105 protein-coding genes and 1 pseudogene (1 of these 106 only partly in view) are annotated in these 112,406 nt (G+C 66.2%); 36 read left to right on the top strand and 70 right to left on the bottom strand.

Going from position 1 to position 112,406, the window contains the following annotated elements; translation table 11 throughout:
* Positions 1-195: 195 nt before the first annotated feature.
* Positions 196-1,362 (top strand): Mrp/NBP35 family ATP-binding protein, encoded by a 1,167-nt coding sequence (locus tag ABIE08_RS01645; protein ID WP_354548233.1) that lies wholly within the window; start codon positions 196-198, stop codon positions 1,360-1,362.
* Between the two features lie 235 nt (positions 1,363-1,597).
* Here ABIE08_RS01645 and ABIE08_RS01640 read toward each other — a convergent pair whose 3' ends face one another.
* Positions 1,598-2,242 carry an NAD(P)-dependent oxidoreductase gene (locus ABIE08_RS01640; protein ID WP_354548232.1) on the bottom strand — a complete coding sequence of 215 codons (645 nt, stop codon included), beginning with the start codon at positions 2,240-2,242 and terminating at the stop codon, positions 1,598-1,600.
* Positions 2,243-2,404: 162 nt separating this feature from the next.
* Here ABIE08_RS01640 and ABIE08_RS01635 point away from each other — a divergent pair, with 162 nt between their 5' ends.
* Positions 2,405-2,872: a winged helix-turn-helix transcriptional regulator gene (locus tag ABIE08_RS01635; protein WP_354548231.1), complete on the top strand. Its 468-nt coding sequence runs from the start codon at positions 2,405-2,407 to the stop codon at positions 2,870-2,872.
* 2 nt (positions 2,873-2,874) lie between these two features.
* Here the strand turns inward: ABIE08_RS01635 and ABIE08_RS01630 are convergent, their stop codons facing one another.
* Together ABIE08_RS01630 and ABIE08_RS01625 are read right to left on the bottom strand one after the other, a co-directional pair.
* Entirely contained in the window at positions 2,875-3,465 is a 591-nt protein-coding gene (locus tag ABIE08_RS01630; RefSeq protein ID WP_354548230.1) for an NUDIX domain-containing protein, read from the bottom strand.
* A gap of 69 nt (positions 3,466-3,534) precedes the next feature.
* Positions 3,535-4,128 carry a TetR/AcrR family transcriptional regulator gene (locus ABIE08_RS01625; protein WP_354548229.1) on the bottom strand — a complete coding sequence of 198 codons (594 nt, stop codon included), beginning with the start codon at positions 4,126-4,128 and terminating at the stop codon, positions 3,535-3,537.
* A 70-nt stretch (positions 4,129-4,198) separates the two neighbouring features.
* Between ABIE08_RS01625 and ABIE08_RS01620 the strand changes: the two genes are divergently transcribed.
* On the top strand, positions 4,199-4,630 hold the full coding sequence (locus tag ABIE08_RS01620) for a VOC family protein (RefSeq protein ID WP_354548227.1): 432 nt from the start codon (positions 4,199-4,201) through the stop codon (positions 4,628-4,630).
* A gap of 6 nt (positions 4,631-4,636) precedes the next feature.
* On the opposite strand, the gene ABIE08_RS01615 is transcribed toward ABIE08_RS01620, so the two are convergent.
* On the bottom strand, positions 4,637-5,518 hold the full coding sequence (locus ABIE08_RS01615; RefSeq protein ID WP_354548226.1) for a LysR substrate-binding domain-containing protein: 882 nt from the start codon (positions 5,516-5,518) through the stop codon (positions 4,637-4,639).
* An 89-nt stretch (positions 5,519-5,607) separates the two neighbouring features.
* Here ABIE08_RS01615 and ABIE08_RS01610 point away from each other — a divergent pair, with 89 nt between their 5' ends.
* Positions 5,608-5,793 carry a hypothetical protein gene (locus ABIE08_RS01610; RefSeq protein WP_354548225.1) on the top strand — a complete coding sequence of 62 codons (186 nt, stop codon included), beginning with the start codon at positions 5,608-5,610 and terminating at the stop codon, positions 5,791-5,793.
* Positions 5,794-5,819: 26 nt separating this feature from the next.
* A complete protein-coding gene (locus ABIE08_RS01605; protein ID WP_354548224.1) occupies positions 5,820-6,005 on the top strand; it encodes a hypothetical protein in 186 nt (61 codons plus the stop codon).
* 128 nt (positions 6,006-6,133) lie between these two features.
* On the opposite strand, the gene ABIE08_RS01600 is transcribed toward ABIE08_RS01605, so the two are convergent.
* The 5 genes from ABIE08_RS01600 to ABIE08_RS01580 form a co-directional block, all read right to left on the bottom strand.
* Complete coding sequence (locus ABIE08_RS01600; protein ID WP_354548222.1) at positions 6,134-8,149, bottom strand: aldo/keto reductase; 2,016 nt, start codon at positions 8,147-8,149, stop codon at positions 6,134-6,136.
* Between the two features lie 65 nt (positions 8,150-8,214).
* A complete protein-coding gene (locus ABIE08_RS01595; RefSeq protein ID WP_354548221.1) occupies positions 8,215-9,069 on the bottom strand; it encodes a carbohydrate ABC transporter permease in 855 nt (284 codons plus the stop codon).
* Positions 9,066-10,001, bottom strand: coding sequence for a carbohydrate ABC transporter permease (locus tag ABIE08_RS01590; protein ID WP_354548219.1), 936 nt, complete (start codon positions 9,999-10,001; stop codon positions 9,066-9,068). Before ABIE08_RS01590 ends, ABIE08_RS01595 begins: the two co-directional genes overlap by 4 nt.
* Positions 10,002-10,126: 125 nt before the next feature.
* Positions 10,127-11,419 carry an ABC transporter substrate-binding protein gene (locus ABIE08_RS01585; RefSeq protein WP_354548218.1) on the bottom strand — a complete coding sequence of 431 codons (1,293 nt, stop codon included), beginning with the start codon at positions 11,417-11,419 and terminating at the stop codon, positions 10,127-10,129.
* A gap of 374 nt (positions 11,420-11,793) precedes the next feature.
* A complete protein-coding gene (locus ABIE08_RS01580; protein ID WP_354548217.1) occupies positions 11,794-12,378 on the bottom strand; it encodes a nitroreductase family protein in 585 nt (194 codons plus the stop codon).
* 160 nt (positions 12,379-12,538) lie between these two features.
* Here ABIE08_RS01580 and ABIE08_RS01575 point away from each other — a divergent pair, with 160 nt between their 5' ends.
* Complete coding sequence (locus ABIE08_RS01575) at positions 12,539-13,183, top strand: SGNH/GDSL hydrolase family protein (RefSeq protein WP_354548216.1); 645 nt, start codon at positions 12,539-12,541, stop codon at positions 13,181-13,183.
* Positions 13,184-13,224: 41 nt separating this feature from the next.
* Here the strand turns inward: ABIE08_RS01575 and ABIE08_RS01570 are convergent, their stop codons facing one another.
* From ABIE08_RS01570 to ABIE08_RS01560, 3 genes are all read right to left on the bottom strand, one after another.
* The gene (locus ABIE08_RS01570; protein WP_354548214.1) at positions 13,225-15,405 is read right to left on the bottom strand and encodes a putative bifunctional diguanylate cyclase/phosphodiesterase; all 2,181 of its coding nucleotides are present in this window, start codon (positions 15,403-15,405) and stop codon (positions 13,225-13,227) included.
* Between the two features lie 78 nt (positions 15,406-15,483).
* On the bottom strand, positions 15,484-16,710 hold the full coding sequence (locus ABIE08_RS01565; protein WP_354548213.1) for a winged helix-turn-helix domain-containing protein: 1,227 nt from the start codon (positions 16,708-16,710) through the stop codon (positions 15,484-15,486).
* Between the two features lie 80 nt (positions 16,711-16,790).
* Positions 16,791-19,004 (bottom strand): bifunctional diguanylate cyclase/phosphodiesterase, encoded by a 2,214-nt coding sequence (locus ABIE08_RS01560; protein WP_354548212.1) that lies wholly within the window; start codon positions 19,002-19,004, stop codon positions 16,791-16,793.
* A 337-nt stretch (positions 19,005-19,341) separates the two neighbouring features.
* Here ABIE08_RS01560 and ABIE08_RS01555 point away from each other — a divergent pair, with 337 nt between their 5' ends.
* The 4 genes from ABIE08_RS01555 (at position 19,342) to ABIE08_RS01540 (ending at position 22,904) form a co-directional block, all read left to right on the top strand.
* A complete protein-coding gene (locus ABIE08_RS01555; protein WP_354548210.1) occupies positions 19,342-20,244 on the top strand; it encodes a hypothetical protein in 903 nt (300 codons plus the stop codon).
* 4 nt (positions 20,245-20,248) lie between these two features.
* Positions 20,249-20,662, top strand: a complete 414-nt coding sequence (locus ABIE08_RS01550) for an SET domain-containing protein (protein WP_354548209.1) — start codon at positions 20,249-20,251, stop codon at positions 20,660-20,662.
* Positions 20,662-21,858 carry an MFS transporter gene (locus ABIE08_RS01545; RefSeq protein WP_354548208.1) on the top strand — a complete coding sequence of 399 codons (1,197 nt, stop codon included), beginning with the start codon at positions 20,662-20,664 and terminating at the stop codon, positions 21,856-21,858. Before ABIE08_RS01550 ends, ABIE08_RS01545 begins: the two co-directional genes overlap by 1 nt.
* A gap of 251 nt (positions 21,859-22,109) precedes the next feature.
* On the top strand, positions 22,110-22,904 hold the full coding sequence (locus ABIE08_RS01540; protein WP_354548206.1) for a GNAT family N-acetyltransferase: 795 nt from the start codon (positions 22,110-22,112) through the stop codon (positions 22,902-22,904).
* A gap of 309 nt (positions 22,905-23,213) precedes the next feature.
* Here ABIE08_RS01540 and ABIE08_RS01535 read toward each other — a convergent pair whose 3' ends face one another.
* From ABIE08_RS01535 to putA, 3 genes are all read right to left on the bottom strand, one after another.
* The gene (locus ABIE08_RS01535; RefSeq protein WP_436409489.1) at positions 23,214-23,615 is read right to left on the bottom strand and encodes a nuclear transport factor 2 family protein; all 402 of its coding nucleotides are present in this window, start codon (positions 23,613-23,615) and stop codon (positions 23,214-23,216) included.
* Positions 23,616-23,768: 153 nt separating this feature from the next.
* Positions 23,769-25,736 carry a potassium transporter Kup gene (locus tag ABIE08_RS01530; RefSeq protein WP_354548203.1) on the bottom strand — a complete coding sequence of 656 codons (1,968 nt, stop codon included), beginning with the start codon at positions 25,734-25,736 and terminating at the stop codon, positions 23,769-23,771.
* Between the two features lie 257 nt (positions 25,737-25,993).
* Positions 25,994-29,089 carry a bifunctional proline dehydrogenase/L-glutamate gamma-semialdehyde dehydrogenase PutA gene (putA, locus tag ABIE08_RS01525; RefSeq protein WP_354548202.1) on the bottom strand — a complete coding sequence of 1,032 codons (3,096 nt, stop codon included), beginning with the start codon at positions 29,087-29,089 and terminating at the stop codon, positions 25,994-25,996.
* A gap of 162 nt (positions 29,090-29,251) precedes the next feature.
* Between putA and ABIE08_RS01520 the strand changes: the two genes are divergently transcribed.
* Together ABIE08_RS01520 and ABIE08_RS01515 are read left to right on the top strand one after the other, a co-directional pair.
* Positions 29,252-30,061 (top strand): alpha/beta fold hydrolase, encoded by an 810-nt coding sequence (locus tag ABIE08_RS01520; RefSeq protein WP_354548200.1) that lies wholly within the window; start codon positions 29,252-29,254, stop codon positions 30,059-30,061.
* Positions 30,062-30,099: 38 nt separating this feature from the next.
* On the top strand, positions 30,100-30,552 hold the full coding sequence (locus ABIE08_RS01515; protein ID WP_354548199.1) for an Lrp/AsnC ligand binding domain-containing protein: 453 nt from the start codon (positions 30,100-30,102) through the stop codon (positions 30,550-30,552).
* A 261-nt stretch (positions 30,553-30,813) separates the two neighbouring features.
* Here ABIE08_RS01515 and ABIE08_RS01510 read toward each other — a convergent pair whose 3' ends face one another.
* The 6 genes from ABIE08_RS01510 to ABIE08_RS01485 form a co-directional block, all read right to left on the bottom strand.
* The gene (locus ABIE08_RS01510; protein WP_354548197.1) at positions 30,814-31,758 is read right to left on the bottom strand and encodes an ABC transporter substrate-binding protein; all 945 of its coding nucleotides are present in this window, start codon (positions 31,756-31,758) and stop codon (positions 30,814-30,816) included.
* Positions 31,759-31,812: 54 nt separating this feature from the next.
* Complete coding sequence (locus tag ABIE08_RS01505) at positions 31,813-32,817, bottom strand: ABC transporter permease (RefSeq protein WP_354548196.1); 1,005 nt, start codon at positions 32,815-32,817, stop codon at positions 31,813-31,815.
* Positions 32,814-34,346: a sugar ABC transporter ATP-binding protein gene (locus ABIE08_RS01500; protein ID WP_354548194.1), complete on the bottom strand. Its 1,533-nt coding sequence runs from the start codon at positions 34,344-34,346 to the stop codon at positions 32,814-32,816. The genes ABIE08_RS01505 and ABIE08_RS01500 overlap by 4 nt, the downstream gene beginning before the upstream one ends.
* 23 nt (positions 34,347-34,369) lie before the next feature.
* Positions 34,370-35,548: a Gfo/Idh/MocA family protein gene (locus ABIE08_RS01495; protein ID WP_354548193.1), complete on the bottom strand. Its 1,179-nt coding sequence runs from the start codon at positions 35,546-35,548 to the stop codon at positions 34,370-34,372.
* Positions 35,549-35,579: 31 nt separating this feature from the next.
* Entirely contained in the window at positions 35,580-36,635 is a 1,056-nt protein-coding gene (locus tag ABIE08_RS01490) for a sugar phosphate isomerase/epimerase family protein (protein ID WP_354548191.1), read from the bottom strand.
* 71 nt (positions 36,636-36,706) lie between these two features.
* Positions 36,707-37,762: a LacI family DNA-binding transcriptional regulator gene (locus ABIE08_RS01485; RefSeq protein ID WP_354548190.1), complete on the bottom strand. Its 1,056-nt coding sequence runs from the start codon at positions 37,760-37,762 to the stop codon at positions 36,707-36,709.
* A 236-nt stretch (positions 37,763-37,998) separates the two neighbouring features.
* On the opposite strand from ABIE08_RS01485, the gene pepN reads away from it, so the two are divergent.
* Positions 37,999-40,641 (top strand): aminopeptidase N, encoded by a 2,643-nt coding sequence (gene pepN, locus ABIE08_RS01480; RefSeq protein WP_354548189.1) that lies wholly within the window; start codon positions 37,999-38,001, stop codon positions 40,639-40,641.
* A gap of 243 nt (positions 40,642-40,884) precedes the next feature.
* Positions 40,885-43,245 carry a PAS domain-containing sensor histidine kinase gene (locus ABIE08_RS01475; protein WP_354548187.1) on the top strand — a complete coding sequence of 787 codons (2,361 nt, stop codon included), beginning with the start codon at positions 40,885-40,887 and terminating at the stop codon, positions 43,243-43,245.
* Here ABIE08_RS01475 and ABIE08_RS01470 read toward each other — a convergent pair.
* The 19 genes from ABIE08_RS01470 to ABIE08_RS01380 all read right to left on the bottom strand — a co-directional run bounded on the left by ABIE08_RS01470 (position 43,211) and on the right by ABIE08_RS01380 (position 65,358).
* Positions 43,211-46,201, bottom strand: coding sequence for a bifunctional [glutamine synthetase] adenylyltransferase/[glutamine synthetase]-adenylyl-L-tyrosine phosphorylase (locus ABIE08_RS01470; protein WP_354548185.1), 2,991 nt, complete (start codon positions 46,199-46,201; stop codon positions 43,211-43,213). The genes ABIE08_RS01475 and ABIE08_RS01470 overlap by 35 nt on opposite strands.
* Positions 46,202-46,212: 11 nt before the next feature.
* Complete coding sequence (locus ABIE08_RS01465; protein WP_354548183.1) at positions 46,213-47,607, bottom strand: ATP-binding protein; 1,395 nt, start codon at positions 47,605-47,607, stop codon at positions 46,213-46,215.
* Entirely contained in the window at positions 47,591-48,271 is a 681-nt protein-coding gene (locus tag ABIE08_RS01460) for a response regulator transcription factor (RefSeq protein WP_354548182.1), read from the bottom strand. Before ABIE08_RS01460 ends, ABIE08_RS01465 begins: the two co-directional genes overlap by 17 nt.
* A 146-nt stretch (positions 48,272-48,417) precedes the next feature.
* A complete protein-coding gene (locus ABIE08_RS01455) occupies positions 48,418-49,953 on the bottom strand; it encodes a Do family serine endopeptidase (RefSeq protein WP_354548181.1) in 1,536 nt (511 codons plus the stop codon).
* Between the two features lie 232 nt (positions 49,954-50,185).
* Positions 50,186-50,644: a cytochrome c-type biogenesis protein gene (locus ABIE08_RS01450; protein ID WP_354548179.1), complete on the bottom strand. Its 459-nt coding sequence runs from the start codon at positions 50,642-50,644 to the stop codon at positions 50,186-50,188.
* 4 nt (positions 50,645-50,648) lie between these two features.
* A complete protein-coding gene (locus tag ABIE08_RS01445; RefSeq protein ID WP_354548178.1) occupies positions 50,649-52,628 on the bottom strand; it encodes a heme lyase CcmF/NrfE family subunit in 1,980 nt (659 codons plus the stop codon).
* Positions 52,625-53,095 (bottom strand): cytochrome c maturation protein CcmE, encoded by a 471-nt coding sequence (ccmE, locus tag ABIE08_RS01440; RefSeq protein ID WP_354548176.1) that lies wholly within the window; start codon positions 53,093-53,095, stop codon positions 52,625-52,627. The genes ABIE08_RS01445 and ccmE overlap by 4 nt, the downstream gene beginning before the upstream one ends.
* 9 nt (positions 53,096-53,104) lie before the next feature.
* Positions 53,105-54,247, bottom strand: a complete 1,143-nt coding sequence (gene ccmI, locus ABIE08_RS01435; RefSeq protein ID WP_354548175.1) for a c-type cytochrome biogenesis protein CcmI — start codon at positions 54,245-54,247, stop codon at positions 53,105-53,107.
* 77 nt (positions 54,248-54,324) lie between these two features.
* A complete protein-coding gene (locus ABIE08_RS01430) occupies positions 54,325-54,756 on the bottom strand; it encodes a hypothetical protein (protein ID WP_354548173.1) in 432 nt (143 codons plus the stop codon).
* Between the two features lie 102 nt (positions 54,757-54,858).
* Positions 54,859-56,220, bottom strand: coding sequence for an ATP-binding protein (locus ABIE08_RS01425; RefSeq protein WP_354548171.1), 1,362 nt, complete (start codon positions 56,218-56,220; stop codon positions 54,859-54,861).
* A 1-nt stretch (position 56,221) separates the two neighbouring features.
* Complete coding sequence (locus ABIE08_RS01420) at positions 56,222-56,911, bottom strand: response regulator transcription factor (protein WP_354548170.1); 690 nt, start codon at positions 56,909-56,911, stop codon at positions 56,222-56,224.
* Between the two features lie 4 nt (positions 56,912-56,915).
* Positions 56,916-57,227 (bottom strand): PepSY domain-containing protein, encoded by a 312-nt coding sequence (locus tag ABIE08_RS01415; RefSeq protein ID WP_354548168.1) that lies wholly within the window; start codon positions 57,225-57,227, stop codon positions 56,916-56,918.
* 65 nt (positions 57,228-57,292) lie between these two features.
* A complete protein-coding gene (locus ABIE08_RS01410; protein WP_354548167.1) occupies positions 57,293-57,676 on the bottom strand; it encodes a hypothetical protein in 384 nt (127 codons plus the stop codon).
* Positions 57,676-58,563, bottom strand: coding sequence for a glycoside hydrolase family protein (locus ABIE08_RS01405; protein WP_354548166.1), 888 nt, complete (start codon positions 58,561-58,563; stop codon positions 57,676-57,678). Before ABIE08_RS01405 ends, ABIE08_RS01410 begins: the two co-directional genes overlap by 1 nt.
* A 182-nt stretch (positions 58,564-58,745) precedes the next feature.
* The gene (locus ABIE08_RS01400; protein WP_354548164.1) at positions 58,746-60,104 is read right to left on the bottom strand and encodes a hypothetical protein; all 1,359 of its coding nucleotides are present in this window, start codon (positions 60,102-60,104) and stop codon (positions 58,746-58,748) included.
* Positions 60,104-60,361, bottom strand: coding sequence for a spike base protein, RCAP_Rcc01079 family (locus ABIE08_RS01395; protein ID WP_354548163.1), 258 nt, complete (start codon positions 60,359-60,361; stop codon positions 60,104-60,106). The genes ABIE08_RS01400 and ABIE08_RS01395 overlap by 1 nt, the downstream gene beginning before the upstream one ends.
* Positions 60,362-60,714: 353 nt before the next feature.
* Positions 60,715-61,053 (bottom strand): DUF2793 domain-containing protein, encoded by a 339-nt coding sequence (locus tag ABIE08_RS01390; RefSeq protein WP_354548161.1) that lies wholly within the window; start codon positions 61,051-61,053, stop codon positions 60,715-60,717.
* A complete protein-coding gene (locus ABIE08_RS01385; RefSeq protein ID WP_354548160.1) occupies positions 61,046-64,915 on the bottom strand; it encodes a baseplate multidomain protein megatron in 3,870 nt (1,289 codons plus the stop codon). The genes ABIE08_RS01390 and ABIE08_RS01385 overlap by 8 nt, the downstream gene beginning before the upstream one ends.
* Positions 64,915-65,358, bottom strand: coding sequence for an NlpC/P60 family protein (locus ABIE08_RS01380; RefSeq protein ID WP_354548159.1), 444 nt, complete (start codon positions 65,356-65,358; stop codon positions 64,915-64,917). Before ABIE08_RS01380 ends, ABIE08_RS01385 begins: the two co-directional genes overlap by 1 nt.
* A 58-nt stretch (positions 65,359-65,416) precedes the next feature.
* Here ABIE08_RS01380 and ABIE08_RS01375 point away from each other — a divergent pair, with 58 nt between their 5' ends.
* Positions 65,417-65,710 (top strand): hypothetical protein, encoded by a 294-nt coding sequence (locus tag ABIE08_RS01375; protein WP_354548157.1) that lies wholly within the window; start codon positions 65,417-65,419, stop codon positions 65,708-65,710.
* A gap of 1 nt (position 65,711) precedes the next feature.
* On the opposite strand, the gene ABIE08_RS01370 is transcribed toward ABIE08_RS01375, so the two are convergent.
* The 3 genes and pseudogenes from ABIE08_RS01370 to ABIE08_RS01360 all read right to left on the bottom strand — a co-directional run bounded on the left by ABIE08_RS01370 (position 65,712) and on the right by ABIE08_RS01360 (position 67,770).
* The gene (locus ABIE08_RS01370) at positions 65,712-66,596 is read right to left on the bottom strand and encodes a DUF2163 domain-containing protein (RefSeq protein WP_354548156.1); all 885 of its coding nucleotides are present in this window, start codon (positions 66,594-66,596) and stop codon (positions 65,712-65,714) included.
* Positions 66,593-67,228 (bottom strand): annotated as a pseudogene (locus ABIE08_RS01365) (phage distal tail protein, Rcc01695 family). The gene ABIE08_RS01370 and the pseudogene ABIE08_RS01365 overlap by 4 nt, the downstream one beginning before the upstream one ends.
* On the bottom strand, positions 67,228-67,770 hold the full coding sequence (locus ABIE08_RS01360) for a phage tail tape measure protein (RefSeq protein ID WP_354548155.1): 543 nt from the start codon (positions 67,768-67,770) through the stop codon (positions 67,228-67,230). The pseudogene ABIE08_RS01365 and the gene ABIE08_RS01360 overlap by 1 nt, the downstream one beginning before the upstream one ends.
* Before the next feature lie 85 nt (positions 67,771-67,855).
* Here ABIE08_RS01360 and ABIE08_RS01355 point away from each other — a divergent pair, with 85 nt between their 5' ends.
* Positions 67,856-68,359 carry a DUF2059 domain-containing protein gene (locus tag ABIE08_RS01355; RefSeq protein WP_354548153.1) on the top strand — a complete coding sequence of 168 codons (504 nt, stop codon included), beginning with the start codon at positions 67,856-67,858 and terminating at the stop codon, positions 68,357-68,359.
* A 14-nt stretch (positions 68,360-68,373) separates the two neighbouring features.
* Here the strand turns inward: ABIE08_RS01355 and ABIE08_RS01350 are convergent, their stop codons facing one another.
* The 3 genes from ABIE08_RS01350 to ABIE08_RS01340 all read right to left on the bottom strand — a co-directional run bounded on the left by ABIE08_RS01350 (position 68,374) and on the right by ABIE08_RS01340 (position 69,568).
* Entirely contained in the window at positions 68,374-68,583 is a 210-nt protein-coding gene (locus ABIE08_RS01350) for a rcc01693 family protein (protein ID WP_354548152.1), read from the bottom strand.
* A gap of 251 nt (positions 68,584-68,834) precedes the next feature.
* The gene (locus ABIE08_RS01345) at positions 68,835-69,152 is read right to left on the bottom strand and encodes a gene transfer agent family protein (protein ID WP_354548151.1); all 318 of its coding nucleotides are present in this window, start codon (positions 69,150-69,152) and stop codon (positions 68,835-68,837) included.
* Positions 69,152-69,568, bottom strand: coding sequence for a phage major tail protein, TP901-1 family (locus tag ABIE08_RS01340; protein WP_354548150.1), 417 nt, complete (start codon positions 69,566-69,568; stop codon positions 69,152-69,154). Before ABIE08_RS01340 ends, ABIE08_RS01345 begins: the two co-directional genes overlap by 1 nt.
* Before the next feature lie 56 nt (positions 69,569-69,624).
* On the opposite strand from ABIE08_RS01340, the gene ABIE08_RS01335 reads away from it, so the two are divergent.
* The gene (locus tag ABIE08_RS01335) at positions 69,625-70,131 is read left to right on the top strand and encodes a GNAT family N-acetyltransferase (RefSeq protein ID WP_354548148.1); all 507 of its coding nucleotides are present in this window, start codon (positions 69,625-69,627) and stop codon (positions 70,129-70,131) included.
* On the opposite strand, the gene ABIE08_RS01330 is transcribed toward ABIE08_RS01335, so the two are convergent.
* The 8 genes from ABIE08_RS01330 to ABIE08_RS01295 all read right to left on the bottom strand — a co-directional run bounded on the left by ABIE08_RS01330 (position 70,128) and on the right by ABIE08_RS01295 (position 76,175).
* A complete protein-coding gene (locus ABIE08_RS01330; protein WP_354548146.1) occupies positions 70,128-70,526 on the bottom strand; it encodes a DUF3168 domain-containing protein in 399 nt (132 codons plus the stop codon). The two genes, ABIE08_RS01335 and ABIE08_RS01330, sit on opposite strands and share 4 nt — an antisense overlap.
* On the bottom strand, positions 70,523-70,954 hold the full coding sequence (locus ABIE08_RS01325; protein ID WP_354548145.1) for a hypothetical protein: 432 nt from the start codon (positions 70,952-70,954) through the stop codon (positions 70,523-70,525). The genes ABIE08_RS01330 and ABIE08_RS01325 overlap by 4 nt, the downstream gene beginning before the upstream one ends.
* Entirely contained in the window at positions 70,951-71,280 is a 330-nt protein-coding gene (locus tag ABIE08_RS01320) for a phage head closure protein (protein ID WP_354548144.1), read from the bottom strand. Before ABIE08_RS01320 ends, ABIE08_RS01325 begins: the two co-directional genes overlap by 4 nt.
* Positions 71,277-71,846: a head-tail connector protein gene (locus ABIE08_RS01315; protein WP_354548143.1), complete on the bottom strand. Its 570-nt coding sequence runs from the start codon at positions 71,844-71,846 to the stop codon at positions 71,277-71,279. Before ABIE08_RS01315 ends, ABIE08_RS01320 begins: the two co-directional genes overlap by 4 nt.
* Positions 71,847-72,219: 373 nt before the next feature.
* Positions 72,220-73,449, bottom strand: coding sequence for a phage major capsid protein (locus ABIE08_RS01310; RefSeq protein ID WP_354548141.1), 1,230 nt, complete (start codon positions 73,447-73,449; stop codon positions 72,220-72,222).
* The gene (locus ABIE08_RS01305; RefSeq protein WP_354548140.1) at positions 73,446-73,991 is read right to left on the bottom strand and encodes an HK97 family phage prohead protease; all 546 of its coding nucleotides are present in this window, start codon (positions 73,989-73,991) and stop codon (positions 73,446-73,448) included. The genes ABIE08_RS01310 and ABIE08_RS01305 overlap by 4 nt, the downstream gene beginning before the upstream one ends.
* Positions 73,992-74,787: 796 nt before the next feature.
* Entirely contained in the window at positions 74,788-74,976 is a 189-nt protein-coding gene (locus ABIE08_RS01300; protein WP_354548139.1) for a hypothetical protein, read from the bottom strand.
* Positions 74,964-76,175 (bottom strand): phage portal protein, encoded by a 1,212-nt coding sequence (locus ABIE08_RS01295; RefSeq protein ID WP_354548137.1) that lies wholly within the window; start codon positions 76,173-76,175, stop codon positions 74,964-74,966. The genes ABIE08_RS01300 and ABIE08_RS01295 overlap by 13 nt, the downstream gene beginning before the upstream one ends.
* A gap of 273 nt (positions 76,176-76,448) precedes the next feature.
* On the opposite strand from ABIE08_RS01295, the gene ABIE08_RS01290 reads away from it, so the two are divergent.
* On the top strand, positions 76,449-77,633 hold the full coding sequence (locus ABIE08_RS01290; protein ID WP_354548136.1) for a GGDEF domain-containing protein: 1,185 nt from the start codon (positions 76,449-76,451) through the stop codon (positions 77,631-77,633).
* On the opposite strand, the gene ABIE08_RS01285 is transcribed toward ABIE08_RS01290, so the two are convergent.
* The 3 genes from ABIE08_RS01285 to ABIE08_RS01275 all read right to left on the bottom strand — a co-directional run bounded on the left by ABIE08_RS01285 (position 77,630) and on the right by ABIE08_RS01275 (position 80,276).
* On the bottom strand, positions 77,630-78,415 hold the full coding sequence (locus tag ABIE08_RS01285) for a hypothetical protein (protein ID WP_354548135.1): 786 nt from the start codon (positions 78,413-78,415) through the stop codon (positions 77,630-77,632). The genes ABIE08_RS01290 and ABIE08_RS01285 overlap by 4 nt on opposite strands.
* A gap of 147 nt (positions 78,416-78,562) precedes the next feature.
* The gene (locus ABIE08_RS01280) at positions 78,563-79,843 is read right to left on the bottom strand and encodes a DNA-packaging protein (RefSeq protein WP_354551526.1); all 1,281 of its coding nucleotides are present in this window, start codon (positions 79,841-79,843) and stop codon (positions 78,563-78,565) included.
* The gene (locus tag ABIE08_RS01275) at positions 79,782-80,276 is read right to left on the bottom strand and encodes a hypothetical protein (protein ID WP_354548134.1); all 495 of its coding nucleotides are present in this window, start codon (positions 80,274-80,276) and stop codon (positions 79,782-79,784) included. Before ABIE08_RS01275 ends, ABIE08_RS01280 begins: the two co-directional genes overlap by 62 nt.
* A gap of 425 nt (positions 80,277-80,701) precedes the next feature.
* Here ABIE08_RS01275 and ABIE08_RS01270 point away from each other — a divergent pair, with 425 nt between their 5' ends.
* A complete protein-coding gene (locus ABIE08_RS01270; RefSeq protein WP_354548132.1) occupies positions 80,702-81,472 on the top strand; it encodes an SDR family NAD(P)-dependent oxidoreductase in 771 nt (256 codons plus the stop codon).
* Positions 81,473-81,542: 70 nt separating this feature from the next.
* On the opposite strand, the gene ABIE08_RS01265 is transcribed toward ABIE08_RS01270, so the two are convergent.
* Positions 81,543-82,328 (bottom strand): hypothetical protein, encoded by a 786-nt coding sequence (locus ABIE08_RS01265; protein WP_354548131.1) that lies wholly within the window; start codon positions 82,326-82,328, stop codon positions 81,543-81,545.
* Positions 82,329-82,633: 305 nt separating this feature from the next.
* Here ABIE08_RS01265 and ABIE08_RS01260 point away from each other — a divergent pair, with 305 nt between their 5' ends.
* Positions 82,634-83,884: an alpha/beta hydrolase family protein gene (locus tag ABIE08_RS01260; protein ID WP_354548130.1), complete on the top strand. Its 1,251-nt coding sequence runs from the start codon at positions 82,634-82,636 to the stop codon at positions 83,882-83,884.
* A gap of 190 nt (positions 83,885-84,074) precedes the next feature.
* Positions 84,075-85,037, top strand: a complete 963-nt coding sequence (locus ABIE08_RS01255) for an aldo/keto reductase (protein WP_354548128.1) — start codon at positions 84,075-84,077, stop codon at positions 85,035-85,037.
* 70 nt (positions 85,038-85,107) lie between these two features.
* Here the strand turns inward: ABIE08_RS01255 and ABIE08_RS01250 are convergent, their stop codons facing one another.
* Positions 85,108-86,088: an aldo/keto reductase gene (locus ABIE08_RS01250; RefSeq protein ID WP_354548127.1), complete on the bottom strand. Its 981-nt coding sequence runs from the start codon at positions 86,086-86,088 to the stop codon at positions 85,108-85,110.
* Positions 86,089-86,270: 182 nt separating this feature from the next.
* On the opposite strand from ABIE08_RS01250, the gene ABIE08_RS01245 reads away from it, so the two are divergent.
* The gene (locus tag ABIE08_RS01245; protein WP_354548126.1) at positions 86,271-86,651 is read left to right on the top strand and encodes a hypothetical protein; all 381 of its coding nucleotides are present in this window, start codon (positions 86,271-86,273) and stop codon (positions 86,649-86,651) included.
* Positions 86,652-86,665: 14 nt separating this feature from the next.
* Positions 86,666-88,621 carry a pyrroloquinoline quinone-dependent dehydrogenase gene (locus ABIE08_RS01240; RefSeq protein ID WP_354548125.1) on the top strand — a complete coding sequence of 652 codons (1,956 nt, stop codon included), beginning with the start codon at positions 86,666-86,668 and terminating at the stop codon, positions 88,619-88,621.
* Positions 88,622-88,829: 208 nt separating this feature from the next.
* On the opposite strand, the gene ABIE08_RS01235 is transcribed toward ABIE08_RS01240, so the two are convergent.
* Together ABIE08_RS01235 and ABIE08_RS01230 are read right to left on the bottom strand one after the other, a co-directional pair.
* A complete protein-coding gene (locus ABIE08_RS01235; RefSeq protein WP_354548123.1) occupies positions 88,830-89,702 on the bottom strand; it encodes an aldo/keto reductase in 873 nt (290 codons plus the stop codon).
* A 696-nt stretch (positions 89,703-90,398) separates the two neighbouring features.
* On the bottom strand, positions 90,399-91,337 hold the full coding sequence (locus ABIE08_RS01230; protein ID WP_354548122.1) for a phytanoyl-CoA dioxygenase family protein: 939 nt from the start codon (positions 91,335-91,337) through the stop codon (positions 90,399-90,401).
* Between the two features lie 134 nt (positions 91,338-91,471).
* Between ABIE08_RS01230 and ABIE08_RS01225 the strand changes: the two genes are divergently transcribed.
* Complete coding sequence (locus ABIE08_RS01225) at positions 91,472-92,338, top strand: AraC family transcriptional regulator (protein WP_354548121.1); 867 nt, start codon at positions 91,472-91,474, stop codon at positions 92,336-92,338.
* Positions 92,339-92,621: 283 nt separating this feature from the next.
* Here ABIE08_RS01225 and ABIE08_RS01220 read toward each other — a convergent pair whose 3' ends face one another.
* The gene (locus ABIE08_RS01220) at positions 92,622-93,053 is read right to left on the bottom strand and encodes a YcgN family cysteine cluster protein (RefSeq protein WP_396309430.1); all 432 of its coding nucleotides are present in this window, start codon (positions 93,051-93,053) and stop codon (positions 92,622-92,624) included.
* Between the two features lie 268 nt (positions 93,054-93,321).
* On the opposite strand from ABIE08_RS01220, the gene ABIE08_RS01215 reads away from it, so the two are divergent.
* The 4 genes from ABIE08_RS01215 (at position 93,322) to ABIE08_RS01200 (ending at position 98,909) form a co-directional block, all read left to right on the top strand.
* Positions 93,322-95,589, top strand: a complete 2,268-nt coding sequence (locus tag ABIE08_RS01215; protein WP_436409488.1) for a transglycosylase domain-containing protein — start codon at positions 93,322-93,324, stop codon at positions 95,587-95,589.
* A gap of 352 nt (positions 95,590-95,941) precedes the next feature.
* Complete coding sequence (locus ABIE08_RS01210; protein WP_354548118.1) at positions 95,942-96,664, top strand: outer membrane protein; 723 nt, start codon at positions 95,942-95,944, stop codon at positions 96,662-96,664.
* Positions 96,665-96,866: 202 nt separating this feature from the next.
* Positions 96,867-97,574 (top strand): outer membrane protein, encoded by a 708-nt coding sequence (locus ABIE08_RS01205; RefSeq protein ID WP_354548117.1) that lies wholly within the window; start codon positions 96,867-96,869, stop codon positions 97,572-97,574.
* Positions 97,575-97,757: 183 nt separating this feature from the next.
* Positions 97,758-98,909 (top strand): serine hydrolase domain-containing protein, encoded by a 1,152-nt coding sequence (locus ABIE08_RS01200; RefSeq protein WP_354548116.1) that lies wholly within the window; start codon positions 97,758-97,760, stop codon positions 98,907-98,909.
* Positions 98,910-99,113: 204 nt separating this feature from the next.
* Here the strand turns inward: ABIE08_RS01200 and ABIE08_RS01195 are convergent, their stop codons facing one another.
* Entirely contained in the window at positions 99,114-99,566 is a 453-nt protein-coding gene (locus ABIE08_RS01195; RefSeq protein ID WP_354548115.1) for a PACE efflux transporter, read from the bottom strand.
* Positions 99,567-99,676: 110 nt separating this feature from the next.
* Here ABIE08_RS01195 and ABIE08_RS01190 point away from each other — a divergent pair, with 110 nt between their 5' ends.
* From ABIE08_RS01190 to map, 3 genes are all read left to right on the top strand, one after another.
* Positions 99,677-100,558 carry a LysR family transcriptional regulator gene (locus ABIE08_RS01190; protein ID WP_354548113.1) on the top strand — a complete coding sequence of 294 codons (882 nt, stop codon included), beginning with the start codon at positions 99,677-99,679 and terminating at the stop codon, positions 100,556-100,558.
* Positions 100,559-100,669: 111 nt separating this feature from the next.
* Positions 100,670-100,882: a ParD-like family protein gene (locus ABIE08_RS01185; protein WP_266333128.1), complete on the top strand. Its 213-nt coding sequence runs from the start codon at positions 100,670-100,672 to the stop codon at positions 100,880-100,882.
* Complete coding sequence (gene map / locus ABIE08_RS01180) at positions 100,879-101,640, top strand: type I methionyl aminopeptidase (RefSeq protein ID WP_354548112.1); 762 nt, start codon at positions 100,879-100,881, stop codon at positions 101,638-101,640. The genes ABIE08_RS01185 and map overlap by 4 nt, the downstream gene beginning before the upstream one ends.
* A gap of 154 nt (positions 101,641-101,794) precedes the next feature.
* Here map and ABIE08_RS01175 read toward each other — a convergent pair whose 3' ends face one another.
* Entirely contained in the window at positions 101,795-102,493 is a 699-nt protein-coding gene (locus tag ABIE08_RS01175; protein WP_354548111.1) for a DUF2161 domain-containing phosphodiesterase, read from the bottom strand.
* A gap of 88 nt (positions 102,494-102,581) precedes the next feature.
* On the bottom strand, positions 102,582-103,271 hold the full coding sequence (locus ABIE08_RS01170; RefSeq protein WP_354548109.1) for a Crp/Fnr family transcriptional regulator: 690 nt from the start codon (positions 103,269-103,271) through the stop codon (positions 102,582-102,584).
* 318 nt (positions 103,272-103,589) lie between these two features.
* Here ABIE08_RS01170 and ABIE08_RS01165 point away from each other — a divergent pair, with 318 nt between their 5' ends.
* A complete protein-coding gene (locus ABIE08_RS01165; RefSeq protein ID WP_354548108.1) occupies positions 103,590-104,612 on the top strand; it encodes a DUF1214 domain-containing protein in 1,023 nt (340 codons plus the stop codon).
* Positions 104,609-105,985: a DUF1254 domain-containing protein gene (locus ABIE08_RS01160; RefSeq protein ID WP_354548107.1), complete on the top strand. Its 1,377-nt coding sequence runs from the start codon at positions 104,609-104,611 to the stop codon at positions 105,983-105,985. The genes ABIE08_RS01165 and ABIE08_RS01160 overlap by 4 nt, the downstream gene beginning before the upstream one ends.
* Positions 105,986-106,189: 204 nt before the next feature.
* Here ABIE08_RS01160 and ABIE08_RS01155 read toward each other — a convergent pair whose 3' ends face one another.
* Positions 106,190-107,122: a DMT family transporter gene (locus ABIE08_RS01155; RefSeq protein WP_354548105.1), complete on the bottom strand. Its 933-nt coding sequence runs from the start codon at positions 107,120-107,122 to the stop codon at positions 106,190-106,192.
* Between the two features lie 174 nt (positions 107,123-107,296).
* Here ABIE08_RS01155 and ABIE08_RS01150 point away from each other — a divergent pair, with 174 nt between their 5' ends.
* Positions 107,297-107,872 carry a DUF1214 domain-containing protein gene (locus tag ABIE08_RS01150; protein ID WP_354548104.1) on the top strand — a complete coding sequence of 192 codons (576 nt, stop codon included), beginning with the start codon at positions 107,297-107,299 and terminating at the stop codon, positions 107,870-107,872.
* Positions 107,869-108,462, top strand: a complete 594-nt coding sequence (locus tag ABIE08_RS01145) for a DUF1254 domain-containing protein (RefSeq protein ID WP_354548103.1) — start codon at positions 107,869-107,871, stop codon at positions 108,460-108,462. Before ABIE08_RS01150 ends, ABIE08_RS01145 begins: the two co-directional genes overlap by 4 nt.
* A 51-nt stretch (positions 108,463-108,513) precedes the next feature.
* On the opposite strand, the gene ABIE08_RS01140 is transcribed toward ABIE08_RS01145, so the two are convergent.
* Positions 108,514-108,696: a hypothetical protein gene (locus ABIE08_RS01140; protein ID WP_354548102.1), complete on the bottom strand. Its 183-nt coding sequence runs from the start codon at positions 108,694-108,696 to the stop codon at positions 108,514-108,516.
* Between the two features lie 398 nt (positions 108,697-109,094).
* On the opposite strand from ABIE08_RS01140, the gene ABIE08_RS01135 reads away from it, so the two are divergent.
* Positions 109,095-110,438, top strand: coding sequence for a hypothetical protein (locus ABIE08_RS01135; protein WP_354548100.1), 1,344 nt, complete (start codon positions 109,095-109,097; stop codon positions 110,436-110,438).
* A 7-nt stretch (positions 110,439-110,445) separates the two neighbouring features.
* Here ABIE08_RS01135 and ABIE08_RS01130 read toward each other — a convergent pair whose 3' ends face one another.
* The 3 genes in view from ABIE08_RS01130 to ABIE08_RS01120 are tightly spaced (at most 16 nt apart) and all read right to left on the bottom strand, a layout consistent with a single transcriptional unit that may run on beyond the window.
* Positions 110,446-110,787 (bottom strand): DUF1491 family protein, encoded by a 342-nt coding sequence (locus ABIE08_RS01130; RefSeq protein ID WP_354548099.1) that lies wholly within the window; start codon positions 110,785-110,787, stop codon positions 110,446-110,448.
* A 16-nt stretch (positions 110,788-110,803) separates the two neighbouring features.
* Positions 110,804-111,631 carry a peptidoglycan-binding domain-containing protein gene (locus ABIE08_RS01125; RefSeq protein ID WP_354548098.1) on the bottom strand — a complete coding sequence of 276 codons (828 nt, stop codon included), beginning with the start codon at positions 111,629-111,631 and terminating at the stop codon, positions 110,804-110,806.
* Positions 111,624-112,406: the end of a PAS domain-containing sensor histidine kinase gene (locus tag ABIE08_RS01120; protein WP_354548096.1), read on the bottom strand. The gene runs 975 nt beyond the window's last position; only the last 783 of its 1,758 coding nucleotides appear in the window; its start codon lies off the right edge, out of view — the gene reads right to left on this strand; it ends in the stop codon at positions 111,624-111,626. The genes ABIE08_RS01125 and ABIE08_RS01120 overlap by 8 nt, the downstream gene beginning before the upstream one ends.

Raw genomic sequence — 112,406 nt, 5'->3', positions numbered from 1 at the left:
CAACACCAAGCCCCTTCCGTACTGCGTCAGCCGTTAACCTCCGGCTAAGAACGATTAACGGCCGTTAACCTTATAACTACCGGGCATTTCTTGAAAAATCCCAGTTTCCCACGCGCCGCAGGCTAGCGCTTGATCCCGCCCCGCGCAGCGCTAATGTCCCTCCCCTCATTCCAACCACAGGGAAGACCGCCCGCCATGACCGCTCTCGACCAAAATGCGATTCTCGAGCGGCTGCGCTCCGTCGAAGGCCCGGATGGCAAGGGCGACATCGTCAGCCTTGGTCTGGTCTCCGATATCCTGATCAACGGGGCCAAGGTGATGTTCTCGATCACCGTCGACGCGGCGCGCGCCAACGAGCTGGAGCCGCTGCGCGAAAAGGCGGCCGCCGCCGTACGGGCGATGGAGGGTGTCGAGAGCACGCTTGTGATCCTGACGGCCGAGCGCCGGGGCAACAGCCTCGAGACCCGCAGCCCGCCGCCGCGCCCCGCGCCCACGGCGTCGTCCCCCGCTGCGCATCCGCCGCGCCCGGCCGCCGCCCGGCCGTCGGCCTCCGGCAAGCCCGGCATTCCGGGCGTCACCGCGATCATCGCCGTCGCCTCCGGCAAGGGCGGCGTCGGCAAGTCGACCACCGCCGTCAACATCGCGCTCGGACTTGCCGCCAACGGGCTGAAGGTCGGCCTGCTCGACGCCGATATCTATGGACCGTCCGTGCCGCGCCTGCTCGGCCTTTCCGGCCGGCCCGAGACGATCGACGGCCGCACGCTGAAGCCGATGGAGGCGTTCGGCATCAAGGCGATGTCGATGGGCTTCCTGGTAGAAGAAGAGACGCCGATGATCTGGCGCGGGCCGATGGTGATGTCGGCGATCACGCAGATGCTGCGCGAGGTCGCCTGGGCGCCGCTCGACATTCTCGTGGTCGACATGCCGCCCGGCACGGGCGACGCGCAATTGACCATGGCGCAGCAGGTGCCGCTCGCCGGTGCCGTCATCGTCTCGACGCCGCAGGACCTGGCGCTGATCGATGCGCGAAAAGGCCTCGCCATGTTCCGTAAGGTGGACGTGCCGCTGCTCGGCATCGTCGAGAACATGAGCTATTTCATCGCGCCCGATACCGGCGCCCGCTACGACATCTTCGGGCATGGCGGCGCGAAGCGCGAGGCGGAGCGGCTTGACGTGCCGTTCCTGGGCGAAGTGCCGCTGGAAATGGTCATCCGCGAGACTTCGGATAGCGGCAAGCCGATCACGGCGAGCCAGCCCGACAGCCCGCATGCCCGCGTCTACAAGGAGATTGCCGCCAAGATCTGGGCGGCGGTATCCGGCGGCGCCGGCGCGAGGCAGGCCCCGAGCATCGTGATCGAGTAGAGGTATCCGGATAGCGGCGCGCACCTGCTACGTCTGAGTTGTAAATCCATCGCCTTGCTTCACCTCTCCCTGAGGGAGAGGTCGACGGCCAAAGGCCGGCGGGTGAGGGTTTACGGCCCCTCCGGATGGTTCCCTAAACCCTCACCCGGAGCTGCGCTCCGACCTCTCCCTCAGGGAGAGGTGAAAAAGAAACGCCGCCCGGATCGATCCGGGCGGCGTTTTCTTTTCCGGCTGATCAGACGCCGACGGTGAAACGCTTGTGGGTGTGCTTGCGGCTCTCGGCTTCGTCGAGGATCGCCACCGCCAGGTCGCCGACCGAGATATGCGCGGTGCCCGTGGCCGGGTCGATGACGGGATTGTCGAGGCCGAGGCGATAGTGGCCGGTGCGCGGGGTGTCGTGCTCAAGGATCGCGGCCGGCGACAGGAAGGTCCAGTCGAGGCCGGTCTCCTTGCGGATCTCGGTCAGCCCGTCGCGGGCGGCGAGCGCACCCGGCTTCCAGGCCTCGGGGAACTCCGGCAGGTCGACCGCCTGCACGCCGGGCGCGACTTCGAGGCTGCCGGCGCCGCCGACGACCAGCAGCGGCAGGCCGGCCTTCTTCACGCCGGCGACGATCGCCGCCGCGCCGCGCTTGTATTCATTGTAGATGTCCGGGTTGGTCCAGCCGGGATTATAGGCGCTGACGACATAGTCATAGCCTTTCACCAGCGCCGCGACGCGATCGGCATCGAGCACGTCGCCGGCGATCTTGGTCAGGCCCGGCGCGTCGGCCAGCTTCTCGGGATGACGGGCAATGGCGCCGACCGCGTGGCCACGCGACAAGGCCTCCGCGACGACCGTCGCCCCGACAAAACCCGTCGCGCCAATGACTGCAATCTTCATCATGTCCATCCTGTTCGACCGGCGCGACATCCGCGCCCTCTCTCGCATTCCATGCGGTTACGATCGATAACTAGGCGCTTGACTTGAATGCGTAAAGAACGCATCTCCAGCGCACCAGAGCACAGCGGGGGAACCACCTTGCGGGCCACAGGAGACGGCATCATGGAAGGAACGGCCGAAAGGCTCGATTCGGAAGCGTCCGACGCGCCCGCACCGATGGCCATTGGCGCGCCGCTGCTGAACGGACCGTTCGCCGGCACCGTGGTGTTGCCGGCAGAGCAGTGTCCGGTGCGCGACGTGCTGGACCGGCTGGGCGATGCCTGGAGTTATCTCGTCGTGCTGCAGCTCACCACGGGGCCGCATCGCTTCAATGCGCTGAAGCGCGCGGTCGACGGGATTTCGCAGCGCATGCTGACGGTGACGCTGCGCAGCCTGGAGCGGGATGGGCTGGTGAGCCGCCAGGTGTTCCCGACCACGCCGCCGCAGGTCGAATATGCGCTGACCGAGATGGGCCATTCGCTGGCCGAGCCGATGCGCGCCCTCACGGCCTGGGCGGCCTCGCATCATGACCATGTCCGCGCCTCGCGCGCGGTTTATGACGCCAGGCGCGAGGCGGAAGGCGAGCGCTGAAATCAGGGCCTGAGCAGGCCCTTCAGCGCGACATGCTGGATCAGCAGGATCGTCTTGGCATCGCAGATGCGACCGTCGTCGATCATCGCCAGCGCTTCGGCGAAGGGAAGCTCCAACACCTCGATATCCTCGCCCTCATTCTTGTGGCCGCCGCCATCGCCGGTGCGGTCGCGCGGCGAATAGCGAGCGACGAAGAGGTGAAGCTGCTCGACGACGCTGCCGGGCGACATGAACGGAATCATCACGCGCACCGGCGCCTCGAGCGTGACGCCCAGCTCTTCCTCGGCCTCCTTGCGGATGCAGGTGAAAGGATCGTCGGCATCGAGCAGGCCGGCGCAGACCTCGACCAGCGGCTCGTGATGGCCGCGCACCCAGGCCGGATAGCGGAACTGGCGGATCAGCAGCAGCGTGCCGCGATCGGGATCATAGGGCAGCACGGCTGCGCCATCGCCGCGATCATAGGTCTCGCGCGTCTGCGTCTGCCAGCTTCCGTCCGAGCGGCGATAGTCGAAGATGTTCTTGTAGAGCCTGCCCCAACTGTCCGAGAGCAGGATGCGCTCGCGCTCGCGAACGCGGTCATTCCAATCCGTCATGCGATTTCCTTGCCGTCCGTCCTGGCCGCAGCCCAGTCTGGGCGTCTCCGGCCTGCTTCCGCGTCGAGCCTAGTTCAGCACGAGACGCCTTATCAAAGCTGAAATCGCCGCATGGTATTCGGCCGGGTCGGCCCCGGCGTCGATCGCCAGGGCAGCGCGGTCGAACGCGGCCGAGAGCAGATCGGTCAGCGCCGCGAGCGGCAGTCCGGCATCGCGCCCCGCATGCGCCGGCAACGCGGCGGCCAGTCCCTCGGCAAGCGTCCGCGCCGCATGGGCTTCGTCCAGCGCCCGAACCTCCACCAGGCCGAGCACGGAAGGCGCCTCGATCAGCAGCAGTCGCGTCCGCCCCGGCTCGCGCATGGCCTGAAGATAGGCCGCGCCGCCGGCGACCAGCGCCTCCAGCGGCGGTAGCGAATCCGGCGCCCTCTCCCCGATCGCGCGAGCGACCTGGCGCGCTTCTTCCGACACGACGGCGCGGAACAGATCGCGCTTGTCCTGGAAGTGATGATAGAGCGCGCCGCGCGTGATCCCCGCCGCAGCCACGATCTCGGGCGTCGATGTCTCGGCATAGCCCTTGGCGACGAACAACGCCCGGGCCGCGGCCAGGAGCGCGGCCCGGGTCTTCTCTGTGCGGTCCTGATTGGTGCGAGCCGCGGGTTGCATACATACAGCCTGTATGTTATTGGAGAAAATACATGCAGACTGTATGCCAACCACCTGGGAGCGCAAGGCCATGCGGATCACGAGCTTCTATCCCGTGTTGATGACCGGGGATGTCGCGGCGACGGCCGCGTTCTACCAGGCCCATTTCGGTTTCGTGGCTGCGTTCGAGAGCGACTGGTACGTCCATCTCCAGTCCGTGACGGATCCCGCGGTCAATCTCGCCGTCCTGGACGGGACTCATGCGACCATCCCGGAAGTCGGACGCGGCACGGCGGCCGGCCTACTGCTCAATTTCGAGGTCGAGGATGTCGATGCCGTCCATGCCCGATTGGTGGCGGCGGGATTGCCGATGCTGCTGGCGCTACGCGACGAGCCGTTCGGCCAAAGGCATTTCATCACCCGCGATCCGAACGGCGTGCTGATCGACGTCATCACGCCGATTGCGCCAAGCGCCGAATTCGCCGCGCAATATGCCAAGGACGCGCTGCCGGGATCGAACTGACCGGGCCTACGGCGAGTTGGCCAGTTCGCCTGCCAGCCAGGTGCGGAACAGGCGGACCTTGCGGCTGCGCGCCTTCGCCTCTGTCGTCACGAACCAATAGGCAAGATCGGTCTTCGCCTCCTGCGGGAAGGGCCGGACCAGACGGCCCGCGGCGAGCGCGTCGGCGACCACCATCTGCCAGGCCAGCATCACCCCTTGCCCCGCCAAGGTCGCCTCCAGCGCCAGCACCGGATCGGTATAGGACGGCCCGGTCAGCTTGACCGGGGGCGAGCCGGTGGCCAGGAACCAGGCGTCCCAGTCGACCAGCGTGCCCTCGTCGGCGATCACGGGGACGTCGGCCAGGTCGGCGGGCCGGCGCAGCCTGTCGCGCCATTGCGGCGCGCAGACCGGGAAGAAGGGCTGCGCCGTCAGCGGTTCGGCCACCACGCCCGGCCAGGCGCCCCGCCCGAGCCGTATCGCGCAATCGACGTCGCTGCGGGCGAGATCGATGACATCGGTCGTCGCCACGAAGCGGATCTCGATCTCGGGATGGGCGCGGGTGAAATGGCCCAGCCGCTGCACCAGCCAGCGCGCGGCGAAGGTCGGCGCCGTGGTGATCGTCAGCATGCCGCGCTGGTCGCCATCGATGATGGCGAGCGCCTCGGCGAGCGAACGGAATCCCGCCTGCAACGGCGGCAGGGCGGCTTCCAACGCCGGCGTGGCGACCAGACCTCGCGGCGTGCGCTCGAAAAGATGAACGCCGAGTCGCGCCTCGGCGCGCTTAATATGCTGGCTGACAGCGCCCGGCGTGACGCCCAGTTCCGCCGCGGCGGTAGACAACGTTCCCGAACGGGCGACGATTTCTATAGCCCGCAGCGCGTTGAGGGGGACTTTGAAAGCCTCGGTCATATAGTTTTTCTAAAGTGTGACCGAGATCATGTCGATAGTGCCGCGAAGCATTTAGGACCATCTTGCCTCAGCGTCAGCCGAGGAGATCGATGATGACGATCCATGGACTCTTTCGCGCACTGATCGATTGGGCGGTCGCGCCGGAGCCTGTCGCCCACAATGCGAACGCAGTTTGGGATTTGACTGTCCGCGAGTTGGCCGATCTTCCGATCGGCCCGGAGGCGGTCGATGCCCCGCAGGCGTTTCAACCGCAACCAGACAGTCGCTGTGCGTAATGCAGCGGCTGGGAGAGGAGTACATGATGCCCAGACAGCAAGCGACCCTCGCGACCCAGACCGGCCCGCGCGAGGAAAACCTGCAGAGCCACTACAAGGCTCTGAACCCGTGCCTGGCGGCCGCCGTGCTGCATGCGCGGCCGTCCGAGAAGAAGCTGCCGCAGATGACCATGTCGCGTTCGGGAGAGGATCGCGACTCCGAAATGGAATAGCCGCGCTGCCTGACCGGCGAACGGCCCTCACCTCCTGCGGGAGATGAGGGCGCGCGTTTCGGACGGCGGGCACCGTTCTTAACCTCTCCCTGAGGGAGAGGCGAAGAGCCGGTCGCCACCAGCCTGTGCTAGCCGCGATCGAGCCAGGTCACCTGCTCCGGCGTCAGCTGGATGTCCAGCGCGGACAGGCTGTCTTCCAGTTCTGCCAGCGTGCGCGGACCGATCAGCGGAACTACCGGGAAGGGCTGCGCCAGCACATAGGCGAGCGCTATGTGGATCGGCTCGCGGCCGAGCTTCTTGGCAAGCTCGATCGCGCGGTCGCGGCGCTCGAAGTTCTTCTCCGAATACCAGACCCGGACGATTTCCTCGTCGTCGCGCTTGTCGCGACCGGCGCGGTCCGTGAAGAAGCCGCGGCCCTGGCTCGACCAGGCGAAGTTCGGGATCTGGCGCTGGTTGAGCCAGGCCTTCCATTCGTCATCCGAAGCCGCGACGCAGCCCGCCCAGATCGGGTCGAGCATTTCGGCGAGCGAGAAATTGTTGGAAAGCGCGCCCGGCTTCTGCTTGCCGGTCTTTTCAGCATACGCGATCGCCGCGTCCATGCGCTCGCGCGTCCAGTTGGAGCCGCCGAACGGGCCGCGAATGCGGCCAGCCTTCACCTCCGCATCCATCGCGTCGACGAATTCCGAGACCGGCACGTCCGGATTGTCGCGATGCATGAAGTAGATGTCGACATGGTCTGTCTGCAGCCGGTCGAGCGATTCCGTCAGCTGCTTGCTGATCACATCGGGATAGACGAGCGGCGAATGCGCGCCCTTGCCGATAACGACCGATTCATTGCGCACGCCCCGGCTGGTCAGCCAGTCGCCCAGGATCTTCTCGGTCTTGCCGCCGCCATAGATGTAGGCGGTGTCGAACAGATTGCCGCCGGCCTCGTGGAAGGCGTCGAGCAGCACCGAGGCGCTGGCGAAATCCGGGAAGAATTCGAAACCAAGCGCCGCGACCGAGGTCGGCTGGCTGACGCCGGCGAGCTGGCGCTTGGGGATCGACTTCGGTCCGCGCGAGAGCTTGGCGCCCTTGATCGTGGTGGTCTTGCGCGACGCCTTCTCGATGTCGAACACGAGGCCGACCGAGGCGCGCCACTTGTCGAGCGTGCGCAGATTGCCGAGCGTATCGGCCCAGCTCATGCCGGGCGAATCCAGCTGCTGCTTGCCGGCGCGGATCGCCTCGCCGGCCGCGTCGACCTCGAACGAATAGAGCCAGCCCGGCTCGACGACCTCGACAACTTCGACGGTGCCATCAGGACGGATGACGCGGATGGTGCCGGTGCCGCCCTCCTTGCCGCTGGCGAACCAGAAATCGGAAACCTCGATGCGGCCCTTGGTGCCGAGGATGCGCAGCACATTGTCCTGCGCCACCGACACGCTGCAGGAAACCTCGGCGATGATGTCATTCGGGAAGGTCAGGATCGCCGCCGCCCATTCGTCGACGCCAGACTTTCCAAGATGCGCCGAGCCCTGGACCTGGACCGGATCGACGAAGGGCTTGCCCGAGGCAGCGCCCGCGATCAGACGGGTCATCGACACCGGATAGCAGCCGACATCGAGAATGCCGCCGCCGGCGAGATCGTTGGAATAGAGGCGATGGTCGGGATCGAATTTCGGCATGGCGAAGCCGAAGCTCGACTTGATGGCGCGGACTTCGCCAATCGTGCCGCCGGCGACGAGATCATAGAGCCGCTTCGTCTGCGGATGCAGGCGGTACATGAAGGCTTCGGCGGCAAAGGTGCCGGCCTTCTTGTGCGCGTGGAAGATCGCCTCCGCCTCATAGGCGGTCAGGCCGAGCGGCTTTTCGACCAGCACATGCTTGCCGGCTTCGGCGGCTTTGATCGCCCATTCGGCGTGGCCGGGATGCGGCGTCGCGATATAGACGGCATCGACCTCGGCATCGTCGAGCAGCGCCTGGTAGCCATCATGGATGCGGGCGCCGGGAAAATCGTCGGCAAGGCCCGACTTGGCGGGATTGCGGCTGCCGATCGCGACCAGCTGGCCGGTCTGCGAATGCGACAGGCCATCGCGAAACGCCTTGGCGATGCTGCCAGGTCCGATAATGCCCCAGCGGACGGGTTTCTGGGCCGAAGTCGTCATATCAGTCTCTTTCGTTGCAAGGCATCCGGCGCGGGAGCCGGATGTTGGAGGGAAGAAGGCGCCGCCTAGCCCTTGACCGCACCCATGGTCAGGCCGGCGACGAAATGACGTTGCATCAGGAAGAACATCAGCACCGGCGGGATCGCGACGAGCACCGTCGCGGCGGAGATGATGTTCCAGGCAGTGACATACTGGCCGCGCAAAGTGGCGAGACCCGCCGTCACCGGCCGAACCGTGTCGGCCTGGGTCAGGACCAGCGCCCAGAAATAGTCGTTCCAGACAAAGGTGAAGACCAGCACGCCGAGCGCCGCCAGCGCCGGACGCACCAGCGGCGTGACGATGTGCCAGAGCACCTGCCAGGGCGAGGTGCCCTCGACCTTCGCGGCCTCGAACAGTTCACCCGGCAGATCGGCAATGAAATTGCGCATGAACAGCGTCGCGAACCCGGTCTGGAAGACAGTGTGGAACAGGATCAGCGCATAGGGCGTGTCGTAGAGGCCGATCGTCAGCATGAAATCGCGAACCGGGATCATCAGGATCTGGTGCGGGATGAAGTTGCCGCCGATCAGCAGCGCGAACAACAGCATATTGCCACGGAAACGGTACCGCGCCAGCACGAAGCCCATCATGGTTGAGAGGATCATGACGAAGAAGACCGTCGGCAGCGTGATCACCAGCGAATTGAAGAAGAAGCGCGCCATCGCCGTCTGTGTGAAGACGGCCTGGTAGTTCTCGAACAGATTGAAGCTCTTGGGCCAGCCCCAGTAATTGCCGACCATCAGATCCTCTTGCGAGCGGATCGAGGTGATGGTGATGGCGACCAGCGGCAGCAGCCAAAGGGCGAGCACCACGACGATGGCGACCGGATAGAGCGCGCGGATGGCCGGGCGGGCCTGCTGGACGGGAAGCGGATAGCTCATCGTTCGCGCCTCGCCTCGGCGCGCATGACGCGGCTCAGATAGAAGACGATGAACACCGCCATGACCCCGAACAGCACCGTGGCGATCGCCGCCGCATAGCCCATCCGGTAGGAGAAGATCGCCTGCTCGTACATCTGGTAGGCGAGCACCGAGGAGGATCCGTAGGGACCGCCCTGCGTCATGATCGCGATCAGGTCGAAGCTCCGGAGCGCGCCGATCACGGTTACGGTGAGAGCGATGAAGCTCGCAGCGCGCAGCTGCGGCAGCACGATGTGCCAGAACATCGGGAAGCCCTTGGCGCCATCAACGCGGCCGGCTCCCAGCACGTCCTCGTCGAGATTGTTGAGCCCGGCCAGGAACAGCACCATGCAGAAGGCGACCTGCGGCCAGAGCGCGGCGGCGACGATGCCGAACGTCACCAGGTCCGGGTCGGACAGGATCGCCGGCGCGGTGGCGCCGAAGGCGTTGAAGATCAGCGCCAGCATGCCGAAGGTCGGATCGTAGAACCAGGAATAGACGACGCCGACGGTGACGGGCGCCAGCACCAGCGGCATGAAGAACAGCGACTTGGCCAGCCGGATGCCCCTGATCTTCTGGTTGACCAACAGCGCCAGCACCAGCCCGCCGACCGGCGCGAGCAGGAAAAGCACCAGCCAGATGACGTTGTTCTTCAGGCTGGTGAGAAACTGCGGATCCGAGAAAAGCTCGGTGTAATTGCCGAGGCCCACCCAGCTTTTCGGCCCGATGCCATCCCATTCATAGAGGCTGAGGCGAAAGCTCTGCAGCGTGGGGATGACGATAATCAGCGTGAACAGGATCAGGCCCGGGGCCAGCAGCAGCACCGGCGTGATCCATTCGCGATGCCGCCGCCAGGGCGAACTCGGCCGCCTCGTCGCGGCGCCAACCGCGGAAGCCTGCAGGACGTCTGTCATTCGTATTCCACCCGGTCTGTCCGATCGGTGGCCGGGATGCGCGCGGCCGGGAAAACCCGAACCGCCGCGAACCCGGCCTGTCGGCAACCGGCGCGGTCGACCCGCGCCGGCTGCTTCGGCTCGTCTCAGCTCGGCTTGTAGATGCGCTTGCGCGCCTGCTCGAGCCGGGCCTGGACCGCCTTGCGGCTCTTCGGGTCCGCCATGAACTGCTGGAATCCATTCATGCCGATCTGCGCCATGTCGGGGTCGGTGTCGCGGTCGTAATATTGCGAGGCCGACTTGGCCGACTTGAGGATCTCCTGCCCCTTTTCGAGCAGCCAGTCCTTCTTCAGCACCGGCACGTCCGAGCGGGTCGGGATGTTGCCTTCCGGCTCGACCCAGAGCGCCAGCCGCTCCGGCTGGTAGAAGAACTCGATGAACTGGCGGGCCAGGTCCTTGTTCTTCGCGCCGGAGGGGATGTGCATGGAATCGACTGGAAACTCCTCGGCGGTGGGAACGGCCGGGTCGATCGTCGGGAACTGCAGGTAGGTGTATTTGTCGAGGTCGGCGGCCGGGATGTTGCGGGTCAGGAACTGGCCCATCAGATACATGCCCGCCTTGCCCTGCAGCAGGAACGGCACCGCGCCCTGCCAGTCATAGGAGGTGTGGTTGGGAATGAAGAACTTCTTGTCGATCAGTTCCTGCCACTTGTCGAAGACGGCATCGAGCTTCGGATCCTCGTAGGAGGCCTCGCCGGCCATCAGCTTCATGTGGAAGTCGTAGCCGTTGATGCGCAGGTTCAGATAGTCGAACCACGCCGCCGAGGGCCAGAGGTCCTTGGTGCCGATGGCGAAAGGCGAAATGCCGTCCGCGACCATCTTGTCGCCGAAGGCGACCAGCTCGTCCCAGGTGGCCGGCGCCTTGCCGCCGGCATACTTGTCGAGATAGTCCTTGCGCGCCCAGATGCCCCAGAAGCTGGCGCCGGTCGGCACGCCATACTGCTTGCCGTCGACGGTGACCGTGGTCGTCAGAGCGCCGACCTTGTCGGCCCAGCCCTCCTTGACCCAGAGATCCGAGATATCGTCGAACAGGCCGCGATTGACGAAGGCGCGCATGCGATCGCCCGAGAACCACAGGCAGACATCCGGCGGATTGGCGACGAGGAAGTTGCGGATCGCCGTCTTGTAGCCCTCATGGTCCATCGCATTCTGCTGGACCTTGATGCCGGTTTCCTTCGTGAATTCCTCAATGAACTGGGCCATCAGCTTGCGCTGGCCCTCGCCGCTGATGTTGGTGTTGATCGTGAGGGTGCGGTCGTCGGCCAAAGCGGCCGTGGACCATCCGCCTCCGAGCGCCGCGACGCCGGCGCCCGCCGCCAGCGTCTTGAGCACAGTGCGGCGACTAGCCGTGCCAAAGGGCACGTCAGAACGTTTCTTCATGCTTGTTCCTCCCAAGGACCCTGTTCAACGAACGCCCTCGGATCGGCGCGGCCCTCCAACCGCATGCTGCCGACCTCGAACGATCGAAGCCTCTACCCATAGTCCGCGGGCATTAGGGATCCGGCGTCGCACCTTTGTCAATGCAGCGCCGCAAGCAAATCCCAGCCTTGTAATCGTTACAAAATTCGGCTTAAAGCAGGACTGAAATATCGCGGCAAGTTCGCGCCGTTTGACAATATAATAATATAAGCAAGACCCCTCATCTCTATACTTGAAAACCGCGCCCTCCCGCCGGGCCTTGGCGCTCCCAGGCGCGGTTGAATTAGCTAATTGGCGCGACGGGCGGCGGCGATACCTGCGCCGGATAAAGATCTCTACGCGGCCGGCCATTGACCGTGGAAGGCGAAGTCCGAGACCGCCAGCCGCTCCCGTCCGCCCACTTCGCGCAGCCGGTCGCGCTCGGGCAGCATGTCCGGATCGCCGGGAAAACCGATGCCGATTCCCGTGCAGGGCTCGAAGCCTTCCGGCACATGAGCGGCGGCGATCACCTTGTCGCTGTCGAAGCCGCCGAACGGATGCACGGCGAGGCCGTTGGCGGTCGCCTGCAGCAGCAGATAGCCGAGCGCAATGCCAGTATCGTGCCGGTTGTGCCAGAGAGAACGGCCGCTGTCGGAGTGCAGCTTCGCAACCGCGTAGGCGAGCACCGAGACGCGGCGGACCCAGGGCTGGTTGCCCTCTGCCGCGCAATCGACCAGCGCATCGAAGAACGGCTCGCCGCGAAAGGCGTAGACGAAGCGCCAGGGCTGCGTGTTGCTGGAGGACGGCGCCCAGCGGGCGGCCTCGAACAGCGGCTTCAGATCGGCGTCCGTCAGCGTCTTCTCGGGATCGAAGGCGCGCGGACTCCAGCGCTCGGCAATCACGGGCAGGATCGGCACGGCGGTATCGGCAGGCTTCCGCATTCTCAGGCTCTCCATGGCGGCGCGTCGTCCCGAAGCGCCCGCGGCGATCGTAGAGCCCCGCCGCCCGCGCGTAATCCCCCCGGCTTGAGAATTCGCGGCCATGATGTTTGATCAACGCCCGTGAAGGCGAAGCAGATTCGCCCTGGGAGGAGCAGCATCGATGAAGAACGTTCTCGCCTATGGCGATTCCAACACCTGGGGCGCCGCCACCGTCCCCCGCCCCGACGAACGCTATGCGCGCGACGAGCGCTGGACCGGCGTGGCCCAGGCGGAACTCGGCCCGGACTGGCATGTGATCGAGGAAGGCCTGCCCGGCCGCTCGACCGTTCATTCCGACCCGGTCGAGGGCGAATACATGAACGGCAAGACCTATCTCCTGCCTTGCCTCCGGAGCCACCGGCCGCTCGACGTCGTCGTCATCATGCTGGGGACCAACGACCTCAAGGCGCGCTTCCACGTGCCGGCCGAGGATATCGCCAAGGGCGTCGGCGAACTGATCAAGGTCATCAAGCAGGCGGAAGCCGGCAATGACGCCGGCGTGCCGAAGATCCTGGTGGTCGCGCCGCCGCCGATGCTCGACCACACCGGCCAGAAGCCGGAATACACGCCGATGCTGGAAGGCGGCTACGCCAAGTCGCTGAAGTTCGCCACGCTCTATGCGGCGATCGCCAAGGAGCATGGCGTGGCCTTCCTGGATGCCGGCCAGCATATCCACTCCAGCGCCTTTGACGGCATCCATCTGGATCCGGCCGACCAGGCCGCGCTGGGCAAGGCCATCGCCGCCGTCGTCAAGACGCTCGCCTGAACCAAACGCCCACGATCCGGCCGCCGCGCGGCCGGATCGCCTTAAGCCATCCGCAACGCGTGGCTACCATCGGCCTCGCGGGCGCTTTCGTTCAGCAGCTCGCTGATCGCCGCCGCCGACATCGGCCGGGCAAAGGCGAAGCCCTGCAGATAGGAACAGCCCGCCTGCCGCATGATCTCGGCATCGGCCTCGGATTCGATGCCTTCCGCGGTGACCTCGAGATTGAGGGCGCGGCCAAGCCCGATGGTCGCCTCGCACAGGCGCCGCGTCTCGAGGTCGACCGAGACGCCATGCACCAGCGACCGGTCGATCTTCAGCTTGTCGAACGAGAACCGGCGCAGATAGCCGATCGAGGAATAGCCCGTCCCGAAATCGTCCAGCGCCACGCTGACGCCCAATATCCGCAGCGAGGCGACGATGTGCTGCGCGCGGTCGGGGAAGGTGACGAGATGCGTCTCGGTCATCTCGACCTCGAGGCGCTCGGCCGGGAACCCGGTTTCCTGCAGGATAGCAGCGAGATTGCGATCGAAGCCGGGATTGCGGAACTGCACCGGCGACACATTGATCGCCAGCCGGATTTCCGGCCATTGCAGCGCGTCGCGGCAGGCATGGCGCAGCACCCAGTCGCCGACTGCGTCCATCAGGCCGTTTTCCTCGGCGACATTGATGAACAGGTCCGGTGAAACGGCCCCCTGTCGCGGGTGATCCCAGCGCAGCAGCGCCTCGACCAGGGCGGGCCGCATGCTCTGCGCCTCATAGATCGGCTGGTAGACGACATGCAGCGCGTCGGTGGCGAGGGCATCGCGCAATTCGTCGGCCAGCCGCTTGCGGTCGGTCTTCTCGGCGTCGATCGACCAGTCGTAGAACGCGACGCGGCTGCGGCCCAGTTCCTTGGCCTGGTACATCGCGACATCGGCGCGGCGCAGCAATTCGTCGGCCGTGATGGATTCGCCATCGACGACGGCGATGCCGACGCTGGTGCCGATCGCGATCACCCGGTCGTCGATCAGGATCGGCCCGTTCAGGTAGCGGACCAGCCGGTTGCCGATCTCGTCCGCCGACGCGACCGATTCACGATTGTCGAGGACGAGCGAGAACTCGTCGCCGCCCACCCGCGCCAGCAACCCCCGCCGCATGCAGATCGCCTCGAAGCCGCGCGCCACCCGGCGCAGCAGGCGATCGCCCATCTCGTGGCCATAGGAGTCGTTGACCTCCTTGAACCCGTCGAGATCGAGAAACAGCACCGCGACCGGCTGCACCGGTCGGCGGCTCACGGCCACTTCCAGCGCCCGGGTCAGCGCCACGCGATTGGGCAGGCCGGTCAGGCTGTCATGGTTGGCGTCGTAGACGGCCTGGCGCTCGCGCCGGCGCACGGCGACGAGATTGGCGTAGCCGATGCCGAGCAGGAACAGGATCGTCAACCCGATGATGCCGAGGGTCAGATAGGCCATCGGCGCGACGCGCGAGAAGGCCTCGTTGCCGCGGCTGCGTTGCGTCCAGTTCAGCGATCCCAACGGCTTGCCGGAGGGATCGAGCAGCCGCACGCCCTCCGTCACATGCTTCGGGTCGAAGCTCAGCGACAGGCCATCGATGACGAAATCCTCTCCCATCTGGCGGATGGAGGGATCGTCGAGCGTATGCGAGAGAACCAGCATGCGCGGCCGACCGACCGGCGGCGGCACCGCGTCGGACAAGGGAAAGACCGACCCGACCGCCACGACGGCGATGGCGCCCGATCGGTCTTTCATCAGGCCGACCTTGGAATCGAAGGCGGCATACTGACCTGCCAGCCCCGCGATCAGGGTCTGGAGCGGAGAGCCGAATTCCTCCAGCGCGCTGCGCGGTGCGATGCCGCCCCGTCGAAAGGAGAAGACGGTCTGTCCCCTTTCGTCGAGCAGGTAGGCCGCGTCGAAGAAGACCCCGGTGCGGGTCGCATCGCGGAAATTATTGTTGGCGAAGTCCTTGTCGATCTCGCCGTAGAGCTTGATCGCGGCGTCGTCCCAGACCGAGTAGTCGCCATGGATCTGACGCATGCGCTTCTCGAAAGCGCGCAGCGACGCCGCGGCCGAGCGCTCCGTCGCGATATCGTCGATCCGGTCGACCTCGCCCGCCATTTCGTTCAGGGCGAAGATCATGAACATGATCGAGCCGGCCAGCACGAGCAACACTGGCAGGGCAACGCGCAGACCAAACCGAAAGGTGGATCGCTGGAGAAAACTCATGACACCGTGACAAGACCATGTTCCGCAACGTCATTCAATTCGCCGCAAGAAAGGGGCGGCGTAATCCTGCGAAGTTGCTTAATCGCTACCCCGAGTAACGTGTTTCGCAAGCAAAACCGCAAGCGGCGTGTCCGCTTCGACAGTGATATCCGCCAAATCCAGCCAGCCGGCCAGATGTCGCAATTCCTCGGCCAGCGCCGTCACCATGGGCTCCGGCTTGCGCAGGCTCGCCTCGGCGAAGACGCCGAGGATGCGCAGGCGCCCCGCCGTGCGGTCCGCCTTCAGGTCGACCCGCGCCTCGAGCCGGCCCCGATGCAGGAACGGCATGACGAAATAGCCGAAGATGCGCTTCGGGCCGGGGGTGTAGAATTCGAGCCGGTAATGGAAATCGAAGATCCGCTCGGTGCGGGGACGATGCCAGACCAGAGGATCGAACGGCGATAGCAGCGCGGTCGGCGTCGCCCGGGCGGGGATGACGGCGCCATCGACCAGATAGCCCTGCTGCTTCCAGCCTTCAACCGTCACCGGCCGCAGCGCGCCCGCCTCGACCAGTTCGCCCAGCGCGACGCGGGCCTCCGCCACCGGTAGGCGGAAATAATCACGGATATCCGTCTCCGTCGCCACGCCATGCGCCTTCGCGCCGGCCAGCGCCAGCGCGCGGATGGCGTCTGCCTCGCTCGGCGTCGCGATCGCGCCGACCTCGGCGGGAATGACCCGCTCGGTCAGGTCATAGACCCGCTCGAAAGCGCCCCGCCTGTGGCCGGTCGTGACCTCGCCGGCCCAGAACAGGAATTCGAGCGCCGTCTTGCCCTTGTGCCAGCCCCACCACGGCCCGCTGCGGGTTCCGGGATCATCCAGTTCGCTCGCCGCGAGCGGGCCGCGCCGGCGGATCTCGTCGACCACGGCGCGGACATAATCGCGATTCTCGGAGGCGAAGCGGGACAGGCCGGTATAGATGCCGACGCCCGCGGCGGCACGCTGCATGCGCCAGCGCATCAAGGGATGGAGTTCGAGCGGCAGCAGCGACGCCTCATGCGCCCAATATTCGAACAGGGCGCGCTTCTTGCCGCCCGCAAAGGCGCGCGCGTCGAGCGCGGCGCGATCATAGGCGCCGATGCGGCTGAAAGTCGGCAGATAGTGCGAGCGCACCAGCACGTTGACGGAATCGAGCTGCAGCAGCCCCATCTGCCCGATGACAGGCGATATCTGCCGCCACGACGACAGCTTCGCCTGGCGGCGGCCGCCAAATCCCTGGGCGGCGAGCGCAATGCGCCTCGCCTCGTCTGCTGTCAGCCCGTCCGTCACCGGCAATCCCCCGCCATCACCCCGCGTTTATGGCAAAGCGCGGAGGCGGAAGCCATACCGGCCTCGTCCTGCGGCGTGGATCAGGACTGGAGGTTGAGCGCAGAACGGCTGGAATCGAAGCCGGGCAGTTCCAGCTCCGGCAGGATCCGCCGGCTTTCGCCCAGCCGCGCCAGCAGCGCGGAGATCTCGGCGGCCGGCATCGGCTTGGCCAGATAATAGCCCTGCACATATTCACACTGGAGCAGGCGGAGCAGCTGCAGCTGTTCCACCGTCTCGATTCCCTCGGCGACCACGGCAATGTCCATGGCGTCGCCGAGCGCGATCATCGACTGGATCAGCGCGTTGGCGGTGGGGTTGGTGCCGAGCTCGGAGATGAACGACTTGTCGATCTTGAGCCAGTCGAACGGGAACTGGCGCAGATAGCCGATCGACGAGAAGCCGGTGCCGAAATCATCGAGCGAAAGGCCGAAGCCCATCGACTTCAGCCGCGCCAGCTTGCGCTTGGCGATGGTGGGATTGCGGACCAGCAGCCCCTCGGTCAGCTCCAGCTTGAAGCGGTTCGGCACCACGTCGTGCCGGCGCGCGATGGCGCCGAGATCATTGGCGAAGCTCGGATCGCGCAGCTGGGCCGGCGAAACGTTGATCGACATGCGCAGGCCCGGCCAGTCGACCATGTCCTGGCAGGCGCGCTGGAACACGAACTTACCGATGTCGTGGATGGCGCCGGTCTCTTCGGCGACGGGAATGAACTCGGCCGGCGAGACGCGGCCGAACTCCTTCGAGTCCCAACGCACCAGCGCCTCGAGCGAAACGACCGCCAGGTCGCTGGCCCGCACGATCGGCTGGTAGACGACCGACATCTCATTGGCTTCGATGGAGCCGCGCAAGGCCATGCCGAGCCGCTTGCGATGCAGCGCGCCGGTCTCAAGGCCGGGATGATACGGCACGGCGTCGCGTTCGGCGGCGTTCTTGGCCTGGTACATGGCGAGGTCGGCGCGGCGAAGCAGTTCATCCGGCGAGACGTCGACGCCGTCGGACACCGCATATCCGACCGCGGCCGTCACCTGGAACTGGAAGCCGGTGACCGTGAAGGGCTGGTCCAGCGCATGCACCATGGCGGAGGCGACCCCGGCGACGGCGTCAAGGGCCGGCCGGCCGGTAAGCGCCACGGCGAACTCGTCGCCGCCGACGCGGGCAAAGCGCGCATCGGGCGGCAGGATCATCGACAGCCGCTCGGCCAGCATGCCGACCAGCGCGTCGCCGCCCTGGTGGCCGATCGAGTCGTTGACCGACTTGAAGCCGTTGATGTCGAGATAGATGATCGCCGCCTCGCCCCGGGCGCAGGCTTCCTCGAAGGACGCGCTGGCGCTGAGCTCGTTGAAGCCGAAGCGGTTGGTGAGCCCGGTCAGGCTGTCCGTGCGGGCGGCCTCGATAGCCTGCTTCTCGCTCAGGGCCTGCGACAGCGCCAGGCGCCGGGCGCGCAGCACCGTCCACATAGCGATCAGGCAGAAGGTCAGCAATCCGCCGGCGATCGGCGCCACGACATTGCGCAGCACGGCGAAGCCCGGCGTCGGCGGCGTCCAGACCAGGCGTCCGATCACCTTGCCGAAGATATCGCGGATTTCGGGAAATTCCCGCGTGGCATCGGTGACCGCATCGGCCCGCTCCAGGCGCAGGTCATTAATCAGGAAGCTGCGGCCGAGCTCGGAAAGGCGCTGGTTGTTGAGATAGAAACCCATGGCCAGGAGCGGCAGGGTCGCGGGATCGACCGAGCTGGCATTCGAGACGGGCGCGATGCGGGACACCGCGAAAAGCAGCGTGCCGGCCGGCGTCTCGACATAGCTGGAGCGGGCGGCGTTGTTCTCGACCGGCGCGGTGCGGATCAGGTCCTCGATCTTGCCGATCAGCGCCGGCGACATGACCGACGCCGTGTTCGGCGCCTCGGGCGGCGTCCACCAGCCATATTTGACCTGGTGATCCGGCGACACGATGACGAGGAAATCGGCGATCTGGGTGTCGACGATACCCGTGCCGATATTGGCATCGATCCAGGCGGCGTCGCCGCGCTGATAGGCGTCGTAGGCTTCCTCCCACCAGGAATAGTCGTTCGCCAAGCCCTGGACGCGGGTATGCATGGCATCGATGCCACCCATCACCATGGTGCGTGTCTGTACGGCGGCCTGGTCGTTCTGGCGATAGGCCATCCATGCCACGCCCGCGATGACGGTCACGACCGTCACCAGGATACCGGCAACCAGGTTAAACGTTATACGCCCGGCGATCGGGTGAGACATGACGTGTCCATCTCAATTGGCGACACGCAAACTTACGCACCAGCCTTTTATGCCGATTTAACTCGATACAGCGCATTTTAGACAAACGCCGAAACCGGGCGAGTTGTTGACGGCATGCCGGACGCGGCCCGAGGTCCTGTTTCGAACGGAATTCCGACTGCAAATCCGTACTTTCCAGCATGGGGCAACCGTGTGAAAGTGTTCAGTAGATTTGAATATAATATGGTTGACAAACCGTCGAACTTGTCGCCATTTTCCGCCCAAAGCTGTATGTATCAAGTCTGGGCTATGTTGCGGGGGCAATATGAACTTCCCACCGGATGACGATTCGGCTGGGATGGCGTCTTCGGCCGTCGGCTGCCCTTTTCACACTGTCGCCAAGGTCCCTTCGGACAGTGAATTCGAAGATTGGCTCCAGACGGATCTGCGTTGTTCCGCGGGGAAGCGCGAGTTTCAGCTGGGCCGATACACGGTCGCGCATGTTCGCAACGGCTATCAGTTCCTGGAAGCGCTGAAGACCTTTCGGCTGGATGTCGAGGACTACCGCAAGACGGGATTCCTCGCGATCGTCCCCTCCTGCGAGCCCTTCGACAATTCGGTCGATGAACTTCGCACGCTGGGCCAGATCCTGGTCGATGCTGGCCTCGCGGAGAGCGCCGGCGCGCTGATCAACAGCCAGACGGTGGCGATCCCGTTCGAGGTCGTCTGCCCGGTCACGAACATTCCGACCGTCTACGAGTTCTTCCCGGTCGCCTTCTGCCCCCATGCACGCTCGGTAGCCGATCCCCTCTATGATCCGGCGCTCAGCACGCCTTTCCTCGCCATCAACACGACCTCCGACGCGTTCGCCTTCGGCATGCTGGTGCGCGACCTCAGCCTGCGCCATTTTCGCGTTCCGCCGCACGAGATCCGCGACCGGCACGAACTGGAGCGGTTGCTGCACAAATGCGCCGTCGTCTGGCAGAATATGTCGGCCAACACGATCACGAGCTACAACAAGGTCTCGGAAATCCCGGCGCGGGCGGTGCATCTCTCGGCCGACAAGCGGACCTGGACCGCGCCGCACAACGACCCGGTGTTTGCCGAGATGGTGAAGGAGCCGCACGATCACGAAATGCCGGCCCTCTATGCCAATCGCCTCTGCGAGCGCTGGATCGCCGCCTTATTTGACGGGCAAGCCCTGATGGCCGCCCGGGATGGACAGTCTGGCGGCACCCCCGCCTTCGATTTCAGGAAGTGATCCGATGAGCTACACCAACGAGGACTTCATCGAGGTCCGCTCGATCAGCGACGATCACCAGACCATCCATGCCAAGGCCACCGTGCCGAAGGACACCCTGCTCGGCTTCTTCGACGGCAAGGCCATGCTGATCGACCTCGACAAGCAGAGCGAGCTCGACGACTACTGGTGGCGGCAATCGGTCCATCTCAAGCTGATCGGCCGCAAGCTGCTGTGCCTGCTGCCGATGGAAGAGCCGGCCGGTATCGATTTCCTCAACCACTCCTGCCGTCCGAATACGCGCGTCGAAGAACAGCTCTACGTCTTCGCCGATCGCGAGATCGCGGCGGGCGAGGAGCTGACCGCCGATTACCGGACCTTCGATCTGGTGCCCCAGGGCATCAAATGCTGGTGTCCCGAGCCCAACTGCGAGATCTGATGCCCTCCCCAGACAAGACGAAATCCGCCGCGCGCACCCGCTATTGGCGCGTCGCGGGCGTCCTGCTGCTGATCGGCATCGAGGCGCTGCTGTTCGGCTATTCCTATCCGTTCTTCTCGCTCGCATTGGAAAAGAAGGGCATCGCGACTTGGCTGATCGGCCTCAACGCGTCGATCGCCGGCGCCGGCATCCTGATCTTCGGGCCCTTCGTGCCCTGGCTGATCGACCGCATGGGCCTGCGCCTGCTGGTCGCGGCCCAGTTCGCGCTGTCGCTGGCCTCCTTTGCCGCCATCTTCGCCTTTGACAACATCGCCGTCTGGTTCATCGCCCGCTTCGTCATGGGCACCTGCTTCTCGGCGCTCTGGACCACCACGGAGATCTGGCTGAACGGAGTCGTCGACGACCGCAATCGCGGCCGCATCGTCGGCGCGTCGGGCACGCTCTATGCCGCCTGCCAGTTCATGGGCCCGTTGCTGCTTTCCGGCACCGGCTCGACCGGCAGCCTCCCCCTCATCGCCGCCATGGTGCCGCTGGCGATCGGCGTCGCGGTGGCGCTGTCGATCCGCTCGGCGGTCGGCGAGGTCGAAGACGAGGAAGAGAGCGGCGACGTCCATACGCTGCGCATGTCCCTGACGCTCGCCGGCAGCCTGATCGCCGCCGCCTTCCTGACCGGTATCGGCGAGACCGCGATGCAGAGCCTGCTGCCGCTCTACGGCCTCGCCCACGGACTGAACGACGCCGGCGCCTCGCGCCTGGTCGCGGTGTTCAGCCTTGGCGAAGCGGTGCTGATCGTCGCGCTCGGCTGGTTCGCCGATCGGCATGGCCGGAGGCTGACGCTGATCGGCACGGCCGGGCTCGCCGTCGTCAGCACGCTCGCCTTCCCCTTTGTCATGGACAAGACCTTCCTGCTCGAACCGGTGGTGTTCATCGCCGGCGGCACGGTCTCGGGCCTCTACACGCTCGGCATCGTTCTGATCGGCCAGGATTTTCGCGGCCAGCGCCTGGCGGTGGTCTCGACCGGCTTCGCCATGGCCTATTCGGCCGGCTCCGTCATCGGCTCGACGCCGATCGGCTTCCTGATGGACCTGTTCGGCGCCGAGGCCTTGCCGGTCGCGGTCGCTGCCGGCTTCATAGCGCTGCTGATCTTCCTGGTCCGCCCGGGCCAGAAGAAGGCAGCGGAAGCCCCCGCCGACTGAGCCTCCGTTCCCGCCTGTGCCGCGTCATGCAGTGGCACAGGCAATCCCGCCAAAGTCATAAGTGCACTCGCGATCCCGATCGCGGTCGTTCGCCTCGTTTCCGTCATCGCTCCAAAGCGGACCTCCGATCTGAAACAGAATCGTAGTATCCAATTTACGATTTGACCGGCGACGAGCGTGGAAGCGGACCACGCACCAGTCGTTGGGGATGTTTCTGGCTCGGTAAGGTCTTCTTATTGAGAGAGCACGTGATGTCAGGTTACTTCGGTTCGGAGGAGCAACAGCGCTTGCAAAGGCAGGCCGAGGCGAAGGCTGACTGGATCGACAAGACACCCGGCGCGTGTCAAACGGGCCGCATGATGGGTTGTGATGACCCCAACAAATTGGGATGGGATCGGGTTGCCGAGTTTCTGGATCGTGACGGCATCTGTGGATTCCGCCTTCTCTCCACCAACCAGGCTGACCAGATCGGCGCTCGGCTGCTAGGACAGGATTATCGCTTCGATACGTGGGATGTCTTCCTTGCCTCGCGCGCCGCTGCGCTCACCGCTGCGGAAGCAATCCTAGCTCGTGGGCTACCAGACGGGTTGGTCGAACTTGACCGACCAACCGATCCCGAAAGCAAATATATCAAACAGATTCAGGGGTTGATGAACGCGGCGGGGGTCGTTCCGTTCTCTGGCTCACTACTCACCGGAGCCCTTGGCCCGGCGACGACCGTAGTCATCGGCGACGGGCGCGGGAAGATAGTGGCGGCCGCTCATTGTTACCTCCCTCACAATGCCCACAGCCCCTATCACCGATATGCTTGGGGAGGACTCGTCGCCGTATTGGAAACGCAGAGGGGAAGAGGCCTCGGTAATTACATTAATGCACGGATGGTTGTGAGTGCCTTTCGCGACCTCGACGCAACCCACATATACGAGCTCGTTTCGGCTACTAACGCCTCCTCGCGAAAGATGGTCGCGGCGTCCGGGCTCCGGCTAGAATCGACACTGATATGTGGTGTTGTCGCAGAGAACAGAGGCGCTCGCTTCACCCGATAGCTGATGCGACAGGCGTCTGGATGGGGTTTGAAACAGAATTGCCAATTCTGTTTCACGAACAGATTCGCTAACTGTACGGCGCCTTTCAACCTCTCGCTCCCGAAACCCGCCGTTCCGCTTTCCACCCGATGTCACACATTCGCAAGGCGGGGCGCGGCGCTGCCAGCCGTCCAATAGAAAAGGCCGCCCGAGCTAGCTCGTAGCGGCCTTTTCTATTTCGGGACGTTGAGCGCCAACCCGCCCCCCCCCGCTCAGATCGTCATCGGCGTGCCGATTTAGACGATGCGGCCCTGCCCGTCACGGCCGGCCTTACCTTATGCTGGTGGCCTGCGACCAGACGACCATCCATTGCCCGTCGCGGCGCTCATAGACGTCGGTGTGCCAATAATCGCTGAGGGGAACTTTGTGCCCACCGAAGACGACCTCAAGCTGGGCGCGATACCGCAGGACCGCCGCCCCGTCGTAGAGGCGCACGACGATGTCGGCGGGCTCCCATGTCAGGTATCGGATTTGTCCGGAGGCAATCGCCCCCAGATACTCGTCCCTGGAAAGCGTGGCTCCGATTGGCGTTATCAACTGGAAGTCCGGAGCATGGAGCGGTCGTGCCTGGCCCATATCCGCGCTGACGAGGGCGCGCAGCCTGGCGCGCTCGATTGCACGCAGCCAGTCGGCGTCATCGGTCGCCGCAGGGTCGGCGGCTCGGATTGTCACATCCATTCTCCACTTGAAAACGAGATATCGCAGGATCTCTGAAGAGGTGCCCTATGCACGGTCCTAGGATCCCGACAAAAAGGCCGCCCGAGATAGCTCGTGGCGGCCTTTTCTGTCTCTCTACGTGGAGCGCCAACCCGACGCCCCGCCCAATCAGATCGTCATTTGCGTACCGATCTCCACGACGCGGCCGGTCGGGATGTGGAAATATTCCGTCGCGTCGCTCGCGTTGATCGCCAGCTTGATGAACAGCTTGTCCTGGATACGCGCGAACAGATGATGGCTCGCCGGCTTGATCGAGCGGCGCGACAGGAAGAACGACGTCGACATGATGTCGTATTTCCAGCCCTGCTTGCGGCAGAGGCTGAGCGCCTTCGGCACGTTCGGCGTCTCCATGTAGCCGAAACTCATGAACACCCGCGTGAAGCTCTCGTTGATCGGCTCGACCCGCACGCGGTCGGCATCATCGATGCGCGGCGTGTTGCTGGTGACGACCGTGAGCAGCACGTTCTTCTGGTGCAGCACGCGATAGTGCTTGAGGCTATGCAGCAGCGAGGACGGCGCCGTTTCGGGATCGCTGGTCAGGAACACGGCGGTGCCGGGAACCCGGACCACGCTGCTCTTTTCCAGGTTCTTGACGAGATCGGCGAGCGGAACGTCCGCGCGACGGCTCTTGTCGAACAGGATCTTGGTGCCGCGCACCCAGGTGCGCATGATGAACATGATCATGAAGGCGAAGGCCAGCGGCAGCCAGCCGCCCTCGGTGATCTTCAGCAGATTGGCGCCGAAGAAGACGAGATCGATGATCAGGAACGGCGCGATCAGCAGCGCCGACACCCAGAGCGGCCAGCGCCAGAAGCGCCAGATGACGATGAAGGCGAGGCAGGCGGTGATGACCATTTCGGCCGTGACCGAGATGCCATACGCCGTGGCGAGCTTGCTGGACGAGCCGAAGGTGATGACCAGGATCAGCACCGCCACCATCAACAGCGTGTTGACCTGCGGCATGTAGATCTGGCCGACATGCGTCTCGGACGTGTGCTCGATTTCCATCCGCGGCAGCAGCTTGAGCTGGATCGCCTGGCGGGTCATCGAGAAGGCGCCGGTGATGACGGCTTGCGAGGCGATGACGGTCGCCATGGTCGCGAGCAGCACGACCGGCAGCAGTGCCCATTCCGGGAACAGCAGGTAGAACGGATTGCTGATGGCGGCCGGATTGGCGAGCACCAGCGCGCCCTGCCCCAGATAGTTGGCGGCCAGCGCCGGGAAGACGAAGGCGAGCCAGGCGGCCTGGATCGGCTTGCGGCCGAAATGGCCGAGATCCGCGTAAAGTGCCTCGGCGCCGGTCACCGACAGGAAGGCCGCGCCGATGACCAGCAGGCTGGTATGGCCATGCGTCGTGACATAGCGGACGGCGTGATACGGGTTGAGGGCTGCGAAGATGCCGGGATCGTCGGCGATATGCAGGAAGCCGCCGATCGTCATGACGATGAACCAGACGGCGGTGATCGGCCCGAACCAGGCGGCGACCTTGGCCGTGCCATAGCGCTGCACCATGAACAGGGCGGCGATAATGGCGATGGTGATCGGGATGACATAGCCGTCAAAGGCCGGCGTCACCAGCGTCAGGCCCTCCACGGCGGAAAGCACCGAGATCGCCGGCGTAATCACCGCGTCGCCATAGAACAGCGCCGCGCCGGCCACGCCGAGCACGAAGACGATAGGCGCGGATTTGCCGACGGTGCGGGTGGCGAGCGCCATCAGCGACAGCGTACCGCCCTCGCCATTATTGTCGGCGCGCAGCAAAATGACGACATATTTGAGCGTGACGATAATCGTCAACGTCCAGATGATCAGCGAAATGACGCTGATCACGTCTTCCCGAACGAGTTCGCCATGGGCACGATTGGCCGCATGCAGGGCCTCGCGCAAGGCATAGATGACGCTGGTGCCGATGTCGCCATAGACGACGCCGACCGAGCCCAGCGCCAGCGTGAAGAACCCAGCATGAGCGACTGGGCTGCCGGCGCCATGGTCGTCGGTAGCCGCTCCGGTCGGCACATCGCTGGCCGAAACCGAAGATGGGGTTCCGGTATCGGACCCCTGCGCATTCAGAGCCATGAACTGGTCATCTCATTCACCGCACCTACCGGCGGCCGCGCGTGCTTATAGCAGAAGCCGTGCGGTGCACAACGCGGAGCATAGCCCCATCCTATTGCGCGGGCACCTCCCGCGGCTTCGGTGCAGGGGCTTTGGGTTTCGAACTCCGGCTCTGGGCCGGCGCAGGTGCAACGGCCGGAGCGGCCACTGGTTGCGCGAAACAGCGGATCGACCCGATCTGTTTCGGGCCATACTGGACATAGGGGAGTCCTCGCCGGCTAGCCGTCTCCCATTGCCATCAGCGAGGCGTTGCCGCCGGCTGCCGCCGTGTTGACCGAAATCACCTGCTCCTCGGCAAAGCGCAGCAGGTAGTTCGGGCCGCCGGCCTTGGGGCCGGTGCCGGAAAGGCCGGAGCCGCCGAAGGGCTGGGTGCCGACCACGGCGCCGATGACGTTGCGGTTCACATAGACATTGCCGACCGCGAGCTTCTCGACGATGGCGTCGACCGTCTCGTCGATACGGCTGTGGATGCCAAGCGTCAGGCCGTAGCCGGTCGCGGCGACCTGCTCGATCACCTTGTCCAGATCGCCCGCCTTCCAGCGCACGACATGCAGGATCGGCCCGAACACCTCGCGGTCGAGCGTCGCGGCTTCTCGCAGCTCGATGATCACCGGCGCGACATAGCTGCCGTCATTCGGCGCCCTGCCCTCGAAGCGCACGGTCTCGCTCTTCCGCATCAAGGCGATGTGGCGGTCGAGATTGGCCTTGGCCTCGGCGTCGATGACCGGGCCGAGATCGGTCGCAGGCTGGCGCGGGTCGCCGACGGTGAGTTCCGCCGCCGCGCCCTCGATCATCTCCAGCATCCGATCGGCGACATCGTCCTGCAGATAGAGAATGCGCAGCGCCGAGCAGCGCTGGCCGGCCGAACGGAACGCCGAGGCGACGACATCGTCCGTCACCTGCTCCGGCAGCGCCGTCGCATCGACGATCATGGCGTTGAGGCCCCCCGTCTCGGCGATCAGCGGGACGATCGGACCCTGCCTCGCGGCGAGCGCGCGGTTGATTGACCACGCGGTCTCGGTCGAGCCGGTGAAAGCGACGCCCGCGGTTAACGGATGGCTAACAAGAGCGGCGCCCATCTTGCCGTCGCCGGTCGCCAACTGGCAGGCCGCGACCGGCACGCCTGCCTGGTGCAGCAGTCGCACCGCCTCGAAGGCGATGATCGGCGTCTGCTCGGCCGGCTTCGCCACGACCACGTTGCCGGCGGCCAGCGCCGCCGTCACCTGGCCGAGGAAAATGGCGAGGGGAAAGTTCCAGGGCGAGATGGCGACGAAGACGCCCCGGCCGCGATACTGGAGCTCGTTGCGCTCGCCAGTTGGGCCCGGCATCCGGATCGGCGCTGCAAAGTGGCGGCGGGCCTCAGCGGCATAGTAACGGCAGAAATCCGTCGCCTCGCGCACCTCCGAGAGCCCGTCGGCCAGCGTCTTGCCGGCCTCGCGGGCGAGCAGGCTCATCAGCCGGTCGCGGTTCTGCTCCAGCAGATCCGCCATTTTATCGAGGATGTTGGCGCGATCCTCGGCCGGCGTCGCCGACCAGGCGCGAAACGCCGCCTGGCCCGCCTTCATGACGCCATCGACGGCATCGACGGAGAGGGAGGAAACCGAGCCGACCACCGTCCGGCCGTCGATCGGGCTCAGGACCGGCGTCGGCTTCCCGTCGTCGATCGTCACGGCGACGATCGGCTTCGCCACCAGCGCCGTGCCGTCATGCGCCTTCATGCCGTCGAGCAGCGTATTCAGCGCGGCTTCGGAGCCGAATTCGAGGCCGGCAGAGTTCTTGCGTGTCTCACCATAGAGATCGGCCGGCAGCGGCAGGTGCCGATGGCGGGCCCGGGCGCCGCCCTCCAGCGTCGTGTCGGGCCGGACCAGCAGGCTGGCGATCGGCACCGAGCGGTCGCCGACCACGGCCACAAAGGACGAGTTTGCGCCATTTTCGAGCAATCGACGGACCAGATAAGCGAGCAGATCGCGATGGCCGCCGACGGGCGCATAGATGCGGGTCGAGACCGCCGGCACGCTGTCATGCACCGCCTTGTGCAGCGCCTCGCCCATGCCATGCAGGCGCTGCAGTTCGAAGCCGGTCGCCTCCCCGGCCATCTCCAGAATCGTTGCGACGGTCAGCGCATTGTGGGTGGCGAATTGCGGAAATATGCGCGGCCGCAGGTCGAGCAGTTTTCGCGCGCAAAAGAGATAGTTTTGGTCGGTCGCGGCCTTGCGGGTGAACACCGCATAGTCGTCGAGGCCGCGCTCCTGCGCCCGCTTCACCTCGGTGTCCCAATAGGCGCCCTTGACCAGGCGGACCATCATCTTGCGATCCAGCCTCGAGGCCAGTTCGCCGATCCAGTCGATCACCGCGCCGGCACGCTTCTGATAGGCCTGGATGGCAAGGCCGAAGCCATCCCAGCCGGCAAGCGACGGATCGGCGAACGCTGCCGCGATCACGTCGAGCGACAGTTCCAGCCGGTCGGCCTCTTCGGCATCGACGGTGAAGTTGAGGTCATAGCTCTTCGCCTGCGCCGCCAGCTTGACCAGCTTCGGCGTCAGCTCCGCCATGACCCGCGCGTGGTTGACCGCCTCGAAGCGGGGATGCAGCGCCGAGAGCTTGACCGAGATGCCCGGCCGATCGGGCAGCGCCTTCTTGCCGGCCGCCTTGCCGATGGCGTCGATCGCCATGGCATAGCTGTCGAAATAGCGCTGCGCGTCGTCGGCCGTGCGGGCGCCCTCCCCCAGCATGTCGTAGGAATAGCGGAAGCCCTGCTTTTCCAGCGTCCTGGCGCGCTTCAGTCCATCCTGGATGGTCTGGCCCAGCACGAAATGGTAGCCGAGAAAGCGCATGGCCTGGCGCGTCGCGGTGCGGACGGTCGGGGTGCCGACGCGCTTGACGAGGCCGGCGATGATGCCGTCGGCGCTGTCGGTCGGCGTCACGATGCGCGCCGAGAGCCCTAGCGCCCAGGTCGAGGCAGACACGAACCAGCCTTCCGCCTTGCCACTATGCTCGCTCCAGTCAGCGCCACCGAGCTTGTCCTCGATCAGTCGGTCCTGCGTCGCCGAATCCGGGACACGCAAGAGCGCCTCGGCCAGCACCATCAGCGCCAGCCCCTCGCGCGTCGAAAGCCCGAACTCCCGCAAAAAGTCCTCGATGCCGCCGACAGCGCCGGATTGGCCGCGGATCGCCTCGATGAAGGCGGTGGCGCGGCGGTCGGTGCGCGCTTCGGCGGCGGCGTCGAGCATCGAACCGCGGATCGCCTGGCGCATCAGCGCGGCGTCGTCGCCGGCATAAGGAGCACGAAAGGGTTCGATGGCGACGGTAGGCATGCGGGCACTCCGGATTGCGAAGTCCGCAGAATATCGCCGATCCCGGCGGGGCTTTGGGGTTTGATGCAAGTTCAATCCGTGATTTTCACGGTTCATTGGAATTTTTCCGCGAATGTCTCTACCGTCCAAGGATCTACCTTCTAAGCCGGGGAGCGACACACCGTGGACTTCAGCGACGACGATCTCCGCCAGTTCGACGAGAACGGCGCGCCGCCCCTGCCCGCCACCGGCGAAAGCTTTACAGTCGAGACCAACGGCGCCCGCATCTGGGCCGCCAGCTTCGGGACCGGACCGGCGGTCGTGCTGCTGCATGGCGGTCTCGGCAATGCCGGCAATTGGGGCCATCAGGTGCCGGCGCTCGTGGCCGCAGGCTTCCGCGCGATCGTCATGGACAGCCGGGGTCATGGCCGCAGCAGCCGCGACCAGCATCCCTTCTCCTATGGGCTCATGTCCTCCGACGTGCTGGCGGTGATGGATCATCTGCAGATTGCCACCGCCCCGATCATCGGCTGGAGCGACGGCGCCTGTACTGGCCTGGTGCTCGCCCGCCGCCATCCCGAACGCGTTACGGGCGTGTTCTTCTTCGCGTGCAATATGGACCCGAGCGGCGCCAGGCCCTTCGTGCCAAGCCCGGTCATCGACCACTGCTTCGCGCGCCATGTGAAGGACTATGCGGCCCTCTCCCCGACGCCGGACGATTTCGGTCCATTTTCCGCAGCCGTATCGCTGATGCAGCAGACGCAGCCGGATTATTCGGCGGCCGACCTTGCCGCGATCACGGTGCCGGTGGCGATCGTCCAGAGCGAGAGCGACGAGTTCATCCATACCGAGCATGCCCGCTATCTCGCCCGAAGCATTCCCGGCGCGACGCTGACGCTGCTCGACGGCGTCAGCCATTTCGCACCTCTGCAGCGGCCGCGCCTGTTCAACGAGGCGATGCTGGCCTTCCTCGCCAGCCTCGAACTGCGCTGAGCCCGTTCTTCCAGTCCATCCAGAAAAGCCGAACCGACATGGACCGCACCGACCGCGCCATCCTGAAAGCGCTCCAGGCCGATGGCCGCATCACGACGCTGGAACTGGCGGCCAAGGTCAATCTGTCGCCGACCGCGACGGCCGACCGGGTCAAGCGCCTGACGCGAGAAGGCTATATCGAGGGCTATCACGCCCGGCTTTCGGCGGAAAAGCTCGATCTCGGGCTGCTGGTCTTCGTCGAGGTCAAGCTCGACCGGACGACGCCGGATGTGTTCGAGCATTTCGCAATCGCCGTGCGCCGCGCCTCCGAGGTGATGGAGTGCCACATGGTGGCCGGCGGGTTCGACTATCTGATCAAGGCCCGCGTCAGCGACATGAACGCCTATCGCGCCTTCCTGTCCGAAAGCCTGCTGTCGCTGCCCGGCGTGCGCGAAACCCACACCTACGCGGTGATGGAAGAGGTCAAGAATACGGATCTGCTGCCGCTTTAGGGCGCTGGGCCTACGGCATCGACAGAAGAGCCTCCGGCGTCATTCCTCCTCGAGGGCATCATCCCCGCGAACGGGGGATCCATGCGGCGGAGGTTTCCGGCGTTTCCGATCCTGCCATCCCGGCTGAATGGATCCCGGGTTCGGCCCGGGAAGACGACGAGGGTGCGGGACCGGCCCGCGCCCAACGCGTCGCCCCCACAAAAAACAAAAAACCCTCCCCCGCGCGCGGCGGGAGAGGGTCTGGACGTTCAGACGGGCCGATTAGAACGGCGAGTCGGGGTAGTAGAAGTCCTTGGCGTTGTCCTTCGTCACCAGCGTGGCGTCGAGGATGTAGCTGCCACGGACCGGCAGGTGGTCGTAGAGACCGGCAGCCGTCAGATCCATCGCGACGGCGACCATCGCCGGCGGATAGAGGATGTCGACCGGGATCATCTTGTCGCCGTCCATGACCTTCTTGATCATGTCCTTCATGCCGGCGCCGGCGACGACGAACTGGATGTCCTCGCGCTTGGCCTGCTTGATGGCCTCCAAAACGCCGACGGCCATATCGTCGTCCTGGGTCCAGACTGCGTCGATCTGCGGATACTTGGACAGGTAGTCCTGCATCACCTTGAACGCGTCATCGCGGCTCCAATTGCCGAACTGGCGATCGAGAACCTTGATGTCGCTGCCGGCGATGCCCTCGTCGAAGCCCTTGTTGCGCTCTTCGTCGATGACGATCGGCAGGCCGCGAATGACGACGACGTTACCCTTGCCGTTCAGCTTTTCCTTGATGTACTCGCCGGCGACGCGGCCGAGGGCCGGGTTGTTGCCGGCGACGTAGAGGTCGGCAACAGCGTTGTCGGTGAGCGCGCGGTCGACGACGGTGATGAAGACGCCCTTTTCCTTGACCTGACGGATCGGGTCGGTCAGCTCATCGGAATTGTGCGGCAGCGTGACCAGGGCGTCGATGCCCTGGGTGGTCAGGTCTTCCAGCGCGTTCGCCTGCGACGCACCATCCGGCGACGTCTTGACGATGACCTTGAGGCCGGGATAGCGGGCCTCAAGGCGCTTGGCCTGTTCCTGGGCGTGGTAGACGACGCCGCCCGTCCAGCCATGGTCAGCCGCCGGAATGGAGACGGCGATCGTCTTGGTTTCCTGCGCCTGTGCGACGCCGGCGACGAGCATCAAGCCCGCCGCGACCGATCCGAGTAGAAGCTTCCGCATTTCTCTCTCCCAAATTAGCCCAATGCAATGCGGAGTTGATCTCCGCTCTTCCCCTCACCGCCGCCGGACGAGCGAGCGCTGGACCAGCATCGCAATGATGATGATGGCGCCCTGTACGGCTCCGATGAGGTATTCGCTGACGAAGTTGGACAGCACCATGATGTTGCCGACCACTTCGAGAATGAGGGCGCCGCAGATGGTGCCCCAGATCCGGCCGACGCCGCCCTTGAGGGCGGTGCCGCCGATGACTACCGCGGTGATGGCCTGCAATTCCCACAGCAGGCCGGTCGTCGGCGTGGCGGCGCCGAGGCGCGGCACGTAGACGAGAACCGCGATGGCGACGCAAACGCCCTGGATGACATAGGTCAGGGTCCGGACCCGGTTGACCGGGATGCCGGAATAGCGCGCCACGTCCTCATTCGACCCGACGGCGATGACATGCCGGCCGAAGGCGGTGCGATACAGCAGGAACGCGCCGATCAACGCGACGGCCAGGATGACCAGCACCGGGATCGGCACGCCGAAGACATTGCCGAAATAGACCGGGCGGTAGGCGGCGCGCAGATCCGGCGCCTTCATGGCAATCGAGCCGCCCTCGGCCAGGTAAATGGTGAGCGCCCGGAAGATGCCCATCGTGCCCAGCGTCACGATGAAGGGCTCGATCCGCCCTTGCGTCGTGATCACGCCATTGGCGAGGCCGCAAAGCCCGCCGACGCCGATCGCCAGCAGCATGGCGACCGCCAGCATCGGGATTTCGCCCGAGACGACGCCGGTATTGAGGAACAGGATCATCACGCCGGCGACGAAGGCCGACATGGCGCCGACCGACAGATCCAGTCCGCCGGCCGAAATGACGAAGGTGGCGCCGACCGCGATGATCGCGATGAAGGCGCTGCGCGTCAGCACGTTGAGAAGGTTGTCGACCCCGAGGAAATTGGGGTTCACCAGCGCGCCCAGCACCAGCAGCACGGCGAGCGCGACGAAGGGCGCCACGGCGCGGAGATCGATGTCGCCGAACGAGCGGCGGGCGGGATTCTTGTTGGCGGTGGTGTCGGTCATGCCTGCTCCGCCATCGAGGCGGCCTCCCTCGATGTAACGCCCGTCGCCAGAACGACGATCTCGTCTTCGGTCATGCGGTTGCCGGTCACCTCGCCCACGATGCGCCCGTTACGCATGACGAGGATGCGGTCGCAGATGCCGATCACTTCCTGCATCTCGGACGAGATGACGATGACCGACTTTCCGCTTTCCGCCAGTTCGGCGATGAACTTGTAGATCTGTTCCTTGGTGCCGATGTCGATGCCGCGCGTCGGCTCGTCGATGATGACGATCTGCGGGTTCAGCAGCATCATCTTGGCGAGCAGCAGCTTCTGCTGGTTGCCGCCCGAAAGCTGGCCGGCGAGCAGGTCCTTGTTGCGCGTGCGGATGTCGAACTCGGTGATCGCGCCGTCGAGCGCCTTGGTTTCCCGGCCGCGGTCGATCAGCAGCCCGCGCACGAACTGGCCAAGAGCCGCCAGCGTCAGGTTGATGCCGAGATTCTGCGCCAGCAGCAGGCCCTTGCCCTTCCGGTCCTCGCTCAGATAAACGATGCCGGCGCGCATGCTGTCGCGAACGGTGACGAAATTCACCGGCCTGCCGTTCAGCTTGACCTTGCCATGCGACGGACGCAGCCCGACCGCGCCTTCCAGCAATTCCGTGCGGCCGGCGCCGACCAGCCCGGCAAAGCCGAGGATCTCGCCCTTGCGCAGCTTGAACGAGGCGTCCTGCGCATAGCCCGGGACCGTCATGTCGTCGACTTCCAGCGCGTAGTCGACGGCCTGGGTGGCGACCCGGTCCGGATAGAGCTTGGCGACGTCGCGGCCGACCATCAGTCGCGCCATGTCGACCGCTTCCAGCCCCTCTGCCGGACGCGTGGTGATCAGCTTGCCGTCGCGCAGCACGGTCACGCGGTCGGCGATCTCCTTCACCTCGGGCAGACGATGCGAGATGTAGAGGACGGCGGCGCCCTTCTTCTTGATGTCCAGGATGACGCGCAACAGCGCGTCGGTCTCGGTCAGGGTCAGCGAGGCGGTCGGCTCGTCGAAGATGACGATCCGGTGCGGCACCAGCAGCGCGCGGGCGATCTGCACCAGCTGGCGCTGCGCGATCGAAAGCCGGCCGACGATGGTGGTCGGATCGATGTCGATGCCAAGGGCGCGCACCGCTTCGGCCGCGCCCTTGTTCATTGCCTTGTCGTCCAGCGTCAGGCCCTTTCGGACCTCGCGGCCGAGATAGATGTTCTGCGCGACGGTCAGGTCGGGCGCCAGGAGGATTTCCTGGTGCACGAGCACGATGCCGCGATGCTCGGCATCGACGGGGCCGGCCATGACGACCGGCTGCCCGTCGATCCGCAGTTCCCCCTTCGTCGGCATCAGATGGCCGGCGAGGATCTTCATCAGCGTGGACTTGCCCGCGCCGTTCTCGCCGATGATGGCGTGGACCTCGCCGGGCACAAGAGCCAGGTTAATGTCTCCCAGCACCTCGACGGGGCCAAACGACTTGGAAATCCCGACCGCCTCCAGGAGAGGCGGCTGCGCACTCGTCCCCATCTCTCTCCCCTCGGCGATCGCCATCAGCCTACCTTGGTCCAGACGTTGCCGGCCTTGGACGATGCCACGGCGGCTTCGATGAACTGCATGCCGACCAGGCCGTCTTCGACGGTCGGATAGGTCACGGCCGGATCGACCTTGCTGCCGTCGCGGGCAGCATGAATGGCCCGGGCCGCCTCGGTGTAAATGTTGGCGAAGCCTTCCAGATAGCCTTCCGGATGGCCGCCCGGCACGCGGCTGACGCGGGCCGCCTCAGGCCAGGCACCGGCGCCGGCGCGCGTCAGCAGTTGCTTCGGCTCGCCGAACTTGGTGAACCAGAGATAGTTCGGGTCCGCCTGCGTCCATTCAAGGCCGCCCTTGGTGCCGTAGACACGGAGCTTCAGGCCGTTCTCGTTACCGACCGCGACCTGGCTCGCCCAGAGCATGCCCTTGGCGCCGCCCTTCCACTTCAGAAGGATCTGCACGTCGTCATCGACCTGGCGTCCCTCGACGAAGGTCGAGAGCTGGGCCAGCAACTGGTCGATCTCCAGGCCGGTGACGAAGCAGGCGAGATTATAGGCGTGGGTGCCGATGTCGCCGATGCAGCCGCCGGCGCCCGTGCGGGCCGGATCGGTGCGCCATTCGGCCTGCTTGTTGGTGCCGGTGGCTTCCGCCCGCTCGGTCAGCCAGTCCTGCGGATATTCGGCCTGCACCAGGCGGATCTCGCCGAGATCGCCATTGGCGATCATGGCACGCGCCTGCCGGATCATCGGGTAGCCGGTGTAGTTGTGCGTCAGCATGAAGATCTTGCCGGACGACTTCACCAGTTCGACGAGTTCCTTGGATTCCTCGACCGTCAGCGTCATCGGCTTGTCGCAGATGACGTGGATGCCGGCCTTCAGGAATGCCTTGGCCGCGGGCGCATGGACATGGTTCGGCGTGACGATCGACACGACCTCGATACCGTCCGGACGGGCGGCCTCGGCCTTGGCCATCTCCTCATAGGAGGTGTAGGCGCGATCCTCGGCGATGCCGAGATCGGCGGCCGACGCCTTGGCGCGGGCCGGGTCCGACGAGAGCGCGCCGGCGACCAGGTCATACTGGTCGTCCATGCGCGCCGCGATGCGGTGGACGGCGCCGATGAAGGCGCCCTGCCCGCCGCCGACCATGCCGAGGCGGATGCGACGGCCGGCGGCTTCTTCCTTGCTGGCTCCGATTGCCATTGTTTTCTCCGATCCGTGTGGTTGCCGAGGGTCAGGCGATGCCGAGAATGCGGCGGTTGGCCGCCTCGTCGGTGCCGGAACCGGCAAAGTCGTCAAAGGCGTGTTCGGTGACGCGGATGATGTGGTGCTTGATGAACTCGGCACCCTCGCGCGCGCCGTCCTCGGGATGCTTCAGCGCGCATTCCCATTCGAGCACCGCCCAGCTGTCGAAATCATAGGCCGTCAGCCTCGAGAAGATCGCGCCGAAATCGACCTGGCCGTCGCCAAGCGAGCGGAAGCGGCCGGCGCGGTTGACCCAGCTCTGATAGCCCGAATAGACGCCCTGGCGGCCGGTCGGGTTGAACTCCGCGTCCTTGACGTGAAACGCCTTGATGCGCTCGTGATAGATGTCGATGTATTCGAGATAGTCGAGCTGCTGCAGCACGAAGTGCGAGGGATCGTAGAGCAGGTTCGCGCGGGGATGGTTCTTCACCTCCGCTAGGAACATCTCGTAGGTGATGCCGTCATGCAGGTCTTCGCCCGGATGGATCTCGTAGGCGACGTCGACGCCATTCTCCTCGAACACGTCGAGGATCGGCGTCCAGCGGCGGCCGAGTTCGGCGAAGGCTTCCTCGACCAGGCCGGCCGGGCGCTGCGGGAACGGATAGAGGAACGGCCAGGCGAGCGCGCCCGAGAAGGTCGGATGCGCCTGGAGGCCGAGGTTCTTCGAGGCGCGGGCGCAGCGCTTCAGGTGGTCGACGGCCCATTCCTGGCGCGCCTTCGGGTTGCCGCGCATCGCCGGAATCGTGAAGCCGTCCATCAGCTCGTCATAGACGGGATGAACCGCGACCAGCTGGCCGATGATGTGCGAGGCGAGTTCCGTGATCTCCAGGCCATGCCTGGCAGCGGTGCCGGCGAGCTCGTCGCAATAGTCCTTGGAATCGGATGCCTTGTTGAGGTCGATCAGGCGGCTGTCCCAAGTCGGGATCTGCACGCCCTTATATCCGAGAGAGGCTGCCCAGCCACAGATCGCGTCGAACGAATTGAACGGGGCGGCATCGCCCGCGAACTGCGCCAGGAAGATCGCCGGCCCCTTGATCGTCTTCATCGAAAACCTCCTTCGGATACTGCATCCCGGACTTGCGCCCGGGTCGGATGAAAATGAGAGCAAGCGCCCCGCTACGGCACGTTGTCCCGGATGAAAATATCGATCTTGATCCGTTCCTGACCGGGAACGATCTCCATATCCTCGCGCATCGCCAGCAGGATGCGCGCGGCGCTACGGGCCATGTGGCCCGGATCCTGGTTGATGACGGCGTCGATGGAGCCGCGGATCAGGTTGCGGCGATTGGTGGTGGTGAGTTCATGCGCCACGAAGATGATGTCGCGCGTGTGCCCGGTCTTCTGCAAGGCGGTCACGACGCCGGTCGAACCGGCGCCGACATTGTAGATGCCGACGAGATCGTCATGCTCGGCCAACAGCGCCTCGGCGACGTGACGCACGCGGTCGTCCTCGTCGCGCCCCTCGCGAACCGGCAGCACTTCCAGATCGGGATATTCGCGCGCGACGACCTGCTCGAAGCCGTACTGGCGCTCGATGTGGTCGCGCAGCGCCAGCGAGCCGGCGATCAGCCCGACCTTGCCCTTGCGCCCACCGAGAAAGCGACCGAGCAGGCTGGCGGCGGTGCGGCCGGCGGCGGAATTGTCGATGCCGACAAAATGCGTGCGGCGGGTGCCGGGCAGGTCCGACACCAGCGTGACGACCGGAATGCCCTGATCGGCCAAGGTGTTGATGGCTTCGGCAACGGCCGGATGATCGAGCGCCACGACCGCGATGCCGTCGACATCGGCCGGCAGGCTCTCCAGCGCGACGGCCAGCGCCTCGCCGTCGAACACGTCGACGAGCGTGATGTTGAGGAGGACGCGCTCATGCACGTAGCGCTCCGCCGTCGCCCGAAACTCGGTTTCGAGCATGCGCATGAATTCGTTGGCGCCGATCGGAAGGATGATCTCGAAGCGATAGTCACGACCGCGTGCGAGGCGCGACGCCATCCGATCCGGCTGATAATTCAGCCGATCGACAGCGGTCTGCACCTTCTCGACCGTTCGCGCATGGACGCCGGCTCTCCCGTTCAGCACGCGATCAACCGTCGCGAGACTGACGCCAGCCTCCCGGGCGACGTCTTGCAGCGTCGTCTTTCCCACGAGGTATCCTCCCTCGTGATGAAATAGCATCAGGAAATGAGGTAGGCAACTCAGAGATGAAACTCCGCCGCACAACACGGTGGAAACCGTTGCGGCATGCGCCCGCCTAAAGCCCCAGACGCATCGAGCCCTGCCCCGTAGAGACAATCCGGAGTTTCGGGGGAATTCGGCCTTTGCCATAGCGACACCCGGCCGAACCCCCTATCTTGCAGCCCTGTGAAACCGGCCCTTGCACAGCCGGTCACCACCGACGGGAGTATTGCCTCATGAAGACCGAAGCCGCGCCGTTCCGGCTCGAAGACTATCGCGCTCCCGCCTTCACCATCGATACGGTCGGGCTGGATTTCCAGCTTGCGCCCTCTGCAACCCGGGTTGTCGCCACGATCGCGCTTCGGCCCAACACGGACGAGGCCCGCAACGGGCGCCTGGAACTGGTCGGCGACGAGATCACCCTGAAGGGATTGAAGCTCGACGGCGCGACGCTGCCCGAAGGCCGCTACACCGCGACGCCGAGCCTGCTGACGCTGCATGACGTGCCGAACCGGCCGTTCACGCTCGATATCGAGACCCTCGTCGATCCGGCCGCCAACACGAAGCTGATGGGGCTCTACCGGACCAGCGGCACCTATTGCACGCAGTGCGAGGCCGAGGGCTTCCGCCGCATCACCTACTTTCTCGACCGGCCGGACGTTCTGGCCGTCTACACGACGCGCATCGAGGCTCAGAAGTCCGATGCGCCGATCCTGCTCGCCAACGGCAATCCCGTCGAGAGCGGCGACGTTCCCGGCACCGATCGCCATTTCGCCGTCTGGCACGACCCCTTCCCCAAGCCGTCCTACCTGTTCGCCATGGTCGCGGGCGATCTCGGCGTCATCACCGACAGCTTCACCACCTCGTCCGGGCGCGAGGTCGAGCTGCGCATCTATTGCGAGCACGGCAAGGAAGCGCGCTGCACCTATGCGATGGACGCGCTGAAACGCTCGATGAAGTGGGACGAGGACGTCTTCGGCCTCGAATACGACCTCGACATCTTCATCATCGTCGCCGTGTCCGACTTCAACATGGGCGCGATGGAGAACAAGGGCCTCAACGTCTTCAACGACAAGTACGTCCTGGCCGACCCGGATACCGCGACCGATGCCGACTACGCCAATGTCGAGGGCGTCATCGCGCACGAGTATTTCCACAACTGGACCGGCAACCGCATCACCTGCCGAGACTGGTTCCAGCTCTGCCTGAAGGAAGGGCTGACCGTCTTCCGCGACCAGGAGTTCTCGTCCGACATGCGCTCGCGCGCGGTCAAGCGGATCGCCGATGTGCGCACGCTGCAGGCGCGGCAGTTCCCGGAGGATGGCGGCCCGCTGGCCCATCCGGTCCGGCCCGAAATCTACCACGAGATCAGCAACTTCTACACGCCGACCGTCTATGAGAAGGGTGCGGAGGTCGTCCGGATGCTGAAGAGCATTCTCGGCCCCGACGACTTCCGGAAGGGCATGGACCTCTATGTCGAGCGGCATGACGGCGACGCGGCGACGATCGAGGATTTCCTGGCGAGTTTCGCCGATGCGACCGGCGCTGACCTGACGCAGTTCAAGCTCTGGTATTCGCAGGCCGGCACCCCGCAGATCATTTCCCGCGGCGCCTATGACGAAGCCGACCGCACCTACCGCCTGACCTTGAGCCAGAGCATTCCGGCGACGCCCGGCCAGGCCCGCAAGCAGCCGATGCATATGCCGATCCGCTTTGGCCTGATCGGGCCGAATGGCGAGGACATGGAGTTTAGGTCGGTCAGCGGCGGCCGCGTCGAGGGCGACATCATTCATCTGACGGAAGCCAGCCAGACGCTGGTGTTCGAGGGTGTCGGCGGGCGCCCGGTGCCGTCCCTTCTGCGCGGCTTCTCCGCACCCGTCCGCCTGGCGATCGACATCTCGGCCGCGGACCTGCTGTTCCAAGTCCGCACCGATGCCGACCCCTTCAACCGTTGGCAGGCGGCCCAGACGCTGGCCATGCGTAATCTCGTCGCCAGCACAACCGAACAGATCGCCGGCCGCCCCGCCAAGGCCGAGCCGGCCCTGATCGACGCGCTCGGCAGCGTGCTGGACGACGAGACGCTGGAGCCGGCCTTCCGCGCCCAGGTGCTGCAGCTTCCGAGCGAAGCCGACATCGCGCGCGAGCTTGGCCAGAATGTCGATCCCGATGCGATCGCGGCGGCGCGGCGTGAGCTTCGCCTGGCGATCTCGACCGGTCTCGGCAACCGGATCGAGCGCCACTACGGCAGCCTGTCGGGGGCGGAATCCTTCCGGCCGGATGCGGCGAGCGCCGGAAAACGGGCGCTGCGCAACACCCTGCTCGATCTGCTGCTCGCGCGCCGTTCGCCCGAGGCGATAGCCGCTGCGCTCGCGCATTTCGAAACCGCGAACAACATGACGGATCGGCTGGCGGCGCTTTCCGCGATCACGCAGGCCGCCCTGCCCGAGCGCCGCGCGGTGCTCGACGCTTTCTACAAGCGCTACCAGGACGACGCGCTCGTGCTCGACAAGTGGCTGACGCTGGAGGCGACCGTGCCGGCCTCGGATACGCTGGACCGGGTGAAGGCGCTGCTGAAGCACCCCTCCTACTCGCCGAACAACCCCAACCGGGTGCGCGCGCTCGTCGGCAGCTTCGCAAGCGCCAACCAGACGCAGTTCAACCGGGTGGACGGCGCCGGCTACGATTTCCTCGCCGATTTCGCGCTGGAGCTGGACAAGCGCAACCCGCAGACCACGGCCAGGTTGCTGGTCAGTTTCCGCTCGTGGCGGGCGCTGGAGCCGGTTCGCCGGACCCGTGCCGAGGCGGCACTGCGCCGGATCGCCGCGGCGCCGGACCTGTCGCCGGACACGCTCGACATCGTCACGCGGACGCTTGCCTGAGCGTCACGCAGGCGAAAACGGCGCCATTCGGCGGCAGACGAATCCGGGCCCGCCGAACCCGGATTCCCCAAGGCCGGAGCCATAAAATTATGCTTAACGAAACCCTAACACACCTCTGGACAATGTGATTCGCGTCGATTCAAATGGGGGTGATTCGGGGCAAGGGACTGACCCGATGATAGCCGACATCGGGGGGCTGAGATGGCGCGGGCAGATACAGCCAGTGCGTCTGCGAGCGAGCGCATGCCTATTGCAGGGGTACTGTTTCGACGCAAGCAGATGATCAAGGGTCACGCTCGGCTTCTGGCCAAGCCGGCCTACGAAAAGCTCGTCTCGTCCGAGCCGATCCTGCGTCGCTGCATCCCTGTCCTCATCATCATCTTTCTGATGATCGTCGCGCTGGCCCGCTTCGTTCAGCTTTACGACCTGCGCATGGAGCGCGAGAACCAGGCGCGCGACCTGATGGGCATGGTGGCGTCCTATCTCGCCCTCTCGCTCGACCAGGCGGAGCCGACGCTGTCGACCGATCGCTACCAGATGGCGGTCCAGAACACGCTCGACAATCTCGTGCCGCAAAGCGCCGCCGATGCCGGCCAGCGCATCTATGTCGCCGACGCAACCGGCCGCGTCATCGCCACCTCGCCGCGCTCCGCCACCGAGGAGAACCGCAGCTTCACCGAGATCGTCAGCGGCGCCCAGCCCCTGGTGATCTTCGGCGACCGCGCCGGCGTGCTGAAGATCAATGTCGATGGCGACCAGCCGGCCTTCGCCACGCTGCGCCACCTCAACGGACGCCTCGGTTTCGTCGCCGTCGCAACGCCCTTCCCGGCGATCTACCGCGACTGGCGCGCCGACGTCTCGCTCAATGTCTCGATCTTCGTCGGCACCAGCGGCATCCTGCTCGTCATCCTCTACGGCTATTTCTCGCAGTCCGCCCGCGCCCAGGAAGCCGACATCATCTACCAGGAGACCTATGACCGCTTCGACACGGCGCTGCGCCGGGGCCGCTGCGGACTCTGGGATTGGGACGTCGCGCGCGGACGCCTGTTCTGGTCGAAATCGATGTTCGAGCTGGTCGGACTCCCACCGCGGGACACGCTGCTCGGCTTCGGCGAGGTGAACGAACTCGTCCATCCCGACGATGGCGACCTGATGAACCTGGTCGAGGCCCTCTATGAGGCCAACGAGACGACCGTCGACCGCATGTTCCGCATGCGCAAGGCGGACGGCAGCTATGTCTGGCTCCGGATCCGCGTCGAGCTGGTGGATGCCGATGGCACAGAGCCGCACCTGATCGGCATCGCTGTCGACGTGACCGAGCAGATGCGCCTGGCCGAAAGCTCGCGCACCGCGGATATCCGCCTGCGCGACGCCATCGAGACGATCTCCGAGGCCTTCGTGCTCTGGGATACCCAGAACCGCTTGGTCATGTGCAATTCGAAGTACCAGCAGCTGCACGGCATTCCGGATTCGGCGCTGGAAGCCGGCACTCCCTATGCCCAGGTGATCGCAGCCGGCCGCCAGCCCGTGGTGCAGGCCCAGATCCCCAACGAAGGCCGCGCCGAAGAAGGCGCGCGCTCCTTCGAGGCGCAGCTGAATGACGGCCGCTGGCTGCAGATCAGCGAACGTCGCACCAAGGATGGCGGCTTCGTGTCGGTCGGCACCGACATCACCACGATCAAGCGCCACGAGGAAAAGCTGATCGACGGCGAACGCCGGCTGATGGCAACGATCGCGGACCTGCGCCAGTCGCGCCAGAAGCTGGAGCAGCAGGCGCAGGAAATGGTCGATCTGGCGGAGAAATACTCCGAGCAGAAGGACCGCGCCGAGGCCGCCAACCGGACCAAGTCCGAGTTCCTCGCCAATATCAGCCATGAGCTGCGCACGCCGCTCAACGCGATCATCGGTTTCTCGGAGATCATGAAGTCGGGGCTGTTCGGCCCGCTCGGCTCGCCGAAATACGGCGAGTATTGCCAGGACATCAACGCGAGCGGCAACTTCCTGCTCAACGTCATCAACGACGTGCTCGACATGGCCCGGATCGAGGCCGGCCGGATGACGCTCGACATGCAGCCGCTGATGCTCGACGAGATCGTCGACGAGGCCGCGCGCGTGATGTCGCCGGAAGCGTCGGCCCGCAAGGTGACGATCGAGGCCGACCTCGAAAGCTCGCTCGGCCTCCATGCCGACCGTCGCGCGGTGAAGCAGATGGTGCTGAACCTTTTGTCGAACGCCGTGAAGTTCACGCCGGAAAACGGTCACATCAGCGTCCGCGCCCGCAAGATCGGCGGCGCCGTGACGTTGACGATCGAGGACAACGGCATCGGCATTCCGAAGGAAGCCCTGAAGAAGCTCGGCCGGCCGTTCGAGCAGGTGCAGAACCAGTTCACCAAGAGCCACAAGGGCTCGGGCCTCGGCCTCGCCATCACCCGCTCGCTGGCGGAACTGCATGGCGGCGCGATGCGCATCCGCAGCCATGAGGGCAAGGGCACGATCGTCTCGATCCGCCTGCCGCTGCTGCAGACCGCGCAGTTGGAGCCGCCGACCGGCGCTTCGGCCGGCGTCGCTCTCAGGCTCGGGGCTTCCGCCGAACCTTCCCGATAATCCGCTCGAACGAAGCGCGGACATCCTTCTGCGTCGCCTGGACATGGGCGTCGAGCGTGGCGAAATCGGGCAGTTCGCCCGCCCTGGAGAGCAGGTCCAGCAGGCCGCGCGGCGCCTCACTCGCCCGGAATGGCCCATCGACACAAAGCCGCAGGATCAACACCAGCCGCTGATAGAGGCGGAGCGCGGGAAGCAGGATCTCTGCTTCGGTCGCCGGCAGCAGACCGCTGCGCGACGTCGCCGCCAGCACGGTCTCCGTCTCGACATCGAGGATCTCGGGATGGGTAGCGCCATGCACGAGCTGCAGATATTGCGCGATGAACTCGATATCGATCTGGCCGCCCGGCACCTGCTTCAGGTCCCACGGCCCTTCGGCGGTCTTCTCTTCCTCGAGCAGCACGCGCATTTCCAGCACGTCGCGCCTCACCTTCTTGGGATCGTGCGGCGTGGAGAGGATCGCACGGATATCCTCGACGGCCTCGGCGACGAGGCTCGCATCGCCATGGATCGGCCGCGCCCGCGACAGCGCCATGTGCTCCCAGGTCCAGGCTTCCTTGTTCTGATATTCGACGAAGGAGCGGATATGGGTGGCGAGCGGGCCGGAATTGCCCGAGGGACGCAGACGGAAGTCAACCTCGTAAAGCGAACCCTCCGCCGTCGGCGCCGAGATGGCCGCGATCAGGCGCTGGGTCATGCGGGAATAATACTGGCTGCCGGAAAGCGGCCGCGCGCCGTCGGAGCCGGTCTCCGTCTCGGGAAAATCGTAGAGCAGGATCAGGTCGAGATCGGATGAGGCGGTCATTTCGCGCCCGCCGAACTTGCCCATCGCCAGCAGGGCGATCCGGCTGTTGGCAATGCGGCCGTGCTGGGCTTCGAGCGCGCTCTTGACGTGGTCGAGCAGGGTCGCGACCAGCAGGTCGGCCAGATCGGAATAGGCGATGCCGGCGGCACGCGTGCTGACGGAGCCGGCGATGACGCGAACGCCGATCAGGAAGCCCTGCTCCTTGCCGAAGATGCGCGCGCGATCGAGCACATCTTCCAGCGACACCGCCTCGGCCAGCATGTTCTTCAGCCGCGCGGTGAGGATCGTGCGGTCCGGCAGGCGGCCGAAAAAGGCCGGATCGAGCACGGCATCCAGCACATGCGGACGCGCCGTGACGATCTCGGCCAGGCGGGGGGCCGTGCCCATGATGGTGGCGAGGAGATTGAGAAGGCCCGGATTGGAGCCGAGCAGCGCAAAGAGCTGAACGCCGGCCGGCAACCGGGCCAGGAAGCGGTCGAACGAATTGAACGCCGCATCGGCATTGTCCGTGGTGGCGAAGGCTTCCAGCAGCGCCGGCGTGATCTCGGTCAGGCGTTCGCGCGCGGCGGCCGACCGCATGGCGGCGTAGCGGCCGAAATGCCAGCCCCGGATCGTGCGGCTGACTTCGCGCGGATTCTTGTAGCCGAGGCTTGCCAGCGTCGCGACCGTTTCGGGGTCCTCGTCGTCCCCGGTGAAGACCAGGCTGCCCAGCGTCGAGGAAAGCGAGGGCGCCGCCTCGAACAGCTGGATGTAGTGGTCGCGCACGGTCTCCAGCGTCTCGACCAGCGCCTTGGAGAAGGCCTTGACGGTCTTGAACCCCATCAAGCGCGCGACGACGTCCAGCCCCTCCTCGCTGTCGGGCAGCGTGTGGGTCTGTTCGTCGGCGATCATCTGCAGGCGATGCTCGATGGCGCGCAGGAAGCGGTAGCAGCGCGCCATGTCGGCCGCTGCCTCGTCGGCGATCCAGCCCTTGGCGCGCAGGATCTCCAACATGTCGAGCGTCCGCCGGCCGCGCAATTCGCGGTCGCGGCCGCCGGCGATCAATTGCTGGGTCTGGACGAAGAACTCGATCTCGCGAATGCCGCCGCGCCCGAGCTTGATGTTGTGGCCCGCCACCGCGACCGCGTCATGCCCCCGATGATCGTGGATCTGGCGCTTGATCGAATGGATGTCGGCGATGGCAGCGAAATCGAGATATTTGCGCCAGATGAAGGGCGCGAGCTCCGAGAGGAAGGCATCGCCGGCCTCGATATCGCCGGCAAAGGGCCGCGCCTTGATCATGGCGGCGCGCTCCCAGTTCTGGCCGCTCGCCTCGTAATAGAGAAAAGCTGCCAGCGTCGAGATCGCGACCTGGGTGGAGCCCGGGTCCGGCCGCAGGCGAAGATCGGTGCGGAAGACATAGCCGTCGGGCGTGCGCTCCTGCAGGATCTTCACCAGCCGGCGAGTCATGCGGACGAACAGCGCACCGATCTCGTCGGGGTCGGCCACCTCGGCCCGCTCGGGATCGAACAGCACGATCAGGTCGATATCGCTGGAATAATTCAGCTCGCGCGCGCCGCACTTGCCCATGCCCAGCAGGATCCAGCCCGAGCCGCGCGAAGGCTGGTCCGGGTGCGGGAGCGTCAGCTTGCGGGAGGCGTGCGCCTCGGCGAGGAGGAAGTCTACCGTGGCGCTGACGGCGGCCTCGGCGAAGGCGGTGAGCGCGCCGGTGACGCGCTCGACCGGCCAGATGCCACCAAGGTCAGCGAGCCCGACCAGCAGCGCCACTTCGGCGCGCGCCTGGCGCAGCCGGGTCATCAGCGTCGTTTCGTCGGTCTCGCGCCAGAGCGCGGCGACTTCGGCCATGCGGCGGGAAAAGTGCGCGTCGGGGTCTGCGGTGAGGATCGCGACCAGACGCGCGGGATCGTCGAGCGCGATCTGCCTCAGGAAGGGCGACGCATCGAACACGGCCGCCAGGAACGAGCCCAATCCCTTGCGGGCATGCAGCAGATCCGCCCAAGCGGGCCCGATGTCGGCCTCCTTGGCGGCTGCCTGCAGGTCCTGAAGGATTTCCCGCGTCCTCGCTGCCTTGGGCGGCCGGATCTCGGTCTGGATGGATGTGGCAAGCGAAGCGCCAACCGACGCGTCTGCCGGTTGCGAAAGAGTGGCGGCCATCATCCCGTCCTTCAGGTCTCGGCCGGGAATCGCAAGGTCACCACAAGTCCCGGTCCGCCATCGCTCATGGCGACCGTACCATGGTGGAGCTTCACGACGGCGTCGACAAGGCTGAGGCCGAGGCCGCTACCCGGCTGTGAACGACTCTTTTCCAGCCGGACGAAGCGCTGGAGGACGCGAAGCCGCTCGGATTCAGGGATTCCGGGGCCATTGTCGCTGACGGAGACGACGATCTCGTTTTCAACCTGTTGCGCAGCGACGGTCACGACCGGCGTCTCAACCGCCGGCTCGCCGGTCTGAACATACTTGATCGCATTGTCGAGCAGGTTGGTCAGGGCCTGGCTGATCAGCTCGCGGCTGCCATGCAGCGGCAGCGGGCCTTCGACGGAGAGCTTCAGCGCGACCCCGGCTTCCTCGGCCACAGGCTCGTAGAACTCCACGACATCGGCCGCGATCTGTGCCACGTCGAGAGGCCCGAGCGCGCCGTCTGGCGAACCGGCCTCGACGCGCGCGATCATCAAAAGCGCGTTGAAGGTGCGAATCAGCTGATCCGATTCCTCGATCGTGGCTTCCAGCGCCGCACGATAGGCCTCGACTTCCGCCGGCCCCGCGAGCGTCGTCTCGACGCGGGTGCGCAGGCGCGTCAGGGGCGTCTTGAGGTCGTGCGCGATGTTGTCGGAGACATCCTTCAGGCCGTGCAAGAGATGCACGATGCGATCGAGCATGGCGTTCAAGTTTTCCGCCAGGCGATCGAACTCATCGCCCGCGGGCGTCACCTCAAGCCGACCGGAAAGGTCGCCCGCCATGATCTGGCGGCTGGTCGCGGTGACGGAATCGATCCGCTTCAGCACGCGGCGGCTGACGAAGAACCACGATACCAGGGCGAGGAAGATCAGCAGCACCACGGCGCTGATCATCGCTTTGCCGATCAGTTCGCGGATGCGCTCGATCTCGCTGATATCGCGACCGATCAGCATGCGGAAGCCGTTCGGCAGCGGCAGCACCTGCACCATGGCGATATGGTGCGAGGTCTCGCCTTCCAGCCGCTTATAGGGAACGGTGACGGGTTCGAGACCGCTCAGCTTGAGCAGCGCCGGCGGCACCTCGGTGACGTTGCCGGCCACGACACGACCCTCGGAGTCGGTCACGACATAGAGGCTGGCGCCGGGCACCCGGCTGCGCTGCTCGATGGAAGCGACGATGCCAGTGAGCCCGCTGCGCAGGCCCTCGTCGGCCAGCACGCCGATCTCCGCCTCGATCGTGTCGCGGACCTGCTGCGTGAGGAAGCGGTCGGTCTCGCGCGTGATCCAGCCGACAAAGGCGATCGCGAAGACCGAGAAGACGACGAAATAGATCGCGGAGAGCTTGAACGCGGTGGTGCGGACGACCTTACCGAACGCCGTCACGGACCATGTATCCTGCGCCCCGAACCGTATGCAGAAGCGGCTCGGAGAATCCCTTGTCGATCTTGGAACGCAGCCGGGAAATATGAACGTCGATGACGTTGGTCTGCGGATCGAAGTGATAATCCCAGACATTCTCGAGCAGCATGGTGCGGGTCACGACCTGGCCGGCATGCTTCATGAGATATTCGAGCAGGCGGAATTCGCGCGGCTGCAGGGGGATATTGATGTCGCCGCGGCGAACCAGATGGCTGAGCCGGTCGAGCTCGAGCTCGCCGACCTTCAGCATGGTCTCCGCCTCGCCGGGCTTGCGGCGGCGCGCCAGCACCTCGATGCGCGCCAGCAATTCCGCGAAGGCATACGGCTTGGCGAGATAATCGTCGCCGCCGGCCCGAAGACCGGTGACCCGGTCGTCGACCTGGCCGAGCGCCGAGAGGATCAGCACGGGCGTATCATTGCCCTTGCGCCGCGTCTCCTCGACCAGCGTCAGGCCGTCCTTCTTGGGCAGCATGCGGTCGACGATGATGACGTCATATTTGTTGGCATCGAGGAGAAACGCGCCCTCCTCGCCATCGGCCGCGTGGTCGGGAACATGGCCGACCTCGCGCAGGGCCTTCACCAGGTAGCTGGCAGTCTCACGATCGTCTTCGACAAGCAGGATTCGCATGGGTTTACGATAGCCGTTTTTGCAACCGGAGGCACAACTGCCTTGTCATAAAAAGGCGGGCAGGCGGAATAAATCCCGCCTGCCCCAAGCCCGCCGGAAGTGTCGCGGGGCTCACACTGCACTCCCGTGGGCCGTCGAGACGAGGCTTATGCCTTGCCGAAGGGGAGCGCCACGAAGCGCGTCTGGTCGCCAGACTTCACCCGCATCAGCACGGCCTTCATGCCCTGCTTCTTGGCGTCCACGACTTCACGCTCGACGTCGCCGGGACGCGCAACCTCACTGCCGCCGACTGCGAGAATGATGTCGCCCGTCTGGAGGCCCTGCTCCGCGGCCGATCCGTCGGGATCGACATCGGAAACCAGGACGCCCTTGCCATCCGGCGACACGGACAGCGACAGTCCGAGATCGGCGACCGAAGCCGACTTGTCCTCGGCCTGCTTGGCGCTGGCCTGCTTCTCCGAACCGGGGAGCTTGCCGAGCTTGACGCTGACGTCCTCAGCCTTGCCACCGCGCCAGATGCCGAGCTTCACCGTCGTATCGGGCGAGTAGCCCGCGATGATCTGGGCCAGGTTGCGGGCGTCTTCGACCGTCTTGCCGTCGACCGTCAGGATCGCGTCACCCGACTTGATGCCGGCGGTCAGCGCGGGGCTGCCTTCCTGCGGCTCGCTGACGAGCGCGCCCTTGGCTTCTTTCAGGTTGAGGCTGTCGGCGATATCCTTGGTGACCGGCTGGATCTGGACACCGAGCCAGCCGCGCACGACCTCGCCGTGATCCTTCAGGTCCTTGATGACACGCTCGGCGGTCGCGGCCGGAATGTCGAAGGCGATGCCGACGCTGCCGCCCGACGGCGAGTAGATGGCGGTGTTGATGCCGATCACTTCGCCGGCGAGGTTGAAGGTCGGGCCACCGGAGTTGCCCTTGTTCACCGATGCGTCGATCTGGATGAAGTCGTCATAGGGACCGGCGCCGATCTCACGGCCGAGCGCCGATACGATACCGGCCGTCACCGTGCCGCCGAGGCCGAACGGGTTGCCGACTGCTACGACCCAGTCGCCGACGCGGGAATGACCCTTGGCGAAATCGACATAGGTGAACTTCTCGGCGTCATCGACCTTCAGAAGCGCAAGATCGGTCTTCTCGTCGGTGCCGATCAGGCGGGCGCTGAATTCCTTGCCGTCCGAATTGCTGACGGTGAATTCGGTCGCGCCGTCGACAACGTGGTTGTTGGTGACGACGTAGCCGTCCTCGGAGATGAAGAAGCCGGAGCCGAGCGCCACCGACTGGCGGGGCTTCGGACGCTGCATGCGGTTCGGGGCCTGACCCTGCGGGCCACGCTGGTCCTGGAACTGGCGGAAGAAGCGCTCCATCGGCGAGCCGGGCGGGAACTGGTCCGGATTCGGGAAGCCGAATGCGTCAGGGCCGCCGGACGCATCCGCCTCGGTGACCGTCGACTTGACGCGAACGCTGACGACGGCCGGCTTCACCTTCTCGACCAGGTCGGCGAAGCTCGGAAGCGTCTGCGGCTGGACGTGAACCGCCTCGGCATAGGCCGGAGTGTGCGAGCTGACCACGGCCTGTCCCGCGATTCCGCCGACGATCAGGGCGGCAAGCGCCGTGCCGAGCAGGGCGCGGCTGCGGAGCCGTGTCTGAGTGGACTTCGGAGCGGGATTCTGTTCGGTCATGATGGTCTCCGTCACGTACAAAAAGGAAAGCAACGCGGGGGGGTCGCTGCTCATACGCCGGAGAATGGATCAATGAACGTTACAGCCGCCTGTCACCATCATGAAACGTTGGTAATGTTTGGAGAGGCGTCGAAGACGCCGAACGAGCGAGGCGGAGAGATCCGCGAAAATGCTCTTCAAGTCAGGGAGATAGCTGAAACGGCGCTAATTCGAAATATAGCGTAGCGGTCGTCTAGTCCTCGCGCGCCAGCAAGGCCTCGACGCGGGCTTCCTCGTCGGCCGTCAGGCCGGTCACCGCGGCGACGCGACGGCGCCGGAAGACGCCGATCGCAAAGGCTCCGCCTACAACGAGCAAGGCCGGCGGGGCGCCCCAGAGCACGATCGTGTGCCAGGTCAGGCGCGGTTTCAGCAGGACATATTCGCCGTAGCGATCGACCAGGAACGCCTTGACCGCCGCATCGCTGTCGCCGGCCTGCAGGCGCTCGCGAACCAGCACGCGCAGGTCGCGGGCGATCGTCGCGTCCGAATCGTCGATCGACTGGCTCTGGCAGACCAGGCAGCGCAGTTCGGCCGACAGCGCACGGGCGCGCGCTTCCAGAACGGGGTCCTTGAGGATCTCGTCCGGCTGGACCGCGGCAAAGGCCGGCCAGGCGGCGACGAGCAGTCCCAGCGCAAGCATCATCCGGCGCATGGCGCTACTCCGCCGGGACGGCGACAGAGCGCCGGGCCGGCTTCGGGGCGCCGACCCTCAGACGACGGTCGGAAAGCGAGAGCATGCCGCCCGCGGTCATCACGAGCGCGCCCAGCCAGATCAGGGCGATCAGCGTCTTCCAGTAGACGCGGACAACGGTCGAGCCATCGGCCGAGATGTCGCCGAGCGAAACATAGAGCTGGGAGAAGCCGAAGGTGTTGATCGCTGCCTCGGTGGTCGGGGTGTTCGGGACGGTGTAAAGCCGCTTTTCAGGCTCCATCGTCGCCACGACATTGCCCCCCTGGCGAACCGTGAAGCGCACGCCCGTACCGGTATAGGTGCCGCCGCTGATCGGCACGAAGCCTTCCATGGTCAGCGTCCGCGATCCGATCGTTACCGCCTCGCCGGGCTTCAGCGTGACGATGGTCTCGCTGTTCCAGGCCGTGGATCCGATGATGCCAAGCACGGTGACGCCGACGCCGAAATGCGCGACCATCGTGCCCCAGGCCGAGCGCGGCAGTCCCGCGCCGCGCCGCCAGCTTTCCGCCGGCGAGACGCGACCGAGCTTGATGCGGAAGGCGATTTCCGACAGTGCACCGACCATCAGCCACACCGCGAGCGCAACGCCGAACAGCGCCAGCGCCGAGGGCGTTCCCATCAGCGCCAGACCGAGGATGACCACCGCCATGGCCGCGCCAAAGGCGAACAGCAACCGCTGCCCCGCCGCGACGATGTCGCCGCGCTTCCAGGCGAGCATGGGGCCGAACGGCACGGCGATCAGCAGCGGCACCATCATCGGGCCAAAGGTCATGTCGAAGAATGGCGCGCCGACCGAGATCTTCTCGCCCGTCAGCGCTTCCAGCGCCAACGGATAGAGCGTGCCGACCAAGACGGTCGCGCAGGCGGCCGTCAGCAGCAAATTGTTGAGGACGAGCGCGCCCTCCCGGCTGATCGGGGCAAACAGGCCGCCCTGGCTGAGCTGACCCGCCCGCGCCGCGAACAGCGAGAAGGCGCCGCCGATGAAGACGCAGAGAATGCAGAGAATGAAGATGCCGCGCGTCGGGTCGGTGGCGAAGGCGTGCACCGAGGTCAGCACGCCGGATCGCACCAGGAAGGTGCCGAGCAGGGACAGCGAGAAGGTGAGGATGGCGAGCAGGATCGTCCAGATCTTCAGCGCCTCGCGCTTCTCCATGACGATCGCCGAATGCAGCAGCGCGGTCGCGGCGAGCCAGGGCATGAAGCTCGCATTCTCGACCGGATCCCAGAACCACCAGCCGCCCCAGCCGAGTTCGTAATAGGCCCAGTAGGAACCCATGGCGATGCCGAGCGTCAGGAAGCACCAGGCCGTCAGCGTCCAGGGCCGCACCCATCGCGCCCAGGCAGCGTCGATGCGGCCGTCAATCAACGCGGCGATGGCGAAGGCGAACGAGATCGAACAGCCGACATAGCCGAGATAGAGCAGCGGCGGATGGATCGCGAGCCCGACATCCTGCAGCAGCGGGTTGAGGTCGCGCCCCTGCAGCGGCGCCGGATCGAGCCTGAGGAAGGGATTGGAGACGATCAGGATGAAGAACAGGAAGGCCGCGCTGATCCAGGACTGGACCGATAGCACCAGCGCCTTGAGCTTCAGCGGTAGGTTCTCGCTGAACACCGCCACGAGCGCGCCGAAGAGCACCAGGATCAGCACCCAGAGCAGCATCGAGCCTTCATGGTTTCCCCAGACGCCAGAGATCTTGTAGAGCAGCGGCTTCAGCGAATGGGAATTCTCGACCACGTTCTGGACCGAGAAATCGGAGACGACATAGGCGTATGTCAGCGCCGCGAAGCTCATCCCGACGAACAGGAACTGCGCCACCGAAGTGGTCGAGGCGACCGCCATCAGCCTGGTGTCGCCGCGCAAGGCGCCCCAGAAGGGCAGCGTGCCGCCCGCCAGCGCCAGAACCAGCGCCAGGACGAGCGCGTAGTGGCCGATCTCGACGATCATCGCTGCACCGTCTCCGGCGCAGGGCCCTCGCCGTTCTCAGGCCGCCATTCGCCACTCTTCTTCAGGGCCTCGACGACTTCCTTGGGCATGTAGGTCTCGTCATGCTTGGCCAGCACCGTGTCGGCCACGAACAGGCCGCTGCCATCGACCTTGCCCTCGGCCACGACGCCCTGCCCTTCGCGGAACAGGTCGGGCAGAATGCCGACATAGCGCGCCGGCACCGTCGCCTTGCCATCCGTCACGGCGAAGCGGACGACGCCGTCCGCCTCCTTGACGATCGAGCCCCGCTCGACGAGGCCGCCCAGGCGCACGCGCTGATCCAGCCCCGGCGGCTTCGCCAGCACATCCGAGGGCGATGTGAAGAAGGTGATGCCGTCCGAGAGCGCAAAGAGGACGAGCCCGACGGCGCTTGCCAGCACGACGCCGGCAAGGCTGATGAGGGTCAGGCGGCGCTGCTTACGCGTCATGTCGAACGATCAATCCTTGCCGATGCCAATGTCACGGGCCGCCTGCTCGACGACGGCGAGAAGTTCCGGCTTTTCAGCCAAGCTGGCGCGAGCGCGAGACAGTGCAGCGCGGGCCTCGTCCGGCTTGCCAAGCACCATATAGGCACGGAACAGCCGCTCCCAACCGGTCGTGTCGCTGGGATCCGCGTCCAGCCTAGCCGCGAGGCCCGATACCATGCCCTCGATCATCTGCTGCCGCTCGGCCGGGCTCTGCTGCGCGGCGGCGGCGATGTCGGAGGCCGTCGGACCGGGCGCGACCGGCCCCGCCGACGGCGCTGTTGCGGCGACAGTCGAGGTTGGCTGGAACTGCGCCAGCTCGGCCTGCGCTGCCGAGAGCCAGGGCGCATCGGCCGGCGCGGAAGCAATCAGCGCCTTCCAGGCCGCGATGGCGTCGTCCTTTCGGCCGGCCTGGCCCAGCGCCATGGCGAGGAAGAAGCGGGAGCGCACGTCGTCGGGGTCGAACTTGAGCGCCCGGTCGAAGGCGGCGCGGGCGTCCTCGGTCACGACATTGCCGCTCGCCCGCGTCAGCGCCTCGCCATAGAGCGACTCGCGCTCGGCGGTGGATCCGAGCAGGCGCTTGGCGTTGCCGAGGGCGCGGACGGCGTCGTCGAAACGGCCGAGCCGCATGTAGATCGGCGAAAGCACCTCCCAGCCGCGCCCATCCTCGGGATTGGCGGCGAGATGGGATTCGACCTTGGCGATCAGGTCGTCGACATTGCCCTGGGCTGTCGGCTCGGCCTCGCGGCTGCCAATCGGCCGGTCGGCCAGTTGCGGCGAGCCGACATAAAGATAGGTGCCGATGGCCAGCAGCGGGATGAGGACCAGCGCTCCCAGCCGTTCGACACGGTAGGCGGGCCGGGATGGGGGCGTCTCGGCCGTCGCACCGGAATCGCTGTTCAGAAGCCTGCGTGAAATCTCGATGCGGGCCGCATCCGCCTCGGCATCGCCGATCAGGCCGCGCTCGCGGTCCCGCGCGAGTTCATCGAGCTGGTCGCGGTAGATCGAACGGGCAGCGCCGGCATGGGCGGCGGCGTGCGTCTGCCTGCCCAGGGGAATGAGCACGGCAAGCGAGGCGGCGGCCGTCAAGGCGGCCATGACAATCCAAAGAAGCATGGTCTGTTCCTGGACGCGTTCTAGCCTTTCCGCCACCGACGCGCACGCCGCATTCTGTCGCGGCAGGAACGCGGCTACTAGCTGATGGGACGCCAGCTGCCTTCGGCCTGGCGACAGGCCGTGCCGCGCGCGGCCTGCGGTTCGCCGCCCGCCCAGATCCGGTGCGTGTAATCGCGGCAATCATAGGCGTTGACGCGGTAGCGCGGCCCGGGAACCACCTCGCCGCGAAAGCCCTCGCGGTCGCCGCGCCACTCGACGGGCGAACCGGGGCGGCCATATTCGAGCGCCTGGAATTCCGCCTGCTCCGCGCGCTGGCGCTCCCGGTCGTCCAGTCCCCGGCCGATTGACTGTCCCGCGACGCCGCCGTTCAGGGCGCCCGGCGGTGGCGCGGCGGGCCGTCCGGCGCCGCTGCCGGCCGCGCTGCCGAGGCTCTCATTGCCGCCGGGGCTGATGCAGCCGGCCAAGCTCGTCGCAACCAGTCCCAAGACAAGCCAAGCACCCAGCCGCATGATCAACCACCCCGTATGTCCCTGCGATTCGGAAGAACGCCCCCCGAACCGCGGATTCGCAGATCCGATACCAGCATGGCGGAAATGCGTTTCCAAACCAACTCAGGCGGCGGGCAGCCGGACTTCCGCGCGCAATCCACCGAGCGGTGAACGATCCATCTCGAACGCCCCCTCATAAAGCGAGGCCAGATCGGTGACGATCGACAGGCCCAGGCCGGAGCCCGGCTTGCTCTCGTCGAGCCGCTTGCCGCGCCGCGTCGCCTCCAGCCTCTCGGCTTCCGTCAATCCGGGGCCGTCATCATCGACGCGAATCACCAACGACCCGTCGATATCGCCGGCCGCCGGGATATAGGCGACCTCGATGGCGACCTTGGACGCGGCCCATTTGCAGGCATTGTCGACGAGATTACCGACCATCTCCTCGAGATCCTGCTGCTCGCCGCGGAAGCGCGCATCCGGCGCGGTGCGCAGGTCGATGGTCAAGCCGCGATCTTCATGGATGCGGCGCATGGCGCGAACCAGCCGCGCCAGAACCGGCTCGACCTCCGTCACGGCGCCGATCACCTGCGAGCGCGCCGCGATCCGGGCGCGGTCAAGGTGATGATTGATCTGCATCCGCATGATCTCGGCCTGCTCGCCGACCTTGGCCGAAAGCCCACCCTGGTCCGAGCGGGCCTCGTTGGTGATGACGCTGAGCGGCGTTTTCAGAGCATGCGCAAGATTGCCGACATGGGTTCTCGCGCGCTCGATGATCTGCTGGTTGGAGGCCATCAGGGCGTTGAGCTCCTTGGCGAGCGGCTCGATCTCGGCCGGGAACGGGCCATCGAGGCCCTGCTCCTTGCCGCTTCGCAGCGCCGCGAGCCCACGACGCACCTTCTCGAGCGGCCGCAGGCCCCAGCGGATCTGGAACGCCGTGGAGGCGACCAGGCCGATGCCGAATACAGCCAGCGTCAGCGCGACACTGGTGCGGAAATCGGCGATCTCCTCCCGCAGCTCGGACGCGTTGCCGGCGATCAGCACGTCGTAGCGGTGGTCGACGTCGAAGGTGATGGTCCGCTGCAGGACGCGCAATTGCTGCTTGTCCGGCCCCTCCATCGTCGCCTGCTCGACGCCGTCGACGGAGTTGCGCGACGTCGCATTGGCGATATCCAGCGTGTCGGTGGAAAGCGAGCGCGAGGCGAGCAGCACCGGGCCATTGACCTGGCGGATCTGCCAGTACCAGCCGGAATAGATCAGCTCGAAGCGCTGTTCGCCGAGATTGCCGGGGTCGCCCAATTGCCCGGGCGCCTGGGTGGCGAGGTTCCCGACCAGGGTCTTGAGATAGACGGAAAGCCGCTCGTCGAAGGCGCGTTCGACCGTATCGCGGTAGAGCGAGGTCAGGATCACGCCGGCCACGACCAGCGCGATCGCGCTCCAGAGCGACGCGCCGGCAATCAGCCGAAACGCGAGCGAATTGACGCGCATGTCAGTCGGCGCCGCCGCCGGCGGCCGCCGTGCCCGGCGTCACCACACGGTAGCCGAGGCCGCGCACCGTCTCGATCAGATCGCCCGAAACCTTCTTGCGCAAGCGGCCGACGAACACCTCGATGGTGTTGGAATCGCGGTCGAAGTCCTGATCGTAGAGATGTTCGATCAGCTCGGTGCGCGACACCACGCGGTCGCGATGGTGCATCAGATATTCGAGCACCTTGTATTCATGCGCGGTCAGCTTGACGGGATTGCCATCGACGGTGACGCGGCCGGACTTGGTGTCGATGCGGACCGGGCCGCATTCGATCTCGTTGGTGGCGTGGCCGGCGGCGCGGCGCACCAGCGCGCGGATGCGGGCCAGCACCTCCTCGATATGGAAGGGCTTGGCGACATAGTCGTCGGCGCCGGCATCGATGCCCTGCACCTTGTCGCTCCAGCGATCGCGGGCGGTGAGGATGAGCACCGGCATCTTGCGGCCGGCGCGGCGCCAGGCCTCCAGCACGCTGATGCCGTCCATGCGCGGCAGGCCGATATCGAGCACGACCGCGTCATAGGGTTCGGTATCGCCGAGGAAATGGCCATCTTCGCCATCCCTGGCGGAATCGACGACATAGCCAGCCGTCTTCAGGGCTTCCGTCAGCTGACGGTTCAAATCCGGATCGTCTTCAACGACGAGAATGCGCATTCCACTAGCGTCCCATGATTGAGCCGCTGCGTGCGTCGACGCGCACGCGCTTCACCTCGCCGCCACTGCCAAGCACGTTGACGATGTAGACAAGGCGATTGCCGGCCCTGCAGAGCTGCGCCGAAACCACTTCGCCGCCATCCGCCAGTGAACCACGGATTTCGCTCAAAGATATGGCATCGCCATTCTGGACCGCCTGGCGCGCCTCGCCCTGCGACAGGCATGTGTCGCCATACGCCGCGGACGGGCCGTATTCGGGCGACCCGAACCAGACGAACATGGCGGCCAGAAAGAGGATTGCGATGAAGTTCGACATGCCCCCGTCCTAAGCGTGTTCATATGAACACGACCTGAATGCCGGCAACTTTCACGCGAACTGTATCACTTTCCACCGAGGGGCGCGCGCGCCATCCAACGGCCGTATAACGTCAGCCCCGCACCGACCAGCGTGCCGATGGCCACCGCAATCTGGCCGAGCGACGCCTGATCCTCGGCCGAGATCGCATGGCCGAAAATGAGGCCCAGTATCGGCGCCAGCGCGGCAATGATCGCGCCCCAGGTGACACGCGAAACGTACCACGGCTCCGCGTTCGACACATGGATCACGGCGGGGTCGGCGGCAACCTCCTCGATGATCGCCTTGGTGATGCGCGGCGCCATGTCGGCCGTCAGCGGATTGTCCGCGCGTCCGACCATGCGATTGATCGCGCCTTCCAGCGCGCCGAGCACGATATCGACGGGATTAAGGGTGGGCAGCCGGATCATCAGGACCTCCAGAGCCGGATCAGGGAACGGATTTCGTCGCGATGGCGCCAGCCGACGATGACGAGGGCGCACAGGGCCAGCAGCGCCACGGCCAGGACGATCGCACCGGGTGACAAAGCGGGATCGATGGCGGATCCGTCGAGGGGCACGGCCCCCGCACCGCCGGTGGCCAGCGCCCCGCCGGCGGCGGTCGCCGCCACGGATTTCCGCGCCGCGATAACACGGGCGATCTGTGCCCGCGTCGCCGGGCCGACCATGCCGTCGACGGTGAGGTTCGGATGGGCCGCCTGGAAGGCGCGAACCGCTTTGTCCGTCTCGACTCCGAACCGGCCGTCAATCGGGACGGACCCGATGCCGGTCCGGGCCAGATCCTCCTGCAGAGCGCGCACGTCGTCGCCGGCATCGCCGAGGCGGAGAGCTGCGAAGGCTACTGCCGGGAGGGTGCGGCGCCCCAGAAGGATAAGGTCCGCCTCGCGCGCCCGGCGACGCGTCAGTCCCTCGACCACCCGCCCTCCCGCCTTGTTCCAGGCGGCGAGACCGGATCGCGCGGCGATCGCTTCGCCCTGGCGCCAGGCTTTCACCCAGGAAGCACGCGCGATCGCGCCGGTGTTGAAATGGAACGACACCGCGCCGTCGAAAGCATGGGCCGGCGCGCCCGGCATCGCGACGGCAACGGCTGGCTCGTAACGGCTGGCCAGCGCGGCCGCGAGAAGCCGCCGGCTTTCGGCCCTCGTGATCACCATCCCGGCCTTGGGCCTCACCACGCCCGAGGCCGCCGTCAGGCCGACGCCGATGGTCCACACACCCGCCACGTCGCGATAGGCCCGCAGCACTTCGCCCTCTTCGGCGACGAGCTGTTCCAGCCCCGCCGGCGTGATTTCAGCCATGCCCAATCTCCGCTCTGCGAGGCACGCGAAATTTTTCAAGAAAATTTGAAAGGCCCGGGAACCGCCGCCGCGATGCGGTGTTGATTTCGCGAGATGCTCAGGCAGCTCATATCAGGCCAAAAGCCGAAAAGAGCCCGCCGCTCCCCCCCCCAGCGGCGGGCTCTCTTTATTTCCCAAGCCGTTCAGTAAGCCGCGATCACCGCTCCCACCGCGGCGGCTTGCGCTTGCCCTTCGCCCGCCCGGTGCGCCCGCACATGCAGCGCGGACGTATCGCCGGCGACCAGCGAGCGGGCCGAGCCTGACGACTTCGTCCGCTCCAGCCAGAAGATCGCGGTTTCCTGGGTGTTGAAATCGACGGGCGCGATCGACCCGCCACGCAGGCCGTCCCCAAGGCTGTCGCGCGCCTCCGTGCCGAGGCACCAGAGCCGCGAGGCCCCGTTGGACACGACATTCGCGCCGAAATTGTCGTGATAGATCCCGCCGACATCGATGCCGACGAGCCCGTCATGGCTGGTCAGGCCGTTGTTGGACTGGCTCTCGTAGCGGCCATTGCCATAGGCCCGGCAATCGACCGTCAGATGGTGAAGCGCGGGTGCGCCGCCCTGGCCCCAATGAAAATTGAAGCCATCCTTGGCGTTGGAGGCGGCGATGCATCGCACCAGCATGACCAGGCCGGTGGTGTCGAAGATGCGGAAGCCGTCATAGAGATGGCTCGGACCGCCGGCATAGCGGGCGGAACAATCGACGAAGACCAGTGACCTCGTTGCCACGCCCTGCACGAACACGCCGCCATTGGCACCGCCCTGGAAATCGAAGCCCTCAAGATAAACCGACTTGCCTGTGCCATCGAGCGCGAAGGCGTCGACGACGAGCAGCACCCGGGTGTTGGCGTTGGTCGGCGCGGCGCCATCGGCGCGATGCACATAGAGCGTGCCGCCGACCTGCGCCCAGGATCCGGCCGTCGCGTTGCAACTCGCGGCATCCGCCACCCGCGCCAGTTCCCCCGGTTCGCCGAACGAATTGGCGTGGGCCAGATCGAGCACGGCCGTGACGTTGGAGCGGGCGAGCGCGTAGCAATTGCCGTAGGTTCCGTCCGGCGAGCCCGGCCAGCCGAGGTCCCCGCCGGCCCAGCAGGTCACCCGGCCGCCTACCGCGCGATAGGCCGCCGGCTGGGTCGGGACCACCATCGGACCGCTATTGGTGAAGCCGTTGGCGCGCGGATAGACGCCCGCTTTCACCGCCACGTTGAACGGCACGCCGCCGGCATTGCCGAGCTGGGTGGCGACGAAGATCGACTTTACCGCCGCGCCCCAACTGGTGCCGGCATTGCCGTCATTGCCGGTGGCAATGTCGACGAAGTAGCTCGGGCCGGCCAGCGCGGCCGTGGCATAGGCTTCCGGCCTGATATCGCAGAGATAGCGGCCACCGCGCTGGCGGAAGGCCAGCGGATAGTCGGCGAAGGGAAAGCCGAGGCCGGAGGGCGGCGCCACCCGCCGCCCCGCGCGCGTCCGCGCCGTGATGCCGAGACGAGGCATCCGCATCAGATCCACCCGACCAGCGTCGCCGTCGTGCCGGTCGCCAGCACCCGCACGGCGCGGATCGGCAGGACATCGCCGGCATAGCGGCTGTAAGTGATGTCGACGCCGCCCTCGTCGCGCAGCACGGCGTTGCCATCGGTCTGGAAAACCAGCGCGCGAGGACGAACAACGAGATCGGCGCTATCCGAGGGCGAGATGGAAAAATGGCGCGTCGCCGGACCCGAAAGGCCCGACGCCGCCCCGGCAAAGGGATCGCTCATGATGGTCTCCATGGTTGATGGTTTGCGGCCGATGCATGCGGCCTTGGGATGCGAAGGACCCTCGCCCCAGCCCCCTCCCGCAAGCGGGAGAGGGGGAAGAAAGGCGCGTGAGGCGAGCGCCGGAGGCGCTCGTCCTCGTCCCACACTCGCCCTCGCCCCCACTCGCCGTCGCCCCACACTCGCCGTCATCCTCGCGAAGGCGAGGATCCATGCAGCCGGGTTTGCGAGGGGCCAGGAGCCTGTTGTCCTTGGAGGCGCCCAAGGCTTTGGATGAATGGTTCCTCGCCTTCGCAAGGATGACGCCGGTGGTCGATTGGAAAGTGCAGGAGAAGCGGCGGAAGAAAGTCTCCCGATCACACGCTGGTCCAGCCCGCCGCCTTCCGCACGAGCAGCGTCTCGGTCGCCTTGTCAAAGGCGAGCCACCCAATCTCGGGCGTCGCGAACCACCATGCGCCATCGGCGTAGACGGCGAGATCGCCGCCCTGCCCGGCCCAGTCGCCGGTCGGGCTGAGACCGAGCAGATGGCGTTCGCCCTCTACCGGCGAGCCCGGCGGCGAGACCGCGTCGACGGACTCGACCGCAAGCTGGACCAGCCCGTCGAGACGGCGCAGCGCCTCGTTGTGGGTGACGTGCTTCCGCGCCTGTGACGGAGCGAGGTAGGGCAGCGCGAGATGCGCGGTCTGATCAGCCATGGACGAGAACCTCCGTTGCGATGCCCGGTCCCGCCGTGGCGCTCAGCTGGCGGACGCGGACGGTGAAGGATGCATACGGCGCGCTCAGCACCGCCGCGAGGTCGCCGGACGAAAGCACGAGCGATGGGACCGTGGTGTCGAAGCTCGCCCGCAGCGTCTCGCCCTCGAGCAGATCGACCCGGTAGGCTTCCGACGCCTCGCCGAGCGGCACCTCGACCTGTTCCCAGCCATCCCCGCCGACCCGCGTCTGGCGGATCCAGGAGAGCGCGACGTCGCCCATCGCATCGCGTGCCCCGCGAAGCTGCGCCGGCGCGAAGGGCAGCCGCCAACGACCGGCGACGGTGAAATCCTGCGTGGTGAAGCGATCGGGATCGAAGGCGATGGCCAACGGTCCGACGCGCAGCGAACGGGCCAGACCGATCTCGGAGGGATCGAGATCGAGGTGGGGTGTCGCGGCGTCGATCCGCACGAAGCGCGCGCCCTCGGCATGGCCGCGGGCGGCAAGATCCGACGTGCCGCCCTGCCCGCGCAGCAGTCCGGTCACTCGCCACAGCCCGGCACCAATCAATTCGGCCGAGCGGAACTGGATGACCTCGAAGCCATCCGCCTCGCTGCCGATCGCCGCGATATTGCGCCCGTTCAGCACCGCCTCGTCCGGCAGGCTCGCGAGCGCACCGACCGGCAATTCCACGTCGAGCGTGTTGGCAAGATCCCAGCGTCCGACCGGGCCCGGCGGCACCGAGTCCGCGATGGTTCCGACCGTCGCCGCCTGCGGTACGATCTGACGCAGCGGGAAACCGGAGGCCGGCGAACCGATCGAAAGGCCGAAGGCGCCCGGCCAAGGATCGGCGAACACCGCCACGCGCGCCGCCGTCGCTTCGCTGCCCGTCAGGGACGGCAGGTCGAGAACGATGACGTCGGGCGGGCCAGGATCGGCCGACCATTCCGGCGTTCCGCCCGTGCCGCCGCCGGCCGGAACAGGTGCGCCAAACGGATCGACCGTTCGCCCCTCGATGCGCCGCGCCAGGCCGTCCTCGACCTTGGTGACGCGAAAGCTCGTGCGCCCCTCGGGCCGGAGCAGAGTCACGACATCCGCCGGCTCGATTGCCAGCCGGCGATCGGTCAGCGCCAGCGACACCGTCTCGCGGCCATCCCAGATTTCCTGCAGGCGTTGATCCGCCAGGGCGACCGCCAGCGCGTCGTCGGTGACGATGCCGGTCGAAAGCGTCGCCTGCCGATGCCCCGCCGCCTCCAGCCGGCGCGAGGCAACGACCCGGTCGCGGTAATCACTGGCGCCATCGATGAAGCCGAAGGCGAGTTCGGCCGGCAGCTCGGTTTCCTGCGCCCGGCGGATCGCGAGCAAGGGCTGCTCTCCATCCTCGACCACATCGGCCGGCGTCAGCGTCAACCTCGGCAGACCGCGGCGGATGAAGCGGACGATATCTCCTGATTCCGCTGCTTCGAAGCCGAGTGCTTCGGCGAGACCGTCTAGCGCCTGCCGTGCCGAGCCGACCCGGGCAATCACGAAGCCGTCGACCAGCCCGTCGAGATCGCCAACGCGATAGGGCTCGAAGCCATAATCCCGCAGAATGCGCTCGACCAGGCGGATGGTGGTCAGGTTGCCGAGCCGGCCGTTCAGCCAGTGCCCGGTCTCCCAATTGCCGCCATCTGACCAGACGTCTGTCAGCTGCGGAAAGGCTGGATAGGGCCGCGCGTCCCAGGACCAGACATAGGTTCGCGAGGCATCGACCATCCGCCCTTCATAGACATCCGAGGCAGGATTGTTCGTCGCGACGAAATCGGGCAAGGCCGGGTCCCAATAGCCGAGTACGGCGGTCAGGAACCGTTCCTGCATCAGCGGGTCACGGCTGCCATTGGAAAAATGCGGCAGCCTGGCGCCGCCGACCTTCGGATCGGGAAAGACGTTCGGCTCGTTGGCGCCCTTGTCGATCGCGGCGCAGCCGATCTCGGTGAACCAGATTGGCTTCGACTTCGGCGTCCACCCGGTCGGCGTGGCGGCCTCAATGCCGCCGGGCCGGTCGAGATGGGGGTTCGACCACCAGTTCACGAGATCCTTGTAGCGGAACACCCAGGGCTTGCCCGCGCCGCCATCGCTGATCGGCGAGCGGATCTGCGCCAAGCGGTCGGCGTCGCTGGCATAGTACCAGTCGAAGCCCTCACCGCCGGCGATGTTGGCCCTGAGATAGTCGAGGTCCCGGCCGCTCTCGGCGACCGCTGCGTCGAGATGGTCGAAACCGTCGCGCCAGTCGGACAAGGGGACGTAGCTGTCGATGCCGATCGCGTCGATGGCGTCGTCGGCCCAGAGCGGATCCAGATGAAAATGCACGTCGCCGGAGCCGTCGCCCGGCTGGTGGCCGAAATATTCGCTCCAGTCGGCGGCATAGGTAATCTTCGCGGCCGGCAGGATCAGACGCACATCGGCGGCAAGCGCCTTCAGCGCCGCGACGAAGGGATAGGTCGAAGCGTCGGAGCGCAGCGTCGTCAGCCCGCGCAGTTCCGAGCCTATGAGAAAGGCATCCACTCCGCCGGCCGCCTTGCAGAGATGCGCCGCGTGCAGGACCATCCGCCGGTAGGTCCATTCATCCGGGCCGGAATAGTGCACCGCGCCGCCCGAGACGGAGAAATCCGTCCGCGCCGCCGTGCCGACGAAGCTGGCGATTTCGCTCGCGGCCGCCGCCGTCTTGTCCGGCGTGCCGTCACGGCCCGGTGCGATCGAGGCGGTGATCTCGCCGCGCCAGGGATAGGCCGGCTGGGTCGCGTCCCAATAGGGATGCGGCAGGTCATTGTCGGCGGGGATATCCATCATCAGGAAGGGATAGAAGGTGACGGCGATGCCACGCGCCTTCAGATCCTGAATCGCGCGAATGACGCTGGCGTCGGAGGGCGTGCCGCCGAAGGCCGGCCGGTCGTCGATACGGCTAACCGCCCGCGCAGCACTTCTGTTCAACCCGGCGACGCGCCACGATGTCGGGCTCGTGACCGTCGAATAATCTTCGACGCGCGGCGCGACCGTGCAGTGGCCGGCGCGCAGATCGTCGCCAAACCAGGAGACGGCCAGCGCCGCCCGTTCGAGATGGGGGCAAAGCGCCTGCAATTCGTCGATCGAGGCTTCCCAATCGGTGCGCGCGCCATCGACATGGCGGTTGATGGTGACGCGCCGGCCCCGCCCCTTCGACGTGTAGACCGGCAGCGGATCATAGGCGAATTCCGACGCGCCGGGGATGATGACGACGGCGCGGATCTCGTCCTCGACACCGCCGACCGGGCGGAATACCTCGAAGGAAAGCTGCGGCAGCCGGTTGCCATAGTCGCCGATCGGCAGGCGCTCGAATACGACCATCGCCGTGCCGCGATAAGCCGGCGTTCCGGTCGTGCCCTGCCGGGCCTCGATCAGGCTGTCGGCCGGCTGGTCCTCCCCGCCCAGATGCACGCGATGATGCACGTCCGCCAGGTTGATCAGATCGCCATCGGCCCAAACGCGGCCGATGCGGGCGATCGGTCCTTCACAGATGCCGACGGCGAAATTGGCATAATAGGAGTAGGTGGTGACGGTCGGGCCGCCCTTGCCGCCCTCCTCCTGCTTCACCTCCTGGAAGCGCGTCGCCCAGATGACCTGACCCGCCAGCCGGGCGCGGCCATAGACGCGCGGGATCGGCGTGCCCTCCTCCGAACGCTGCACCGAGAGATCGGAGAGGCGCGGCCCCTCGATGTTCTGGCCGAACAGGGTCTGGTCGACGGCATAGCCGGCCATGGCGCCGACCGCGCCGCCAAGGATCGCGCCGACCGGGCCGAACAGGCCGCCGATCGCGGCGCCGGCCGCCTGCAGGACGAGGGTCGCCATCAGTCGGTCACTCCGGGAAACGAGAAGACAAACGCGGCGCGCCGGCGCCACCAAGGCGATAGAGCGGCGGTGGCGACGGCGGCGCCGTCATGCGCGTGCAGGAAGCGATCCGGCGCAATCAGGATCGCCGCGTGCTTGGCCGGCAGGTTTTCCCGCCAACGAAACAGCAGCAGATCACCCGTCGTCGCCGCATCGAGCGGAACAGCCGCCATGTGCCGTCCAGCGGCCTCGGCCAGCGTGTCCTGCCCGCGCGCCTCGGCCCAGTCGGCGGTATAGACCGGCATGTCTTCCGGCTCGCCGCCATAGAGTTGGCGCCAGACGCCGCGCACCAGGCCGAGGCAATCGCAGCCGACGCCCCGAAGCGACGCCTGATGCCGATAGGGCGTGCCGAGCCAGGCCATCGCTGCGTCGACGATCGCCTGGCGGGAAACCAGGTTTGCCATTTCGATCCCCTTCCGAATCTGCGAGGTTCCGCCGGCTCACCGGGAACGAGGCTCCGCCATGCCCAGGCACACCGAAAACATGCGCGCCTTGCGCGAAATTCTGACCGGATTGACGCGCGAGACGGCGTGGCCGCAGAAGAACGAGGTCAGCCGCAACATCGACATCGCGATGTCCTATGTCGCCTGGACGCCGGCTGTCGGCGCCGCCGCGACGGATACGGCGGCCCGCTGCTTCGAGGTGCTGCAGATCGTCAGCCGCGCTTCGTCCGACGGGGCCAAGCGTGCCAGCGCCATCCAGGACGGCCTTGCCGCGATCGATGAACTGGAGCGCGTGCTCGACGCCGCGGCCTGAGCTACAGCCGCCCGCCATTGTTGCGGCTGCCATTGCGGGCATAGCCGAGCGCGAAATCATTGCCGGGCATGTGCGGAAAGCCGCGAAAGTTCAGGCGATTGCCGAATTTCTCGCGGCAGGTTTCAAAACGCTTGTCGCAGCCGGCGGTGACGGTGAACGTGTCGCCGGGCTCGATCTGACCGGTCATGGCGTTCCAGAGCTCGACGGTCGGCTGGCCTGCGACCTCGCGCTGCGACTTGACCACAGCGCGGCGGCCCGCATTCGCACCGCTGCCCCAGGTAAGCGTGCCGCGCTCGAACCAGCCGGCGGCAAACGCTTCCAGCCCGGCAATTGTGAACCGCCTGCCGTCCTGCGCAGCCACCACCGTCCCGCTGCCGCGAAAGGCAGGATCTTCGAGATCGACCCTGCATCTGGCATCGCCGAGATCGGCGTCGCATGGGGTGCGAAACACCCGTCCCTGCGGCTCGTCGAGCCCCGCGGCAAGGCCGCGTATCTCGACCCGGAACGCGCCATCCTCGCGCAGCACCTCGCCGATATGGCCGACACGGAGCAGCAGCCGCTCCTCCGGCGCCGACCAGTTGACGAGAAACGTCTCGATCCGGGCGTGGTCGAAGGCGCCGGCGGCAAGCTCTGCCTCCGACAGCCGGTCCGAGATCAGCGCGCCGGCGACCTCCATGCCGCCCGTCACCATGTCGGTCTCGGCGCTGGCCTCGCTGGCGGAAAGGCCGGTCGCCGCCTCGTAAGTGACGCCGTCCAGCACGAGATCGCGATCATGATCGGTGAAGCCGAGCACGACGCCGTCCTTCCGCTGCAGCCGCCAGGCGTGGCACAGCGTCGAGGCGTCGCCGGCCAAATGCGCCGCAAGATCGGGAGGAAGCGTCCTCATGGCCGAATCTCCACGATCGGGATCGACGGGATTTCGCCGGCCTCGAAGGCGGCGAGATTGATCACCAGTTGGTCGGCGTCGAAGCGCACCGGCACGTCGAAGCGGAAGCCGGCGGTGACGATCGCCCCCTCCGCCGGCGCTTCTGCGAGCGTGACCAGCCCGGTCGTGGGGTCGACAGCAAAGTCCTCGGTCGCGACGCCATCCACCGCCACGGTGACACTGCCTTCGACCGGCTTGGCGATCGCCCGCTCATAGGGCGCATGCAGCGCGCCATAGGTCTTCCTCAACTGAAACACCGTCGTTTCTTCGTCGCCAGCGCCAAGCACCTGGTCGGTCGGCGCCGGCTCCGTCCCCGGCGGTGCGGAGGCGTCGTCGGCTCAGTCGTGCCAGCGGAAGCCAAACAGTTTTCCGCGCCGCTCTTCGAAGAAGGCGATCACCTGATGCAGGTCGGCGAGCGAGCGCACGCCGTAGCCGGCGTCATAGCGCCGGCGCGATTCCGCCCAGCGCGCATTGCGCCGCTCGCCGCCCGAGCCAAGCGTCACCACCTCGGTGCGCCGCTCCGGCCCGCCAGAGGAGCCGAAGGCGATGTTGGTCGGGAAGCGGATTTCGTGAAAGGCAGGGATCAGCGGCATCAAAGCCCCCTTCTGCCGCGACCGACGGCGCGCGCCAGCGTCGCGGCGACATGCGCCTCGGACTTGCGAAAGCTCTGGGCGTCCGGCGTCTGGATGGCGATGTTGACCGTCACCGGCGCGCCGCCGCCCGAAACGCCCAACCGCCCGTCCGGGCCGCGCGAAAGCGGCATGATCGCCTCGGCCCCCGCCTCGCCCATCAGGCCGAACCCGCCGGAAAGCGGGAAATAAGTCGGGCTGGCGACGACGCCGCCCTTGGCGAACGGCTTTACCCCGCCGAGCGAGCCCACCAGGCCGGAGAGCAGCCCGCCGATGCCGCTTTCGATCGGCTTCAAAGCGGCGTTGAGCGCCATCGTCGAGAAGCGCAGCGCAAGGTTTCTGAGGATGTCGTCGAATTCCTTGCCGCCGACCACCGCATCGCGAAACGCCCGGCTGATCGCGCCGGAAAAGCCATCCGCCTGCTTGGCAAGGCCATCGAGCGAGGCGGTGAAGGCGGAGGTATCGGCGGTGATGCGCACGGAAAGTTCGTCGATCGGCGTGGTCATGATGGCTCCTGGTCGAACAGACGGTCGCCTCCACCAGTACACGCATGTATGGTGACGAAAGGACCAGCTCTATCGGGGGTTATGAATGCTGAATCTGAAGGCCATTTGCTTCTCGGCCATGATCATTCTGGGCGGCGCATACCAACACGCTCATGCGACCGAGCCAACGACCGACCAGAAAATTGAGACCCTGATGAAGGGGATTGACTTCGATCAGCAAAGACATCGTCTGCTGGACCAGATCTTCAACGCCTTGAAAGCAACAAATCTAGAAATCCCTCAGTCGTTCATGGACAGAGCGACGTCAATCATGATGGAGAATTACGAGGACGTTTTCTCCAATCAAGATCAGGCAATCATCGAGATATACAAGTCGGTATATTCTGAAGCAGAAATTGACGCCATGTACGACTTCTACAGCACACCTGTTGGACGCCAAATCCTGGACAAGAATTCAGCTATTGCCGAAGAAATAACGGAATACTCGCTTCCAAAGTCGGTAGAATTCATACAGAAATCGATGAGCAAGATTCAGACGGATCCGGAAATCCAAGAAATAATCCGCGAAGCTCGTCAGAAGAAGCAATGAGTCCAGGCGAGGGGCTAGTGATCCGGGAACCGCCGCATCAAGTCGTCAAGACGGGTGCGGTCCATCGGGGCATGGGTCCGGCCGGTCAGGCCCTCGATCGCGGCGGCGAGTTCGCGCGGCGTCAGCGCCCAGAACTCGCGGCTCGATAGCCTGAGCACGCCAAATCCGATCGCCATCGCCTCGCGCCAGGGAAAAGGCGCGGGTCCCTGCGCAGTAGGAAGCAAGCCCCTCACCCCAGCCCTCTCACGGTTTCCCGGAGAGGGAGCCGACCAAGCCCCGGATGAGGGGGCCGATCGAGGCTCGGGTGACGACCGAGGCTCGTTGGAGAGTTCAGGTGCATCCGCTCCATGAGAAGGGCGCAGCCGTCGATGAAGGCCGCTATCCTCCCCCTCGCCCGCTTGCGGGAGAGGGCTGGGGTGAGGGTCTTGCTTGCCGGCAGCGCTTTCCTTGGGCCCTTCATCCTGCCGCCCCGCACTCACCCGCCGCCCCCGCCAAACGTGGCGTCCAAGAGTTCCGAAACGATCGCCGCGAACCCCGCCGCACCGTTGGGAGCCCGCATTGCCGCGACCTGGTGGTCGTCGATGCTTTCTCCCGCGCCGCGGAGGCCGGCGCCGAGAATGCGGATCGCATCCCTTGCCGACAGCCGGCCCTCGCCGAAGCGGGCGGCCAGTGCCGAGAGGTCCTCGGCGCCGAAGGCAGCTTCCAGTTCCGCCAGCGCGCCGAGCGTCAGGCAGAGCGTGTGCGGCCGGCCGTCGAGTTCGGCTTCGATCTCGCCGCGATGCCGGTTCGCCATCACGCAGCCGCCGTGAACTGGATCAGGCCGGCCGATTCCAGCGCGGTCTCATAGGTGACGGCGCCGTCATGCTCGCCGGAATAGTCCAGCGCGGTGATCTGGAACGGTCCGGCCAGCGTGCCGAAATCCGGCACGATCAGCTGGAAATCGCGGATCGCGCCGTCGAAGAACAGGGTGCGGATCGCGGCGTCGGTCGCCGCATCGCGAAAGATGCCCGAGCCGGAAACGCTGGCGCGACGGACGCCGGCCCCGGCGAGCAGTTCCCGCCAGCGGCCGGCCGAATCCGTGTCGGTGATGTCGACCGTCTCGGCGTTGAGCGCGAAGCGCCGGGTCCGCATGCCCGCCACCGTCGAAAAGTCGCCGGAGCCGGTGGTGTCGATCTTCAGGAGCAAATCCTTGCCCTTCTGCGCCGTCATCCTCTATCCCCTTCTCATTCGCTGAACCTATTTCACCCGTCTGGGAGCCGCCGCCGATGCCTCGAATCGAAGTCGTCCGCGCCGGCGAGAGCGACATCCCGTTCATCGTCGCGACCGAGCGGCGGCCGGGTTTCGAAAAGCTGGTCGGCCGCTGGGAAGCGGCACAGCACGCCGAGGCGATGACCGAGCCGCGCTATGCCTATTTCCTCGCCCGCGCCGTCGCGGATGGTAGCGAGCCAAAGCCGCTCGGCTTCGCGCTGCTGCGCGACTGGGATTCGCCGGAGCGGTCGACGCTGCTGAAGCGGATCGCCGTCAGCGAGCCCGGCCAAGGCGTCGGCCCCGCGCTGCTCAGGGGGCTCATCGAGCGTGTCTTCACCGAAACGAAGGCGCACCGGCTGTCGCTCGGCCTGTTCCCGCACAATCTGCGCGCCCGCCGCGCCTATGAATCCGTCGGCTTCCAGGCCGAAGGCGTTTCGCGCGGCAGTGCCTTTGTCGGCGGCGAACATCACGACGAGCTGGTGATGGCGATCCTCAGGCCCGACTGGCTGGCGAGAAAAGGCTAGTCCTCGACCAGCGCCGCGAGGCGCAGGACGCCGTGCTCGGTGATGCCGTCCGGATCCAGCCGGACCTCGGCATAGGTAACGCGGATCAGCACCAGCGAAGGACCGTCCATCGCAAGCGGCGCGTCATGCAGCAGCCGCATCAGATGGCCGAGGATTGCCCAGGCCTCGCGCTTGCCGAGTGCCCGCGACCAGACATGCAGGGTCAGGCTGACCTCGCCGCCCGCCTCGCCATCGCTCGACCAGTCGGCCTGCCCGGTTTCGCCCAGCGTCACCGAGGGAAAAGCCGCCGCGCGCGGCGCGCCGTCATGGATGCGGTCCCCCACCAACGCCCCGAGGTCGCCATCGGCGAGCAGGCTGGCGACGATCGCCACCTGCAGTTCGAGCGCGGCTGTCATCGCGACCTCCTTCTTAGGCGGTTTAGCGCCGGGGCAATTATCGGCTTCGCCGCCTCCCCAAGCGCTCCGAATTCGCGGGCGAAGAGGTTTTCGCCGGAAAGGGTGATGTCGAGGGAATGGCTGGAATGAGACACGTTCCCTGAAGGAGGAGTGCTTTCGTCACCTCTCCCTGAGGAAGAGGTCGACGCGCGGAGCGCGGCGGGTGAGGGTTTAGGGACCTCTCCGGAAAGGCCGTAAACCCTCACCCGGCCCTGCGGGCCGACCTCTCCCTCAGGGAGAGGTGAAGGTTCGGTGCCTTCTGAATTCGTCTCCTCCAGCGCCTGCCTCAGCCTTTCGGCATTGCGCTGCAAGGCCTCGGAGACCGAGGGATCGACAGCCTTGCGCAGGGCCGAGGCCAGCGCCTGTCCCGTGAGGGCGCGTGCGTTCATGGCCTTTCCTCCACCGCTTCGAGCACGAGAAAGCGCCGCGTTTCGTCCGGATCGCGCCAGGCCTCTATGCGCAGCACGCGTCCGCGATGCACGATCCGCATGCCGCCCTCGACATCGGTGCGGTGGCGCATGGTGATCCGGTGCGTGACGCGGGTCGCGAGCCGGTCGGCGGCGAAAATCTCGCCGGCCGCGACCGGCTCGATGGCCGCCCAGAGCGTCGCGACCTCTACCCAATCGACCGTCGCGCCACCGCTGCCATCGGCGGTGCGGACGGGTCGCTCCAGCGCGACGCGGTTCGAAAGCTGGCCGGGATCAAAGCCGCTCACAGCGAACGCACCCGATAGGGCGCGACCAGCGCCTCGAAGCCGAGCGGCGCGACGTCGCCGGCTCGGTCGAAGCCAACGGCGCCGCGATGTTCATACCAATGCGCCACCAGCATCAGGATCGCCTGGCGCAGCGCCGCGGGCACGGCGAGGCTGGAGACGCCATAACCGACGGTGACGTCGATCTCGATGCCGTTGTCGTAGAGCGCCGCCTGCGGCCGAAGCTTCGCCACGATGCGCGGCGGCAGGCGGGCGGCGTCGACGCGGTAGGCCTCCGCCTCGAGGACCTGCGCCGCGCCAACGATGTCGTAAAGCGTGATGCTTTCCACGGAGATCAGCGGCGCGAGGGGAAGCTCGATCGCCCGGCCGGCCGGCCACTCGTCGAGATAGATGCGCCAGCCCTGCGCGATCAGCTTGCGCCGCGTCTCGCTTTCGACATGGGTGCGCGCCGCCAGGATCGCCGCCTGCAGCAGGCTGTCCTCCTCTGTGCCGTCGACGCGCAGATGCGCCTTCACATCGGCCAGCGACACAGGCTCGGTCGCCGGCGCGGAAATCAGCGCCACGGTCATGATGGCTCCTTGCGGTGAGGTGTTTTGGATGAGGAGGAGCGGCGCCCGCCAGGGCGAAGCGCCGCTCCGGGCCGGCCCCGGCGGGAGGGGACCGGGGCCGGCTATCACGCACCTCCGCCGTCATCCCGGACGCAGCGAAGCGAAGATCCGGGATTCATTCAGCCGGGGAATCGGGAGGTTCGCTTCCCGTTGAACCCAGCTGCATGGATCCTCGCTTTCGCGAGGATGACGGCGGAGGGGTGGACGACATGGAGGCATGTCGAAAGCAAGAACCCTCACCCCGGCCCTCTCCCGCCTCGCGGGAGAGGGAGAAGGAGAGCTCCAGCCTTGCCCTCTCCCGCGCGGGAGAGGGTTGGGTGAGGGTCTTTGCTTCCTAGCTCGTGCCGAACTTCAGCAGCTTGATCGCGTCAAAGTCCTGAACGCCGCCGCCGACGCGTTTGGTGGTGTAGAAGAGGACGTAGGGCTTGGCGGAATAGGGATCGCGCAGCACGCGAACGCCGAGGCGGTCGACGACGAGATAGCCACGCTTGAAGTCGCCGAAGGCGAGCGACAGCGAATTGGCGGCGATGTCGGGCATGTCCTCGGCCTCCGTCACCGGGAAGCCCATCAGCGACGCCTCGCCGCCCGCGACCGCCGCCGGCTGCCAAAGATAATGGCCGTCGGCATCCTTCAGCTTGCGGATGGAAGCCTGGGTGCGGCGGTTGAGCACGAAGCGGGCATTGGCGCGATAGCCTGATTTCAGCGTGTAGATCAGGTCTACCAGCACGTCGGAGGGATTGCTGGAGGGGAGCGCGCCGGACGCTCCCGTCACGACATAGCCAAGCTTGCCCCAGGTCCACGAGCCTTCCGCGGCCGTGGTGTAGGAAAGAAAACCCTTCGGCTTGTTGGTGCCGTCGCCGGAAACGAAGGCGGTGCCTTCCTGCGCCGCGAAGGCGCTCTCCACCTCGGCGGCGATCCAGTCGTCGATGTTGACGGCGCTATCGTCGAGCAGCGCGGCGGTCGCCGCCGGCATGGCGTAGAGCTCCATCGCGGGGAAATCGAGCGCGGCGATGGTGGGCGACGTGGTCTGCGAGCGGCTGTCGGTCTCGCCGGCCCAGCCGACCGCCGGGCCGGCGGTCATGAAGGGCTTGCGATAGGTGCCGGACGAGACCTGGCGGACATCGGCGATGGCGCGGATCGGCGAGATGGCGGCGAGGCGTTTTCCAATCTCGGTCTCCGTCTCGATCGGCACGAGATAGCCGCCATCGGCATTCGAACCGGCCGAAAGTGCCTTCTGCTCCAGTTTGCGAAAGCCGTCCTCGTCGCCGCCGCGCACATAGCTCTCGAAGGCCTGCTTGTGCTCGGAAGGCCGCGCCGCGCCACGCTCTGCCGAAAGCGGCGGGCGGCGACCCTTCAGCGTCAGCTCGTCCAGCGCCTTATTGATGCGGTCGAGCTTGTCGGTGGTGACGACGTCAGCAGTGAGCTTGGTCTCGATCTCGGAGAGTCGCTCGTCATTGGTGTCCTTGAACGCCTCGAAGGCGCGCATGAAGTCGTCGAAGGCGGCGGAAACATCGCCGCTTTCGACAGCCTTGGCCTCGGGTGCAGAGCCGGAAATCTCGGTCATCGATTTGTCCTTGTCGGGTGGAGGGAACGGGCGGCCCGGCGCATCCGCGCGGCCAGGCCGGTGGTCTTGACGCTCGAGACGCGCGCGTCGGGCTGCATCGGGAAGGTCACGACCGAGATCTCCCAGAGGTCGATCTCGATAAGCTTGCGGATGCCTGCCGACCGGTCGGCGCGCGCCTTGACGGTCTTGAAGCCGATCGAGAGCCCGTCGAGCGCGCCGGCCCGCATCAGGCTCGCCACTTCGCGCCCCCGCGCCACGTCTGCCATCAGCCGACCGCGCACGAACAGGCCGCGCGGATCCTCGCGGATCTCCATCCAGACGCCGATCGGCTCGGCCGGATCGTGCTGGTAGAGCATGCGGATGCCGGCAGCGCCGCGGGCGGCGATCGAGCGTTTGAACGCGCCGGGCAGCACGAGATCGCCCGAGAGGTCGGCGGTGCCGAACAGGCTGGCATAGCCGGAAAAGACGCCCTCGCCGTCGATACCGGAAAGGTCGGCGGCTGCGAATTTGGTCTCGAGCGCAGGCGCGGAAGAAAGGGTCATGCGGTCTCCTTCGCGGAAAGGTCCGCGTGGAAGGGGGAGTCGGATCAAAGGGTTGGAGTGAATGGCGTCGAGGTTGATTTCACGCTCGCCGTTATCCCGGGCGGCGACCCAGGATCCATTCAGCCGGAGCCTCGGGCGTCGAGACGTCTTTCCAGACGCCAACGAACCCGGCTGCCTGGATCCTCGCCTCCGCGAGGATGACGCCGGAGATGGGATGGGCGGCCTCGACCAAACTTCATCGAGCTGCACGCCCTCGTTGCGTCCTTCGAGACGGCCCTTCGGGCCTCCTCAGGATGTTGAGGTTGAGCGTTGCGCGGCGGCGGTAGAGCCGCTCCGGACCAGTTGGCGCGCTAGCTCCGCGCCAGAAGCCTCTCCAGCGCGCCGGCGAAATCGCGGAACACCTTGCGGTGGTCGGGTGCAAGGCGTTGCAGGATGCGGTTCAGCATCTGGGTCATGCTTCACTTCCTCCAATTTGGACTCCGGGCCGCCCCCGCGCTCGCCGTACCAGCGGCGCTCGACGCCTGCCCCTTACTCGCCGTTCGATCGGCGCGTTGTGCCTGTCCCATGCTCGCCGTCATCCTCGCGCAGGCGAGGATCCATTCCCCCCAAGCCTTGGGAGGTTCGCTCGGGTCCGAGCCTGCAGGGCCAATGACTGCGGCTGCATGGATCCTCGCTTTCGCGAGGATGACGCCGGTGGGTGTATGGCCGGATGCAGGTAGCATCTGGGCCATCTTTACTCGCACACGTCGAGCCCTCACCCGCAGGCAGCGGAGAAAACCCTCGCGCTCAGAATCCCTTAGCGCCGGTCGTTGAAAAACCGATTCAGCCGGGCGATCTCGGCCACGAAGTCGTTGAACCGGCGGTTTGAGCTGGCCAGCTCGCGCAGGGCCCAGACCAGCAAGGCGCTGGCGCCGGAGGCCCAGAGAAACAGCGCCAGATGCGCCAGGTCGCCCCGGCTGGCAAAGACGCGGGTCAAGTCGTCCACCCCTCGTCTCCTTCTCCATTCACAGGCCCCGAACCGGTCGCGCCATAGCCCACCGCCTGGCGCTTCTCGTCGCGGGTCAGGAAATCGGCGGCGGTGATCCGGCTCCAGAGTGCCGCCCGCTCGACCGACAGCGCCTCAACCGCGTCGGCGTCGAAACCGAGCCGGATCGCACCGGGATAATGCGGCCCGAGCCAGGTGGTGAGCGCGTCGGCGGTACGGCCGACCAGCGGCAGGACCGTCTGCCGCCAGAACACGCGGTTGGCCTCGGCATAATTGGCGAAGGTGTTGTCGCCGGGAATGCCAAGCAGCATGGGCGGCACGCCGAAGGCGAGCGCGATCTCGCGCGCCGCGCCGTTCTTCGCCTCGATGAAATCCATGTCGTGCGGCGTCAGCGCCATCGAGGTCCAGTCGAGCCCGCCTTCGAGCAGCAGCGGCCGCCCGGCATTCACCGCGCCGGTATAATTCGCCTCGAGCTCGCGCTTCAGCCGCTCGAACTGGTCCTGCGAAAGATTGGCGCCGCCCTCGCCGCGATAGACCAGCGCGCCGGAAGGGCGCGCCGCATTGTCGAGCAGCGCCTTGTTCCAGGCACCGGCGGCATTGTGCAGGTCGAGCGCGATGGCGGCCGCTTCCAGCGGCGCGAAGCCATAGTGATCGTCGAGCGGATGATAGAGACGCAGATGCAGGACCGGCGATGCGCCATCCTCGACGGGAAAGCGCACCGTCCGCCCGGCGACGGAATATTCGTAGGCCTCCGGCCAGCCGTCCGGGCCCGGCACGACCTTCATGCGGTCGGGCCGCAGCGCATGCAGTTCGGCCGGATCGCCGCCCAGTTGCACCAGCTCGACATAGGCGTTGCCGGAAACCAGGAGGTTGCCATAGAGCGCCTCCAGCCAGGCGGTGCCGGACTGGCGGCCGTTCGGCCGGGCAAGCAGCGCCAGCAGCGGGTGATCCGGCCGCTCGGCCTCGCCCTCATAAGCCAGCCACGGCACCGAAGCGGCGGCTTCCGCGATCATCGTCACGGCGCGATAGACGATGGCGTTCTTCATGTAGCCTTCGCGGGCAAGGCTGGCGAGATCGCGCGCGGTCCAGACGGGCCGCCCCTGCCCTTGCAACGCGATCAGCGGCCCGGTGCGCGAGGCCTTCGCTTCGGGCACGGCGACGCGGCCGCCGAACAGGCGGTTAAAGAGGTTCGGCTTCATGGAGTCTCCGATCGAAATCGCTTTTGCGCGCCGCTCTCCGGCGTAGGCAAGCGGGCGAGCCAAGGCCCCGGTCCACAACCTTAATTTTGCCACGCCCGCGGGCACAACCATTTGCCGTCGCAGCCGGGGGCTCTTGCGTTCTCGTCTGCCAAATGAACTATGGACGCAGTACTTTCGGAAGGAGGGCCGGCACGGATTTGCGTGCGCGCCTGCCCCGCCATCCCGACGGATATGCCGGTCCGGGCACAATTCCGGACGCAAGAGGACTATTCGGTGCTCGACTTCGCCTCGCTCCTCGTCGCCATCGGATTTTCCACGGCCTTTCTATCGGTCATCCTGCTCGCCGCCTGGAAGACGTCGCGACGGGACGGCTTTCTGCTCACCTGCGCCACCGGCGCGCTGCTGATCGCGGTCAGCGTCGGCCTGTCGGTTCTGGACAGGCTTCAACCTTCTGTCTGGCTGCTGGCGATGGCCCTGACGCTGCTGATGTCCGGCACGGCCAACCTCTATGGCAGCGCCGCGCAATTCCGGCTCGGCAGCTCGCCGTGGCGGCGGATCGCCGTGGCGAGCCTGATCCCGGTGGTGCTGACGCTGGCGCCGCTGATGCCCGGCTATAGCGGGATCGCCTATGCCGTCAGCTTCCTGAGCACGGCGGTTCTGCTCTTTCTGACCTCGCACCAGTTCTGGCTGGCGCGCGCCCAGGCGCCGATGACGACCCTCACCATCGCCTCGCTCTATTTTCTAGTCGGTGTGTCCTTCCTGCCCCGCGCGGTGCTGGTCCTGGCAAGGGACGGCATCGTCGTCGCCGGACGGCCGCAGAACTGGGCGCAGGACCTGTCCATCATGCTGGTGATCGGCTCGATCCCCGCGCTCGGCGCGTTGACCATGGCGCTGAGCCAGATCCGCACGGCGCAGGCGCATCGGCGCGAAGCGCTGACCGACCCGCTGACGGGGCTGATGAACCGGCGCGCCCTGTTCGACGCGCAGCAAGGTGGCCTGGCGCCGGCAAGCGTCGCGGTCCTGTTCGATATCGACGAGTTCAAATCCATCAACGATTCCCATGGCCATGCGATGGGAGATCGCGTCATCGTCCTGTTCGCGACGGCGCTGAAGGACAACCTTCCCGCCTCGGCCCTGGCCGCCCGGATCGGCGGCGAGGAGTTTGCCCTGATCCTGCGCGACACGACCCTCGAAACGGCCGCCCGGCATGCCGACGAAGTCCGCCGCCGCTTCGTCGCCCTGGTGCGGGCGGAAGCCGATTTGACCTGCACCGCCAGCGCCGGCATCGCCGGCACGGGACCACATGCCGCCCATGCCGATCGCGTCCTGGCGGAAGCCGACCGCGCGCTCTACGACGCCAAGCGGGGTGGACGCGACAGGGTCGTCATCGCGCAGCCGCAGGCCGAACGCCCGCCCCTTGCCAGAGCCGACACGGCCTTCCGCGGTTCCGCTGGCTAATTGCCGTCGAGCGCGATGTCGGCGTGCTTCTGGTTGGTGAACAGCAGCGACGGGTGAAGTTCTTCCAGTCCGTCATAGGGGTTGGCGTGAATGGCCAGGATCCACAGGCTCACCGAGGCAGTGATCGCGTAGATCGCCAGCGCCCGCCTGCCGGCGAGCTTCCGGTCGGCATGGGTCGCCGCGATGGTGATCGCCGTCAGGAGCGTCAGGAACATCACCAGGTACCATTTGTAGTAGTCGATCGAGGTGTTGCCGACCGCGAGGCGCATGTTGCGGGCGTCCTGCAGATTGCTGAGGTCGTGGATCGCCTGCGAAATCAGCAAGCTCGGCGCATTGCCGCGCGCCAGATCCGCGATCTCGCCGCGCAGATCGTGCAAAGCCTTCTCAACCTGCTCGTCGGGCAGGACGTTCTTGCCCTCCAGCCATTCGCGCATCGCCACCTGCTTGCGATAGGCGAGGATGCCATCGTTCAGCTTGGGCGAATTGAGAATATCCGGCTCGGCGCTGCGCAGCAGGCGGATGATCGACGAGCGCTCCATGCTCGCCGCCTGGTCCGCCCTGGAATTCACGGCCCAGATATCGGCGGCGATGAAGCCGAGCGATAGCGCCCAGGCGGTCGCGATCGTGCCGAGAAAGGCGGATTGCGGGATCGAAAGAATGTCGCGGCTGGCATGCTTCGACAGGAAATAGAGAGCGAGCCTTCCCGCCAGATAGAACGTCAGTCCGAAGGCGGTGAACAACACGAACAGCATCGGTGCCGAAAGTTGGGAGGCCTGCTCCATCGATAGTTCCCCATTGCATGCGTCCGACAGGATCGGGACCGTCGCCCACGCGCGGCGACGGGCGCCGGCACGCGGCTTCTGCCTGATGCTTCAGGGGATTCGCCTTGCAAGACAACCGGCCTTCCGATCCCGCAGCCAAACGTCGCTTCACATGCTCCGGATCCTCGGCTCGCCCGGCGCGCGCAGCATCAGCGCGGTCAGCGCCCAGACCAGCGCGTCGAGCCGGTCCGGCGAGCGGCCATGGGCCAGGCCCTCCGGGCCGAAATCCGCCATTTCATCCTCCAGCGCCGGAAACGTCCCGGCATGGCGCACCCGGCCCTGCGCATAGAGCGCCGCCACCGGTTCGGCCCGCAGATATTTTCCACGCGTCGCGCGCACCGAAGTCACCGGCACGGCCGGATCGACCTCGTTGATCACGCTCGCCACCATGTCGCCGCCCTGGTTGACCTCGGCGACCAGCAGATCCGCATCAAGCGCCCGGTAAAGCCCGACCGCGACCGAAGCCCAGGCCGCCGGCCTCACCTCGGCGAGACTCCGATCCGCCAGGACATAGGCGGTGCCATCCTCGGCCAGGCCGCAGGCGACGATGCCACAGGCATCCGCCCCCTTGCGCCGCGAGGCGGGCGGATCGACCGCGACCGCGATGCGGACGAGATCCGGCGCGCGCTCGACGCGCTGGCGTTCGATCTCGTCACGGCTCCACAGCGCATCGGCGCGATCCTCGATCCATTCTCCGTCGATCTCCTGCCGGCCGAGCCGGGTGCCGCGATAGCGCCCAACGACGCGCTCCAGGAAGCCCGGCGCGAGATTGGCGAGGTTGGCCGAGGTGCCGGCGCGGGTAATCACGGTCCGCTCGGCGGAAAGCAGCCGCTTCAGCAGCGGGATCGGGCGCGGCGTCGTGGTGACGAGCTGACGGGGCATGTCGCCCAGCCGAAGGCCGAATTGCAGCATGTCCCAGCAGGCCTCCGGATAGCGCCATTTGCCCAGTTCGTCCGCCCAGGCCGCCTCGAATTGCGGACCGCGCAAACTCTCCGGGTCTTCCGACGAAAAACACAGCGCCAGCGCGCCATTCGGCCATTCCAGCCGGCGGCGCGACGGCTGCCAGTTCGGCCGCTCGTGCCGACGGTGCACGGAGAGCAGCCCCGAAACCCCTTCGATCATCACGTCGCGGACATCGGCCAAGGTCTCGCCGATCAGGGCGATCCGCCCGACCGGCGACGCGGCAAAGCCCGGACGGCCGGCAGCGAGGCCGCGGATCCATTCCGCTCCAGCGCGGGTCTTGCCGGCGCCGCGCCCGCCGATCATCAGCCAGGTGAGCCAGTCGCCTTCGGGCGGATACTGGTCGTCCCTCGCCCAGAAATCCCAGTCATGCTGGAACGCATCGATCTCCTCCGGCCGCAACCCCGCCAGCAGGCGCGACGGCCGCATCCCCCGCTGCATCGAGCTGTTCCAGGCGCGCCTGAAGCCGCGCCCGGAGGGCCTCGATGTCGAGGGGAGCGGCATCGGCGGCATCGTCCGTTCCTTCCCGCAGCTTTCCCAGCGTCTCGAGGGTGCGCGCCAGCACGGAGAGCGTGCGCGCGTCCTTCTCCTCGACGCCGCCCTCGCCATTGGCGAAGCGCAATTCGAGCTCGGCGACCTGCTTTTCAAAGGTCCGATAAAGCCGCGCCACCAGCTTCTCCTCCGCCGCGCCGTCCGGCAGCGGCGGCGCCTCGCCCGGCCGCAGCCAACCCTGCCGGTCCGCCCGCTTCGCCACCGCGACATGGCTGACCCCATGCTCGGCGGCGATATCGCGAAGTGGCAGCGCCGACGTCTCATAGGCGACGCGCACCGCCGCCCACTGATCGAGGCTCAGTTCCGGCATTCTTTTCGCCTCGGTGGGGAACTGTGTTGGCTGACGGTGGTGGCCAAGAGTGAGCAGACGGTGCCCCCGCTCGCCGTCATCCCCGCGAAGGCGGGGACCCATGCAGCGGAGCATCCGGGAGGTTCGCACCTCCTAGAACCCGGCTGGATGGATCCCCGGTCAAGCCGGGGATGACGGCGAGACTTGGAAGGCAGGGGATCTGAATTGGGGGAGCCTTTGAGCGCCCGCATCCGCTGAACGCAACTCTTCGACTATGCCTGAACCCTACCGGAGCAGCGCCTCGCTGTCAAGGACTATTTTCCTATCCATCGAGACATTCCCTTCCGGGCCGGCAGCAACAGCTTCGTGCAACCCGCACCAGACAAGCGCGCCGCCCTGCACTATCCTGCCGCCAAATTCCAAGAATCCCTGGGAGGGGAACCCTTATGAGCGACCTGCCGAGCTTCGACCTTACCGGCCGTACGGCCCTTGTCACCGGCGCCGCGCGCGGCCTCGGCCGCGCCACCGCGCTGGCGCTGGCCGCTGGGGGCGCGGATGTGGCGCTCGGCCTGCGCGACGCGACTTCCGATGCCGGGCTGGTTGCCGAAATCGAGGCGATGGGCCGCCGCGCCGTCCCGCTGCAGATGGACGTGCTCGACCTGCCGCAGGCCTATTCGGCGGTCGACGCTGCGATCGCAGCCCTCGGCCAGATCGATATCCTGGTCAACAATGCCGGCGGCGGCACGATCGGGCCGGTCGAGGACTTCCCGGAGGCGGATTTCGACTTCACGATCAACCTGACCGTCAAATCGACCTTCTTCCTGTCGCAATATGTCGGCCGGCACATGATCGAGCGGAAGACCGGCGCGATCATCAACATGGGCTCGCAGGCCGGCGCGATCGCCCTGCCCGGCGAGGCGATCTACTGCCTGAGCAAGGCGGCGGTCAGCCACATGACCAAATGCTTCGCGGTCGAATGGGGCCAGCACAATGTCCGCGTCAATTGCGTGGCGCCGACCTTCATCCGCACCGACGGCACGGCCGACATGCTGTCCGATCCCGAATTCCACGCCGACGTGCTGGAGCGCATCGCCGCCCTGCACCGGATCGGCCAGCCCAAGGAAGTCTCCGGCGTCGTCGTCTTCCTCGCCTCCGACGCCGCCTCGATGATCACCGGCCAGACGCTTCTGGTCGATGGCGGCTGGACGGCGCGGTAGCCGTCCCGCCTCCTTCGCCGATTCCGACTCGAGTGTTGGAATCGGCCGCCCTGCGGAGTCTGGAAAGAGCCTAACCCTTCGGGGGCAGGCTCTGGCCGATATCGCCGCGCAGCAGATGCTGGAAGGGCGCCGGCTGCAGCTTGCCGGGCTGGGCGAACGGGTTGGCGAAAGCGTAGATGAAGAACAGGATCACGCCGGAATAGAGCGCGAAGATCGACAGCAGCACCACATTGTTGCGGCTGGGCCGGAAGACGTAGAACGGCACCGAAAGCAGCGCCAGACCGATCAGGGCCGGCGCCCAGAAAAGGCCGCTGAAGCGCCCCACCGCCGTCGCCTCGCGCAATTGCCGATAGCCGGCGACCGCGGTGATGCGGTCGCGCATCCGGCCCGCCAGATATCGCTCGCGATCCGTGGAAGGGCTGAGGTCGAGCAAGATGCCATAGACCTTGTCCCAGTCGATCCAGGCCTGCGCCGAGAGCCCCTCGCCGCGCGCCAGACGATCCCATTCCTCGTTGACCACCGTGTCGAGGTAGCTGGCCAGCGTCACCTGGACCGGACCCACCACCGGGCCGCCATAGCGGTAGACGTCATGATAGACGTCGGAAACCGCCGTGGCCTCCTGCGTCAGCACATTGCGGATGCCCTTGTAGTCGTCGAGTTCCTGGGCATAGACCAGCGCGAGGATCAGGCCATGCAGCGCGGCGATGCGCACGGCGATGGAGGCCGCGGCGTCCGGCGTACGGTCGACCTCGTCGCCGACCCGCAGGAGCCGGCGCGCCAGAAAATAGCTGCCGAAGACGATCGCCATCGCCGCGAGGACGAAGGCGATTCCAACCGATACGGAAATGACGTTCACCCATGAGCTCCTGGCGCTTGCCCCCGAAACAGATCACAGATCTTCGGACGGCTCCAGCCGGGATAGCCCGACGATGCGCCATGCTCCCGCTTGGGCATGCCGCAGCGAGAGAAGCGCCGAATGTTTGCCGGTCGGGTGCGGCGCCGGTATTCGGCCTGCTGCGTCAGGATCGGCACCGAAAGACGCAAGTCTTGCAGCCTTTCGACACGCAATCTTTACACGCCGACGCTTATCCCGAAGCTGCGGTGTGGGGCCAATCCCGGGCAGCCGCGAAGCCGGATCGAACTTCCGGAAGTTAGGGCATCATGACGAAAGCCATTCGCACGCTTGCGCTCTGCGGAGCGCTCCTTGCAACCACCGTCTTGGCGACCGCGGTGCGGGCGGAAACCGCCGCAACCCCCGCCAGCACCGCCCCGAGCGGGGCTCAGTCGATCGCGGTGCCGTCCGGCGTCCGCTACGAACTGCTGGGACGCTGGGACGTCGACCGGCTCAACCAGATCCTCGTCACCGACTTCCCGAAATTCGCCGGCATCGACGTCACCTATACGCCGGCGCGCAATGCGGTGAAGCTCTACCGCGTCACCTACCCGTCCGTCATCCCCGAGCAGGGCAACAAGCCGATCGTCGCCACGGGCCTGCTGGCCATCCCCGATACTGGCGGCAAGTCCTTCCCGATCGTCTCCTACCAGCATGGCACCGTCTATGGCCGGCAGGAGGTCCCCTCCTTTCCCGACCAGTCGCCCGAAACGCAGCTGATGCTCGCGCAGTTCGCTGGCCAAGGCTACATCGTGATGGGCGCCGACTATTTCGGCATGGGCGTTTCGACGGAGCCGGAAGGCTACATGGTCAAGGGCAGCCACCAGATGGCCTGCCATGACATGATCCGCTCGGGCCGCAGCGTGCTCGACGCGATGGGGATCACCAGCGACAAGCTCTTCCTCGGCGGCTGGTCACAGGGCGGCTTCGTCACCATGGCCTGCCTCGAAAAGCTCGAGAGAGCCGGCGTCACCGTCGATGGGGCAGCCACCGCCAGCGCCCCGATCGACGTGTTCGCGCTGATGAACGGCTTCCTGAACTTCCCGCGGCCCAACGATGCCGCCTGGCTCAACAGCATCGTGATCCTGTCGGCCTTCGCCTATGAGAACTATTATGGCGTGCCGGGCCTCGCGCGTTCCGTGCTGAACCCGGACTATTATGACGCCGCTCGCCGCGCCTATGAGCGCGAGCCCTTCGAAGCCTCGGAAATCCCGACCGACCTGCGCAAGCTGATCCGGGCCGAATATTTCAATCCGCAGTTCTTCGCCGGTTCGGCCTATGGCCGGCTGCTGCGCGAGGCGCAGGGCTATCGCTGGGTGATCCAGTCGCCGGTGCGCAATTATTACGGCGAGGCGGACGAGGCGATCACCCAGGGCGTCGGCAAGATGGCGATGACCTACCAGCAGGCGATGGGCGCCGGGAATACGAAGGTCGAGGCGATCTCCACCGGCCCGACCACGCATCGCGGCACCTACGCCAAGGCCGCCGCCGAATGGAAGCGCTGGTTCGACGGGAAGTGACGCTCTCCGGAGATGCGGCACGGGCCGGCTGAAGCGAGCCGTTGCCCCGCCCTCTCCCCCAGCGGGAGAGGGCCTTGCGGCTCGCGAGCCTCCCCTGGCAGGATCAGGCAAAAGATCGAGACTTTTCGGCTTGGGCCGGGGGCGCACTCGGACCACATCCAACCCGCACCTTCACAGCGGGACAAGATCCATGAAAAAGCGACAGCTAGGCCGCAACGGCCCCATTGTTTCCGAGACCGGCTATGGCGCGATGGGAATTTCGCTCGCCTATGGCGCCAGCGACGAAGCCGAAGGTATCGCCACCATCCAGCGCGCCTTCGAACTCGGCGTCACCTTCTTCGACACCGCCGAGCTCTATGGCTGGGGCGAGAACGAGCGGATCGTCGGCAAGGCCGTCAAAGGCTTCCGCGATGAGATCGTGATCGCGACCAAGTTCGGCTTCACGAAGGAATTCGGCACCGACAGCCGGCCGGAGCACATCCGCGAGGTTGCGGAAAACAGCCTGCGTTATCTCGGCATCGAGCAGATCGACGTGCTCTACCAGCACCGCGTCGACCCCAACGTGCCGATGGAGGACGTGGCCGGAGCGGTCAAGGACCTGATCGCGGCCGGCAAGGTGAAGCATTTCGGGCTGAGCGAAGCCGGGCCGGAAAGCATCCGCCGCGCCCATGCCGTCCAGCCGGTCGCGATGCTGCAGACCGAATATTCGCTGTTCGAGCGCGACGTCGAAGTGCTGTTCCCGCTTCTGCGCGAATTGGGGATCGGCTTCGTGCCATATTCCCCGCTCGGGCGCGGCTTCCTGACCGGCACGGCCAAGCCAGCCGGCGACTACGAGGAAACCGACATGCGCCGCACCGACCCGCGCTGGCAGCCGGGCAATTTTGAGCGCAATGTCGAGGCGGTCCGGCAGTTGACGGAGCTGGCAGCCAGCAAGGGCGCGACGGTGGCGCAGCTGGCGCTGGCCTGGCTGCTAGCCCAGGGCGACGACATCGTTCCCATTCCCGGCACGCGCAACCGCGAGCGGATCGAGGAAAATGTCGGCGCCTCCGAGGTCCGGCTTGACGAGGCCGACCTCGCCCGGATCCGCGAGATCCTGCCCAGGGGTGGCTTCGGCGCCCGCTATATCGACGCCTGGATGCCAAGCTGGACCTGACGTCGGCTCTCTCCCGAAAAGCAGATTGGCCGCGATGACGCGCGGCCAATCCCGGGGCTTTTGACGGGGCTCAGGCGAAGCCCGCCACCGCATGCGGCACGTAGGCTGCTTCCAGCGCGGCGATCTCGAATTCGTCGAGCCGGACCGACAGCGCCGCCGCCGCGTCGTCGAGATGCTGCATCTTGGTCGCGCCGACGATCGGCGCCGTGATCACCGATTTCGACAGCACCCAGGCGAGCGCGATCTGGGCGCGCGGCAGGCCGCGCTGCTCGGCGACATGCGCCACGGCCTCCACCACGCGCCTGTCGGCATCGGCCGTGCGCGAATAGAGCCCCTTGCCGAATTCGTCCGTCTCGGCGCGCGCCGTCTTCTCGTCCCAGTCGCGCGTCAGCCGGCCACGCGCGAGCGGGCTCCAGGGGATGACGCCGATCCCTTCCGCCGCGCAGAGCGGCAGCATCTCGCGCTCCTCCTCGCGGTAGAGCAGGTTGACGTAATCCTGCATCGAGACGAAGCGGGCGAGGCCGAGCGCCTCCTGCTTGGCCAGCATCTGCGCGAACTGCCACGCATACATGGACGAGGCGCCGATATAGCGGGCCTTGCCCATCTTCACGACCTCGTCCAGCGCCTCGATCGTCTCCTCGATCGGCGTTTCATAGTCGAAGCGGTGGATCTGGTAGAGGTCGACATAATCGGTGCCGAGCCGCGTCAGGCTCGCATCGATCTCGTGCAGGATCGCCTTGCGCGACAGGCCGGCGCCGTTCGGACCAGGGCGCATGCGGCCATGCACCTTGGTGGCGATCACCACCTCCTCGCGCCTGGCGAAATCGTTCAGCGCCCGGCCGACGATCTCCTCGCTGGAGCCGTCGGAATAGACATTCGCCGTGTCGAAGAAATTGATGCCGAGCTCCAGCGCCTTGCGGATGAAGGGCCGGCTTTCGGCTTCCGGCAGCGTCCAGGCATGGTTGCCGCGCGCCGGGTCGCCATAGCTCATGCAGCCGAGGCAGAGGCGGGAAACTTCGAGGCCAGTGCGACCGAGACGGGTATATTCCATGGAGCGCTCCTTGACGACCGGATCCGATCCGCCCTGGACGATTGGGGCCCGGCGCGGTTCGGCGATCTCGGCAATGTGAACCATAAAGTGCCTATGCACGAGCCACTTATCGGTTACTGTTTGCGTGACGTGAGGCCCGGCTGTCCCGGTGCGGTGCCTTGCGCTCCAAGCATGGGGACTGCATGAGCACACGCAGCGCTAGCCTCTCCACCTCCGGCGCCTGGCTTATGGCGCTCGCCGCCCTGGCCGGACTGGCCGTCTCGATCGCCAACTACTTCAACCGCGACAGCGGCATCGCCGGCGAGCCCGGCACCCTCCTCGTCATCGCCTCCACCGCGATCATGCTGGTCGCGGCGCTGATCCTGGCGCGCGCGTCCCGGCTCGGCGGCTTCCTGCGCGGCTTTCTCGTCATCGGCTGCCTGGTCGACATCTTCGGCACCGGCTTCGCCGCCTACCTGCTCGAAAGCCAGGCCCTGCTCTGGCTCATGGTTGCCGGCCTGGTCGGCTGGCTGCTGCATGTGTTCGGGCCAGCCCGCGACCTGAAAGCGATCCCCACCTCCTGACGAAAGCGCCGATCATGCCTCGGACTGAAGCTCGTCTGCCTCGCCTCGCCCTGTCTTGCCTGTTCGCCATCGCAAGCTCCGCCGGCCTAGCCACGGCCGCCCGCGCCCAGGATGCCGCCAACCCCGCCCCGCTTAACGACACCGCCAAGAACTGGTCGACCTTCAACGGCGATCTGCAGGCGCGAAAATTCTCGCCGCTGACGCAGATCACGCCGGAAAACGTGAAGGATCTGAAGGTCGCCTGGAAGGTGCACACCGGCGACATGTCGGACGGCTCTGGCACCACGCCGCCCTCGGTCTGGTCGGCGACGCCGCTCTTCGTCAACGACACCGTCTATCTCGGCACGCCCTTCTACCGGATCTTCGCGATCGAGCCGGATACCGGCAAGGTTAAGTGGACCTATGACAGCAAGGGCGAGCTGAAGGCGCTGACGCAGCCGGACCTGAAGAACCGCGGCGTCGCCTATTGGCAGGCCGATGCGCCGGTCGCGGGCCAGGCCTGCGACAAGCGCGTCTATATCGGCACGATGGACGCCAAGCTGCATGCGGTCGACGCCGATACCGGCAAGCCCTGCGCCGATTTCGGCAAGGCGGGCGTGCTCGACGTCAACGCCTTCAACACCACCAACGCGAAATGGCCGCTGTCGCTGCTGCAGCCGCCAACCGTGTTCAAGGACTATCTGCTGCTGGGCTGGGCCGGCAAGGACTGGGACCAGACCGTCGACAGCCCCGGCACGATCTTCGCGCTCGACGCGCGCACCGGCGCCCTGCGCTGGGAGTTCCACTCGCTGCCGCCGGAGCTCATCAACAAGACCGGCACGGCCAATGTCTGGGCCTCGATGTCGGTCGATCCGGAACGGCAGATCCTCTACATTCCCGTCTCCTCGCCCAGCCCCAATTTCTATGGCGGCGACATTCCGGAGGGGCTCGAGGTCATCACCTCGGTGACGGCGCTCGATATCCCGACCGGCAAGATGCTGTGGAGCCGACAGCTCGTCCATCACGACATCTGGGACCTCGACACCAACGCTGCACCGACGCTGTTCGACCTCGAGAAGGACGGCAAGACGATCCCCGCTCTGATCCAGACCTCGAAGCAGGGCTTCCTCTACATCCTCGACCGCACGACCGGCGAGCCGATCTATCCGATGGAAGAGCGGCCGGTGCCGAAATCGACCGTGCCGGGCGAGCATTCCGCCCCCACCCAGCCCTTTGTCGACCTGCCGAAACCGGTGGTGCCGGACAAGTGGCCGGGCGTCTACGACCTCGCGGACTGGGCGAGCTTCGGCTATTGCAGCCGCACCGCCAAATCGCTGGTCGACGAGGGCCGCTTCACGCCGCCCAGCCTGCAGGGATCGCTGGTCTATCCCGGCACGATCGGCGGCACGGAATGGGGCGGCGGCGCGCTCGATCCGCGCTCGCAAACCTTCGTCGTCAATTCCTCCAGCGCGGTGCAGACCTACCAGTTGCTGACCCGCGCCGATTACGAGAAAGCCGTCAGCGGCGGCTCGGAGACCGGCGGCCTGTTCCCGCAGACCGGCGGCCCCTATGGCATGAATCTCAACACCTTCCTCAATCCGCTCGGCATGCCGTGCTGGAAGCCGCCCTATGGCACGATGGCCGCGTATGACCTCAAGACCGGCGCGCAGCTCTGGAACAAGCCGTTCGGCCAGATCCAGAAATGGGGCTTCTACATGCCGGAATCCTGGGGGACGATCACGATCGGCGCGCCCGTCGTCACGGCGACCGGCGTGATCTTCATCGGCGCCTCGATGGATTCCCGCGTCCGCGCTATCGACCTGAAGACCGGCGAGGTTCTCTGGAAGTCGCTGGTCGAAGCCCCCGCCGTCGCGATGCCGGCGGTCTACGACTACAAGGGCAAGCAATATGTCGTCTTCACCGTCGGCGGGAATTCGATCCTGACGCCGAGGGTATCCGACGAAATCGTGGCGTTCGCCCTGCCAAATTGAGGGGGCTCGCACCCACCCGCCCCACCCTCGCCGTCATCCCGGGCTTGACCCGGGATCCATACAGCTGAGGCGCTGGGAGGTCGGGCCCATCGGCGCCGCGTCTCGGATGCAGCCAACGCGGATGGATGGATCCCGGGGCAAGCCCGGGATGACGCCGGAAGAAGTGCTCCAGCCGGCCGCGAAAACATCGCGACCGGCTGGAGGATCGTTACGCCGCGCGGCGGGCTTCCGAGTCGAGGGCGGCAAAGTCCTCGTCGGAGAGTTTGATCGAAGCCGCGGCCGTGTTTTCCTCGAGATGCTTGACGCTGCCCGTGCCGGGAATCGGCAGCATCACCTTCGAGCGCTTCAGCAGCCAGGCGAGCGCCACCTGGCCCGGCGTCGCGCCGAGCTTGCCGGCGATCTCGGTCAGCGCCGACCCTGGCCGGGCGAGATTGCCGGAAGCGAGCGGCGCCCAGGGAATGAAGCCGATATTGTTGGCCTCGGCATAATCGAGCACGGCCTCGCTCTTGCGATCGACGAGGTTGTACTGGTTCTGCACTGTGGTCACGGGGAAGAACTTCTGCGCCGCCTGGATGTCGGCGACGGAGACTTCCGACAGGCCGACATGGCGGATCAGGCCTTCCTTGCGCATGTCGGCGATCACCTGGAACTGCTCGTCCTTGGGCACGCGCGGATCGATCCGGTGCAGCTGCCAGAGATCGATGCGGTCGATCTTCAGGCGGCGCAGGCTCATCAGCACGCATTGGCGCAGATATTCCGGCCGGCCGACCACCTGCCAGATGTTCGGGCCATGCCGGGTCAGCGCACCCTTGGTAGCGATCACGAGGTCCGTGTAGGGATGCAGAACCTCGGCGATCAGGTCTTCGCTGACATAGGGGCCGTAGCTGTCGGCGGTATCGATCAGGTCGATGCCAAGTTCCGGCACGCGCTTCAGCGTCCGCTTCGCCTCGGCGACGTCCTTCGGCTCGCCCCAGATGCCGTCGCCGGTGATCCGCATGGCGCCGAAGCCGAGCCGGTTCACGGCGAGGTCGCCGCCAATCAGAAACTGGCCGGATGCGGCCGCGTTGATGTCGTTGGGCATGGTGTGGTCCTTCGATGAGGAAGCCGGAGCGGACCGCCCATCACGGCACGATCGTCCGACCGGAATCGAAATTCCGCCGCGACGGTCATGCCGGAAGCCGACATTTGGTCGACCACCGCTCTCCACTCGCGACGAATACCCGGGAGGGTCTCGAAGAGATGGGCCCGCCGCGACCGGCATCAAAGGGGCGCGCCGATCACGGACGCGTGAACAGCGTAGATGGGGGGCCTTGGGAAGACCCTCACCCCACCCTCTCCCGCGCGCGGGAGAGGGCTTTCCACCGCGGACTGCATCGGCGGGCGCGGCGATCACCCAGAGGTGAAGGAGGATCGATTGAGAAATACGGGAGGGAAAGAGGCAAATTCCTCTCATCCCAATCCTTTAGCCGCAGACCTATCCGGAACGGGCAAATGGAGAACGGGGACAAAAGGCCGCCAAGGTTGTGTTCCGTAAACGAACAGCTCAGATTGAGATTCGCTGCAAGACGGTGGGACAGGAAAGGGGCGCAACCCTCCCTGTCCCGTCTGATTATACTGGTCGGACTGCAGCAGAGCGGCCCCTTAACGGGACCCTTTGGGGGCGCAACCGTCGCGCCCCCCTTGTTTTCATCAGATGATGATGTTGCAGAGGCTACTCAGAAGTTGCGTTTTTCGCAACAGACAGAATCTACACTCCCAACATACAAATCGCTTCCCCCTATTCCCGCCAGCTCTTCAGCCCGAGCAGCTTTTCGCCGAGCGGCGAGAGGGTCGCCGTTTCGGCGTTCTGCTTCTCCCACTCGCGCGGGTCGCCCGGAAAAGCGTCGCGGTGCGGGTGGTCCAGTTCGCGCCAGAGCCGGATGCGCTCGGTGCGCTCGGCGACGTTCGCCTCCTCGGCCGGATGCATCGAGATGTACTGCGCCATGCGGACGCGGTCTTCCGAATGGTTCGGGCGGACGCCATGCGCCAGCAGCGAATTGAAGATCAGCAGATCGCCGGCTTCCATCTCGATATTGGTGATGGTGAGCCCCGTCGTGTCGGGATGCATGGGGTCGCGGTCGTCCGGCTGGGTCTTCACCCATGCGTCAAAATTCGCGAACAGCTCGGGAATGCACTGGAAGCCGCCGACGTCGCCATCCTGCTTCTTCAGGCTCAGCACGCCCTGCACGCCGATCGGCGGCGGAACGAGCGAGGTGTCGGCGTCCCAGTGGATGAAGCCGTTCGGGTTGCCCTTCACCTTCTTCGGCGGGTTCAGATTGGCGCGGTCGATCGTCACCCAGAGGTCCTCGCGGTCCCAGATATCGACGAAAGCGTCGTAGATCCGGCTCTCCTGGCGATTGTCCCAGAGATACTGGTGATTGTAGATCTCCAGCATGCCGGTGCCGTTCAGCTCCTTCATGATGTGATCGCGGCGCTGCGGCGCATACCAGGTGGCGGGATCGGCCGGGTCCTTCTCGTCGAATTGCCAGAGCAGGTCGACCAGCCGCTCGACATTCTCCTTCGGCACGGCCTGGCGCACGATGACATAGCCGCGCGTGATCCAGTGCTGCCAATCTTCCTCGCTGAGCACCCGCAAAGGCAGCGTCTTCACGATGTCCTTCAGCTGCGTTTCCTGGTGCGTGGTCGGGTGGCTGTCGCGTTTGGCGGCCATGGACATCGTCTCTCTCCCTGATCTCCCGCATCCCTCGCGGATGCCTCTGGGGAAAGACTAGCGATCCGCGCCCGACGCGTGTTCGCCGATCCCGGCAAAAACTGATACGATTCCGGCGTCGATGAGCCCAAGGGATCCAGATGAAGCCGTTTCTCGAGAGATTGGCGCTGCCGGATGGTGCCTCCTGGGCGACGCTCAACCGTCGCCTCGACGGCGAGATCCCGTTCCAGTGGCATCATCACCCCGAGTTCGAGCTGACGCTGACGCTGAACTCGCGCGGCCAGCGCTTCATCGGCGACCATATCGGCAGCTATGACGATGGCGACCTCGTGCTGGTCGGCCCCAACCTGCCGCATAGCTGGTGCTCGGCCGCCAAAGTCGAGGAAGCGGCGCCGCACGTCGCCCTGGTGATGTGGTTCCTGCCGCAATGGACGGCGCCTTTGGGCAGTGTGTTTACCGAGCTCCGCGCCGTCGCCGCCATGCTGGCGCGGGCAAAGACGGGCCTGAAGTTCTCCGGCGCCGCCGCGGCCGGGGCGAGGCCGTTGATCGAGGCGCTGTTCGCGCTGCCGCCGGACGAGCGGCTGATCCAGCTCCTGCACGTACTGGCGCGGCTTGCCCGCGACGCCGACGCCGTGCCGCTCGCCTCGCCGCTGGCGGTCGCCGATGACAGGCCGATGGATCGCGGCCGGATCGACCGCGTGCTCGACCATGTGCACCGGCATTTCGCCGAGCGGCTGACGCTGGACGGCCTCGCCGACATCGCCGCGCTGAGCCCGTCCGGGCTGCACCGGCTGTTCCTGCGCCATACCGGCCAGAGCGTGATGGGCTATCTGGAGCGCCTGCGCATCGGCGCCGCCTGCGCGCTGCTTTCGGGCGGGACGCGGCCGATCGCCATGATCGCCGACGAGGTCGGCTACGACTCGCTCGCCAACTTCAACCGCCAGTTCAAGGCCCAGCGCGGGGTAACGCCGAGGCAGTACCGGCAGAGGTTTCGGATGGATGGGTGAGGCCCCACGCTCGCCGTCATCCCCGCGACGGCGAGGATCCATGCGGCAGTGACATCGGGAGTTCGGGCTGCAAGGAACCGGCAAAGGCACCTCTTCACCTCTCCCTTAGAGAGAGGTCGACGCACGGGGTGCGGCGGGTGAGGGGTTCAGTCCTGTCCGGAAAGGCCGCAACCCCTCACCCGGAGCTTCGCTCCGACCTCTCCCCATGGGAGAGCTGAAGAAAGCGAGCCCCCTCTCCCGCAGGCGGGAGAGGGTTGGGGTGAGGGTCTGCCGGAAAGCGCCCCTACCCCTCCGGCTTCTCCGTCTCCGGGATCTGGCCCGGCCATTCGACGATGAATTCCTCATATTCCTCGACCGGGATGTCGCTCTCGCTCACCGTGCGGCCGGAAGTCGAGATGCCGGCGTCGTGCACCGTCTCCGGGTCGCCGGAGACCAGCGGGTGCCACCAGTAGAGGTCGCGGCCCTCGGCGATCAGGCGGTAGCCGCAGGTCGGCGGCAGCCAGGTCAGCGTGCGTACCGTCTTGGGGTCGAGCGGGATGCAGTCGGGCACGAAATCATGCCGGTTGGGATAATCCCGGCAGCGGCAGGTATCCTCGTCCAGCAATTCGCAGGCGATGGCCGTCCAGACGATCTCGCCGGTGTCCCAGTCTTCCAGCTTGTTGAGACAGCAGCGGGCGCAACCGTCGCAGAGCGATTCCCATTGCGTCGGGTTCATCTCCTCCAGGGTCAGGCGCTTCCAGAACGGCGCTTCCTCGGTCTCGGGCGCGGATACCAGGGCGGCATCCTGTTGCGCGGAGGCCGCAGCGTCGCGTGCGTCCTTTCCTTGCAAGGGCATGGAGATTGCGTATCCTTTGTCGATCGGCGAAAACCGGCCAGGGCTGGGGGCGGTCTGTTCACCGGGCATTCCGAATGGCGCTATATAGTGCCGGAATGTGATGTTTCGACGGCCTTTTAGAACCATTCGACCTCCATTGGAACAGCCCTTGCGCAAGCTTCAGCATCGTATCGCGGCATGGATCGGCGGCTGGAAGCCCGGCGCGAACCCTCCGGCGGATGCGGCTGGCGATCCCGCCTCCCCGGTGGAGAAGGCCGCGCAAGGCGATGCGCCGGCAAGCCCCGCGCGTGCGAAATCACCCCGGCTGCGACTGATCGAGATCGACGCCTTCATCGATTCCGCGCTGTACCGGATCTGGACCGGGCTGAAGGACGGCGCCGAGGCGCTGTCGCGCTTTGCCCGCCGCTTCCGCATGACGGGCTGGCGCCGCGCGCCGTTCGAGATCCTGGGCGACGGGCTGACCATGGCGGTCGGCGGCGGCATCGTCATGCTGACGCTCGCCTTGCCGGCCTTCGACGCGACCAAGCAGGACTGGCTGGCGCAATCGGATTATTCCGTCACCTTCCTCGACCGCTACGGCGCCGAGATCGGCAAGCGCGGCGTGCGCCATTCGGAATCGGTGCCGCTGGAGGAAATGCCGGACAGCCTGATCAAGGCGACGCTCGCCACCGAGGACCGGCGGTTCTACACGCATTTCGGCATCGACATCATCGGCACGGCGCGCGCGCTGATGGAGAACCTGCGCAATGACGCGGTGCGCCAGGGCGGCTCGTCGATCACCCAGCAGCTGGCGAAGAACCTGTTCCTGTCGAACGAGCGCACGCTCGACCGCAAGATCAAGGAAGCCTTCCTCGCCCTCTATCTCGAGAGCAACCTCTCCAAGCACGACATCCTGCAGCTCTATCTCGACCGCGCCTATATGGGCGGCGGCAATTTCGGCGCGGCGGCTGCGGCCGAGTTCTATTTCGGCAAGAAGGTCACCGACATCAACCTAGCCGAGGCGGCGATGCTGTCCGGGCTCTACAAGGCCCCTGCCCGCTACGCGCCGCACATCAACCTGCCGGCGGCGCGCGCCCGCGCCAATGACGTGCTGACCAACATGGTGCAGGCCGGCTTCATGACCGAGGGCCAGGTGATGGGCGCGCGGCGCAAGCCGGCCGACGTCGTGCGCAAGGCCGCCGACACCGCGCCCGATTATTTCCTCGACTGGGCCTTCGACGAGGTCAAGAAGCAGGTGCCGGATGGCGACCGCAGCCTGATCGTCCGCTCGACCGTCGACGTCAACATCCAGAAGACCGCCGACGAGGCGATCGAGAGCGCGCTGCGCGATTCCGGCGAGCGCTACCGGGTCAGCCAGGCGGCGATGGTGGTGGCCGAGCCGGATGGCGCGGTGCGCGCCCTAGTCGGCGGCCGCGATTATGGCGAGAGCCAGTTCAACCGCGCCACCGATGCGCTGCGCCAGCCCGGCTCGTCGTTCAAGCCCTTCGTCTACACGGCGGCGCTGCAGCACGGCTATACGCCGAAGAGCATCGTGGTTGACGCGCCGATCTCGATCGGCAACTGGTCGCCGAAGAATTATGGTGGCCGCTATATGGGCTCGATCCAGCTCACCACGGCGCTGATCCATTCGCTGAACACGGTCGCCGTGCGGCTGGCCGGTGCCGTCGGCCGGCCGACGATCATCGACTTGGCCCACCGCATGGGCATCACCACCAACATCATCAATTCGAAGTCGTTGCCGCTCGGCGCGACCGATGTCCGCGTGCTCGACATGACCGGCGCCTATGCCGTGTTCGCCAATGGCGGCCTCAAGGCGACGCCCTATGCCTTCACGCAGATCCTCAACAGCCAGGGCCAGGTGGTGTTCGACCGCAAGCGCGACGTGCCGCCGCCCGAGCGCGTGCTCGACGAGAAGACCGTCGGCATGATGGACTACATGCTGGGCCAGGTGCCGGAGCGCGGCACCGGCCGCGCTGCCAAGCTGCAGGGCATCAAGACCGCCGGCAAGACCGGCACCACCAATGCCTATCGCGACGCCTGGTTCATGGGCTTCACCGGCAATTATGTCGGCGGCGTCTGGTTCGGCAATGACGACTTCACCTCGACCAACAAGATGACGGGCGGCTCGCTGCCGGCGCAGACCTGGAACCGGGTGATGACCTATGCGCATAACGGCATCGAGCTGAAGCCCATCCCCTATATCGATGAACCGGCCTCGGACGGTCCGCGCCCCGCCCCGGCGATCGCCAGCACCGACGCGGACCAGCGCCCGCTGTCGCTTTCGGCGCGCACCACCGAGCGGCTGATCGCGCTGGAAAAGCTGCTGGAAACGGCGCCGCCGCTGAAGCCGCTCAACGCCGTCTCGTTCGATTCCGGCGAGGCGATCCGCGCCGCGGCGCTGGAAGGCACGCCCTAGGCGCGCCCTCGGGGCCCCGGCCCACGCCTGTGCAACCGGAGCCCGGGCGCGCGGCGCTCTCCCTTGTTCCGTCACGAGCCTCCACAGTTGCCCAATTCCGCCGCAGGCACGCCTATATTTCCGCGCGAATGCCCGCCATGCGTGCACGCATATCGTTCAAATTTTGAAATATATTACTAAATATCCGGAAGTTTATCATCGGATACGACGTAATTCCGCAGCAACATTTCGGTTACTATACTGCGAATCTATAACTTGTACCCCTTCGTCATTGCGAACTTGTTGCTCGCTCGCTACAGACTTCGAAGTCTGTCTGCGATATTCAATGAATTCGGACGGTATGGAGGGCGACATGAAGAAGACGGCACGTGCAGCGGCGCTTGGGCTTGGGATGACCTTTGGCTTGGCTGGCGCGGCCAGCGCTGCCGACCTGACAGTGCCCTACGAGCCAATTCCCGCGCCCGAGCCCGCCTTCACCTGGACCGGCCTCTATATCGGCGCCCATGGCGGCTATGCCTGGTTGGACTTCAAGAGCGAGCCGACCGATGCCTATGGCGGCATGAAGCCGGATGGCTGGTTCGGCGGCGGTCAGGCCGGCTACAATTACCAGTTCTCGAACAACATCGTGCTCGGCATCGAGGCTGATGCTTCGTTCGGCGACCAGAAGGACTCCATTTCGGCGCTGATCGGCGACCCGCTGGAAAATGCGGTCACGCTCGACTACGCCGCCAAGATCGACGCCTTCGGCACCGTGCGCGCCCGCGCCGGCTATGCCGTCGACCGTTTCCTGCCCTATGTCACCGGCGGTCTCGCCTGGGCCAATGCCGAATTGGACTTCCACAACCAGATCATCGCGGACGGCAACGTCGCCGTCGACCTCAGCGCGTCCGACAAGCAGACCTTCACCGGCTGGACGATCGGCGCCGGCCTCGAATATGCCGTGACCAACAACATCACGGCCAAGGTCGAATATCTCTATGCCGATCTCGGCTCGAAGGATTTCGACCTGGGAACGCCGGTCTCCGCCGACATCACCATGCAGACCGTCAAGTTCGGCCTCAACTACAAGTTCTGACCGCCCGGGCGTCTCGGACCGGGAAGCGCCCCACTCCCGGTCCGCCGCGTCTGCGCGGCCTTGCGGCGTGTGGAATGCCCCTTCGCTGCCGCCTGCCCGGCTTCCCGGCGACTCCCCCGCCCGGAAGAGAAGCGCTGTTGCAGCGACACCACAGACAGCGCAGCGGCTGAAAGCTAAGTTCCCCGCAGTTATGGGGGACTAAATGCTTAAGAAATTTATCGGAATTTCTTTCCTCGCCGCAATCGGCATGGCCCAGGCCGCGCAGGCTGCGGACCTCGCGGTCGTCGAGGAGACGGTTATCGTTGCCCCCGCATTCAGCTGGACCGGCTTCTATGCCGGCGTGCATGCCGGCTATGGATGGGCCGACCTCGATACATTTTACTCCGAGGACTTGGGCGTCGGCGGCAAGCCGGACGGTTTCTTTGGCGGCGGCCAGGTCGGCTACAACCACCAGTTCAGCAACCATGTCGTTCTTGGCATCGAGGCGGACGCCGCATTTGCCGATCTCGAGGACGACGGAAAGCAGGGCGATTCCGACTTCGCGTATGGCACCGGCGCCAAGATCAACGCGCTCGGCACGGTTCGCGGCCGCGCCGGCTACGCCATCGATCGCCTCCTGCCCTATGTCACGGGCGGCTTTGCCTGGGCTAACGCGAGGACCGGCGTGACCGTCGGTGGCGACGCTATTCCGAACTACAGCTTCACGGACAGCAAAGTCTTCACCGGATGGACGGTTGGAGCGGGCCTCGAATACGCCGTGACCAGCAACATCACCGCCAAGGTTGAGTACCTCTATGCCGATCTCGGCTCCAAGGACCTGGACGCCCATCCCTTCGGCGCCAATTACCTGGTCCCGGCCGACCTCTCTTCGCTGCAGACCGTCAAGCTGGGCCTGAACTACAAGTTCTGATCGACGCGCGCGTCGACCCGACTCGAAACTCCCGAGCCGTCCTGCCCGGGGGCTTTTTTTGTCTCTACGCGGCGCGGCGATGGCCCCTGCCTTGCGCAGCGGCACCTTCGCGGGATCAGGCCCTTGCGCGCGGGCCCCGTCCCGATTCATTCTGTCGCCCCCGCGTCTCGCCCGGAGTACTCCATGACCGTCGCCGCCGCCGTCGATACCGCCGCCTCCGCCGCACAGGAGAAGCGCGCCGCGCGTCTCGACGCGGTCATCGACAGCGCGATCCGCGACGGCGTGATCGTCGGCGCCGTGGTGCTGGTCGCCGAGGACGGAAAGCTCGCCTACCGGCGCACGGCCGGCCATGCCGACCGGGAAGCCGAGCGCCGGACCACGGAAGACACGATCTTCCGCCTCGCCTCGGTCACCAAGCCGCTGGTCGCCGCCGCGGCGCTGTCGCTGGCCGAAGCCGGCGTGATCGGGCTCGACGACCCCGTGACGCGCTTCCTGCCCGATTTCCGGCCGAAGCTTGCCGATGGTAGCGAACCGGTGATCACCATCCGCCACCTGCTGACCCACACCAGCGGACTGATCTATGGCTATCCCAAGGAAGCCGGCATATCGGAAGGGCTCGACCAGCCCGGACGCGGCATGGACGAAAATCTGGCGAAGATCGCCGCACAGCCGCTCGCCTTCGCGCCCGGCACGTCCTGGTATTATTCCGTCGGCATCGACGTCCTGGGCGGGCTGCTCGAAAAGGCGACCGGCAAGAGCCTGCCGGACATCGTCGCCAGCCAGGTGACGAAGCCGCTCGGCCTTGCCGACACCGGCTTCCTGCCCAGCGATCCCGCCCGGCTCGCCGTGGCCTATGCCGATGGCGATCCGCGCCCGACGGCGATGGCCGACCACCAGGCCGTGACGGGCCTGGCGATCGAGGGCACGATCCATTTTGCGCCAAACCGCAATTTCGATCCGAACTCGTTCCCCTCGGGCGGCGCCGGCATGTTCGGCACGGCGGGCGACTTCCTCACCTTCCTGGAAGCGATGCGCAAGGGTGGCGCGCCGGTGCTTTCGGCGGAAAGCCTGGCGCTCTTGTCGCAGAACGCCATCGGTTCGTTCGACACCGGCGTGCCGGGCCGCGGCTTCAGCCTCGGCTGGTCGATCACGCATGATCCGGCCGCCGGCGCCTCGCCCTTCTCGCCCGGCACCTGGCAATGGGGCGGCGTCTACGGCCATTCCTGGTTCGTCGATCCCGTCCGCAAGCTGTCGGTGGTGTCGTTCTCGAACACGGCCTTCGCCGGCGTCGCCGGCCCCTACCCCGAGGCCATCAAGGCCGCCGTTTACGGGTAAGTTGCGGCCGCGGGACGTCGCATCACTGAGGTAGCGCCGCCGCGACCGTCATCCCGGCGGAGGCCGGGATCCAGACGCTCGGGCCCGTGGCGAGAAGACTGTGCTGCCGTTTCAGCGGTCCGTGTGTATGGGCCCCGGCCTTCGCCGGGGCGACGGGGCCCGACGGTTCGTCTTCAGGGGCTGACGAGATAGACCGGCGCCGCCTCAAGCCGCCTCGGCGACATCCTCGCCAAAGCCTTTGGTGACCGCGTCGGGCAGGCCGAACAGGCCGTCGAACGCCCAGTTGAACACGAACATGTAGATCGGGAAGAACACGATCAGGGCAGTATCGAGGATCAGCGCCTCGACGAGCGACATCTCCATCCACCACGCCATCAGCGGGATGAGGAACACCAGCAGCGTCACCTGGAAGCCGAGCGCATGCAGCACGCGGCGGCCGAACGAGCGCGAGCGCGCCGGGCGCGACGCCTCCCAGCGCTCGAACAGGCTCGTATAGGCAAGGTTGACCGTAATCGCGAGCGCCGAGGTCATCACCGCGAGCGGGCCGGTATGCGAGGGCGCTGTGCCGGAAAGATAGGCAAGGATCAGCGCCGATATGAGGATCCCGGTTACCTCGAATGTCGAGATATAGACCACCCTGCGAAGAACACCCTGCACCGAAACAACCTCTTGGCTAGCGCCGGACCGACCGGCTGGAGGCGGGCTTATAGGCGCTTTCGCAGATAGAAAAAGTTGCCATCTGTCAATTCGACTGATAGATCGCCGCGATGACCTTTTCCAGCGACAGCATCTCGCTCTTCCTGGCGGTGATCGACCACGGCTCGTTTTCCGCCGCCGCGCGGGCGCTGCGCCGCGTGCCCTCCGCCGTCAGCATGGGCATCGGCCATCTCGAGGCCGAGCTCGGCTATGCGCTGTTCGAGCGGCGCGCCCGGCAGGTCTTCCCCACCGCCGCGGCGCAGGCCCTTCTGCCGCAGGCCCGGCTGATCGCCGAGCAGCTGAAGCAGATCGACGCCCATGCCGCCGGCCTCTCGGAGGGGCTGGAGACCCGGCTCTCGATCGGCATCGGCGCGGAAATCGACAGCGCCCGCCTGATGCAGGCGATTTCCGCCGTCGCGCGGCACTATCCGCTGCTGGCGATCGAGGTGGTCGCCGCGCCGCATGACGACATCATCCGCCAGATGCGCCGCGCCGAGATCGACCTCTGCGTCGCCTATGGCGAGCTGGAAACCAGCCTGCAGGAGGATTTCCAGTTCGTCGGCACGGAAACGCTGGTCGCCGTCGTCTCGGCGCATCACGAGTCCGAGCTGCTGGCGGCGGAGACCCTGCGGCTCGACGACCTGTTCCAGCACCGCCAGATCGTCATCGCCAGCCGCGAGCTGCCGCTCTCCAATTTCCGCCAGCTGATCGCGCCCACTTTCTGGCGCACCGACAACCTCGCGACCGCCGTCAACATGGTGAAATCCGGCCTCGGCTGGGCCAACCTGCCGCTCGCCATCGCCGAGCCGCTGCGCCGCGACGGCAGCGTCCGCATCCTGCCCTTCAGCAATGTCACCAACGGCCTGAAGCTGCCGCTCTATGCCCGCTGGATGAAGCAGAACCCGCCCGGCAAGGCGGGGCAGGAACTGCTCTCGCTGCTCAAGCCCGGCTGATCGCCGCCGCCCTCGTCCTCGCAAAACACCCCTCCGCCACGACGCCCCGGCTTGGCAAGAGCGAACCGTCTCTGTATACGGTCCATAAACGGATCATATACGGAGCATGCCATGGGCATCGTGAACATCGACGACGACCTGCACGAGCAATTGCGCCGGGCGAGCAAGGTGTCGCTGCGCTCGATCAACGCCCAGGCCGCCTACTGGATCAAGATCGGCATGCTCTGCGAAACCAATCCGACGCTGACCTTCACCGAGATCATGGAGCGCGAGCTTGCCTCCGCCGGCGTCTCGGCCGCGTCGCTTTCCGCGAGCGCCGCATGACCAAGGGCCCGCAGGAACTGGCGCTGATGGCGCAATCCGGACGGCTGCTGGCCTCCGTCTTCGAGAAGCTCGACCGCACGCCGCTGATCGGCCAGTCGACGCTCGCGATCAACGACCAGGTCGAGCGCTTCATCGTCGACGAGCTCCAGGCCCGCCCCGCCAGCAAGGGCCAGTACGGCTTCGGCTTCGTGCTCAATTCGTCGATCAACGACGTCGTCTGCCACGGCATCCCCTCCATGTCGGACGTGCTGCGCGACGGCGACATCGTCAATTTCGACATCACGCTGGAGAAGAACGGTTTTATCGCCGATTCCAGCAAGACCTACCTCGTCGGCACGGTGAACCCGGCGGCGCGCAACCTGGTCCAGACCACCTATGAGGCGCTGTGGATGGGCATCCGGGCGGTGCGCCCCGGCGCGAAGCTCGGCGATATCGGCTTCGCGATCGAGCGCCACGCCAAGCGCAACGGCTATTCGGTAGTGCATGATTATTGCGGCCACGGCATCGGCCGCGAGATGCACGAGGACCCGCAGATACTGCATTTCGGCAAGCCCGGCACCGGCCTGACGATGCGCGAGGGCATGGTTTTCACCATCGAGCCGATGCTCAATCGCGGCCGCCGCGCCGTGACGACGCAGGAGGATGGCTGGACAGTGGTGACGAAGGACGGCTCGCTCTCGGCCCAGTTCGAGCACACCGTCGCCGTCACCGCCTCCGGCGTCTCGGTGCTGACCCGCCGGGCCGACGAGCGCGGCTAAAGCGCTTTTTTCCAACGAAGCGGATGCCGGTTCGCAAAGAAAACGCGACCCGACAAGGGCTTTGAGCCTTCCCTGTTTCAGCGAAACGGCGAAAAGCTCCGGCGACGGCCAGCAACGGGCCCGCCGCGCCCCACCCTCGCGTGCGCTGCCGGCGTCACTCCGCCGCTGGCGCGGTGACCGGGCCGGGGGCCTGCGCCTCGGCCGGTCCCTCCGGCGCGGGCTCTACGGCGGCGCGGCCGCGCTCGGTCAGCTCGTATATCCCCCGGCTCTTGCGCTGGAACCAGCCATAGACGTTGCTTTGCAGGATGCCGGGCGCCCGCGCTACCAGCGCCTTCAGCTGCTTCGGGCTTTGCGGCCCGGAGAGCAGCGCCGTGGCGCAGATCCGGCAATCCTGCCGGTAGGCGGTCATGATCGGCTTGCCGCGCCCGCCGCCGACCTGCGGATCGCCCACCCGGCGCTTGTGCTCGGCCAGCAGCCGCGAGCGCCGCTTGGGATCGCGGCGCGGCAGGGCCGCGAAAGGCTCGATGATGACGTCGACCGCGCCGGCGGCCGAAACCGCGATCATGCCGAAGCCGAGCCGCCGGCAGAGATTGCGGAAGCGCGCATCATGCTCGCGCCCCTTGCCCTTGGAGGCGCGCGCCGCAAGCCAGACCTCGTCCGAGATCGCCGCCCGGTTGACGCCCTGCAGCACCAGTTCGAGATTGAAGGAAAGCTTCATCTCGCAGACCACGAGGATAGCCGGCTCGCCCTCCCGCACGCCAACGAGATCGCACCCCTGCACCTCGCCCTTCACGGCATACCCGGCGCCCTCGAGGAACGCTTTTATAGGAAGATAGAGGTCGGTTTCTGCCATGCGTGCTGTCTGTGGCCGGTGAATGCTGGGGATGTAGCTGAATCTTGGGGGCTGTGCAGCCTAATCCGGAAAACACCGGCCGCGACAGCTACGTATCCGTATCGTCACCGACCGAGAAATTCCGCAACGCTTCCGAATCCGTCACTGTGATGGATCGATAATTGGACGTAACCCAGCCCGCCGACGCAAAGCTGCTCACCACGGCATTGACCTGTTTACGGGAGGCATTCGCCATGATGCCAAGGTCAGCCTGTGTTAGCGGGATCGGCATGTCCCCTAACCATCCGGCGCGCTCGATTACGGAAGCGATCCGCCGGGCGACGGCGCGCTTCTGCAGATCGTGAATGATCCGGACGAGAACATCCACCGTGAAGGCGGTATTCACACTGATGGCGCGGACGACGCGCTGATCCTGCGACGCCATCTGCTCCAAGGCGTCGAGCGGCACATGCATCATCCATGCGACGCCCAGTGCGCGCAACTCGATCCTTCGTGGCTGGCCGGTCAGGAAAGGGCCCTCGCCGGTCCATGCCCCCGGCATGCCGAGATGGATAAGTTGAGGTGTTTGTTCGGGGGGAGCCGAGTTTATGGTCAAGGATCCGGCGACGAGCCCGTACATGCCGCCGCCGATATCGCCATGCCGGTAGATGACCTGCCGCGGCGCAAACCGGATCAAACGGGCATTGCGCAGGAGAGCGGTCTGAAACGGCTCTCCCATATGCGCGAGCCATGCCCCGCTTCTCATGACGCGCTGGGCCTGCTCTAGCGTCAAATCCAAAATGATCCCCACGGTTTCCCAACGCAGACACAGTGTCGTTCAGACGCCACGGCTGGGGCGACGCGTCGACAGAAATTAGACTGACCGAACGCCAATGCTCAAGTTGAGGGACGTTGCGCGCAAGTCCCGAAACTGTCCCAATCGGAACAAACTACCCTCCTGGAAATATGCAAGATGGCCGCATCGCTAGTGGAGAAAGATAGGATTTCGGCGGTCGCCAGGTACCGATTCTTCGACGTCGACTTTCGGCACCAAGCTTCCCGCTCGAAACTCCAGCAAGGCCTCCGCTGGTTCAGCGATTCCATAAACGGGGGTTCGATGTCTAGAAAGAGTTTGGGCTTTTTCACCATGGCCGCGCTGGCCCTTCTGACGGCGCAACCGGCCTCGTCCGATCCGATACACGTCAACAGCGACAATTTCGTCCGCGCCGAGAGCGATCTCTATTTCTCCGGCATCGTCGCCAATGGCGGCTTCGGCAGGTTTGATCATACCCGAGCGATGGCACCGCTCGACAAGCAGACCATCATTCGCCTGAACCGCGATACGCTCTATTCGTCCGCCGTGTTCGATCTCGATGCCGGACCGGTGACAATCACCGTGCCGGATCCCGGCAGCCGCTTCGTGTCGCTCATGGTGGTCGACGAAGACCACTATATCCACGGCGTGCATTACGGCGCGGGCACCCACACGCTGAAGCGCGAAGAGATTGGCACGCGCTATGTGATGGCCGCCTTTCGATTCTTCGCCGATCCCGCCAAGGCCGAGGACATTAGAGAAGTTCATGCGCTGCAGGACGCGGTCAAGGTCGAGCGGGCATCCGACGGCAGCTTCGCGATTCCCGAGTGGGACAGCAAGAGCCGGGACAAGACCCGTCGCGCGCTTCTCGACCTCGGCGCTCTGCTGCCAGATACCGTGAGAATGTTCGGATCGCGCGATGAGGTCGATCCAATCCGCCATCTCATCGGCGCCGCGCTCGGCTGGGGCGGCAATCCCGACAAGGAAGCGCTCTACCTGAACGTGACGCCCGAGAAGAACGACGGCAAGAGCGTCTATCAGCTCAACGTCGGCAAGGTTCCGGTGCAGGCCTTCTGGTCGGTCACAGTCTACAACAAGGATGGCTTCTTCACGCCGAACAAGCTCGACGCCTATTCGCTGAACAACGTGACCGCGAAGAAAAGCGAGGACGGTTCGATAACCGTCCAGTTCGGCGGCTGCGACGGCAAGGTGGCGAACTGCTTGCCGACGCCGACGGACTGGAACTACATGGTGCGCCTCTATCGCCCAAATGCCGAGTTGCTCGATGGAAGATGGACATTCCCCGTCGCGGAGGAAGTGAAATGAACCGCCGGTATTTCCTGAAGTCCACGGCCGCCATCGCCGCCCTGCCGTCATTCGCGGCGCTCCCTGCCTTGGCGCAGGACAGCCTCGCGGCACAGGCGCGCGACGCCTACATCTACACCTATCCCATGGTGAAGAACTATCTCACCATGTACCAATACGCTCTCGAGCCGGGCGGCAACCAGTACAAGGGGCCGCTGAACACGCTCGTCAGCATCGCCCGCGTCTACACGCCCGAGGATACGGCGATCATCACACCAAACTCGGACACGCCCTATTCCTTCATCGTCTTCGATCTCCGCGTCGAACCCGTCGTCGTCACCATGCCGTCGATCGAGAACGACCGCTATTACTCCCTGCAGCTGATCGACCTCTACACCAACAATGTCGACTATCCCGGCACGAGGGTCGACGGCAATAACGGCGGCGATTTCCTCATCACCGGCCCCGGCTGGAAGGGTAAGGTGCCCAAGGGCATCAAGCGCGTGATCGAGATGCCGACCGCACTCGCCATCGGCATCATCCGGACGCAGCTGTTCTCGCCGGGCGACCTCGACAGGGTCAAGCAGATCCAGGCCGGCTACAAGGCGGCAACTCTGTCCGCCTATACGCAGACCTTGGCGCCGGCCACGCCTCCGACCATCGACTGGATGCCGATCTCCGACGAACTCATGGTATCGAACTACTGGTCGCTTGCCGCCTTCCTACTACCCTTCGCGCCACCCTATCCGGGCGACGAGGGCGAGCGCGAAAACCTCGCCAGGCTCGGCGTCCGAGACGGCACGGCCTGGCCCGCAGCCGACCTAGCGCCCGATGCGGCGACCGCAATGCGCGATACGGTCATCGCCACGGAGAAGGAAATCCGCGGTGAGGCCGGGAGGCTGACGGATTCGTCCAAGCTGTTCGGCACGCCTGAATTCATGAAGGGCCGCTACATGGTCCGCGCCGCGGCGGCACAGGGCGGCATCTACGGCAATAGCGTCCAGGAAGCGCTCTACGTCATTTATGGCGTAGACGAAGCCAAGACGCCGCTCGACGGCAAGGCAGGCAAATACACGCTCACCTTCACGACCGAGACGCTGCCGCCTGTCGACGCCTTCTGGTCGCTGACAATGTATGACCGGCCGAAGCAACTGCTGGTCAACAACCCGATCGATCGGTACCTGATCAACTCGTCCATGCTCGGTGGCCTCAAGAAGAACGATCGGGGCGAGATCGTGCTCCACATCCAGCACGAGAGCCCGGGCGCTGAGTTGGAGGCGAACTGGCTGCCGGCGCCGGCCGAGACCTTCTATGTGGTCATGCGGCTTTACCTGCCGAAGCCCGAGGCGCTCGACGGAAGCTGGGTCGCACCGCAGGTTCGCGCCTCCCGCTAGCGGGCAGTTCCCCGTTCCCACCTGCAAACAACGTCGCGAGGCTGGCCTAGCACGCGTGAAAGCCAAGCCCGCCTCGCGCGCACTCGCAACCAGTTGCACTGACATCAACACAGTTGTCGTTCCCTGGCAGAAATGGGCGCATTCGTGCGCTCGTGCTTGGCTGAAGGCGGAGAACAGGGATAGAGGGCTGCGCCGCTTTTGTTGTCACGCGACCTCCACCGGCCGCCTCCCCCTAACCCATCTCCAAACCCGTCCATCAAACGCCAGCAGCCCCACGCCAATCAGCGCCATGCCGGCAAAATGCTTGGGCGCCAGGGTTTCGCCGAGCACCAGCGTGCCGAGCAGGATCGCCGAGACCGGGACCAGCAGCGTCACCAGCGAGGTATTGGTCGCGCCGGCGCGGGCGAGCAGGCGGAAGAAGATCCAGTAGCCGAGCGCCGTTGACAGCGCCGCGAGGCCGAGGATCGCACCCCAGACCGGCCAGCCGGGCATCGGCAGGTTCCAGGGCCGGTCGAAGACGAGCGCCAGCGGCACCATCATCGTCGTCGCCGCGATCATCTGCCCCGTCGCGGCCGTCATCGGCGCGACGCCGAGGCGCGGCAGATGACGCCCGAGCGCGCCGGAAAAGCCGTAGCTGAGGGTCGCCAGCAGAATCGCGAATTCGCCGAGCCCGTGCGAACCAAGATCCAGGAAGACCGACGGGCCGATCAGCACGGCGACGCCGACGACGCCGATGGCGATGCCGGCAAGCTTCGCCGCCGTCAGCTTTTCGTCACGGGTGAGGAAATGGACGACCAGCGCGGTCCAGAACGGCGTGGTGGCGTTGAGGACAGCGGCAAGGCCGCTCGGCACCTGTTGCTGGCCCCAGACGATCAGCGAGAACGGCATGACGTTGTTGATCAGCCCCATGCCGAACAGCACGCGCCAGACCCGCCAGTGGCCGGGCAGCGCCTGCTTCGTCAGGCGCAGCAGGCTGAGGAGAATCAGCGCGCCGAGGCCGACGCGCAGCGACACGAGGGTGAAGGGCGGCAGCGCGCGGCCGGCGACCGAATTGAAGAAGAACGAGCCGCCCCAGAGCGCCGAGAGGGTCGCCAGCAGCGCCCAGTCGCCCCGCGTCATCGTCTGGCGGATCGCCATCGTCATCCTCGCTGCCGAGAGTGGAAACACCGGCCTGCTCTGCCCGTCCGGCCGACGGCCGGCAAGCCGTTTCTTGCGCTGGCAGGCGAAGAGGCGGGGGCTGGCGCATCAACCGCGCTATCGCGCGCCGCCGGCCCGCGCTATCTTCGCCACGCTCCGCTTCGAGGCCCGTTCTTGCGACTACTCATCAACATCGCGATCGCCATTGCCGTCGCCCTGATCGTCGGGTTCGGATCCGCGGCCCTCGTGCTCGACCGCGAAAGGCTTTTTGGCGCGGTGACGCGCGGGGCTTGGACGGCCTGGCCGGATACGGGCAGCCCGGACGCCGATCCCTATACGGAGGCGATGCTGGCGCGCACCGGCGAGGTCCCGCTCGGCGCCGGCGAAGGGCTCGCCTTCTCGGCCGATGCCGACAGCGCGGGGGGAAGGCTCCGCGGCGAATGCAGCTACCGCGTCACCGGGCAGACGCCGCCGGCGCGGCTCTGGACGCTGACGGTCTATGACGCCGACGGCCATCTGATGGACAATCCCGCGAACCGGACGGCGTTTCACTCGCGCGAGGTGCTGCGCCACGAGGATGGCAGCTTCACGGTTGCCGTGTCGCGCTCGGCCCAGCCGGGCAACTGGCTGCCGGTGACGACGCCCGACGCGATCCGGCTGATCCTGCGGCTCTACGATACGCCGCTGGCCGGCGGGTCGCGCATCGGCGCCGTGGTCATGCCGGCAATCGAGAAGGTCGGCTGCCCATGATCCGGACGCTGTTCTACGTGTTGGGCGGCGTGCTGCTCGGCGGCATCATCCACATCGCCATCATCCTGCTGCTGCCGGATTTCGCCAATCGCGACGCCTGGACCTCGCTCGGCCGGTTCGGGCCGGATGGCGCCTTCCACCGGCTGCCCATGTCGGAGCCGGGCACGGAGCCGCTGCCCTACCTCGACCCGCAAATGGCCTATGCCGCCTGCCGCTTCTCGCTCGATGACGGGCCGATCCGCATCAAGGCGGCGATGCCGGAGGATTTCTGGTCGATCGCGGTGTTCAACCGGCGTGGCAGCAATGTCTACAGCCTGAACGACCGCTCGGCCGAACGCGCCGACATCGACCTGGTGATCGCGACGCCGGTGCAGATGGCGCAGTTGCGCGAAAATCCGATCGCGGCGCTCGACCAGTCGATCGTGATCGAGGTGCCGGTGACGCGCGGCTTCGCGCTGATCCGCAGCTTCGTCGCCGATCCGACCCTGGTCGGCCGCGCGGAAGCGCTGCTCGGCGCCGCCGATTGCTCCGCCGAACTGCCCTCCGCCGACGCCCCGCCCGCCGTCGATCCCGGCGACGAGAAGCGCTGACGGTTCCTCCCCTGCGGGCCGCGCCTTGCCGACGCGATCCGGGTTCGTGCCCTAGCCGCCGCGGCCGGGTTTGGGTTGCGGCGCCAGCGCCGGTTGTGGCGGCGGGGGACGTTCCGGACGCGAGCGATCGATCCGCACGCCCGAGAAGATGATGATCTCGCATTGTCCCTGCTTCGGCAGGTTCGCCCGGGCGCGTCTGCGCCGGTCGACCGAGTAGCTCAGGATGGTGCCCATGTGACCTCCTTGGAGGTCCGTCCGGCTGCATCGACGCCCCGATTGCCTGGCGGACGCTCTCGTCAACAATAGCATCATTTACCGACTGGCAAGGTTAACGGATCGCTAACAACTTTTCGGCATGATCGGGCTGGGCTTGGCGATCGGGGCTACCAAACGGGATTTGCGATCGCGTCGACTGCTCTTCGGGTAAACGCGTCATCATGCATCCCTCCTATTTTTCGGATGGTCTCATGGCCATGGCCGTGTCGAGCCAGCAAAGTCGCGATGCCGCGTTGCTCCGCGCAACGACAGAACTGTTCGTGCTCGACAAGACGCACGACCAGGCCGGGATCCGCCGCTTCGAGGAACTGACAGCGCATTTCCTCACCAAGGTCTCCTCCGCCGACCGCGCCTTCGTGGCCGAGCGGCTGGCCCGCCACCCGGATACGCCCGGATCGATTTTGCGCATCCTGGGCAAGGACTTGCCCGAGATCGCCTCGCCGATCCTGCGGCATGCGCCGGGGCTGAACTCGTTCGACCTGCTGGCGATCATGGCCGCGACCGGCCCGGCCCATTACCGGATGATCGCGACGCGCGACGACCTCGCGCCCGATATCGTCAGCGCGCTGCGGATGACCGGTGACGCCGAGACGATCGCCCTGCTTCCGGCCGTCGCGCAGGAAGCGCCGCAGGGGCCCGTCGCGACCCCCGCACCGTCGGCGCCGAGCCTGCCAAACCCGCTCGAGGCCCTCGAAGCGGCTCTGGCGAAAATGGCGGCCAAGTCGGCCGAAACCATAGCGGAAGCGCCGGTCGAGACCCCGAAGTCGATCGATCCGGAAAGCGAACCCGCGAATCACCCGGCCCAGACCAAGCTTCAGGAACCGCTGTCGGCGCTCGCGGCGGCGCGGGTCCTGACCGCCAGCCTGAGCGCTGAGATGAGTGCGCTTTCGACCGAAGCGCCCGCCCCGGCCCCACAGCTGAAGCCATCCTTCGCGTCGCCGGCTCGCCCCGTAGCCGTCGCGCCGAAGCCAGAGATCACGGCGCCGCAAGCCGTGGAGCCTGCCGTCGAGACACAACCTGCGGCAGCCGAGATTGTGGCGGCAGCCACCGTCGCGGCCGCCGAGCCGGTCGCGATCGAGCCGGAGGCGCCTGCGCCGCAGCCTGCCCCTATCGCCGCCGAAGCGCCGGCCGAACCGACGCCGAGAGCGCCGGCCAACGCCGCCGAGGCCTTCCTGCGCCTCGACCGGGCCGAACGGCTGGCATGGATCCACGCGCAGTCCCCGGCCCCGATCTCGGCGCCGAGACTGTCGCCGATCCAGATCGACCACGCCTTCCGCGCGGCGCTCAGCCGAGCGCGGCTGCCGATGCTCGCGCGGCAGCGCCAGCGCGAGTCGCTGATCGCGGCGCTTGCCGAAGGACTGCGGCTCGAAGTCGATCAGATCACCGCGCTGCTGGATGATCCCTCCGGCGAGGCGCTGATCGTGCTGCTCAAAGCGATCGGCCTCTCCGATACCGAGGCGCAGCAGGTGCTGTTGTTCGCCAATCCGGTGATCCGCGAGGCGGTCGAAGCCTTCTTCCGGCTGACCGAACTGTTCCAGAGTGTGCAGCAGCCGGCTGCGGGCCGTGTGGTCGGCCAATGGCGCGGCGAGCCCGAAGCCGAGCCCGCGCATCAGCCGCATTATGCGGATGCCGGCCGCAAGGATGCGCATCCGGCCGTGAAGGAGCAGGTCGCGGCCGTGCGATTAGAAAAGATCGCCTGAGGCTGGCTTAGCCGGTGGCCATTTCGAGGAAGGATCGCCCCTGGCGATCCTCGATCTCGACCACCCAGATGTCGGAATCGAACCGCGTTTCCGAAGCGATCCGCTCCTGCATGGCGAGCCGGTCGATCCGCTCGCCGATGCGGGAGAACAGCCGGTCCGTCGGCTTGCTGTCGTCGAACGCCGTCTGCGGCGCCGGGCCGTAGAGGTCCACCGTGCCATCCAGCCAGTCGACGACGACGAAGATGGCGCCCGCCTCTTCCGAGCCGCGCCGGACGACGGCGGCGAACGCCCCCTCGACGAAGGCGCGGCGGATATAGGCCGCGACCCAGAGGCCCGACGTCACGCGCATGCTTGCCTCGATGCCTTCAAAACGTGTTCATGGCGCCGATCAGCACCAGCTTGGCGATGACGGCGTCGCCGGCGGTGCCGGTGAGCGGCAGTCCGTTGTCGAGCTCGAAGCGGCGGATGGCGTTTGCCGTCTTGCCGCCGCCATGGCCGTCGGTCTCGATCGGACCATAGCCGATTTCGTTCAACGCTTCCTGCACGCGCTTGACGCGGGCGCGCTCGGCCGGATCGTCGATCGAGCCGGTCGAGACGGGATCGGCGAGATGCGCGCGCGGCCCGCCCTTGCGGATCTGCCCCAGCAGGCGCGCGCTCGGTTGCCCGGTCGGGATCAGGCCGATCTTCTTTTCATAAGCCGAGATGGCCGCCTTGGTCTGCGGGCCCATGACGCCGTCGACGGCGCCGTCATAGAGCTTGACGTCGGCCAGCGCCTTTTGCGTCTCGGCGATCAGGTTGGCGGCCGGCGCCTGGCTGTTCGATGCGGAGATCGCCACCGGCAGCGGCTGGGTCTGGGTCTGGACGGCGCGCGGCTGCGTCCCCGGCAGCTGGGTGGCGGCACGGCTCTTCGGCAGGGGCACGGACGCAGGCTCGGCGCCGATCTCGAGCACCGGGCTTTCGGCGACGCTGCGCGTCACAAAGAACGGGTCGGGATGATGCTTGGTCTGCAGGAAGGCGGCGTTGGAGACGATCGCCGTGACCGCGATGGCGATCAGCGCAAACCCGCCGGCCCGCCCCGGATTCTCGATGATCTTGTCGGCGAGCCGGCCGAGCAGGCTCTCGTTCTCCTGCACGACGGGGCGGGAACGGGCTGGCGGACGCTTGCGTCGAACGGGCGCCTCACGCTCACGCACGCCTGCGCTCCCTCTCCTGGAGGTCGGTGGACGGCGCGGTCAGGGCGCGGGCCGGACGGATCGGCAGCCGCACGGTGGCGACGGTGCCCCGCCCGGCTTCGCTCTGCAGCGCAAAGGTGCCGCCCTGCAGCGCCACCAGCCCCTTGACGACCGAGACGCCGAGGCCGGTGCCTTCGCCGCGACGCTCGGCGCAGGCATCAGCCTGGACAAAGGGCGTGCCGATCCGCGGCAGATCGTGTGCGGCGATGCCGATGCCGGTATCCCGGACCTCGATCACGAGGTCGCCATGCTCCAGCAAGGCGGAGACGGTGACGGTTCCGCCCGCCTCGGTGAACTTGGCGGCGTTGGAAAGGAGATTGAGCAGGATCTGCCGGCAGGCGCGCCGATCGGCGACGATATCCGGCAGCTCGCGGTCGATCCGGCGGACGAGCTTGACGCCGCGGCTGGCGATCTGCTGCGCCATCATGTCGAGGGCGCTGTCGATCACCGGCACGATCGGCAACGGCGCCGCCACGACATCGAACTTGCCGGCCTCGATCTTCGACATGTCCAGCACGCTGTTCACGACCTGCAGCAGATGCTCGCCGGAGGAATGGATCAGCCGGATGTAGTCGCGATGCCGCGCCATCTCGAACTTGCCGAACAGTTCGCGCTGCAGCAGCTCCGAAAAGCCGATGATCGCGTTGAGCGGCGTGCGCAGTTCGTGGCTCATATGGGCCAGGAACTGGACCTTGGACTGGTTGGCGTGATCGGCGGAGGATTGCGCCTCGACGAA

The organism is Kaistia defluvii (genome assembly GCF_040548815.1).
GTDB classification, from domain to species: domain Bacteria; phylum Pseudomonadota; class Alphaproteobacteria; order Rhizobiales; family Kaistiaceae; genus Kaistia; species Kaistia defluvii_A.
This window is presented reverse-complemented; position numbering and strand designations above follow the sequence as displayed.

Excerpts from the sequence above, each read along its gene's own strand:
- ABIE08_RS01500 (WP_354548194.1), bottom strand. The coding sequence starts at position 34,346 with ATGGGGACGAGTGCGCAGCCGCCTCTCCTGGAGGCGGTCGGGATTTCC.
- ABIE08_RS01285 (WP_354548135.1), bottom strand. The coding sequence starts at position 78,415 with ATGGAGCAGGCCTCCCAACTTTCGGCACCGATGCTGTTCGTGTTGTTC.
- ABIE08_RS01390 (WP_354548161.1), bottom strand. The coding sequence starts at position 61,053 with ATGGCTGATCAGACCGCGCATCTCGCGCTGCCCTACCTCGCTCCGTCA.
- ABIE08_RS01605 (WP_354548224.1), top strand. The coding sequence starts at position 5,820 with ATGCCCAGACAGCAAGCGACCCTCGCGACCCAGACCGGCCCGCGCGAG.
- ABIE08_RS01315 (WP_354548143.1), bottom strand. The coding sequence starts at position 71,846 with ATGACCGTGGCGCTGATTTCCGCGCCGGCGACCGAGCCTGTGTCGCTG.
- ABIE08_RS01385 (WP_354548160.1), bottom strand. The coding sequence starts at position 64,915 with ATGGCGACCCTCGTCCTGCAGGCGGCCGGCGCCGCGATCGGCGGCCTG.
- ABIE08_RS01420 (WP_354548170.1), bottom strand. The coding sequence starts at position 56,911 with ATGCGCATTCTCGTCGTTGAAGACGATCCGGATTTGAACCGTCAGCTG.
- ccmI (WP_354548175.1), bottom strand. The coding sequence starts at position 54,247 with ATGCTTCTTTGGATTGTCATGGCCGCCTTGACGGCCGCCGCCTCGCTT.
- ABIE08_RS01270 (WP_354548132.1), top strand. The coding sequence starts at position 80,702 with ATGAGCGACCTGCCGAGCTTCGACCTTACCGGCCGTACGGCCCTTGTC.
- ABIE08_RS01455 (WP_354548181.1), bottom strand. The coding sequence starts at position 49,953 with ATGACCGAACAGAATCCCGCTCCGAAGTCCACTCAGACACGGCTCCGC.
- ABIE08_RS01280 (WP_354551526.1), bottom strand. The coding sequence starts at position 79,843 with ATGCGGCCGTCGCGCCTGCTGGCGGGGTTGCGGCCGGAGGAGATCGAT.
- ABIE08_RS01335 (WP_354548148.1), top strand. The coding sequence starts at position 69,625 with ATGCCTCGAATCGAAGTCGTCCGCGCCGGCGAGAGCGACATCCCGTTC.
- ABIE08_RS01445 (WP_354548178.1), bottom strand. The coding sequence starts at position 52,628 with ATGATCGTCGAGATCGGCCACTACGCGCTCGTCCTGGCGCTGGTTCTG.
- ccmE (WP_354548176.1), bottom strand. The coding sequence starts at position 53,095 with ATGACGCGTAAGCAGCGCCGCCTGACCCTCATCAGCCTTGCCGGCGTC.
- ABIE08_RS01185 (WP_266333128.1), top strand. The coding sequence starts at position 100,670 with ATGGGCATCGTGAACATCGACGACGACCTGCACGAGCAATTGCGCCGG.
- ABIE08_RS01310 (WP_354548141.1), bottom strand. The coding sequence starts at position 73,449 with ATGACCGAGATTTCCGGCTCTGCACCCGAGGCCAAGGCTGTCGAAAGC.
- ABIE08_RS01490 (WP_354548191.1), bottom strand. The coding sequence starts at position 36,635 with ATGAAGACGATCAAGGGGCCGGCGATCTTCCTGGCGCAGTTCGCGGGC.
- ABIE08_RS01210 (WP_354548118.1), top strand. The coding sequence starts at position 95,942 with ATGAAGAAGACGGCACGTGCAGCGGCGCTTGGGCTTGGGATGACCTTT.
- ABIE08_RS01175 (WP_354548111.1), bottom strand. The coding sequence starts at position 102,493 with ATGGCAGAAACCGACCTCTATCTTCCTATAAAAGCGTTCCTCGAGGGC.
- ABIE08_RS01505 (WP_354548196.1), bottom strand. The coding sequence starts at position 32,817 with ATGACCGACACCACCGCCAACAAGAATCCCGCCCGCCGCTCGTTCGGC.
- ABIE08_RS01635 (WP_354548231.1), top strand. The coding sequence starts at position 2,405 with ATGGAAGGAACGGCCGAAAGGCTCGATTCGGAAGCGTCCGACGCGCCC.
- putA (WP_354548202.1), bottom strand. The coding sequence starts at position 29,089 with ATGCCTACCGTCGCCATCGAACCCTTTCGTGCTCCTTATGCCGGCGAC.
- ABIE08_RS01295 (WP_354548137.1), bottom strand. The coding sequence starts at position 76,175 with ATGAAGCCGAACCTCTTTAACCGCCTGTTCGGCGGCCGCGTCGCCGTG.
- ABIE08_RS01425 (WP_354548171.1), bottom strand. The coding sequence starts at position 56,220 with ATGCGCGTCAATTCGCTCGCGTTTCGGCTGATTGCCGGCGCGTCGCTC.
- ABIE08_RS01255 (WP_354548128.1), top strand. The coding sequence starts at position 84,075 with ATGAAAAAGCGACAGCTAGGCCGCAACGGCCCCATTGTTTCCGAGACC.
- ABIE08_RS01640 (WP_354548232.1), bottom strand. The coding sequence starts at position 2,242 with ATGAAGATTGCAGTCATTGGCGCGACGGGTTTTGTCGGGGCGACGGTC.
- ABIE08_RS01230 (WP_354548122.1), bottom strand. The coding sequence starts at position 91,337 with ATGTCCATGGCCGCCAAACGCGACAGCCACCCGACCACGCACCAGGAA.
- ABIE08_RS01380 (WP_354548159.1), bottom strand. The coding sequence starts at position 65,358 with ATGGCAAACCTGGTTTCCCGCCAGGCGATCGTCGACGCAGCGATGGCC.
- ABIE08_RS01165 (WP_354548108.1), top strand. The coding sequence starts at position 103,590 with ATGTCTAGAAAGAGTTTGGGCTTTTTCACCATGGCCGCGCTGGCCCTT.
- ABIE08_RS01225 (WP_354548121.1), top strand. The coding sequence starts at position 91,472 with ATGAAGCCGTTTCTCGAGAGATTGGCGCTGCCGGATGGTGCCTCCTGG.
- ABIE08_RS01330 (WP_354548146.1), bottom strand. The coding sequence starts at position 70,526 with ATGACAGCCGCGCTCGAACTGCAGGTGGCGATCGTCGCCAGCCTGCTC.
- ABIE08_RS01400 (WP_354548164.1), bottom strand. The coding sequence starts at position 60,104 with ATGCGGATGCCTCGTCTCGGCATCACGGCGCGGACGCGCGCGGGGCGG.
- ABIE08_RS01450 (WP_354548179.1), bottom strand. The coding sequence starts at position 50,644 with ATGCGCCGGATGATGCTTGCGCTGGGACTGCTCGTCGCCGCCTGGCCG.
- ABIE08_RS01345 (WP_354548151.1), bottom strand. The coding sequence starts at position 69,152 with ATGGCGAACCGGCATCGCGGCGAGATCGAAGCCGAACTCGACGGCCGG.
- ABIE08_RS01395 (WP_354548163.1), bottom strand. The coding sequence starts at position 60,361 with ATGAGCGATCCCTTTGCCGGGGCGGCGTCGGGCCTTTCGGGTCCGGCG.
- ABIE08_RS01585 (WP_354548218.1), bottom strand. The coding sequence starts at position 11,419 with ATGAAGAAACGTTCTGACGTGCCCTTTGGCACGGCTAGTCGCCGCACT.
- ABIE08_RS01575 (WP_354548216.1), top strand. The coding sequence starts at position 12,539 with ATGAAGAACGTTCTCGCCTATGGCGATTCCAACACCTGGGGCGCCGCC.
- ABIE08_RS01550 (WP_354548209.1), top strand. The coding sequence starts at position 20,249 with ATGAGCTACACCAACGAGGACTTCATCGAGGTCCGCTCGATCAGCGAC.
- ABIE08_RS01220 (WP_396309430.1), bottom strand. The coding sequence starts at position 93,053 with ATGAACCCGACGCAATGGGAATCGCTCTGCGACGGTTGCGCCCGCTGC.
- ABIE08_RS01415 (WP_354548168.1), bottom strand. The coding sequence starts at position 57,227 with ATGTCGAACTTCATCGCAATCCTCTTTCTGGCCGCCATGTTCGTCTGG.
- ABIE08_RS01305 (WP_354548140.1), bottom strand. The coding sequence starts at position 73,991 with ATGACCCTTTCTTCCGCGCCTGCGCTCGAGACCAAATTCGCAGCCGCC.
- ABIE08_RS01245 (WP_354548126.1), top strand. The coding sequence starts at position 86,271 with ATGAGCACACGCAGCGCTAGCCTCTCCACCTCCGGCGCCTGGCTTATG.
- ABIE08_RS01160 (WP_354548107.1), top strand. The coding sequence starts at position 104,609 with ATGAACCGCCGGTATTTCCTGAAGTCCACGGCCGCCATCGCCGCCCTG.
- ABIE08_RS01200 (WP_354548116.1), top strand. The coding sequence starts at position 97,758 with ATGACCGTCGCCGCCGCCGTCGATACCGCCGCCTCCGCCGCACAGGAG.
- ABIE08_RS01545 (WP_354548208.1), top strand. The coding sequence starts at position 20,662 with ATGCCCTCCCCAGACAAGACGAAATCCGCCGCGCGCACCCGCTATTGG.
- ABIE08_RS01250 (WP_354548127.1), bottom strand. The coding sequence starts at position 86,088 with ATGGAATATACCCGTCTCGGTCGCACTGGCCTCGAAGTTTCCCGCCTC.
- ABIE08_RS01275 (WP_354548134.1), bottom strand. The coding sequence starts at position 80,276 with ATGCCGGAACTGAGCCTCGATCAGTGGGCGGCGGTGCGCGTCGCCTAT.
- map (WP_354548112.1), top strand. The coding sequence starts at position 100,879 with ATGACCAAGGGCCCGCAGGAACTGGCGCTGATGGCGCAATCCGGACGG.
- ABIE08_RS01155 (WP_354548105.1), bottom strand. The coding sequence starts at position 107,122 with ATGGCGATCCGCCAGACGATGACGCGGGGCGACTGGGCGCTGCTGGCG.
- ABIE08_RS01410 (WP_354548167.1), bottom strand. The coding sequence starts at position 57,676 with ATGATCCGGCTGCCCACCCTTAATCCCGTCGATATCGTGCTCGGCGCG.
- ABIE08_RS01325 (WP_354548145.1), bottom strand. The coding sequence starts at position 70,954 with ATGAACGCACGCGCCCTCACGGGACAGGCGCTGGCCTCGGCCCTGCGC.
- ABIE08_RS01570 (WP_354548214.1), bottom strand. The coding sequence starts at position 15,405 with ATGAGTTTTCTCCAGCGATCCACCTTTCGGTTTGGTCTGCGCGTTGCC.
- ABIE08_RS01560 (WP_354548212.1), bottom strand. The coding sequence starts at position 19,004 with ATGTCTCACCCGATCGCCGGGCGTATAACGTTTAACCTGGTTGCCGGT.
- ABIE08_RS01370 (WP_354548156.1), bottom strand. The coding sequence starts at position 66,596 with ATGAGGACGCTTCCTCCCGATCTTGCGGCGCATTTGGCCGGCGACGCC.
- ABIE08_RS01475 (WP_354548187.1), top strand. The coding sequence starts at position 40,885 with ATGCCTATTGCAGGGGTACTGTTTCGACGCAAGCAGATGATCAAGGGT.
- ABIE08_RS01470 (WP_354548185.1), bottom strand. The coding sequence starts at position 46,201 with ATGGCCGCCACTCTTTCGCAACCGGCAGACGCGTCGGTTGGCGCTTCG.
- ABIE08_RS01260 (WP_354548130.1), top strand. The coding sequence starts at position 82,634 with ATGACGAAAGCCATTCGCACGCTTGCGCTCTGCGGAGCGCTCCTTGCA.
- ABIE08_RS01595 (WP_354548221.1), bottom strand. The coding sequence starts at position 9,069 with ATGAGCTATCCGCTTCCCGTCCAGCAGGCCCGCCCGGCCATCCGCGCG.
- ABIE08_RS01145 (WP_354548103.1), top strand. The coding sequence starts at position 107,869 with ATGATCCGGACGCTGTTCTACGTGTTGGGCGGCGTGCTGCTCGGCGGC.
- ABIE08_RS01615 (WP_354548226.1), bottom strand. The coding sequence starts at position 5,518 with ATGACCGAGGCTTTCAAAGTCCCCCTCAACGCGCTGCGGGCTATAGAA.
- ABIE08_RS01240 (WP_354548125.1), top strand. The coding sequence starts at position 86,666 with ATGCCTCGGACTGAAGCTCGTCTGCCTCGCCTCGCCCTGTCTTGCCTG.
- ABIE08_RS01645 (WP_354548233.1), top strand. The coding sequence starts at position 196 with ATGACCGCTCTCGACCAAAATGCGATTCTCGAGCGGCTGCGCTCCGTC.
- ABIE08_RS01555 (WP_354548210.1), top strand. The coding sequence starts at position 19,342 with ATGGCGTCTTCGGCCGTCGGCTGCCCTTTTCACACTGTCGCCAAGGTC.
- ABIE08_RS01190 (WP_354548113.1), top strand. The coding sequence starts at position 99,677 with ATGACCTTTTCCAGCGACAGCATCTCGCTCTTCCTGGCGGTGATCGAC.
- ABIE08_RS01130 (WP_354548099.1), bottom strand. The coding sequence starts at position 110,787 with ATGCGCGTGACGTCGGGCCTCTGGGTCGCGGCCTATATCCGCCGCGCC.
- ABIE08_RS01630 (WP_354548230.1), bottom strand. The coding sequence starts at position 3,465 with ATGACGGATTGGAATGACCGCGTTCGCGAGCGCGAGCGCATCCTGCTC.
- ABIE08_RS01460 (WP_354548182.1), bottom strand. The coding sequence starts at position 48,271 with ATGCGAATCCTGCTTGTCGAAGACGATCGTGAGACTGCCAGCTACCTG.
- ABIE08_RS01540 (WP_354548206.1), top strand. The coding sequence starts at position 22,110 with ATGTCAGGTTACTTCGGTTCGGAGGAGCAACAGCGCTTGCAAAGGCAG.
- ABIE08_RS01485 (WP_354548190.1), bottom strand. The coding sequence starts at position 37,762 with ATGCTATTTCATCACGAGGGAGGATACCTCGTGGGAAAGACGACGCTG.
- ABIE08_RS01515 (WP_354548199.1), top strand. The coding sequence starts at position 30,100 with ATGGACCGCACCGACCGCGCCATCCTGAAAGCGCTCCAGGCCGATGGC.
- ABIE08_RS01405 (WP_354548166.1), bottom strand. The coding sequence starts at position 58,563 with ATGGCTGAAATCACGCCGGCGGGGCTGGAACAGCTCGTCGCCGAAGAG.
- ABIE08_RS01355 (WP_354548153.1), top strand. The coding sequence starts at position 67,856 with ATGCTGAATCTGAAGGCCATTTGCTTCTCGGCCATGATCATTCTGGGC.
- ABIE08_RS01430 (WP_354548173.1), bottom strand. The coding sequence starts at position 54,756 with ATGCGGCTGGGTGCTTGGCTTGTCTTGGGACTGGTTGCGACGAGCTTG.
- ABIE08_RS01580 (WP_354548217.1), bottom strand. The coding sequence starts at position 12,378 with ATGCGGAAGCCTGCCGATACCGCCGTGCCGATCCTGCCCGTGATTGCC.
- ABIE08_RS01590 (WP_354548219.1), bottom strand. The coding sequence starts at position 10,001 with ATGACAGACGTCCTGCAGGCTTCCGCGGTTGGCGCCGCGACGAGGCGG.
- ABIE08_RS01205 (WP_354548117.1), top strand. The coding sequence starts at position 96,867 with ATGCTTAAGAAATTTATCGGAATTTCTTTCCTCGCCGCAATCGGCATG.
- ABIE08_RS01600 (WP_354548222.1), bottom strand. The coding sequence starts at position 8,149 with ATGACGACTTCGGCCCAGAAACCCGTCCGCTGGGGCATTATCGGACCT.
- ABIE08_RS01510 (WP_354548197.1), bottom strand. The coding sequence starts at position 31,758 with ATGCGGAAGCTTCTACTCGGATCGGTCGCGGCGGGCTTGATGCTCGTC.
- ABIE08_RS01610 (WP_354548225.1), top strand. The coding sequence starts at position 5,608 with ATGATGACGATCCATGGACTCTTTCGCGCACTGATCGATTGGGCGGTC.
- ABIE08_RS01340 (WP_354548150.1), bottom strand. The coding sequence starts at position 69,568 with ATGACGGCGCAGAAGGGCAAGGATTTGCTCCTGAAGATCGACACCACC.
- ABIE08_RS01140 (WP_354548102.1), bottom strand. The coding sequence starts at position 108,696 with ATGGGCACCATCCTGAGCTACTCGGTCGACCGGCGCAGACGCGCCCGG.
- ABIE08_RS01235 (WP_354548123.1), bottom strand. The coding sequence starts at position 89,702 with ATGCCCAACGACATCAACGCGGCCGCATCCGGCCAGTTTCTGATTGGC.
- ABIE08_RS01360 (WP_354548155.1), bottom strand. The coding sequence starts at position 67,770 with ATGACCACGCCGATCGACGAACTTTCCGTGCGCATCACCGCCGATACC.
- pepN (WP_354548189.1), top strand. The coding sequence starts at position 37,999 with ATGAAGACCGAAGCCGCGCCGTTCCGGCTCGAAGACTATCGCGCTCCC.
- ABIE08_RS01625 (WP_354548229.1), bottom strand. The coding sequence starts at position 4,128 with ATGCAACCCGCGGCTCGCACCAATCAGGACCGCACAGAGAAGACCCGG.
- ABIE08_RS01530 (WP_354548203.1), bottom strand. The coding sequence starts at position 25,736 with ATGGCTCTGAATGCGCAGGGGTCCGATACCGGAACCCCATCTTCGGTT.
- ABIE08_RS01495 (WP_354548193.1), bottom strand. The coding sequence starts at position 35,548 with ATGGCAATCGGAGCCAGCAAGGAAGAAGCCGCCGGCCGTCGCATCCGC.
- ABIE08_RS01375 (WP_354548157.1), top strand. The coding sequence starts at position 65,417 with ATGCCCAGGCACACCGAAAACATGCGCGCCTTGCGCGAAATTCTGACC.
- ABIE08_RS01620 (WP_354548227.1), top strand. The coding sequence starts at position 4,199 with ATGCGGATCACGAGCTTCTATCCCGTGTTGATGACCGGGGATGTCGCG.